General features: G+C 45.3%; 95 protein-coding genes and 3 tRNA genes (1 of these 98 running past the window's edge). 60 read left to right on the forward strand and 38 right to left on the reverse strand.

Annotation, left to right across the window (positions count from 1 at the left end; all coding sequences use genetic code 11):
- Positions 1–460: 460 nt before the first annotated feature.
- Both AC1RR2_RS00005 and AC1RR2_RS00010 read right to left on the reverse strand, forming a co-directional pair.
- Complete coding sequence (locus AC1RR2_RS00005; RefSeq protein ID WP_493220251.1) at positions 461–916, reverse strand: IS3 family transposase; 456 nt, start codon at positions 914–916, stop codon at positions 461–463.
- 66 nt (positions 917–982) lie between these two features.
- Positions 983–2038, reverse strand: a complete 1056-nt coding sequence (locus tag AC1RR2_RS00010; RefSeq protein ID WP_493220252.1) for an SEL1-like repeat protein — start codon at positions 2036–2038, stop codon at positions 983–985.
- A 205-nt stretch (positions 2039–2243) separates the two neighbouring features.
- Between AC1RR2_RS00010 and AC1RR2_RS00015 the strand changes: the two genes are divergently transcribed.
- The 11 genes from AC1RR2_RS00015 to AC1RR2_RS00065 all read left to right on the forward strand — a co-directional run bounded on the left by AC1RR2_RS00015 (position 2244) and on the right by AC1RR2_RS00065 (position 16105).
- Positions 2244–2915 (forward strand): phosphoribosylanthranilate isomerase, encoded by a 672-nt coding sequence (locus AC1RR2_RS00015; protein WP_493220253.1) that lies wholly within the window; start codon positions 2244–2246, stop codon positions 2913–2915.
- A gap of 17 nt (positions 2916–2932) precedes the next feature.
- The gene (trpB, locus tag AC1RR2_RS00020) at positions 2933–4213 is read left to right on the forward strand and encodes a tryptophan synthase subunit beta (RefSeq protein WP_493220254.1); all 1281 of its coding nucleotides are present in this window, start codon (positions 2933–2935) and stop codon (positions 4211–4213) included.
- 111 nt (positions 4214–4324) lie between these two features.
- Positions 4325–5122, forward strand: a complete 798-nt coding sequence (gene trpA, locus AC1RR2_RS00025; protein WP_493220255.1) for a tryptophan synthase subunit alpha — start codon at positions 4325–4327, stop codon at positions 5120–5122.
- 167 nt (positions 5123–5289) lie between these two features.
- Complete coding sequence (gene accD / locus AC1RR2_RS00030) at positions 5290–6162, forward strand: acetyl-CoA carboxylase, carboxyltransferase subunit beta (protein WP_493220256.1); 873 nt, start codon at positions 5290–5292, stop codon at positions 6160–6162.
- A 145-nt stretch (positions 6163–6307) separates the two neighbouring features.
- The gene (gene folC / locus AC1RR2_RS00035) at positions 6308–7624 is read left to right on the forward strand and encodes a bifunctional tetrahydrofolate synthase/dihydrofolate synthase (RefSeq protein WP_493220257.1); all 1317 of its coding nucleotides are present in this window, start codon (positions 6308–6310) and stop codon (positions 7622–7624) included.
- 87 nt (positions 7625–7711) lie between these two features.
- Positions 7712–8773 (forward strand): SPOR domain-containing protein, encoded by a 1062-nt coding sequence (locus tag AC1RR2_RS00040; RefSeq protein WP_493220258.1) that lies wholly within the window; start codon positions 7712–7714, stop codon positions 8771–8773.
- 95 nt (positions 8774–8868) lie between these two features.
- Positions 8869–9357 (forward strand): CvpA family protein, encoded by a 489-nt coding sequence (locus AC1RR2_RS00045; protein WP_493220259.1) that lies wholly within the window; start codon positions 8869–8871, stop codon positions 9355–9357.
- Between the two features lie 78 nt (positions 9358–9435).
- The gene (gene purF / locus AC1RR2_RS00050; RefSeq protein WP_493220260.1) at positions 9436–10956 is read left to right on the forward strand and encodes an amidophosphoribosyltransferase; all 1521 of its coding nucleotides are present in this window, start codon (positions 9436–9438) and stop codon (positions 10954–10956) included.
- Positions 10957–11213: 257 nt separating this feature from the next.
- Positions 11214–12161, forward strand: a complete 948-nt coding sequence (locus AC1RR2_RS00055) for an ABC transporter ATP-binding protein (protein ID WP_493220261.1) — start codon at positions 11214–11216, stop codon at positions 12159–12161.
- A 100-nt stretch (positions 12162–12261) separates the two neighbouring features.
- Positions 12262–13575 carry an ABC transporter permease gene (locus tag AC1RR2_RS00060; RefSeq protein ID WP_493220262.1) on the forward strand — a complete coding sequence of 438 codons (1314 nt, stop codon included), beginning with the start codon at positions 12262–12264 and terminating at the stop codon, positions 13573–13575.
- 184 nt (positions 13576–13759) lie between these two features.
- Positions 13760–16105, forward strand: a complete 2346-nt coding sequence (locus tag AC1RR2_RS00065; RefSeq protein ID WP_493220263.1) for a TonB-dependent receptor plug domain-containing protein — start codon at positions 13760–13762, stop codon at positions 16103–16105.
- Between the two features lie 37 nt (positions 16106–16142).
- On the opposite strand, the gene AC1RR2_RS00070 is transcribed toward AC1RR2_RS00065, so the two are convergent.
- The 3 genes from AC1RR2_RS00070 to AC1RR2_RS00080 all read right to left on the reverse strand — a co-directional run bounded on the left by AC1RR2_RS00070 (position 16143) and on the right by AC1RR2_RS00080 (position 21845).
- Positions 16143–18944, reverse strand: coding sequence for a diguanylate cyclase (locus AC1RR2_RS00070; protein ID WP_493220264.1), 2802 nt, complete (start codon positions 18942–18944; stop codon positions 16143–16145).
- Between the two features lie 225 nt (positions 18945–19169).
- A complete protein-coding gene (gene tfpB, locus AC1RR2_RS00075; protein ID WP_493220265.1) occupies positions 19170–20957 on the reverse strand; it encodes a type IV pilus assembly ATPase TfpB in 1788 nt (595 codons plus the stop codon).
- A 78-nt stretch (positions 20958–21035) separates the two neighbouring features.
- The gene (locus AC1RR2_RS00080; RefSeq protein WP_493220266.1) at positions 21036–21845 is read right to left on the reverse strand and encodes a spermine/spermidine synthase domain-containing protein; all 810 of its coding nucleotides are present in this window, start codon (positions 21843–21845) and stop codon (positions 21036–21038) included.
- A gap of 263 nt (positions 21846–22108) precedes the next feature.
- On the opposite strand from AC1RR2_RS00080, the gene AC1RR2_RS00085 reads away from it, so the two are divergent.
- Complete coding sequence (locus AC1RR2_RS00085; protein WP_493220267.1) at positions 22109–22567, forward strand: outer membrane lipoprotein; 459 nt, start codon at positions 22109–22111, stop codon at positions 22565–22567.
- Between the two features lie 76 nt (positions 22568–22643).
- Here AC1RR2_RS00085 and htpG read toward each other — a convergent pair whose 3' ends face one another.
- Positions 22644–24557: a molecular chaperone HtpG gene (htpG, locus tag AC1RR2_RS00090; protein ID WP_493220268.1), complete on the reverse strand. Its 1914-nt coding sequence runs from the start codon at positions 24555–24557 to the stop codon at positions 22644–22646.
- 324 nt (positions 24558–24881) lie between these two features.
- Here htpG and typA point away from each other — a divergent pair, with 324 nt between their 5' ends.
- The 4 genes from typA (at position 24882) to AC1RR2_RS00110 (ending at position 30340) form a co-directional block, all read left to right on the forward strand.
- Positions 24882–26717, forward strand: a complete 1836-nt coding sequence (typA, locus tag AC1RR2_RS00095; protein ID WP_493220269.1) for a translational GTPase TypA — start codon at positions 24882–24884, stop codon at positions 26715–26717.
- A 149-nt stretch (positions 26718–26866) separates the two neighbouring features.
- On the forward strand, positions 26867–27766 hold the full coding sequence (locus tag AC1RR2_RS00100; protein ID WP_493220270.1) for a DMT family transporter: 900 nt from the start codon (positions 26867–26869) through the stop codon (positions 27764–27766).
- A gap of 125 nt (positions 27767–27891) precedes the next feature.
- Complete coding sequence (gene trhP / locus AC1RR2_RS00105) at positions 27892–29289, forward strand: prephenate-dependent tRNA uridine(34) hydroxylase TrhP (RefSeq protein WP_493220271.1); 1398 nt, start codon at positions 27892–27894, stop codon at positions 29287–29289.
- A gap of 274 nt (positions 29290–29563) precedes the next feature.
- Positions 29564–30340: a hypothetical protein gene (locus AC1RR2_RS00110; RefSeq protein WP_493220272.1), complete on the forward strand. Its 777-nt coding sequence runs from the start codon at positions 29564–29566 to the stop codon at positions 30338–30340.
- A 38-nt stretch (positions 30341–30378) separates the two neighbouring features.
- Here the strand turns inward: AC1RR2_RS00110 and aptA are convergent, their stop codons facing one another.
- Positions 30379–31698, reverse strand: coding sequence for an omega-aminotransferase AptA (aptA, locus tag AC1RR2_RS00115; protein WP_493220273.1), 1320 nt, complete (start codon positions 31696–31698; stop codon positions 30379–30381).
- Between the two features lie 314 nt (positions 31699–32012).
- Between aptA and AC1RR2_RS00120 the strand changes: the two genes are divergently transcribed.
- Both AC1RR2_RS00120 and dusA read left to right on the forward strand, forming a co-directional pair.
- Positions 32013–32156, forward strand: a complete 144-nt coding sequence (locus AC1RR2_RS00120; RefSeq protein WP_493220679.1) for a DUF3079 domain-containing protein — start codon at positions 32013–32015, stop codon at positions 32154–32156.
- 195 nt (positions 32157–32351) lie between these two features.
- On the forward strand, positions 32352–33371 hold the full coding sequence (dusA, locus tag AC1RR2_RS00125) for a tRNA dihydrouridine(20/20a) synthase DusA (RefSeq protein WP_493220274.1): 1020 nt from the start codon (positions 32352–32354) through the stop codon (positions 33369–33371).
- Between the two features lie 140 nt (positions 33372–33511).
- Here the strand turns inward: dusA and AC1RR2_RS00130 are convergent.
- Positions 33512–33587 (reverse strand) — tRNA-His (locus tag AC1RR2_RS00130).
- A 364-nt stretch (positions 33588–33951) separates the two neighbouring features.
- The gene (locus tag AC1RR2_RS00135) at positions 33952–37122 is read right to left on the reverse strand and encodes an EAL domain-containing protein (protein ID WP_493220275.1); all 3171 of its coding nucleotides are present in this window, start codon (positions 37120–37122) and stop codon (positions 33952–33954) included.
- Positions 37123–37774: 652 nt separating this feature from the next.
- On the opposite strand from AC1RR2_RS00135, the gene AC1RR2_RS00140 reads away from it, so the two are divergent.
- The 3 genes from AC1RR2_RS00140 to AC1RR2_RS00150 all read left to right on the forward strand — a co-directional run bounded on the left by AC1RR2_RS00140 (position 37775) and on the right by AC1RR2_RS00150 (position 39997).
- The gene (locus tag AC1RR2_RS00140) at positions 37775–38641 is read left to right on the forward strand and encodes a ChaN family lipoprotein (protein WP_493220276.1); all 867 of its coding nucleotides are present in this window, start codon (positions 37775–37777) and stop codon (positions 38639–38641) included.
- Between the two features lie 217 nt (positions 38642–38858).
- Positions 38859–39452, forward strand: a complete 594-nt coding sequence (gene pnuC, locus AC1RR2_RS00145) for a nicotinamide riboside transporter PnuC (RefSeq protein ID WP_493220277.1) — start codon at positions 38859–38861, stop codon at positions 39450–39452.
- Positions 39440–39997 carry an AAA family ATPase gene (locus AC1RR2_RS00150; protein WP_493220278.1) on the forward strand — a complete coding sequence of 186 codons (558 nt, stop codon included), beginning with the start codon at positions 39440–39442 and terminating at the stop codon, positions 39995–39997. The genes pnuC and AC1RR2_RS00150 overlap by 13 nt, the downstream gene beginning before the upstream one ends.
- A gap of 145 nt (positions 39998–40142) precedes the next feature.
- On the opposite strand, the gene rpoD is transcribed toward AC1RR2_RS00150, so the two are convergent.
- Positions 40143–42914: an RNA polymerase sigma factor RpoD gene (rpoD, locus tag AC1RR2_RS00155; protein ID WP_493220279.1), complete on the reverse strand. Its 2772-nt coding sequence runs from the start codon at positions 42912–42914 to the stop codon at positions 40143–40145.
- A 581-nt stretch (positions 42915–43495) separates the two neighbouring features.
- On the opposite strand from rpoD, the gene serS reads away from it, so the two are divergent.
- Positions 43496–44791 carry a serine--tRNA ligase gene (gene serS / locus AC1RR2_RS00160; RefSeq protein ID WP_493220280.1) on the forward strand — a complete coding sequence of 432 codons (1296 nt, stop codon included), beginning with the start codon at positions 43496–43498 and terminating at the stop codon, positions 44789–44791.
- 74 nt (positions 44792–44865) lie between these two features.
- Here serS and AC1RR2_RS00165 read toward each other — a convergent pair whose 3' ends face one another.
- Complete coding sequence (locus AC1RR2_RS00165; protein ID WP_493220281.1) at positions 44866–46695, reverse strand: GGDEF domain-containing protein; 1830 nt, start codon at positions 46693–46695, stop codon at positions 44866–44868.
- Positions 46696–47139: 444 nt separating this feature from the next.
- Here AC1RR2_RS00165 and AC1RR2_RS00170 point away from each other — a divergent pair.
- The 3 genes from AC1RR2_RS00170 (at position 47140) to AC1RR2_RS00180 (ending at position 48676) form a co-directional block, all read left to right on the forward strand.
- A tRNA-Ser gene (locus AC1RR2_RS00170) sits at positions 47140–47230 on the forward strand.
- Positions 47231–47529: 299 nt separating this feature from the next.
- Positions 47530–47820, forward strand: a complete 291-nt coding sequence (locus AC1RR2_RS00175) for a hypothetical protein (protein ID WP_493220282.1) — start codon at positions 47530–47532, stop codon at positions 47818–47820.
- A 271-nt stretch (positions 47821–48091) separates the two neighbouring features.
- On the forward strand, positions 48092–48676 hold the full coding sequence (locus AC1RR2_RS00180) for an AAA family ATPase (RefSeq protein ID WP_493220283.1): 585 nt from the start codon (positions 48092–48094) through the stop codon (positions 48674–48676).
- 71 nt (positions 48677–48747) lie between these two features.
- Here the strand turns inward: AC1RR2_RS00180 and AC1RR2_RS00185 are convergent.
- Positions 48748–48824, reverse strand: a tRNA-Pro gene (locus AC1RR2_RS00185).
- Positions 48825–49115: 291 nt separating this feature from the next.
- On the opposite strand from AC1RR2_RS00185, the gene AC1RR2_RS00190 reads away from it, so the two are divergent.
- The gene (locus AC1RR2_RS00190; RefSeq protein WP_493220284.1) at positions 49116–50264 is read left to right on the forward strand and encodes a M14 family metallopeptidase; all 1149 of its coding nucleotides are present in this window, start codon (positions 49116–49118) and stop codon (positions 50262–50264) included.
- A 1-nt stretch (position 50265) separates the two neighbouring features.
- Positions 50266–50730: a CYTH domain-containing protein gene (locus tag AC1RR2_RS00195; RefSeq protein ID WP_493220285.1), complete on the forward strand. Its 465-nt coding sequence runs from the start codon at positions 50266–50268 to the stop codon at positions 50728–50730.
- Between the two features lie 88 nt (positions 50731–50818).
- Here the strand turns inward: AC1RR2_RS00195 and AC1RR2_RS00200 are convergent, their stop codons facing one another.
- The gene (locus AC1RR2_RS00200; RefSeq protein ID WP_493220286.1) at positions 50819–52054 is read right to left on the reverse strand and encodes a DUF2863 family protein; all 1236 of its coding nucleotides are present in this window, start codon (positions 52052–52054) and stop codon (positions 50819–50821) included.
- Between the two features lie 103 nt (positions 52055–52157).
- The gene (locus AC1RR2_RS00205) at positions 52158–52850 is read right to left on the reverse strand and encodes a glutathione binding-like protein (RefSeq protein WP_493220287.1); all 693 of its coding nucleotides are present in this window, start codon (positions 52848–52850) and stop codon (positions 52158–52160) included.
- Positions 52851–53123: 273 nt separating this feature from the next.
- Between AC1RR2_RS00205 and AC1RR2_RS00210 the strand changes: the two genes are divergently transcribed.
- The 3 genes from AC1RR2_RS00210 to AC1RR2_RS00220 all read left to right on the forward strand — a co-directional run bounded on the left by AC1RR2_RS00210 (position 53124) and on the right by AC1RR2_RS00220 (position 56066).
- Positions 53124–53528, forward strand: a complete 405-nt coding sequence (locus AC1RR2_RS00210; RefSeq protein WP_493220288.1) for a BlaI/MecI/CopY family transcriptional regulator — start codon at positions 53124–53126, stop codon at positions 53526–53528.
- The gene (locus AC1RR2_RS00215) at positions 53525–55252 is read left to right on the forward strand and encodes a TonB family protein (protein WP_493220289.1); all 1728 of its coding nucleotides are present in this window, start codon (positions 53525–53527) and stop codon (positions 55250–55252) included. Before AC1RR2_RS00210 ends, AC1RR2_RS00215 begins: the two co-directional genes overlap by 4 nt.
- 97 nt (positions 55253–55349) lie before the next feature.
- Complete coding sequence (locus AC1RR2_RS00220; RefSeq protein WP_493220290.1) at positions 55350–56066, forward strand: SIMPL domain-containing protein; 717 nt, start codon at positions 55350–55352, stop codon at positions 56064–56066.
- Positions 56067–56445: 379 nt separating this feature from the next.
- Here AC1RR2_RS00220 and serB read toward each other — a convergent pair whose 3' ends face one another.
- Both serB and mfd read right to left on the reverse strand, forming a co-directional pair.
- Positions 56446–57300, reverse strand: a complete 855-nt coding sequence (serB, locus tag AC1RR2_RS00225) for a phosphoserine phosphatase SerB (protein ID WP_493220291.1) — start codon at positions 57298–57300, stop codon at positions 56446–56448.
- A gap of 29 nt (positions 57301–57329) precedes the next feature.
- A complete protein-coding gene (gene mfd / locus AC1RR2_RS00230) occupies positions 57330–60749 on the reverse strand; it encodes a transcription-repair coupling factor (protein ID WP_493220292.1) in 3420 nt (1139 codons plus the stop codon).
- Positions 60750–60878: 129 nt separating this feature from the next.
- Here mfd and ispD point away from each other — a divergent pair, with 129 nt between their 5' ends.
- From ispD to AC1RR2_RS00245, 3 genes are all read left to right on the forward strand, one after another.
- Positions 60879–61616, forward strand: coding sequence for a 2-C-methyl-D-erythritol 4-phosphate cytidylyltransferase (ispD, locus tag AC1RR2_RS00235; RefSeq protein WP_493220293.1), 738 nt, complete (start codon positions 60879–60881; stop codon positions 61614–61616).
- A 5-nt stretch (positions 61617–61621) separates the two neighbouring features.
- Positions 61622–62146: a 2-C-methyl-D-erythritol 2,4-cyclodiphosphate synthase gene (gene ispF / locus AC1RR2_RS00240; protein ID WP_493220294.1), complete on the forward strand. Its 525-nt coding sequence runs from the start codon at positions 61622–61624 to the stop codon at positions 62144–62146.
- Positions 62147–62215: 69 nt separating this feature from the next.
- Entirely contained in the window at positions 62216–62488 is a 273-nt protein-coding gene (locus AC1RR2_RS00245; RefSeq protein ID WP_493220295.1) for a DUF4404 family protein, read from the forward strand.
- Between the two features lie 74 nt (positions 62489–62562).
- Here AC1RR2_RS00245 and AC1RR2_RS00250 read toward each other — a convergent pair whose 3' ends face one another.
- The 8 genes from AC1RR2_RS00250 to AC1RR2_RS00285 form a co-directional block, all read right to left on the reverse strand.
- On the reverse strand, positions 62563–63336 hold the full coding sequence (locus tag AC1RR2_RS00250) for a peptidylprolyl isomerase (RefSeq protein ID WP_493220296.1): 774 nt from the start codon (positions 63334–63336) through the stop codon (positions 62563–62565).
- A gap of 54 nt (positions 63337–63390) precedes the next feature.
- The gene (locus AC1RR2_RS00255; RefSeq protein ID WP_493220297.1) at positions 63391–63675 is read right to left on the reverse strand and encodes a BolA family protein; all 285 of its coding nucleotides are present in this window, start codon (positions 63673–63675) and stop codon (positions 63391–63393) included.
- Positions 63672–64292 (reverse strand): septation protein A, encoded by a 621-nt coding sequence (locus AC1RR2_RS00260; RefSeq protein WP_493220298.1) that lies wholly within the window; start codon positions 64290–64292, stop codon positions 63672–63674. The genes AC1RR2_RS00255 and AC1RR2_RS00260 overlap by 4 nt, the downstream gene beginning before the upstream one ends.
- 15 nt (positions 64293–64307) lie before the next feature.
- Positions 64308–64703, reverse strand: a complete 396-nt coding sequence (gene msrB / locus AC1RR2_RS00265) for a peptide-methionine (R)-S-oxide reductase MsrB (protein WP_493220680.1) — start codon at positions 64701–64703, stop codon at positions 64308–64310.
- 46 nt (positions 64704–64749) lie between these two features.
- Positions 64750–66237 (reverse strand): protein adenylyltransferase SelO, encoded by a 1488-nt coding sequence (locus AC1RR2_RS00270; protein WP_493220299.1) that lies wholly within the window; start codon positions 66235–66237, stop codon positions 64750–64752.
- 214 nt (positions 66238–66451) lie between these two features.
- Complete coding sequence (locus AC1RR2_RS00275; RefSeq protein ID WP_493220300.1) at positions 66452–68281, reverse strand: chemotaxis protein CheA; 1830 nt, start codon at positions 68279–68281, stop codon at positions 66452–66454.
- Positions 68282–69016, reverse strand: a complete 735-nt coding sequence (locus tag AC1RR2_RS00280) for a protein phosphatase CheZ (RefSeq protein ID WP_493220301.1) — start codon at positions 69014–69016, stop codon at positions 68282–68284.
- Positions 69017–69238: 222 nt separating this feature from the next.
- Positions 69239–69685 carry a putative toxin-antitoxin system toxin component, PIN family gene (locus AC1RR2_RS00285; protein WP_493220302.1) on the reverse strand — a complete coding sequence of 149 codons (447 nt, stop codon included), beginning with the start codon at positions 69683–69685 and terminating at the stop codon, positions 69239–69241.
- 85 nt (positions 69686–69770) lie between these two features.
- On the opposite strand from AC1RR2_RS00285, the gene yaaA reads away from it, so the two are divergent.
- Positions 69771–70541, forward strand: a complete 771-nt coding sequence (gene yaaA / locus AC1RR2_RS00290; RefSeq protein WP_493220303.1) for a peroxide stress protein YaaA — start codon at positions 69771–69773, stop codon at positions 70539–70541.
- 99 nt (positions 70542–70640) lie between these two features.
- On the opposite strand, the gene AC1RR2_RS00295 is transcribed toward yaaA, so the two are convergent.
- Positions 70641–71438 carry an outer membrane protein assembly factor BamD gene (locus AC1RR2_RS00295; RefSeq protein ID WP_493220304.1) on the reverse strand — a complete coding sequence of 266 codons (798 nt, stop codon included), beginning with the start codon at positions 71436–71438 and terminating at the stop codon, positions 70641–70643.
- A gap of 42 nt (positions 71439–71480) precedes the next feature.
- Between AC1RR2_RS00295 and AC1RR2_RS00300 the strand changes: the two genes are divergently transcribed.
- A complete protein-coding gene (locus tag AC1RR2_RS00300) occupies positions 71481–72509 on the forward strand; it encodes an RluA family pseudouridine synthase (protein WP_493220305.1) in 1029 nt (342 codons plus the stop codon).
- Positions 72506–73309, forward strand: a complete 804-nt coding sequence (pgeF, locus tag AC1RR2_RS00305; RefSeq protein WP_493220306.1) for a peptidoglycan editing factor PgeF — start codon at positions 72506–72508, stop codon at positions 73307–73309. Before AC1RR2_RS00300 ends, pgeF begins: the two co-directional genes overlap by 4 nt.
- Here the strand turns inward: pgeF and AC1RR2_RS00310 are convergent.
- Positions 73287–73496, reverse strand: coding sequence for a hypothetical protein (locus AC1RR2_RS00310; protein WP_493220681.1), 210 nt, complete (start codon positions 73494–73496; stop codon positions 73287–73289). The genes pgeF and AC1RR2_RS00310 overlap by 23 nt on opposite strands.
- 114 nt (positions 73497–73610) lie before the next feature.
- Between AC1RR2_RS00310 and phaC the strand changes: the two genes are divergently transcribed.
- From phaC to AC1RR2_RS00340, 6 genes are all read left to right on the forward strand, one after another.
- Positions 73611–75326: a class I poly(R)-hydroxyalkanoic acid synthase gene (gene phaC, locus AC1RR2_RS00315; protein WP_493220307.1), complete on the forward strand. Its 1716-nt coding sequence runs from the start codon at positions 73611–73613 to the stop codon at positions 75324–75326.
- 70 nt (positions 75327–75396) lie between these two features.
- Positions 75397–76137 (forward strand): 3-ketoacyl-ACP reductase, encoded by a 741-nt coding sequence (locus AC1RR2_RS00320; protein ID WP_186920876.1) that lies wholly within the window; start codon positions 75397–75399, stop codon positions 76135–76137.
- A 179-nt stretch (positions 76138–76316) separates the two neighbouring features.
- Positions 76317–76868 (forward strand): polyhydroxyalkanoate synthesis repressor PhaR, encoded by a 552-nt coding sequence (gene phaR / locus AC1RR2_RS00325; protein ID WP_493220308.1) that lies wholly within the window; start codon positions 76317–76319, stop codon positions 76866–76868.
- 97 nt (positions 76869–76965) lie between these two features.
- Positions 76966–78348, forward strand: coding sequence for a 30S ribosomal protein S12 methylthiotransferase RimO (gene rimO, locus AC1RR2_RS00330; RefSeq protein WP_493220309.1), 1383 nt, complete (start codon positions 76966–76968; stop codon positions 78346–78348).
- A 79-nt stretch (positions 78349–78427) separates the two neighbouring features.
- Positions 78428–79597 carry a cystathionine beta-lyase gene (locus AC1RR2_RS00335; protein ID WP_493220310.1) on the forward strand — a complete coding sequence of 390 codons (1170 nt, stop codon included), beginning with the start codon at positions 78428–78430 and terminating at the stop codon, positions 79595–79597.
- Positions 79598–79623: 26 nt separating this feature from the next.
- Positions 79624–80103: a GNAT family N-acetyltransferase gene (locus AC1RR2_RS00340; RefSeq protein WP_493220311.1), complete on the forward strand. Its 480-nt coding sequence runs from the start codon at positions 79624–79626 to the stop codon at positions 80101–80103.
- A gap of 107 nt (positions 80104–80210) precedes the next feature.
- Here the strand turns inward: AC1RR2_RS00340 and AC1RR2_RS00345 are convergent, their stop codons facing one another.
- The 6 genes from AC1RR2_RS00345 to AC1RR2_RS00370 form a co-directional block, all read right to left on the reverse strand.
- Positions 80211–80489: a hypothetical protein gene (locus tag AC1RR2_RS00345; protein ID WP_493220312.1), complete on the reverse strand. Its 279-nt coding sequence runs from the start codon at positions 80487–80489 to the stop codon at positions 80211–80213.
- An 88-nt stretch (positions 80490–80577) separates the two neighbouring features.
- On the reverse strand, positions 80578–80982 hold the full coding sequence (locus tag AC1RR2_RS00350) for a cupin domain-containing protein (RefSeq protein ID WP_493220313.1): 405 nt from the start codon (positions 80980–80982) through the stop codon (positions 80578–80580).
- Positions 80983–81250: 268 nt separating this feature from the next.
- A complete protein-coding gene (gene acnA / locus AC1RR2_RS00355; protein ID WP_493220314.1) occupies positions 81251–83986 on the reverse strand; it encodes an aconitate hydratase AcnA in 2736 nt (911 codons plus the stop codon).
- 86 nt (positions 83987–84072) lie between these two features.
- Complete coding sequence (locus AC1RR2_RS00360) at positions 84073–84576, reverse strand: hypothetical protein (RefSeq protein ID WP_493220315.1); 504 nt, start codon at positions 84574–84576, stop codon at positions 84073–84075.
- A 54-nt stretch (positions 84577–84630) separates the two neighbouring features.
- Positions 84631–85608 (reverse strand): HpcH/HpaI aldolase/citrate lyase family protein, encoded by a 978-nt coding sequence (locus AC1RR2_RS00365; protein ID WP_493220682.1) that lies wholly within the window; start codon positions 85606–85608, stop codon positions 84631–84633.
- Between the two features lie 166 nt (positions 85609–85774).
- Complete coding sequence (locus AC1RR2_RS00370) at positions 85775–86764, reverse strand: malate dehydrogenase (protein ID WP_493220316.1); 990 nt, start codon at positions 86762–86764, stop codon at positions 85775–85777.
- A gap of 409 nt (positions 86765–87173) precedes the next feature.
- Here AC1RR2_RS00370 and AC1RR2_RS00375 point away from each other — a divergent pair, with 409 nt between their 5' ends.
- The 13 genes from AC1RR2_RS00375 to AC1RR2_RS00435 all read left to right on the forward strand — a co-directional run bounded on the left by AC1RR2_RS00375 (position 87174) and on the right by AC1RR2_RS00435 (position 101216).
- Positions 87174–87950 carry a GntR family transcriptional regulator gene (locus AC1RR2_RS00375; RefSeq protein ID WP_493220683.1) on the forward strand — a complete coding sequence of 259 codons (777 nt, stop codon included), beginning with the start codon at positions 87174–87176 and terminating at the stop codon, positions 87948–87950.
- Between the two features lie 158 nt (positions 87951–88108).
- Positions 88109–88522 (forward strand): succinate dehydrogenase, cytochrome b556 subunit, encoded by a 414-nt coding sequence (gene sdhC, locus AC1RR2_RS00380; RefSeq protein ID WP_493220317.1) that lies wholly within the window; start codon positions 88109–88111, stop codon positions 88520–88522.
- 2 nt (positions 88523–88524) lie between these two features.
- Positions 88525–88893, forward strand: coding sequence for a succinate dehydrogenase, hydrophobic membrane anchor protein (sdhD, locus tag AC1RR2_RS00385; RefSeq protein WP_493220318.1), 369 nt, complete (start codon positions 88525–88527; stop codon positions 88891–88893).
- A gap of 2 nt (positions 88894–88895) precedes the next feature.
- Positions 88896–90671, forward strand: coding sequence for a succinate dehydrogenase flavoprotein subunit (gene sdhA / locus AC1RR2_RS00390; protein ID WP_493220319.1), 1776 nt, complete (start codon positions 88896–88898; stop codon positions 90669–90671).
- Between the two features lie 10 nt (positions 90672–90681).
- A complete protein-coding gene (locus tag AC1RR2_RS00395) occupies positions 90682–91392 on the forward strand; it encodes a succinate dehydrogenase iron-sulfur subunit (protein ID WP_493220320.1) in 711 nt (236 codons plus the stop codon).
- Between the two features lie 117 nt (positions 91393–91509).
- Positions 91510–91779: an FAD assembly factor SdhE gene (locus AC1RR2_RS00400; protein WP_493220684.1), complete on the forward strand. Its 270-nt coding sequence runs from the start codon at positions 91510–91512 to the stop codon at positions 91777–91779.
- 62 nt (positions 91780–91841) lie between these two features.
- Complete coding sequence (gene gltA / locus AC1RR2_RS00405; RefSeq protein WP_493220321.1) at positions 91842–93146, forward strand: citrate synthase; 1305 nt, start codon at positions 91842–91844, stop codon at positions 93144–93146.
- Positions 93147–93445: 299 nt separating this feature from the next.
- On the forward strand, positions 93446–96301 hold the full coding sequence (locus tag AC1RR2_RS00410; RefSeq protein WP_493220322.1) for a 2-oxoglutarate dehydrogenase E1 component: 2856 nt from the start codon (positions 93446–93448) through the stop codon (positions 96299–96301).
- 68 nt (positions 96302–96369) lie between these two features.
- A complete protein-coding gene (odhB, locus tag AC1RR2_RS00415; protein WP_493220323.1) occupies positions 96370–97620 on the forward strand; it encodes a 2-oxoglutarate dehydrogenase complex dihydrolipoyllysine-residue succinyltransferase in 1251 nt (416 codons plus the stop codon).
- 27 nt (positions 97621–97647) lie between these two features.
- Entirely contained in the window at positions 97648–98004 is a 357-nt protein-coding gene (locus AC1RR2_RS00420; protein ID WP_493220324.1) for a PspC domain-containing protein, read from the forward strand.
- A 101-nt stretch (positions 98005–98105) separates the two neighbouring features.
- Positions 98106–99533 (forward strand): dihydrolipoyl dehydrogenase, encoded by a 1428-nt coding sequence (lpdA, locus tag AC1RR2_RS00425; RefSeq protein ID WP_493220325.1) that lies wholly within the window; start codon positions 98106–98108, stop codon positions 99531–99533.
- Between the two features lie 131 nt (positions 99534–99664).
- Positions 99665–100780: a cell division protein ZapE gene (gene zapE, locus AC1RR2_RS00430; protein ID WP_493220326.1), complete on the forward strand. Its 1116-nt coding sequence runs from the start codon at positions 99665–99667 to the stop codon at positions 100778–100780.
- A gap of 70 nt (positions 100781–100850) precedes the next feature.
- Positions 100851–101216, forward strand: a complete 366-nt coding sequence (locus AC1RR2_RS00435; RefSeq protein ID WP_493220327.1) for a hypothetical protein — start codon at positions 100851–100853, stop codon at positions 101214–101216.
- Positions 101217–101311: 95 nt separating this feature from the next.
- On the opposite strand, the gene AC1RR2_RS00440 is transcribed toward AC1RR2_RS00435, so the two are convergent.
- Positions 101312–102478 carry a methionine aminotransferase gene (locus tag AC1RR2_RS00440; protein ID WP_493220328.1) on the reverse strand — a complete coding sequence of 389 codons (1167 nt, stop codon included), beginning with the start codon at positions 102476–102478 and terminating at the stop codon, positions 101312–101314.
- Between the two features lie 300 nt (positions 102479–102778).
- Between AC1RR2_RS00440 and AC1RR2_RS00445 the strand changes: the two genes are divergently transcribed.
- Positions 102779–108028 carry a coiled-coil domain-containing protein gene (locus tag AC1RR2_RS00445; protein WP_493220329.1) on the forward strand — a complete coding sequence of 1750 codons (5250 nt, stop codon included), beginning with the start codon at positions 102779–102781 and terminating at the stop codon, positions 108026–108028.
- A gap of 185 nt (positions 108029–108213) precedes the next feature.
- Here the strand turns inward: AC1RR2_RS00445 and AC1RR2_RS00450 are convergent, their stop codons facing one another.
- The 3 genes from AC1RR2_RS00450 to ompR all read right to left on the reverse strand — a co-directional run bounded on the left by AC1RR2_RS00450 (position 108214) and on the right by ompR (position 111475).
- Positions 108214–109254 carry an IS481 family transposase gene (locus AC1RR2_RS00450; protein WP_493220330.1) on the reverse strand — a complete coding sequence of 347 codons (1041 nt, stop codon included), beginning with the start codon at positions 109252–109254 and terminating at the stop codon, positions 108214–108216.
- Positions 109255–109359: 105 nt separating this feature from the next.
- Positions 109360–110718 (reverse strand): ATP-binding protein, encoded by a 1359-nt coding sequence (locus AC1RR2_RS00455; protein WP_493220331.1) that lies wholly within the window; start codon positions 110716–110718, stop codon positions 109360–109362.
- Between the two features lie 31 nt (positions 110719–110749).
- A complete protein-coding gene (gene ompR, locus AC1RR2_RS00460) occupies positions 110750–111475 on the reverse strand; it encodes an osmolarity response regulator transcription factor OmpR (protein WP_493220332.1) in 726 nt (241 codons plus the stop codon).
- 250 nt (positions 111476–111725) lie between these two features.
- Between ompR and AC1RR2_RS00465 the strand changes: the two genes are divergently transcribed.
- Positions 111726–112115 carry a hypothetical protein gene (locus tag AC1RR2_RS00465; protein ID WP_493220333.1) on the forward strand — a complete coding sequence of 130 codons (390 nt, stop codon included), beginning with the start codon at positions 111726–111728 and terminating at the stop codon, positions 112113–112115.
- On the opposite strand, the gene smpB is transcribed toward AC1RR2_RS00465, so the two are convergent.
- Positions 112112–112621, reverse strand: a complete 510-nt coding sequence (gene smpB, locus AC1RR2_RS00470) for an SsrA-binding protein SmpB (protein WP_493220685.1) — start codon at positions 112619–112621, stop codon at positions 112112–112114. The genes AC1RR2_RS00465 and smpB overlap by 4 nt on opposite strands.
- A 64-nt stretch (positions 112622–112685) precedes the next feature.
- Here smpB and AC1RR2_RS00475 point away from each other — a divergent pair, with 64 nt between their 5' ends.
- A complete protein-coding gene (locus AC1RR2_RS00475; protein ID WP_493220334.1) occupies positions 112686–113120 on the forward strand; it encodes a type II toxin-antitoxin system RatA family toxin in 435 nt (144 codons plus the stop codon).
- On the forward strand, positions 113110–113442 hold the full coding sequence (locus AC1RR2_RS00480; protein ID WP_493220335.1) for an RnfH family protein: 333 nt from the start codon (positions 113110–113112) through the stop codon (positions 113440–113442). The genes AC1RR2_RS00475 and AC1RR2_RS00480 overlap by 11 nt, the downstream gene beginning before the upstream one ends.
- A gap of 29 nt (positions 113443–113471) precedes the next feature.
- Here AC1RR2_RS00480 and AC1RR2_RS00485 read toward each other — a convergent pair whose 3' ends face one another.
- Entirely contained in the window at positions 113472–113984 is a 513-nt protein-coding gene (locus AC1RR2_RS00485; protein WP_493220336.1) for a DUF4124 domain-containing protein, read from the reverse strand.
- Between the two features lie 123 nt (positions 113985–114107).
- On the opposite strand from AC1RR2_RS00485, the gene guaB reads away from it, so the two are divergent.
- A protein-coding gene (gene guaB / locus AC1RR2_RS00490; RefSeq protein WP_493220337.1) for an IMP dehydrogenase crosses the window boundary here: on the forward strand, positions 114108–115343 show its 5' portion. Its footprint extends 225 nt past the window's final position; 1236 of the gene's 1461 nt are visible here — the first part of the coding sequence; the start codon lies at positions 114108–114110; its stop codon lies off the right edge, out of view.

Here is a 115343-nt window from a genome sequence, read left to right on the forward strand (position 1 = left end):
CTGGCGCGCGGCCAAAAAGCGAGACGTACAACTGAGTCACTTGCGTGCGCATTTGTGTAGTAACAGCCATGTGTGTAGCTCCTAAAAGGAATTAATATTAATTAAAAAAAATACAAGCCAACTATGTATCATTGCCTGCCAATCGCACAATAAATGCGCGAAACAATGAAACATACGACTTGCAATTAAATGCGAAATATATCACGCCTTCGAAGTTCTTTCGAAGAAATTTACTTAGATACCGTAAAGGCATCTCTTACCCCGCCACAGACAATTTAGCCTCAATGTCGAGGCACTGTGAGGACGAATGAATTTCGTGTAATTGGATTTTTCGCAGGAAACTTCTATTTTACTGGGAGGTCTAAAAGTGTTGTTTTAAGCACGAATATCTTTCCTCACAAATTGGTTCGCCATAAGTCCGTGCTTAAGCCGTCCGTTGAGGTGGACTCTATCGCTGCGGTCAACGTTGTAAGTAGGCCGTTGTTGATAAATAACTATGCGTAGGATGCAGGCGCGGGCGTTCGTCAAAGACCTCAATGTATTCAAAGCTTTCATACTTCATTTCTTCATGTGTTTGGTGCTTTATGTCGTGATAACGTTCGTTTTTAAAGTTGTGAAACCGGTTCTCTGTCCTTACAAATTGCTTGCTCGTGAGGCTGTCATCATCGCTAACGGTACTGTCATTTGATTGTCGTGTATCGAGGCGCTGGTTAATGGCAGATTGTATACCCTTACGCATTGCATTTTGTTCCGCGGTGACACTCTTTGCGGGGGCGCATTGACGATGCGCAGTTAAAGTTTGCGTCAATTGCCAGCCTATCTTGCTTACTTTTACTTCTTTTGCTGGCCTTATTTCACCTTTTTTGGACCGTCCAGGACGCTGTTTATGCGCCTTCTCTGCAGAACCAACTTTCACTTGCTTTATTGGCTTTGCGTGTGAAGAGTTTAACCCGCGTTTTATTTTTTTAGAATTGATGCGATTTTACTTTGCTGGTGACTGCTTTAAGTTGAATTTAACACCACTCCATCCATCTGCCGTGAATTGAATATTCAGTGCGATACTCTTGTCGCATCCGACGAATGTCCATATTTCGTTCCAAGTTCCAGCGATCAAATAAGTGTTATTTAAAGGTTGTTCGGTTGGAAGATATGTCGCATTTTTGATAGGTTCGGTTGATAGATTTGTGAGTTTAAATTGAGAGATGTCACAGTTCGCACGATCTGTCTGCGAAATCGAAAAAGGTACTGCAACTAAAATTTGTTTATAGATGTTATTGATTGCGGTTGGGGAAAGATGTGTATTTCCAATTGTTTTCGTGAATTCTGCTAGCTTTATCAGATTTTGTAATTTTTCAGGTAGCGTTTTTACATCGTTCTTAAGGATGTTCTTGACTGTCAGAAGACGTTCAATGTTGGATGGCGCCGAAGATTCGGAAAGAAAAGCAATTGTTGTTTTCATCGCGACACCGTGGCCTGATTTTATCGCACTACCAAGACCATTTAGCGCCTCTGTTTGTTCAACCCTTTCTGCGACTGGTGTTCGTGCTAATTTTGTGTATTTTGCTTGATCTTCCTTACCTTCTTGAGTGTAGTTAAATGTGGGGTCTTGTGAGAAAACGAGATAAAGCATAAAACCACCTGCAGGCGAACCTTCTTTCCAAGCTTGGCGTGCGTATTCACGTGCGCGGTTGTAGTCCGCTTTTGATCCATCTTTTGGAAAAACGAGGCATTCTGACATTGTTACCTTTGCTGTTATATCGCCAGCCTCAGCAGCTTCCAACGCAATCTTACAAGCTCTCTTTTCATCTCGAAATGGGCTAGGAAAACTACGTAAATAGCTTGACAGTAGGCCTTTAGCTGCATTGTCTCCAGCGTCTGCTGCATCTTGTAAAATTTTAATTGCCGAGCTCAGGTCATTTTTATTCATCGCAAGATTGGCATCTTTCACTGCGTCTGCTTGCGCAATATCACATGTCATTGAAATGATTAATCCTGTAACAATGATGAGGGCTGCTTTTGTACTTAGTGGGGAAAACATAGAAATTCTCTTTTTAGTGAAGCGAGCTTCGGTGAATAGAAACAACGATTTCTCAGGACAAAATCTTTATTGTGGTGAATATGGTAACTAATCTATTTGAATATGGCTAATTACAGTTTGGTAAACATAGGATAGTATTCGGTTCCTTTAATTGAAATTTTTAGTTTGCACATTGATGTTCGATAGAATAGTTCCCTCTAAAACGATGAAAACTAGAGTCAAAATTTGCGGTGTCACACGAGAGCAAGACTTGCAGGTGGCAATTAAGGCTGGCGCTGACGCCATTGGTTTTGTATTTTACCCACCAAGCCCGCGCTATCTGACGCCTGAAGCTGCGGCACCCTTAATTGCGGCAATGCCGCCATTTGTGACCTCGGTAGGTTTGTTTGTGAACGCGAGTCTTGAGGAGCTACAAGCCGTCATCAAGCTAGCACCTATACAATTATTGCAATTTCATGGGGACGAATCAGCACAAGAGTGCCATCGCCTAGCCAGCGCAGTGAACCGGCCTTTTATCCGGGCTTTCCGGGTAAAACCTGACACAAGCGCGGCAGATTTGTTAGAATGCGAAGCTAAATATCAAGCAGTCAGTCCTTTGTTTCAGGGCTTATTGCTTGACACTTTCGTAGATAGTTTCGGTGGTAGTGGAAAGGTTTTTGATTGGTCTCTCATTCCAAAAGAACTCGCGCCTCGGGTCGTTTTAAGTGGTGGCTTGAGCGTACAAAACGCGACTGACGCAGTCGTGCGGGTACGGTCATTTGCAGTCGACATCAGTAGCGGTGTCGAACTGTCAAAAGGCGTGAAGGATGCAGCTAAGGTACGGGCATTTGTACAAGCAGTGCGCTTGGCCGATAGCATGCCAGACAATCAAAACTAGTTTTCCAAGGAATTCTCATGAAAGAATTATCTTCCCTTGACGCACATTTCGAGCGTCAGTCAGTGGCAGCTCAAGCGCCAACTGCGATTTACCATTCAGCGACTTATAATTTCCCCGATGCCAAAGGACATTTTGGTATGTATGGCGGAACCTTCGTTTCAGAAACTTTGACCCATGCATTGAACGAGTTGAAGGACGCCTACGCTAAATACCAGCATGACCCGGAATTTTTAGAAGAATTTCGGTACGAGCTAAAACATTTCGTCGGTCGTCCGTCGCCCATCTATCATGCCAAACGCTGGTCTGAGATCATGGGCGGCGCGCAGATTTATTTTAAACGTGAAGATCTCAATCACACTGGCGCGCACAAAATCAACAACGTCATAGGCCAAGCCTTGCTGGCAAAACGCATGGGTAAGCCTCGTGTCATTGCAGAAACTGGTGCGGGTCAACATGGTGTTGCGACAGCAACGATTTGTGCCCGTTTTGGTTTGGAATGCGTGGTGTACATGGGGTCGGAAGACGTTAAGCGTCAAGCGCAAAATGTATATCGCATGAAATTGCTTGGCGCGACTGTGGTGCCAGTTGAATCAGGCTCTAAAACTTTGAAAGATGCCTTGAACGAAGCGATGCGTGACTGGGTCGCGAATGTCGATAATACTTTCTACATTATTGGTACGGTCGCGGGGCCGCATCCTTACCCTATGATGGTGCGCGATTTTCAATCGGTGATCGGGGAAGAATGCTTATGGCAGATGCCAGAGGTGGCAGGGCGTCAACCTGATGTGGTCACCGCTTGTGTCGGTGGCGGTTCAAATGCGATGGGAATTTTTTATCCTTACATTGATCTGAAAGACGTGCAGTTGATCGGCGTTGAAGCAGCGGGCGAGGGCTTAGAAACTGGCAAACATTCCGCATCATTGACGGCGGGTTCCCCGGGCGTATTGCACGGCAATCGCACTTATTTGATGCAGGATGAAAATGGCCAAGTCATCGAAACGCATTCCGTTTCGGCTGGTCTCGATTACCCAGGTGTCGGCCCTGAACACGCCTGGTTAAAAGACTCAGGTCGTGCACAATACGCGACCATTACGGATGAAGAAGCGCTCAAAGCCTTTCATGATTGCTGTCGTATCGAAGGGATAATTCCAGCACTGGAATCGAGCCATGCTTTAGCCTATGCGGCTAAATTGGCGGCGACCATGCCTAAGGATAAGATCGTGTTGGCGAATTTGTCTGGGCGTGGCGATAAGGATATGCATACCGTCGCGGAACGCGCTGGGCTTAAGTTCTATTGAACATTATTAGACCAATTGCAGAGACGCTGATAGCACGGATTTTGTCTTAAATAGGCGATCAGCGTCGCTTTCTAGTTTCGATATCCTTAGCAATAATTGAGCGCAAAAATTATGTCCCGAATTCAAACATGCATGGCTGCCTTAGCGGCAAACAACAAAAAAGGTCTGATCCCATTTATCACTGCCGGCGATCCTGACCCTGAATTAACTTTACCTTTAATGCACGCCTTGGTCGAAGGTGGTGCCGATATTATCGAACTCGGCGTACCATTTTCGGATCCTATGGCCGATGGTCCTGTGATACAACGTGCTTCTGAGCGTGCTCTGGCCAAAGGCGTCGGCCTGCGTGATGTATTAGAGATGGTCAAACAGTTCCGCAGCACGAACCAAGTTACGCCCGTCGTATTAATGGGTTATGCCAATCCTATCGAACGTATGGGACAAGAGCAATTTATACATGCAGCTTCCGAAGCCGGTGTTGATGGCGTCTTAGTCGTTGATTACCCGCCTGAAGAATGTGAATATTTCGCAGAAAACATGCACAAAAACGGCATGGATACGATTTTCTTGCTGGCACCGACGTCGACGGACGAGCGTATTGCGCAAGTCGGTAAAATCGCCACGGGCTATGTGTATTATGTTTCTCTTAAAGGTGTAACAGGCTCCGGTGCTTTGGATTTGGATGCAGTCGCTGCGATGATTCCACGCATTAAAAAGCATGTGAATGTACCGGTCGGTGTTGGCTTTGGTATTCGTGATGGTGCGACGGCGAGGGCGATTGCGTCGGTATCTGATGCGGTGGTCATAGGTTCTCGCATTATTCAAGAACTGGAAAATACCCCAAGGGAACAAGCTGTGGCTGCAGTACAAAGTTTTATCACTGAAATTCGTAGCGCTCTTGATAATTAAATCGTCCTAAAACTCACGCAAATCAGCTAGTTAATGATTATCAAATAGCTACCTGAGTCGCAATTGGCGCGGAAATAGAATAGAATACGCGCCAATTGCAGCATTCCCAGAAGAGTGCGCCCCGTTTGATGAATGTAAATTGATCAAATAGATATGAGGAGAGAGCTATGAGTTGGTTAGAAAAATTACTTCCCCCACGTATTCAACGTTCCGAAACGGCCAACCGCCGTTCCATGCCTGAAGGCTTATGGGTCAAATGCCCATCTTGCGAAGCCGTTTTATACCGTTCCGATTTAGAAGCAAATGTCCACGTGTGCTCCAAGTGTAATCATCACTTGCGTATCAGCGCGCGCGAACGTCTCGATGCCTTGCTCGATACGGGTGGTCGCTATGAGATAGGTCAGGAAGTTTTGCCGGTCGATACTTTGAAATTTAAAGATAGTAAAAAATATCCAGAGCGTTTGAAAGATGCGATGGACAGCACGAATGAAACTGATGCATTAGTGGTCATGGGCGGATCTATTATGTCGGTACCCGCCATCGTTGCTTGTTTCGAGTTCGGTTTTATGGGCGGCTCTATGGGCTCTGTAGTGGGCGAGCGTTTTGTGCGCGGCGTGCAGGCAGCTTTGGAGCAAAAAGTGCCGTTTATTTGCTTTACTGCCACTGGTGGTGCGCGTATGCAAGAAGGTTTGTTGTCTCTGATGCAGATGGCAAAAACGACAGCGATGCTAACTAAGCTGACAGAAAAGAAATTACCATTTATTTCGGTATTGACTGATCCAACCATGGGTGGTGTGTCTGCTTCTTTTGCCTTTATGGGCGATATCGTGGTCGCTGAACCTAAGGCCTTGATTGGTTTTGCAGGTCCTCGCGTGATTGAAAATACGGTGCGCGAAAAATTACCGGAAGGTTTTCAACGCGCAGAATTCCTAGTGCAAAAAGGTGCGGTCGATATGATTGTTGATCGTCGTAAAATGCGTGAAGAATTAGCGCGATTAATGGCGCTGTTACAAAATCAACCGGCGGAAGCGGTTTCTTAACTTTTGTATGCAATTGCGGAGCCTGAAGATATTTGCTGAAACGGCAAAATCTTCAGGCTCTTTTCATTTCAGCTTGATCGCTTGCAAAGTTTCGCCAGTATCTTGAACTGCAAGCAAAGTCGTAACATCCTTGAGTAAATTATTTATGTCATCCAATATCGTTAATCTTTCCTCCTTGGATAACCCCGGCAATCTGGCCGACTGGCTGAAATTACTAGAGCAGCGCCACGCCAAAGAAATCGATATGGGCCTAGATCGCGTGATGCAAGTTAAGCAGGCGTTGGGAATTCATTACGATTGCCCGGTCATTATGGTGGCGGGCACGAATGGCAAGGGTTCCACTTGCGCAATGTTGGAAGCAATCTTGCTGCAAGCCGGTTATAAAGTGGGGCTGTATAGCAAGCCGCATTTTCTCGATTTTAATGAGCGTGCTCGTATTAACGGCATACCTGTTGTGGATGAATTATTTGTCAGCACCTTTCAAGAAGTCGAATCCGCGCGCGGCGATGTTTCCCTCACGTATTTTGAATTTACTACTTTGGCGATCTGCCAATTATTAGCGCGTCAAAATCTCGATGTCGTGATTTTGGAAGTAGGATTGGGCGGTCGTCTGGATGCTGTGAATGTGATTGATGCTGATGTCGCCATAGTGACTAGCGTGGACATTGATCATGTTGATTATTTGGGCGACACGCGCGAAAAGATAGGCTTTGAAAAAGCCGGCATTTTCCGGACTGGGAAGGCCGCAATATGCAGCGATCCACAAGCACCTCAAAGTTTAATCGATCACGCGGAAGCAATTGGCGCTGATTTGCGTTTGTTTGGACGTGACTTCAACTATAACGGCGACAAACAGCAATGGAATTTCGGTGGTCGCGATCAACGCCGAAATTCTTTGGCTTACCCTAGTTTGCGTGGTGCTAATCAACTGTTAAATGCTTCCGCCGTTTTGGCCGCTTTGGAAGCCTTGCGACATCAGTTACCTGTCGGTGCACAAGAAGTCCGTACCGGATTGGTTATGGTCGATTTGCCTGGACGTTTTCAGGTGTTACCGGGACGTCCAGCAGTGGTGTTGGACGTGGCGCATAACCCGCATGCCGCGGCGACCTTAGCGCAAAATCTCGATAATATGGGCTTTCATGCCTATACCTACGCTGTGTTTGGTTCTATGCTGGATAAAGATATCGCTGGGGTGATCTCGCACATGAAAGCAAAAGTAGATCACTGGTGTGTGTGCGATCTGCCTTTGCCACGTGCTGCCAGTGCAGACCAATTGGCGCAATCGCTTGAAATGGCCGGTGTACTGGAAGATAAAGAACATAGTTTGCAAAAATTCAGCTCGCCCGAAGATGCTTATGCGTTTGCACTGAGCAAAGCGGGGGAAAATGATAGAATAGTGGTCTTCGGTTCTTTTTTAACGGTTGCAGGTGTAATGCGAGCCAGAAGAAATGCCAGTTCTTGATTGTCAACATCAGAAAGAATGTCGCAGTAAGCGTGTTTTTTTGGGTGTTTCTACTAATATCAGCTTGAGATAAAACAGAAATTTGCTATGAGCCTGGACTCGCTATTTAAGCAAAACAACAAGAAGAAAAACGATACAGAAATCGCTGACGATCAAGTTAGCGGTGAGTTTCGTTCCCGCTCCGAAGAAGACAGTCTGGCTGCGTCCGAAATCTCAGCTCGCGGCAAAGCGACGAAGGCGAATAAACGACCCACTAACAATCGAAAAAATGGTGCCGACGAAGTCGCTTTACCGGAAAAAAAACGTGCGCGTCGGCGTTTAATCGGCGCAGTGGCTTTGGTATTGGCAGCGATTATAGTTTTGCCCATGGTGTTTGATTCCGAGCCTAAGCCGAGTAGTCAAAAAATTTCCATAGAAATTCCTTCGAAAGACACCCCTTTAACGACAACAAGTCCGACTCGTGTCGCTGCGAGTTCCTCGGTATCTTCGAATGAAGCTGGCGTGGTTCAAGGCATAGATAGTTCGGAAGAGCTTATTGCAGCGCCTACCACATCCGCAGTTGCAAAAGCACCAGAGACCGCGAAATTGGAAGCGGCGCGTAATGTGGTGAAAGTCGAAAGTGCGAGCACACAAAAATCACCTGAGAAACAATCAGATAAACAAATAGATGTTGCCGCGGTTAACAAAACAGTGGTGTCCACTTTACCGCCTGTTACTAACAAAGTAACGCAGGATGTCGTGAAGAAAACAGAAGCGAAAGTTGACGCGAAAGCAGAACATAAGGCAGAACCTAAGGCCGAAGCGAAGAAAGACAATAAAGATGATGCAGCACGTGCACTCGCCATACTAGAAGGGCGCGCACTACCTGCCGACGAAGCGAAAAGCAGCGTAAAACCTGCGCCTCAAACCACATCTGCTGCAGGTAGTTTTACCGTGCAGGTAGCCGCATTGAATTCTCCCGAAAAAATTCGTGAATTGCAGGCAAAATTGAAAGCGGCCAGCATCACCTCTTATACGCAAAAAATCACCACCAAAACAGGCGAAGTCAGCCGTATTCGGGTGGGGCCTTTTGCGAATAAAGCAGAAGCCGAAAAGATGCGGGCTAAATTGGTAAAACTAGGTTTGAATGGTTCATTGCTGCCTAACTAATTACCTAATTAATTAGCCTAATTAGGTTCAACAGGTTTAACGACAAAATTGAGCAATTGTAGACTCGCCAAAGAAACCAAAGAGCGGATAGACTCGTGACTATATTTGATTACATCGTATTGTTCATCATTATTTGTTCGGTTGTCATTAGCACCATGCGTGGCTTGGTGAAAGAAATTTTGTCTTTAATCAGTTGGATTATTGCTTTAGTCGTTGCGAACGCCTTCGGTGCGACGCTGGCTGCTTGGTTACCCGATGTAATTCCGGGACAATTGACACGAATGATAGTTGCTTTCTTGGCTTTATTCATCGTTGTGCGTTTGTTGATGGCTTTATTGATGCGCGCAGTGGATGCCATGATCAAGGCTGCAGGTTTGAATTTGGCGGATCGCGGTCTTGGTGGTTTGTTTGGTTTGGCACGTGGTTGTGTGATTGTGATGACCTTAGTATTGGTCTGTGGTATGACGGCTATTCCTCAGCAGGCATTCTGGCGCGATGCTTTACTCAGCCCGCTAGCGGTGTCTGCAGTGCGTACTGTAATGCCTTTTTTGCCAGGTTCCGTTACTCAGCATGTGAAGTTGTGATCGTACTTGGCGTGTAGTAGTTGTTCGTAATTCGCTTTATTTTTCTATCGTTTTCTTTTTGTTTTTTAGGAGTCCACCATGTGTGGCATCGTCGGCGTAGTTTCAAAAAATCCCGTTAATCAATTGATCTATGATGCCTTGTTGCTGTTGCAGCATCGCGGTCAGGACGCGGCAGGTATCGCGACTAGTCATGGCAATAAATTCGCAATGCATAAAGCGAATGGTTTGGTGCGTGACGTGTTTCGTACCCGTAATATGCGTTCTTTGCCGGGCAATATCGGTATCGGTCAGGTGCGCTATCCCACCGCTGGTTCCACCAGTGAAGAAGAAGCGCAACCATTTTATGTGAATGCCCCATTTGGTATTGTGCTCGCGCATAACGGTAATTTGACCAATGCAGCGGAATTGAAAATTGAGCTATTCAAAAATGATTTTCGTCATTTGAACACAGACTCCGACTCGGAAGTATTGTTGAATATTTTGGCGCATCAGATTCAAGAAGTGGTCAGCGGTTATTCTCTTGATCCAGCGTCTATGTTCCGTGCAGTGTCGATTTTGCATCGTCGTGTGCGTGGTTCCTATGCCGTAGTCGCGCAAATTGCTGGTTATGGATTGTTGGCATTCCGTGATCCGTTTGGTATTCGTCCCTTGTGCATAGGTACAGCACAAACTGATCAGGGCGTCGAATATATGCTGGCGAGTGAATCCGTTGCGCTGGAAGGCACAGGTTTTAAGTTTGAGCGTGATGTGGCGCCAGGCGAGGCGATTTTTATTGATCTCGACGGCAATATGTATAGCGAACAATGTGCAGAAAATCCTAGCTTAAACCCGTGTGCGTTTGAATACGTCTACCTGGCACGACCTGATTCCACGATAGACGGCACCTCGGTGTATCAGACTCGTTTGAATATGGGTAAATATCTGGCAGAAAAAATTCGCAATCAATTTGGGCAAGGCGACATTGATGTTGTTATGCCTATCCCGGATTCGTCTCGTCCTTCTGCGATGGAATTGGCGGATTGTTTGAATTTGGATTATCGCGAAGGTTTTATCAAAAATCGTTACATCGGTCGTACTTTTATGATGCCGGGACAAGCGATTCGTAAAAAATCTGTGCGCCAAAAATTAAATGCCATTGCCTCCGAATTCAAAGGTAAGAATGTCTTGTTAGTGGATGACTCCATCGTTCGCGGTACGACTAGCCGTGAAATCGTGCAGATGGCACGCGAGTCTGGCGCTCGCAGAGTGATTTTTGCATCGGCTGCGCCTCCGGTGCAATTCCCGAATGTGTATGGAATTGATATGCCAACGCGTAGTGAATTGATTGCTTATGGTCGTTCGCAAGAAGAAATTTGTCGTGAAATTACGGCCGATGCCTTGGTGTATCAAGATGTCGATGATATGAAACGTGCGATATCGGATGCCAATCCGGTATTGAAGAGTATTGAAGCGTCTTGCTTTGATGGTGTGTACATCACTGGTGATGTGACGCCAGACTATCTGGATCGTTTAGAAGCAGCGCGCAATGGCTCTCGTCCAGATAAAGAAGACATGGTGCGTTCTCAACTGAACTTAAATTTGTCGCATAGCGCAGATTAAACTCAGGGTGATGCGGCAGCATCAATGCGTTCAGCAAAAAAAACCAGCAATCAATAATCTAGATTGCTGGTTTTTTTTTCGTCATGAATTTACGAATGCATGAATTCATCAATAGGGCGGGTGACATTTGTCATATGAAAGTCGTGGCAAATTGTTCTATTCAATGTGAAGTATTTGCTTGAAAATAATTGCCATATGTTGCAGATCTTTTTTAATGTGAATTGAACTAAATTCGCTACCACCATGGAGTAAATAGCATGACCGATATCCTGCTCGAGGTACAACAACTAAGCAAATCCTTTGGGGCTCGTAAAGTGGTCGATGATGTGTCATTTTCAGTTCGGCGGGGTCAAACGATAGGCTTGTTGGGACCTAATGGTGCAGGTAAATCAACTACGGTTAATATCATCTGTGGCCTATTGCAAGCCGACTGTGGACAGGTAAAGTTATCTGGCCAGGAAATGAGTGCGGGGAATAATCAGGCGAAAATGAGATTGGGATTGGTGCCGCAGGATCTTGCTCTTTTTGAAGATTTGTCGGCGCGTGAAAATTTGAAAATCTTTGGCGCTTTATACGGTTTAAGTGGAAATCATCTGCAAACACGTTGTGATGCGGTACTAGATTTAGTGAGTCTCTCAGATCGCGCTAAAGACAAACCAGCGACATTCTCCGGTGGTATGAAACGTCGATTGAATATCGCTGCAGCACTAATGCATGAGCCAGAATTGTTGATCCTCGATGAGCCCACGGTTGGAGTTGATACGCAAAGCCGAAATGCGATTTTTGATGCTTTAGAAGTTTTGAAATCGCAGGGTCGCTCTTTGATTTATACCAGCCACTATATGGAAGAGGTCGAGCGCTTAGCCGATCATATTGTGATTATCGATCATGGGAAGTTGATTGCGAACGAAAGTCCTGCCGATTTATTTAAGCGCTTGCCGGCGCATGCGGCTTTAGAACTACAGTTGTCACAAGCACTAACTGTACTGCAACTGCAAAATTTGCAGCAACAAATTGGCGTCGTCAATGTAGAAAGCAAAGACCATGGCCAGCAAACGACCATTGCCTTGAGCGATGGCGAACATGCTTTACGCCTACTCAATTATTTGCAAAGCGAAGGAATTCGGCCCCTGCATTTTGCGACCGCTAAAACGAATTTAGAAGACATCTTTTTAAGTTTAACCGGACGCAGTCTGCGTGATTAGTTAAATTGATTTGCAAGCTTAGGAAAAAGCTTGTGCCGATATAAACTCTAATCTGAACACCAACACGAATTCCAACAAAAATAGAAACGGACGACTCACTATGATTCCCCTGATAGCTTTAATTCGAAAAGACCTGATTTTATTTGTGAATGATAAGCGCGCCTTGTTGTTGACCTTGTTGATGCCTATAGTTCTTGCTGCTTTCTTTGGCTATATTTTCGGTGGTAGCGGCAAACAAGAGGCAGCAAAAATTGAGATCGGCGTGGTGCAGCAAGATGAGCATCTGATTAGTAAAAATATCGTCGCTGGTTTGCAGGCAGAAAGCGCCTTAAACGCTAAGTTATTGACTTTAGAACAGGCGCAAGAATTGGTGCGTAAAGGCAAGCTGAGTGTCGCCGTAGTATTACCTGCGGGATTTGGCGAGGCCGCTGGTGCTGCTTTGTTTAATGCTAAAGCCAAGCCGGAATTGACCTTACTGTTCGATCCTTCGCAAAATGCCATGCTGGCGATGGTGAAAGGTATGCTGACGCAACAAGTGATGCAAAGCGTGAGCGGTGAAATGTTTTCAGGCAAGGCGGGCGGTCAATTTGCCGATAAAAGTTTGGAGCAACTGGCACAAAATCAAAGCGAAGGTAAAGTAAAGCCACAGGATAGAGAACTAACTGAATTTCTAACTAGCTACAAAAAATTTCAGACCTCTCAAGCTTCCGCTAGTGAGCAATCTAGTACTGCCGCAAAACCCGGCTTAAGCATGCCATTCACGACAAGTGAACAAGCGATGGTGGCAAATGATGGACTTCATGGTCAATACAATGGCTATGCCCACTCATTTGCCGGCATGATTGTACAGTTCATCTTGTTTATGGCAATCGACGCGGGTATTTCGGTTCTGTTGGCGCGTAAGCAGGGTATTTGGAAGCGTTTGTTGGCGGCGCCGATATGGCTAAATACTTTGATCGTGGCACGAGCTTTATCCTGTGCGTTGATTGCTTTTGTTGTGACTGCCCTTATTTATGTCGTTGCCGTTACTTTGTTTAAAGTGCAGATATTGGGAAGTATGTTGGGGCTGATCGCCATTGCACTTAGTTTTGCCTTGATGACCGCCAGTTTTGGTTTGCTAATTGCAGCATTTGGCAAGACACCGGAAGCAGCCCGCGGTATTTCGATTTTCGCGACCTTACTTATGGTGATGTTAGGCGGTGCTTGGGTGCCGTCGTTTATGTTCCCAGCGTGGTTGCAAAGTATCACATTGTATATACCGACACGTTGGGCGGTGGATGGATTTGATGCGATGACTTGGCGCGGTTTGGGTTTCGATGCAGCCTTGCCCAATGTGAGCGTATTGTTAGCATTTACAGCTGTATTTTCGATACTGGCTTTGTGGCGTTTCAACGCGAACAAAGAACAGCACTGATTTTTGAATGCCCACGTATCCTTAAGTAACAGTAATCGGCTGCTTGTTTCAAATTCATACAAAATTGACCAAGCAATTGTGGCTGTGCAGGTAAGAATTGAAAATATAATGGCGACAGCAAAGTGTCGACTAGCCATTGCCTTTTTTCATACTTATCTATTTTAAATAAAGCCTAAGAAAAATAATGATTACGCCAAACTTCAAATTGAGTGCTGTCGCGCTTGCTGTTAGCAGTTTGTTTGTGTTTGAAAGTGCTTATGCGCAAAGTGAAACTGTCAACACGAATAAAGCGCAGGAAGAGCAAACCAAGAAAAGTAAAGAAGAAGCAAAAACGCCTGAAGAAAGAGCTAAAGCCATTGACGCCATGCGCAAAGCGAATGCGCAAAGAAATGCAGCCGCTTTAAAAGCAGTATCAGAACAAAATCAGCAAGCCGTTCAGAAAGTAACCGTCAACGGTAGTAAACAATCCGATGTTGATTTGCGCCGCAATTCTATCGCAGGCAAAATTATCGTAGGCCGTGAAGAATTAGATCGCGACGGTGATTCCAGTGTAGGCGAGATCTTGAAACGTCTGCCGGGCGTGACGACGGGGGGGCGTCCAGGGCGAGGTGGCGATATTCGCATGCGTGGTATGGGTGGCGGTTATACACAAATTTTATTAAATGGCGAACGGCCGCCACGTGGTTTTTCTATGGAGTCGCTGTCACCCGATCAAGTGGAAAGAATCGAAGTGATGCGAGGTCCTGTAGCTGAATTTAGTACGCAAGCGATCGCTGGTACGATTAATATTGTTTTACGTGAAGAATACCATCCTAAAGACGTTGATTTGAAATTGTCTTTAGGCATGGAACAAGGTCGTGTCGCACCGAATTTGTCCATCACTTATCCAGGACAGCTAGGTGAATTAAATTATGCTTTGAGCGGCTCTATTTTTAAAAATGGGCAGAATGATTTTGGCACCTCACAAAGAATTGAGCAGGCTGATGACGGTCATATTCAATTGGTGCAAGATCAGATTGACCAGACCAAACGTGAATCCAGCGGCATTCATTTTACGCCGCGTTTTAGCTATAAATTTGAGAATGGTGACAACCTGACTGTACAGCCATTTTTGATGAGCTCTCGCAGCCACTCCCGTACCAGTTCTGCAATCACGCAGACTCCTGAGACTTTAGACCCATTCACTCATTTGGCACCTGTCGCATCAGCAAATTCAAACGGAAATTCTGATTCGACTTTCTTTCGCTTCAATTCAAATTATCAGCATCGATTCGAAGATACAGCGAAATTGACTTTGAAAATTGGCGGCGGTGTAGGGCGTTCCAATAGCGATAGTCTGCGTACACAATTTGCAAAAAATGGCGAGCAATTGAATTTGATCACCGACGTGAACAACACGCGGGATAACTCCTTCAGCACGGGCGGTAAATACACGACACCAATCGGCGACAAGCAAAATCTGGCAGCCGGTTGGGATATCGAAAACAGTCAGCGTCAGCAAAAGCGTGTTTCTCTGGACAATGGCAGGCCGCAGTTTAGCGATTCTGGCGACAACTTAGATGCTTCGACGCGGCGCGTTGCGGCTTGGGTGCAAAATGAAATTGATATTAATGCGCAGTGGTCTGGCTATGCGGGTCTGCGCTGGGAGGGCATTAAGACGCATAGCAGCCGATCCAACTATATTGTCGATAATTCGACCAGCGTATTTAGTCCTATCGTCCATGCCGTGTATCGAATTCCTGATTTTGGTAAGGACCAAATTCGCATGGGCTTGACCAGCAGCTATCGTGCTCCTGCTTTGAATGATGTAATTGCCGTACCAGCGATTTCACCTTTAAACGGTCCAACTCGTCCTGATCGGACTGGTAATCCGAATTTAAAACCAGAACTATCACGTGGTATCGATATCGCCTATGAGCATTATCTGAAAAGCGCAGGGATTATGAGCGTCAATTTATTCATTAAGAATATCGATGACCTGATACGCCGTCGCACCGAACAGGTAAAAATAGGCAATGAGTTACGTTGGGTCAATTCGCCGATTAATATTGGTCATGCCGTGGCAAAAGGCATAGAACTTGAGGCGAAATTTCAAGCTCAGGAATTTTTTCCAGAAGGTCCAGCAATCGACATCCGTACTAATTACAGCCGATTTTGGTCGAACGTGGACGATGTTAAAGGCCCTAATAACCGTCTCGATCAGCAGCCGACCCAAACTGCCAACCTAGGCCTCGATTATCGTGTGAGTGGCTTGCCTTTAAGTATGGGGGGCAATATTAACTGGACCCCAGCCTATGTGAATCAAACCAGCGATACGCAAACCAGTAGTTATGGCATTAAGCGCCAGTTGGATGTGTACACTTTATGGAAATTGTCACCGACTGCCAAAATTCGCTTGTCTGCCAGTAACTTACAAGCCAATGATTCGCTTAACGGCAGTACGGTGTATGTCGGTGGTGTTCACTACTTACAGAGTAATCGTTCCAAAACTTATACGGTATTCAACCTGCGCTTGGAATTGAAGCTGTAAATTTTGATAGCGTCATTAACTGAAATGCGATCCCAACTTAACTGGCATTGATCGCATCATTTAAGTCCCGCACATTATGCGTAATAATTTGAATCAAGCCTGACTGCGCTGCTTGTTGCGGATGGCGCATGACACGGTTATAAAAATCATCGGTTTGCGGTAATAATTCTAGTTGTACATGAGGTGCTTGTGTAATTCCTATGCAAGCATTTCTACCGCCCTTTTTGACCATGTACAGACCCTGATCTGCAAAATTGATGACTTGAGACCAGGTGATTAAATGGGGTTGTTTGGGCAGGAAGGGGAAGCTCGCATAACCAACTGAGCAGGTGCGAGAAATTTCCACGTCGTCGAGTAATTTAAACGGGCAAGACGACACGGTCTGTCGTATTCTTTCTGCGACTATGCCTGCATCTCTGCGGTTACAGCTACGCGCAACCACTAGAAACTCTTCACCGCCCCAGCGTATTAAGTAGTCAGATTCGCGGAAGACGCTTTGCAGGCGATCTCGCATTTGAATTAATACCATGTCGCCACTAGCGTGACCGTAAGTATCATTGACCGATTTGAAATGATCCAAATCGACCATAAAAAATACCAAGTCTTCATCATTGTTAAAGCCAGTTGATACTTGCTCTGTATCGAGCTGATCTTCATAAGCACGGACGGCTCTTGCTACATCACCTTCTATGTTTTGTAGTAGGAAGCGGCGATTTCTTAATCCCGTCAATGGATCTGTGATACTGACTTCTTCTAATTGATTTTGTGTTTCACGCAAAGCATGCAAGGTCGCTTGTAATTGTTTGTAAGCGGAGGCATTGTCGAGCGCGATTGCACCATAAGCAGCTAAAGTGCGCAAGATAGAGCGCTCGCGTTCTCCATATACGTGGGGGCGGGTTGATTGGATAGACATCACACCTAGCAAGCGTTCGCCGACGATCAAAGGCGTATAGAGCAGGCTCAGAGTTTCCATTGTGCCTGGGATAATGTAACGCCCGGTCGCTCCCGGTTCTCGCTCTAGAACAATCTCCTGACGCTCGCGAGCACAACGGGCGAAGGAAGAAATTGGATGATCAATGGCGGTGACAAAATTTGAAATAGCTTGACCATTTTCTATGCCAAATACGAACTCTAATGACAGTCCGTCAGCGGCTAATAATGAAATGCCAAAGCTGGTCGCATCTAATAATTCGTCTACGTGTCTGTGCAAAGCTTTAAATACGGCGTCGACATTCAGATTGGCGGTGATTTCACGTCCAATTAAACCTAAGGTTTCTAATGTATTACTCGATTCTTGTAGGCTGCTTGCACGGGCTGCTTCAGTTTTGGCAATTTGCTTGTGATACTCGGCATCTGAGCGATGGCGCTCATTATCATGCTTGACCTGCATCGCCGTAGCGCGATTGCGGGCTTCGTGCAAGCGTCTGTTTTCTTTTGCTTTCGCAGCTAACTTTGCGTAGTGAAATGCGGATTCAAAATTCTTTATTTGTGCATAGTTATCTGCAATATCGTCGAGTAGTGTTGCGGGGATATTTCCAGCTTTCAGATGTTCACATAGGGCCAGAGCTTCTAATAGATAGGTCAAACTGAGTTGGCTAGCAGTACTGACCGCCGACATTAATTCAGGGTGTTTTTTTGCCAGCTCCGCATAGACGCATAAACACTTGATCTGCTCATCGAGATTTTTTTGTTCGCGTGCAATGCTCAAGGCCTGTTGGATTTTCTCGTGCGCCAATGTTGGCTGTCCCAGTCGACAATAAGCAATTGCCTGTCCACGCCAACAATCTGAGATGAAAACAGGTTCGTTATGCACTTGAATCCGTTCGGCAGCTAGTTCGAAGAAGCGTAATGCTTCGGCAGGCGTTTCTAAGTCGATAGACAGATCACCGAGGTAGGCCAGCGTATGGGCGAAGGTGCGTGAGCCAGATATTTTTTCCTGTATGCTGAGCGACTCCATCAGTTTTTCTTTAGCATCCGCGTAGCGTTCTAACAGGCGTAAGGCATTACCTGTTTGTAATAGTGCAATGGCCAATGAACTTGGCCATTGCTGTTGTCGGGCTAAGGCTAAAGCAGTTTCGTCCCACTCCAAAGCTGAGTCTAAGTCACCTAAAGTCGCAAAAGAATCACCCGCATTCGTGGCTGTCAAGATCGCTTGTCGAATCTGGCCGGTGTCGAGTGCGGCTCTGTGGGCTTGTATATGCAAACGACATGATTCGCCCAGCTCTCCGATTTTATTCGCGACGATAGCACGCGCACTATCTAACCATGCAACGACAGCAAGCGGATAAGTAAAAGCCTTGGAGAAGTGTTTATCAAGTAACAGTGCAGTTTGATTTGGATCGTTGATCGCACCGTTGTGTAATTTACGGGCTAAGGCGATTTGGTAGCGTATGTTATCTTTGGCGATATGATACTGCTCGATTGCGGCATTTAAGAATTGATCGCGTTGATCAATTTCGCCTAGGTCACGATGGATAGAACTTAACAGAAAGCAAGTGTCACCCATGGCAGAGAAGTCATGCATTAGGTTGAAGCTTTGCAATGCCAGCTGCGCATTTTTCTCAGCGATACCAAGCTCGCCGTTTAACCAATGAATTTCACTGCGGATTAAGTTGATTCTGGCGTCGAGAATAATACGTTCGTCTGGCGTCACCTGCTGAAGATGATCTTGCTGCAATAAGGCGCTAGCTTCCCTGCTTAGTACCAAAGCGCGGTGACAATCACGTTGACGCAAATACCATGCGAGTTGTATTAATACTTGAAGGCGCGGCAGGGCTTCAAGTGATGAAACCATCGTTTCAATCGCATTAACTTCACTGTCTAAAGCGTATAAATCCATTATCAGATCGCATCCCAAAACCAGTCTGTAAGCAATTTATATTGAGCTTATAGTGAACTTAATATGAGCCCAAAGCGAACTGGTTCGACAATCTAACACAAAGATTTATGCTTGAAACACATGGTGGAAGAAAGTTTTTAGTGGCAAGGTTTATTTTGATTTTCGTTTTGATGTTAATGATTTCTTCTTGAAAACTTGGGTGAAGCCGCTTTCGAATTTAATTTATCAAAATAAGGCTGAAGTTACTTTCAAAACTTCTTCTGCCGTTGTGACGCCGTCAATAATTTTGTGTGCACCTGCAATACGCAGAGGTTTCATATCGTCGTCGATGGCTTGTTTGCGTAAAGCATGAATGTCGGCGTCCTGTTGTATTAACTTACTAAATGTCTGCGTGACCGTTAGTAATTCATACAATCCGGTTCGTCCTTTGTAGCCCGTTTGACGGCATTCCAAGCAACCTACGGGACGGTATATTTTCGACGGTTTTTCAATTTTCCAATCCTCGACCAGTGCTGACCACACCGGATCTTGAATTTCGCCATCGTCAGATTTGCAATGCGGGCATAAAGTCCGGACCAGGCGTTGCGCCAAGATACCTACGATGGTCGCTTCCAATAAATAGTAAGGGACGCCTAATTGCAACAAGCGCATGATAGCGGAAGGGGCATCATTGGTATGTAAGGTGGATAGCACTAAATGTCCGGTCAATGCCGCCTGGATTGCCATTTCGGCTGTTGGCAAATCACGTATTTCACCCACCATGATGATGTCGGGATCCTGCCGCATCAGAGCGCGTATGCCATCGGCAAAGGATAGGTCTATGTTTGATTGGACCTGCATTTGGTTGAACGAACCTTCTACCATTTCAATCGGATCTTCCACGGTGCAGACATTGACGTCGGGTGTGGCCAAAGCTTTCAAGGTCGTATATAAAGTCGTGGTTTTCCCCGAGCCCGTCGGTCCTGTTACTAAAATAATGCCGTGCGGTTTTTTTGTCAGATTGGCCCAACGTAGAGCGTCATTTTGTGGGAAGCCCAACTCCGGCAAAGTTTTTACCACGACTTCAGGATCAAAAATACGCATCACTAATTTTTCGCCGAAAGCGGTTGGCAACGTGGATAAACGTAGCTCAACTTCTTGCCCATCGGCGGTACGAGTTTTGACGCGACCATCTTGCGGACGGCGTTTTTCGATAACATCCATTCGACCCAATAACTTAATGCGCGCTGTCATCGCGATCATCACAATGGGTGGCACTTGATACACCTGATGCAAGACACCATCAATACGAAAACGTATTACCGCCATGTCGCGTTTTGGCTCCAAATGTATGTCCGAAGCGCGCTGGTCGAAAGCGAATTGCCACAACCAATCGACAATGTTAATCACGTGTTGGTCGTTGGCGTCGACTTGTTTATTCGATTTGCCGAGCTCAACCAATTGTTCGAAGTTATTTCGTAAGGCGACGTCGTTGCCGTTGGCTTTACGTGCATCTTTAATGGATTTTGCTAAAGAAAAAAACTGTGCCGTGTATTGCGCAATATCGAGTGGATTTGCCAGAACTAACTTGATTTCTTTTTGTGTGATCTTGGTGATTTCGTCCAGCCACTCATTATCATAAGGATCGGTCGTGGCGATAGTGACACTATCGTTGTTAGCCTCGACCGGTAAAATATTAAAGCGAGTTGCATACGTCGATGACATGACGTCTGAGACTTTTGTAAAGTCAATTTTAAGAGGATCGATGCGATAGAAAGGCACACCCACTTTGCGCGCAGCCCATTCTGTAACCCAATCCAGCGTGAGCAAGTGCTGTGAGCGTGATGCTGAATACAATTTTGCCTGAGCAATTGCGGTGAACGGATGCATGTTGGCGGCTCCGTTTTTGAGTATTCCTCGCGTGTGATTAAACGCTGCTTTGGCATCTTCTTTTTTGACTATGCCGTCTTCCATCAACCACGTAAAAATTTGCTGTAAGTTTAAATTTTTGGGTGTCGGATTCATAGTGTGCATTCGTTAGAATAAAAGGGCGATGCCATGGCTAGGTTGATGTTATGCAAATCGTATCGATGTATTTGTGCAGCGCTATTTTTATTCTTGCGTTTTTTTCAGCCCATCTACCCAGCTGCTTGCAGGTAATTTGGTTCGTAATTGGATCGCTTTGGCTCGCTCGTACAGTACGCCCAGGTCGAGTTTGAGTCGCTGCTTAAATGCAATGGCCACGACGTTTCCGTCATGCACCTCAGGTAAACACAAGACCGTGCCAAATACATAGCGCAAAACCTTGATGTTTTTGGCAAAACTCGGGTGGTCACCGAATAGATTGACGGTCAATACGCCGTCTGCCGACAAACAATCAGCACAAGCTTGATAAAATTCAGTCGTATCGAGTACTGGACCACGCGCTGTGGCGTCATACAAATCAACTTGCAAGGCTTGGAATTGATCATGATGCTCGCTATCAAGCACAAAATCCATCGCGTCCATTTCAATAACTTTGAGCCTTTCATCGTTTGGCGGCAATTTAAACATGCTTTCACACACCATAATGACGGCTGGATTTAAATCAATTGCTGTGACTTTGGCATTGGGAAATTGCCGATAACAAAATTTGGTGAGGGCGCCAGTGCCCAAACCGAGTTGTGCGATTTGCTTAGGGCTATCATGAAATAGCATCCACGCCATCATTTGCTGTGCGTACTCCAATTCTAACCAGTCCGGCTTGCGCAAGCGCATTGCACCTTGCACCCATTCAGTACCAAAATGAAGATAACGTACGCCGTCATGTTCCGATAAGGTAACCGGTGCAAATTTTGGTTTGCGTGGCGTGTCTTTTTTGCCAGCACTCGGACCGGAACGATAATTGGATTCAGCTTCTATGGATTTTCGTTTGATTAACATGATAAGAAGTAGGCTGGCGAAGGCGGAAATGTCTTGAATTGAAACAAATGCTTACGATAAAAGAGCAGCAGAGATTGATTGTAAACGCTATGTTATTAGATGTGTCATTGATTTATCGTCGCATTGTCATAATATTCGAAGTGACATTGTTTCTCGATCAAATTGTCAACTGAATGTTAAATGTGACGTTGTAGCCGGACAGGTAAGCAAATTGTGCATTCTATTTATGTGATGCTGACGTCAAACCAAGTAAGGAGTTTATTTTGAAAAAATTATTAATTGTTGCTGCGGTGATCGCTTCTGCCTCAACTATGACAGCTTGTGTTTCGACACATACTTCTGGCAGTGTTTATCGGCCTTATCAGACTCAGAACGAAATGTCAGTTCGTATGGGCGTGGTTGAATCTGTACGTGAAGTGACTATAGATGGCGGTCGTAGCGGTGTCGGTACTTTAACGGGTGCTGCTTTAGGTGGCTTAGCGGGATCTAGTTTGGGCGGCGGTCGCGGCTCGACGGCAACTGGTATCGTTGGGGCTGTGGTAGGCGGGATTATTGGTAATAACGTAGAGTCCAATGCGAACACACGTCGTGGTGTAGAGATTACCGTGCGTCTCGACAATGGCGAAATGAAGGCAATTACGCAAGATGCCGACGAAACTTTCCGCCCTGGTGAGCGAGTGCGTTTATTGTCAGATCGCCGTACTACGCGGGTCACGCATTAAATTTGTTTGACCGTAAAATAAAAAAACCGGAATTTTGAGTTCCGGTTTTTTTATTCTTGGCTGAAGTTTGATCTATTTATTTGCTGACATTCAGTAGCATTTCGTTCAGGCGCTTTACAAATGCGCTTGGATCATCAAGCGTGCCGCCTTCAGCTAAAGCTGCCTGGTCAAACAAGATGTGTGACCAGTCATTGAATTTCGCTTCTTCATACTTCAAACGCTGTACCAATGGATGATCTGGATTCACTTCCAAAATCGGCTTAGATTCTGGCGCTGCCTGACCTGCGGCTTTCAACATACGTACCAAATTGCCTGAAAGTTCGTTTTCGTCAGCGACTAAGCAAGCTGGTGAATCAGTTAAGCGGAAGGTAATGCGCACATCTTTAGCTTTATCGGTCAAAGCGGTTTTCATTTTTTCAACCAGATCTTTAAATTGCGTTTCTGTTTCTTCATGTTGCTTTTTTTCGGCCTCGTCTTCCAGCTTACCCAGATCCAGATCGCCTTTTGCAACGGAAACCAAATCTTTACCTTCAAACGCTGTTAAGAACGACAACATCCATTCGTCAACGCGATCGGTGAGCAATAAAACTTCCACGCCTTTCTTGCGGAAAATTTCCAGATGCGGGCTATTTTTTGCTGCGGCAAAGCTATCGGCCGTCACATAATAAATCTTATCTTGGCCTTCCTTGGCGCGGGCAAGGTAGTCAGCCAGTGACACGGTTTGCGCTTCGTTGTCATTATGCGTAGAAGCAAAACGGAGCAAGGCGGCGATACGATCTTTGTTAGCAGCATCTTCACCGATACCTTCTTTCAAAACTTGACCAAATTCTTTCCAGAAGCTGGCAAATTTCTCTTTCTTGCTTTCTGCCTCATCGCCTTCCGCGTTGGCCAAATCTTCCAACATGCCTAGCACGCGTTTGGTGGAGCCCTCGCGGATCGCTTTGATATCGCGTGACTCTTGCAAAATTTCACGAGATACATTTAAAGGCAAATCGTTGGAATCAATAATCCCTTTCACAAAACGCAAATAAACTGGCATTAATTGTTCTGCGTCGTCCATGATGAACACACGTTTGACGTAGAGCTTGATGCCGCCACGTTTATTGCGGTCCCACATATCAAACGGTGCGCGGCTTGGAATGTACAGCAACTGCGTATATTCGCTACGACCTTCGACGCGATTGTGCGTGTGTGTCAACGGTGCGGTGTAATCGTGCGAAATATGCTTGTAGAATTCAGTGTATTGCTCAGGCGTGATGTCAGATTTACTGCGCGCCCACAATGCACTGGCTTGATTAACGGTTTCGAGTTCGTCTTTCAGAACTTGTTCTTTTTTCTCATCATCCCATTCTTCTTTTTGCATCAAAATAGGCAAAGAGATGTGGTCAGAATAAGTGCGGATAATGGATTTGAGTTTCCAAGAAGAGAGGAAATCATCTTCACCTTCGCGCAAATGCAAAGTGATAGACGTGCCGCGATCTTCTTTCGTAATTTGCTCTACACTGAAATCGCCGGCGCCAGCAGATTCCCAGCGCACGCCTTCGCTTGCTGCGGTGCCGGCACGACGTGATTCCACTGTCATTTTGTCGGCAACGATGAAGCCTGAGTAGAAACCAACACCAAACTGACCAATCATGGCCGCATCTTTTTGTTGATCACCGGATAGTTTAGAAAAGAATTCTTTAGTTCCCGATTTGGCAATCGTACCAAGATGGTTCACTGCGTCATCACGCGTCATACCAATGCCATTGTCGCTGATCGTAATCGTGCGTGCAGCTTTGTCGAAACTAACTTTGATCTTTAATTCGGAATCATTTTCGAACAAGCTGGCATCGTTAATTGCTTCAAAACGCAGTTTGTCGGAGGCATCCGAAGCGTTAGAAATGAGCTCTCTTAAGAAAATTTCTTTGTTTGAATACAAAGAATGGATCATCAATTGGAGCAATTGTGAAACTTCTGCTTGAAATCCCAGGGTTTGTTTTTCTGACATGCTTTCCTCGATATTTAAGAATTAACGGAGTCGATGAATCAACTTAAGTGAGCATCAAATGTGGTGCTAACTTGATATTTCAAGAGGGGCTATGTAATTTTTCTGCGCTCACTTTGACTGTGGGCATTGATTCTTGGTGCAAGGACTGACGTCGCGAAAGCCTCAACAGGCTTGCCAGAAAATCCTCTTTTTGTCATCAATGCGTAGTAAGTCTTTGAAATAATGACGAAAATATCTGCATTGTTTGTAATCGAGACGTAAGTTTTGCATTGCAGCATGCTATAATCGTCGGTTATTCGAATCACCTCCCATATAAATACAATCATGACCAACAATACACGCGCTATTCGCAACATCGCCATTATCGCTCACGTTGACCACGGCAAAACTACGCTAGTGGATCAATTGCTGCGCCAATCTGGTACTTTCCGTGATAATCAACAAGTTGATAATCGCGTTATGGATTCCAACGATATTGAGAAAGAGCGCGGTATCACGATTCTTTCCAAAAACTGTGCAGTTGAATACAAAGGCACACACATCAACATCGTTGACACGCCAGGCCATGCCGACTTCGGTGGCGAAGTTGAACGTGTATTGTCCATGGTTGATAGCGTGTTGTTGCTGGTTGATGCGCAAGAAGGCCCAATGCCACAAACGCGTTTCGTAACACGTAAAGCTTTGGCTTTGGGTTTGAAGCCTATCGTGGTTGTGAATAAGATTGACCGTGAAAACGCGGATCCGCAAAAAGCCGTTAACGCGACATTTGAATTGTTCGACAAACTCGGTGCGACTGATGAACAGTTAGATTTCCCTATCGTTTACGCGTCTGGTTTCAAAGGCTATGCCGGCTTAGAAGACACAGTACGTGACGGTAACATGGAGCCCTTGTTTGATGCCATCTTGAAACACGTTCCTGCGCGTGAAGATGATCCAAACGGTCCATTGCAATTGCAAATCACTTCTTTGGAATACTCTTCTTACGTTGGTAAGATCGGCGTTGGTCGTATCTTGCGTGGCCGCGTTCGTGCAGGTCAAGACGTTGTTTGGATGAATGGCCCTGAAGACAAGCCAAGCAAAGCACGTATTAACCAAGTGTTGACATTTAAAGGCTTGGACCGTGTATTGACTGATGAGGCATTGGCTGGCGACATCGTTTTGATCAACGGTATTGAAGAGATCAGTATCGGTTCCACCATTTGCGCACCGGATGCACCGGAAGGTTTGCCAATGTTGAAGATCGATGAACCAACATTGACGATGAACTTCATGGTGAATAGCTCACCATTGGCTGGTCGTGAAGGTAAGTTCGTAACAACACGTCAGATTCGTGATCGTTTGGATCGTGAATTGAAATCCAACATGGCGTTGCGTGTAGTACAAGCTGAAGGTGATGATTCTACGTACGAAGTATCTGGTCGCGGCGAATTGCATTTGACGATTTTGATCGAAAACATGCGTCGCGAAGGTTTTGAATTGGCTGTTTCTCGTCCACGCGTTGTTTTCAAAATGGTGGATGGCGTGCGCCACGAGCCGTATGAGAACTTGACGGTTGACGTAGAAGAAAACAACCAAGGCGGCGTGATGGAAGAGCTCGGTCGTCGTCGTGGTGATTTGCAAAACATGGAACCGGACGGCAAAGGCCGTGTGCGTTTGGAATACCGTATTCCAGCACGTGGCTTGATCGGCTTCCAAGGCGAATTCATGACATTGACACGCGGTACTGGTTTGATGAGTCACGTGTTTGATGAATACGCACCAGTTGATAATACAAAAGGTGAAATGGCTGGCCGTCGTAACGGCGTGTTGATTTCTCAAGATGATGGCGCTGCTGTTGCTTACGCTATTTGGAAATTGCAAGACCGCGGTCGTATGTTCGTAGTCCATAACGATCCAGTGTACGAAGGCATGATCATCGGTATTCACTCACGTGATAACGATTTGGTTGTGAATCCAATCAAAGGCAAGCAATTAACTAACGTTCGCTCTTCTGGTACGGACGAAGCGGTACGTTTGGTTCCACCAATTCAAATGAGTTTGGAATATGCCGTTGAATTTATTGAAGACGACGAATTGGTCGAAGTAACACCGAAGAGCATTCGTTTGCGTAAGCGTTTCTTGAAAGAACACGAGCGTAAAAAAGCGTCTCGCGAAGCTTAATTGAATGGACGACTAGTCGATTTATTCGTAAATAAAGATACAGGTTCAGCTAATTCTTAGCATTCATGTTGAGAATGACGCGGTATCACAAGAAGCCCGCTTGATTCTTTGTCAAGCGGGTTTCTGTTTTATATCTCTGGAGTAAACTCATGCGGCAGCCCAGCCACAAAACTGCTTTAGTGTTAATGATTATTGCGCCAACGATGTGGAGCACAGCGGGCGTCTTATCGCGCCAGCTGGAATCTGCACGTGGCTTTGAAGTGAGTTTTTGGCGGAGTTTTTTTGCCGCCATTTTTGTTGGCTTAGCTTTGGTATGGCAGCACAAAGGCAAACTTGGTCAAAAGCTGCTAAGCCTTGGTCGTTATGGCCTGGCATCCGGTTTTATGTGGGCAGCCATGTTCACTTGCTTTATGTTAGCACTGACCATGACCACAGTGGCGAATGCCTTGATCGTAGAGAGTTTCGCACCGCTATTGACTGCGATCTTCGCCTGGATCTTTCTGGCCGAAAAAATTCCAAATCGAACTTGGTTAGCGATTTTCGTCGCTTTCGCCGGTATGTTATGGATGTTTGTTGATGGTTTTTCTAAGCTTGATGCGAGTGGTTTGATCGGTGTGATGTTGGCTTTATGCGTGCCTTTCGCGGTTGCGGCAAACGTGATTATCCTGAAGAAGGGCGGGCAGCATGTGGATTTAATTCCTGCTGTTTTAATTGGCGGAATTTTGTCGGCAGCTTTGATGTTGCCATTCGCCTTACCTTTGACGGCATCCTTGCACGACCTAGTGATCTTGGCTACTTTAGGCGTGTTTCAACTCGGATTACCCTGCATGATCATGGTGCATGCGGCAAAAGGCTTGAGTGCACCGGAAATTTCATTATTGTCTCTGCTCGAAGTGGTGCTCGGACCTTTTTGGGTCTGGCTGGCGATCGGCGAAGAGCCCGCAAAAGCGACGCTGCTAGGCGGCTCGGTTGTTTTATTTGCTTTGATATTTAATGAAGTGATGGCGTTCCGTCAGGAGCGCTTGTTAAAGCCTTTAAAAAACAATTAGAAAAAGCACCAAGCTTGTCATAGCACAGAGCGCGCAAGCGAATTTGTGCAAAAATTCCCTCAAATTGATTAACTTTAAGCGTTCTCAACCCGTTTGAGATCGCGGTATTTTTAGATGGTGTCCCTATGTCAAATCCTACGTCAGCTTCAAGTTCAGCAAAGTTAAAAGCGCCGGAATTACTCTTACCCGCAGGCTCTTTAGAAAAAATGCATGCAGCATTTGATTTTGGTGCGGATGCGGTGTATGCCGGACAGCCACGCTACAGTTTGCGCGCTCGCAATAATGAATTTTCTACATTGGATATCCTGCAGCAAGGTATAGACGGCGCGCATGCCCGAGGCAAATCTTTCTTCGTAGCCAGCAATATTTTTCCGCATAACTCTAAATTAAAAACCTATCTGAATGATATGGAACCGGTCATCGCAATGAAGCCGGACGCTTTAATTATGGCTGATCCGGGCTTGATCATGATGGTGCGTGAGAAGTGGCCAGAAGTGAATGTACATTTATCCGTGCAAGCGAATGCGGTTAACTGGGCAGACGTGAAATTTTGGCAAAAGATGGGCTTAACCCGCGTGATTTTGTCGCGCGAATTATCCTTAGATGAAATTGAAGAAATCAAACAGCGTTGCCCGGAAATGGAGCTCGAAGTGTTCGTCCACGGCGCTTTGTGTATCGCTTACTCAGGACGCTGTTTATTGTCAGGTTACTTCAATCATCGTGACCCGAATCAAGGAACTTGCACCAATTCTTGTCGCTGGGATTACAAGGTTGAAAACGCGACTGAAAATGAGACGGGTGACCTGCAGCGCATTCCGGTTGAAACTATCAAGTTCGATTTCAATAAAGCTTTGGAAGATGCGAATCAGTCATTCTCTGCGATGGGGGATATGCCGCGTCATCCTTTGGCGGATCGTCCATATTTGGTGGAAGAAGCAGGGCGCCCAGGTAGTTTTATGCCGATACTGGAAGACGAGCACGGCACTTACATCATGAATTCAAAAGACTTACGTGCGATCGAGCACGTTGAACGCTTGGCAAAAATTGGTGTCGATTCGCTCAAAGTGGAAGGCCGTACCAAGTCTTTGTATTATGTCGCTCGTACCGCACAAACGTATCGTCGTGCGATTGATGATGCGGTGGCTGGCCGTCCGTTCAATGAGCAATTGCTTGGTGAATTAAATGGTCTAGCGAATCGTGGTTATACCGATGGATTTTACCAACGTCATCACACCCAAGAGCATCAAAACTATATGGAAGGTGTATCAAAGGCACATCGCAGTCAGTATGTCGGCAATGTCTTGTCCGTCGCGGATGGTTGGGCTGAAGTCGAAGTAAAAAATCGTTTCTCGGTCGGGGATAAGATAGAAATCATTCACCCAAGTGGCAATGAAATCGTCGATCTGGCGGCGATCCGAAATAAACATAATGAGGCGATTGATGTGATCGGCGGTGCCGGCCATAAAGTGCGTATTCCGCTTGACGCGAAGTATGATAAGGCTCTGTTAGCACGAATGTTGTAAGGATATTCTTTGGTTGTGAATGTTCAAAATGAGACTTATGACGCTCCCGAATTACTTATTAAGCGATCCTTGCATTTAATTGACTGGCATTAGGCCACAAGCATTTTTTGAATCGTTAATTTGTGTTTCATCCCCTGCGAAATTGCTTGCCGCTGTTTGCTTGGCGGCGAATAATATCAGTGCAGATACACTGACGGTTTCTATTTCTCATTGATGGTTTTTCAGTAAGAAATAGTAAGCTTAGATTATAGAAAAGCTGAATGAAGAGGCTGGGATGGGATTGTTTTGTTTGAAGTGGTATGCCTCGATGATGTGGTCCGGTTCACTATTTGTTTGTTTGCTTGGTGGACTTTTTTTTAGTATGCCAGCTACCAGCAGTCAGATAATTCGGCTTTACTATAACGAAAGACCGCCGTTTCTGGAGTCGCAAGAAAACGCTCAGGTCGCTGGGCTCACTGCAACACCCGCGCGCCAGGGATTTGAACGTGCTGGCATTGCCTATGAGTGGAAAAAGGCGACAGCCGAAACACAATTGGATGTAATACGTGCTAATCGCGAGCCAGCTTGTCTGGTGGGGTGGTACCGATTGCCCGAACGTGAATTGATAGGTAAATTTTCTGATCCAATTTATGTCGGACAGCAGATGATAGCTTTGCATTTGGCTAGCAATAAAAAAATCGATGGAAGAGTTAAAGTAAGTCACTTATTTCAAGATAAGAATCTAATCCTGTTGGTAAAAAATGCCTACTCTTATGGCAAACGTCTGGATCATTTGATTAACGAGTTTGCCCCACGAACTGAAGTCGCGAATGCCGAAAATTTGAATATGCTGAGCATGCTGGTATATCAGCGCGCTGATTACTTTCTGCTCGGCGAAGAAGAGGCGATGGCGCTGATAAAACGATCCGCTTACCCGAAAAGTAATTTTAAATTCACTTATTTTCAAGAGCCAATTCATGAAGATAGCCGGCACTTATGGTGTAGTAAACAAGTGCCGGATAGTGTCATTAAAAAGTTCAATGCCGCATTGGCGAAAAAATCCGTGCGCTAGAATTGAATTGCAATATTTAGGTTGACCTAGGGTTCAAATCATGACGCGTTTGCGTGCTCGTTGATCGCATCAGTCAGTCGAGAAAATAAGCTATCAATTTGCTCTCTATTGATGATAAGCGGCGGCGATAAGGCAATGATGTCGCCGGTAGTGCGAATTAAGACATCTTTTTCCCAGAAACATTTTTCAAAAATGTCATAGGCACGCGTCGTCGATTTGCCGCTTTGTGGCTCTAATTCTATGCCGCAAACCAAGCCTAAATTTCGTATGTCCTTCACATATGGTAAGCCACGCAAACTATGAGCAGCTTGTTCAAAGTAAGGCGCCATTGCCTCAGCTGCCTCAAATATTTTTTCTTCCTCGTAGACTTCGAGAGTGGCAATCGCTGCAGCACATGCCAGTGGATGAGCGCTGTAAGTATAGCCGTGGAAAAATTCGATTTGATCCTGAGGGGCGGCATTCACCAAGGTATCATGCACCATCTGCGCAGCGATGACCGCCCCCATGGGAACGGCGGCATTTGTCAGGCCTTTGGCGCAAACGATCATGTCGGGTTTAACAGCAAAATAATCAGCGGCAAAGGGCTTGCCCAAGCGTCCAAATCCGGTAATCACTTCGTCGAAAATCAATAAAATACCGTGTTTAGTACAGATGTCGCGCAGCTTTTGCAGATAGCCTTGTGGCGGCACAATCACACCGGTTGAGCCTTGCATTGGCTCCACAATTACTGCTGCAACGCTGGAAGGATCGTGTAGAGTTAATAAACGCAATTCCAACTCATCTGCTAACTCAGCACCATGCGCAGGCATGCCTTTACTAAATGCATTCTTGGCGATATTCAGAGGATGACGCAAGTGGTCAACGCCACTTAAGCCAGGGCCAAATTGCTTGCGATTGCCAGCGATACCGCCGACCGAGATGCCGCCAAACCCCACGCCATGATAACCGCGTTCTCTGCCTATCAAGCGACAGCGCGCTGCGTCGCCGCGCGCGCGATGATAGGCGAGTGCCATCTTTAAGGCGGTATCAACCCCTTCTGAACCATCGTTACAAAAGAACACCCGGTTTAAGCCTTCTGGCGCAATGGCCGCGAGTTTGCTTGCCGCTTGGAAGGCCAGTGGATGTCCCATTTGAAAGGTCGGCGCAAAATCCAAAGCTGCTGCTTGAGCTTGTATTGCCTGTACGATTTTTGGGTGATTGTGACCAGCATTCACGCACCATAACCCGGCGGTGCCATCGAGAATTTCACGTCCGTCATCTGTCGTGTAATGCATACCTTTGGCACTTTGCAATAGCCTAGGTTTGCTCTTGAATTGTCGGTTGGCGGTAAATGGCATCCAAAAATGGTCGGTTTGCATGAAGTCGCTTTCGAAAAAGTAATGTGGTGATTGATTTGTGGTGCTGCCATTATTTTGCGTCTTAGGCGGTCATCCTAGGTTCTACATTAACTCCGATTGTGTCACGTTACCGACAGGCCGTCCAATCCTGTGGACAGGATTTCTTTCTACAGAAAGACTGATGTGCTCATTTAATAAAGCTTGCTGCCGCTTCGAATTTTTCTTGCTTTCAGTCAAAGTTTTGGCCTGCGTTTGTTTGAAATTATTCAATGCCAATATCAAATTCACGTATAAATGGCGCCTACGATCAAATGACGGCAGAGACATTTAAATTAATGACCAAGAAATTTCCTCTTAGTCCAAGTAATCCAGAACGTATTTGCTGGGGGTGCGATCACTATTGTCCCAGCGATTCACTCGCATGCGGTAATGGTGCTGATAGAACTGCACATCCATCTGAGTTGTTTGGCCCTGATTAGCAAGTTTGGGAATTAGCCCAATTATCAATTGATAAACAAGCTTCGAAGACAAAATGAAAGTAGGATTTTGGGATACTTTGACTGCTAGAAAATCTTGTTTTTCTATTATTTGAGTCGCTGATTGTGAGGGCAAAATAAGCGTAGCCAGGTCACAAAGGTTACAATAGCGCCTGTTTATTTTTGCCTGTTTCTATTGTGAATTTTCCCGTACTGCCTTCGCGCCGCATCTCTGTGGCCCCCATGATGGATTGGTCCGATCGTCATTGTCGATTGTTTCACCGTCATATTTCCCGCCATACCTGGCTCTACACTGAAATGGTCACCACCGGCGCTATTCTTTACGGTGATATCGCACGTCATTTAGATTTTAATCAAGAAGAGCACCCGGTCGCCTTGCAATTGGGCGGTAGCGAGCCTGCCGATTTGGCACTGGCGGCAAAACGTGGGCAAGAGTGGGGTTATGACGAAGTTAATTTGAATTGTGGTTGTCCTTCAGAGCGCGTACAAAAAGGTGCATTTGGTGCCTGTTTAATGGCAGAGCCCAACTTAGTGGCCGATTGCGTGAAAGCGATGCGTGACGTGGTCGACATCGACGTCACCGTAAAGCACAGGATAGGCATTGACGATGTTGATTCTTATGATTTTGTCAGAGATTTTGTTGGACAAATCGCGGAGGCGGGATGTAATACTTTTGTGGTGCATGCCAGAAATGCCATCTTAAAAGGATTATCACCGAAGGAAAATCGTGAAGTGCCACCGCTGAAATATGATTACGCCTATCGTCTGAAAAAAGATTTCCCCAGTTTGGAAATTATCATTAATGGTGGCATCAAGACCGAACAGGAGATTGATGAGCATCTATTGCATGTCGATGGCGTCATGTTGGGACGTGAGGCCTACCACAACCCTTACTTCATGACGAATTTTGATGCGCGCTATTATGGCGATACCAGTACCCCTAAAACGCGGGAAGAAGTCATATTGGCAATGTTGCCTTACATTCGTGAGCAATTACAAAAATTCGGTGAGAATGGCAAGGGATTGAAACTCAATAGTATTACTCGTCACATGCTAGGTTTGACCTTCGGCCTAGTCGGCGCCCGCGCTTTCCGACAAACTTTGTCAGATACGAAAAAATTAGCTTTGAATAATCCTGAATTGTTGCTTGAAGCGATGCAAAAAGTAAAAGCAGCAAATCCGGGATTGGATGGGTAGAGACGCTTACTTTTTGTCGATGAGGATCGCAGTTTCTATAATCGAACTCTGCGATTTTCATTGTGCTCTTCAATGACAACGCCAATTAATCGTTTAGAAAACAAAAAAGCCCGCAAAAGCGGGCTTTTTTATTCATTCTGTGGGGTGGACGATGGGGCTCGAACCCACGACAACAGGAATCACAATCCTGGACTCTACCAACTGAGCTACGACCACCACTGGATCACATGTTAGGTGCACAAGTGCACTGCAAGTGAGCCTCGCATTATACGAGGATTTGTTAAATCAGGCAAATCATTTCGTTTTGTTTGAATTGGCAGGGCACAAAAAAAGCCCGCAAACATCGCGGGCCAATATTCACAATAGGGTAGGAATACAATAAAACACAAACTACAGGTATGAATATAGAGAATCGGATCGTGGTCGGCTCAATATATTACAAATTCTTACGACTTGAACGGCATTGATACAATCTAAGGCACCGACTTTAGCTGAGGAGATTTGATCTTGGCGGCGATCGATTTGAGGTACGCTTTTTTATGAATTTCATATTTCGATCGCCGTTCTCTGAATCGCGACGTCATTCATTTGCTACAAATTTGGCTTTGCAAAGAAGCTCGAATTCATTGAGCGGAAGAGGGCGGCTAAAAAAGTAGCCTTGGAAAGTATGACAATCGGCAGCGAGTAAGAAGTCCCTTTGTTCCGCCAGCTCAACACCTTCCGCAATGACGCTTAAACCCAGGCTTTGACCCAGCGCAATGATGGTTTTGATGATGACTGCATCGTTGGGATCGCTTAAAACATCACGAACGAATGATTGATCGATCTTCAATTGATCTAAAGGTAGTCGCTTCAGATATGATAAGGAGGAATAGCCGGTACCAAAATCATCAAGTGAAAATGAGATACCAATCGATTTAAGTGCAAACATTTTTTCGATAACACTTTCGACCTCAGACACTAACAAGCTTTCTGTTAGCTCAAGTTTTAGATGGTTTGGATTGGCCCCAGTTTTTGCCAGAATATTGAGGACCTGTTGTACAAAATCTTTTTGACGAAATTGATTTGCGCTGACATTGACTGCCAAAATAAGGTGCATGGTTTCAGCTTTCTTCTGCCAGGCTGCGAGCTGTTGGCAGGCAGTTTCCAACACCCATTCCCCCAAAGGAAGAATCAAGCCAGTTTCTTCTGCTAGTGGAATGAAATCAGCTGGCGATACCATGCCGTGTTTTGGGTGTTGCCAACGGACTAGAACTTCAGCACCGTTTATCTGTTCATTGTCGTCAAATTGAGCTTGAAAAACTAAGAGGAATTGTTGCTCTGCGATGGCAGTATGTAAGTCATTTTCTAATGCGGCTCTTTGTATCACCGCAATTTCCATGGCTGGATCAAAGAAACACACGCCACTCTTTTCTGCGTCCTTTGCCCGTCCCATGGCCAGGTTGACTTGCTTCAGAAGTTCTTCAACTTCGAATTGATGGCCGCGAAACAAGCTTACACCGATATTCGATGTGCTGTGATGGCTACTTGATTCGAATAGGTAAATCTCATTGAGCGTACTTAATATTCTTGCCGCCATATCTTCTGTGTGTGTCGCGGCCTCTGCTTCATGCGTGCTGAGGCCTGCCAACATGACTATAAATTCATCACCACCTATGCGTGCGACTGTATCGCCTTCTCGCACACACTGATTTAATCTGCCAGCTACTTGTTGGATTAACTGGTCGCCGATGTCGTGACCTAATAGATCATTAATGCCCTTCAAGTCTATGTCGATAGAAAGCAGGGCGCAGTAACTATGATTTCGACTGCTGCTCGCCATATGTTGCTTGAGTCTATCTATAAGCAGCTGGCGATTGGGCAGTCCGGTCAATTGATCGAAGTAGGACAGATGATTGATTCTTTCGGCTGCGTGGCGACGTTCGGTCAGATCGTAATGTGCACCTATGTAATGTGTGACTTGTTTTTCGGCATTTTTTACTGCTGAAATGATCAGCCAATACGGCAATATTTCCCCATTTTTGTGTCTATCCCAGATTTCGCCTTGCCAGCTGCCGGTGTCTTGGATCGATTGCCACATCTCCGCATAGAACTCCTTACTGTGAGTCCCGGAGCGAAAGTAGCTTGGCTTCTTGCCTATGATTTCGTCGGCACTGTAGCCTAGGTTTTTTGTGAAAGCTTTGTTGACCCGCAGTATGCTACCTTCGGCATTGGTAATTAGCATTGATTCTTGTATGTCAAATGCAGAGGCGGCCAATCTGAGTTCGGCCTCGGCTTGTTTGCGCACGCTGATATCGGTTGCGATGCCCCGATAACCTTGAAATTTACCATTGCTGTCAAAAACAGGATCGCCACTGAGTGATAGGAAAATCTGTCGGTTTGCGTTGGTGGCAGGTGCTAATTCAATTTCCCGAAATGCAGAATGTTTGCAAAGCGTATCCCGAAAGCTTTCTTGAACCTGGGCGGCTAATTGAAGTCCGGGGATTTGCCATAGTAGATAGCCTATTAAATTGGTCGTTTGATCTCCTGTATTGAGGTTTCCTTGTTTGCTGAAAGTTCGTGAGATGAAGCGATGTTCGAGATTACTTTCCCAGTAAAAATCAGATGACATTTCAGTCAGTGTCTTGAAGCGGGCTTTGCTCTCAAGTAGTGCTTCATCCCGCAACTCCATTTTTCTAATTAAGTGATTGAAGGCGAGTATTAATTGACCGATTTCGTTGTTCTTGATTATGGCCAAGGTATGCAGTGGTTGATGATTTTCAATTAGCGATGAAATTGATTTTATTGTGGTGAAAATCGGCGAGAGTTGGCGCGTCAAGGTCCACCAGGTAAATCCACCAGCGAAAAGTGACAATACGACTGCAGCAATAATGAGGCATTGATGCATCAATTGAATAGGTGCAAAGGCTTGCTTAGTCGGTAAAGTGATGCTGAGATACCAGTCCGGTATTGGGATAGCTTTGATGGAACTGAGCGCTTCATTTCCAAAGTCATCCCTTGAGATTTCATAGGTTTTCTTGTGCGCCAGCTGTTCGTCACTAAACTGCTGAAAATCACGCGCCTCGAAGCCTTGCATAACTCGTTTTTTGTCAGAGGCTGTTATTAATAATTGATGCTGTAGCGATGCGATTTTGTAGCTTCCTAGATGCTGGTTGTTTGCGATGTGCAGATTGTCCAGAAAACTAGAGTGCGATAACTCAGTAATGCCTGCCAACGCGCCTATGACCTTGTTATTCCGGTCTCGGATTGGGACTGCCATCCCGAAAATAGGTGTGCCTAGCGCTTTTCCTATGACTGGCCGGCCTATGCTGTGTTTTCCATTCTCAATGGGAATGCGAATGTAGTCTCGGTCGAGATAGTGACGATTTGTTCTCCCTGAAGAAAATGGTATTGATGCACCCGCCTTTCCTTCGATGTTGGTAATGAACGCACCGCCATTAAACAAGTTTTGTAAGCTAGTGTGTCTTTCGAGTAGTGCTTGAGATTCGGTGAGATTGTCGAGTAGTTCTGGTGTAACAGTGGCAGCTATCGTGGCTAAGATATTGAACCTATGTTCGAATTCGTGATCGATTTCAGCGGCCATATAAGTAGCGCTAGCAAACTGTTGCTCACCCAATGCTTGCTGCATGTTGTTGCGTATGCTCTGATTAACATAAAAAGTCAGCATCCAAATGCTGAGTAAAAATATGATCAAGGTGGAAAACGTAACTCGGGTTTTGATAGAGCTTGGTGGCCAACTTTTTAGCTTCATAAGGGTTTTCTTGATTAATTGCGATTTAATGCCTTATGGCAATTTTATCTAAGTTGACTGTAACGCCTTTGAGAAAAAATAAAGGCCAATACAAAAGTGGTGATAAATAATTGAGATTTTGTTTTTTTCTTAAATTATTTAGGATTGTTGATATTGTTTTTGTCTGAGCGATTTTAAAAAAATTAAGCATATCGAGTTAGATTTTGTATCGCCAGCATCATTTTCTTTGGCAGCTACGATGTCATAGTATGGTAATAAAAAATGTCTAAAATTCGTCTTATCTGCTGTACATACAACCGATATGTATGACGGCAGCCAGGTGTGCACTGCTCGGTATTTGCCGGGCAGCTCACCGACCTCGGCGGAGCACTCATCAGCAGTCTCCGCAATCAATTTCAGAATCACGACGGTAAGTAGCTTGAGTGCGAATTGCTTGCAATTTAAGATAGGCAATTTGTTGTAACTTGCTTTTCCTTAAATTGATAATTTCAATTTAATGTCGTGCGATTGGTAAAACGCCTAAGTGTGATCGCAGTTCGCTTGCACGCCCTAATCTTGCAAGTTATAGTCAGCCATCTCCATTTTTTGAAGGCTGGCTATGCGCTTTGTTCAAATTTCTCGACTGACTTTTTTTGTATTGACCTGTAGCGCAATGTTCGCTAGTACGGCTCAAGAAATCAATCCCCATCCCTTATTGAACAAAATTAGTAAGGCTGATGGGAGCCTTATTGATGAGAAGAAATTCATAGAAAAATTACAGTCGCATGCCTATGTATTTGTCGGTGAAAAACATGACAACCCCGAACATCATCGTCTTGAACGCATGTTGATACAAGCCAGGTTGCAACAAGCAAGCCCGCAAAAAAACAGTAAAGTCGTGTTTGAGATGCTCGATGACAGCCAAGATGCTGCTCTGGCCAATTTAAAAAATACGGATAGTTTGGAGCAAATGCATATGGGTTTAAACTGGCCAGCTAAGGGTTGGGATTGGCCTAGTTATGGTCCATCGTTCCAGGCGGCATTGAATAAAGATGCGCTGAAGTCAGGTAACATCAGCAAAGCATTTATTGGCAAGGTTTATAAAGAGGGCGAAAAGGCAATGGAAGGCAATGCGCGTTTTGAAACGGTGACTCAAGCGACGCCAGCGATCAAGAGCTATTTGCTAGATCAAATCTTTGCGTCGCATTGCGGTATGCAAAGTCGCGAAACTTTGACACCTATGTTGCAGATACAGTTAGCTAAGGATGCCAGTATGGCTACTGCGATGGCACAGACTCCCAGTGCTATGCTGATCGCGGGTGGTGAGCACGTACGCGCTGAAACCGCCGTGCCTTGGCATTTAAAACAAAAGAAAAAAGATGCCGATGTGATGGTGCTGCAATTGATAGAAGTGAAGAAGGGACAGCATGATGCACCGAGCTATATCAGTGCGGCTGGCAAAGCGGATTATTATTGGTTCACCAGTGCAACTGAGGCCAAAGATTATTGCGCCGGTGTGAAAGGCAAAGCAGCACAATAAATTTCTACACATGCAAATCACGCAAATAAAAATGGCGCAATCTGGCGCCATTTTTATTTGTGTTTTTAAATGATAGAGATGGAACCGTTATTTTTTTTGCCCGTGTTTTGTGTTAATTGCGGTGGTTGCCATAAGTTTGTTATGCTGCGCCCTTGTTGCGTATTTAAGTCCCTGCGTTACGTTTGATAAAAATCAAAAAAATTTTAGAAAATCTAGCATGAATCAAAATTTGCCCTTGGTGTTCGGTTTTTCCACAACGCCTTTGGAACTCGTTTCCTTTTTATTGTCTCTCATTACGGTTGCATTAAATATCCGGCAGATACATTGGGCTTGGCTGTTCTCTATCTTGTCGTCTGCTTTGTATGCCATGGTTTTTTTTGAGGTGCGTTTGTACGGTGACATGGGCTTGCAATTCGTCTTTGTCTTGGTTTCCTTCTGGGGCTGGTCTCAGTGGTTGCGTGGTGCAGCCGAGGGTGGAGCATTGGCTGTAACAAATTTAAATCTTACCGAGCGCTGGTGGGCTGCATTAATTTGCCTATTGATGTTTGCGACCCTCTATCTATTTTTGAAATTTTGTACAGACACCGATGTGCCAGCAGCGGATGGTTTATTGACTGCGGGTAGTTTGTTGGGGCAAGTCTTGTTATCCCGTAAAAAAATAGAAAACTGGACGGTGTGGATTATTGTCGATGTTTTATACGTGGCTTTGTACCTCTATAAAAATCTGATGTTGACAGCGATTTTATATGCGGTGTTTGTACTCATGGCGATACATGGCGCGCGTGTTTGGAGAGCAGCATGCAAGGTATAAAAAATGGCGATGCAAAAGGCCAAAGTGCACTCGTAAATCGCATTGCAATTTTGGGTGCAGAATCATCGGGAAAATCAATGCTAGCGCAAGCCTTGGCTGCTCATTTTAAGACTTTGTGGGTGCCCGAATATTTACGCGAATTTGTCGAAGAAAATGAACGGGTACCTCGTTCTGAGGATCAGTTGTCGATCGCGAAAACACAGATGGAACGAGAAAATGCTGCCGCCAACCAGGCCAATACTTGGCTATTTTGTGATACCACGCCTATGATGACTGCTCTATATAGCCGCATTTATTTTGGTGAGCTCGATCCGGAATTGATTGCGATGGATTTGGTTCACAATTATCAATTTACGGTCGTGACTGCGCCTGATTTTCCTTGGACAGCTGATGGCCTGCAACGCGAATCACCGCAAGTCCGTCAACAAGTACATGAAGAGTTGATTGGTATTTTGGATGAACGTGAGATCCCGTTTATGCTGGTGGAGGGCAGCCTTGATTCACGGGTACAGCAAGTACGATTTGCGCTCGATTTTTTAAGTTAGTTGCTTGGGTGAAGTTGGAAACTTGGTTTTCGTGGCTTTGAATATAAAATGCCAGTAGGAGATTAAGCAGGGGTATCACTACCTTATTTAATCTGATACTGGCATTTTTGCTTAAGTTAAGCTTAGTTGAACTTTTTGAACTTGCTTAGCTATTTTCTAGCAAGCTCTTCAGTTGCTCTAAGCGAGAAGGGTGGCGCAATTTTTTCATCGCTTTCGCTTCGATCTGACGGATACGCTCACGGGTCACGTCAAATTGATTGCCAACTTCTTCTAAAGTATGATCGCTCGCCATCTCGAGACCAAAACGCATGCGCAATACTTTTGCTTCGCGTGGACTCAAGGCATCCAGGATTTCTTTCAACTTGCCTTGCACCGACGCTTGCATCGCCGCCGCCATGGGAGACAAAGTGATATTGTCTTCGATGAAGTCACCCAATTGAGAATCGCCATCGTCACCGATAGGGACGTCCAACGACACAGGTTCTTTTGCAATCTTTAAAATTTCACGAACTTTGATCTCAGGCAAATCCATTTTTTCTGCGATCAAGGCGGGATCTGGTTCCGTCCCATTTTGTTGCAAGCATTGACGTTTGATACGATTCAATTTATTGATCGTTTCTATCATATGCACAGGCACGCGGATAGTACGAGCTTGATCTGCGATTGCGCGTGAGATTGCCTGACGTATCCACCAAGTCGCGTAGGTCGAAAATTTATAACCACGACGATATTCGAACTTATCAACCGCCTTTAGCAAGCCAATATTGCCTTCCTGGATTAAGTCCAAAAATTGCATGCCACGGTTGATGTATTTTTTTGCGATAGAAATCACCAGGCGCAAATTGGCCTCGGTCATCGCCGCTTTGGCGTCACGGGTGCGCTTCTCGGCCGAGATCATTTTCTTGTGAATAGCGCGTAACTCCGTTAATGGAATTTTCGATTCTTGCTCTAATACGATGAGACGTCCTTGCAACTCTCGTGCCGCATGGATATTACGTTTGAGCACGGCACCATAGGCTTCTCGCGCTTCCATTTCTTGCTCTAGCCAATCGCGATTCGTCGCGTTACTCATGAAGTTCGCGATGAAATAGGCGCGTGGCATCCCGCAGCGATCAACTAATAATTCCAACATACGTTTTTCAGTTTGACGTAACTCCGTCATCTGCTTACGTAAAATGTCGCACCACTTTTCTGTCGTCTTAACACTGAAACGTATGCTTTCCATTTCTTTGGTGACGTTTTCTTGTGCTGCTTCGTAACTTGGTGATTTGTAGGCGTTTTGTTCAATCTGCGCAAACATATCGTCAAAGCTGGTCTTGATTGCCGCAAATTTTTCTAATGCAGTCGCCTTCATTTGTGCCAGTTGCTCGGCACTTAAGGTATTGCTGGTTTCTGCAGCACCGCCTTCTTCATCCTCTTCCTCTTCGTCGATCTCTTCGTCGGCAGTAGCGATGATGGCAGGTGCGATATCTAAACTTTCTGGTACGTGGAAGCCGTCTATGATGTCGTCGATAATGACGTCGTCATTGCGTACTTTTTCTGCTGTGTTTAAGACTTCTTTAATCACAGAAGGGCAGGCCGAGATGGCTTGCAACATGTCTTTTAGACCGGATTCGATACGTTTAGCGATTTCAATTTCACCGCTACGCGTTAACAATTCCGCGCCGCCCATTTCGCGCATATACATACGCACAGGATCGGTGGTGCGACCAAAGTCCGAGTCGACTGTGGACAATGCTACCGCAGCGGTCGCTTCTGCATCGTCGTCACTAACGGAAGTTGCAACGTTATCGGACAACAGGAGCATGGTCGCATCTGGTGCCTGATCATAGACGGCAATACCGACGTCATTTAAAGTGCTGATGATGCCTTGTATCATTTCTGGATCATCGACATTTTCAGGTAAATGATCGTTGATCTCGGCATGCGTCAAATAGCTGCGGTCTTTGCCTAATTGAATTAGCTTGGTCAGACGTTGACGATATTCTTCTAATTGTTCTTTACTTGCAGACGCGACACTTACTTTGCCAGCTTTGACACGTGCAGCACGCTTTAGCTCAGAGGATTCCAGCGCATTGAAGGCGTGAATCTCTTCATTGTAAGCTTGTGGTGAAGAAGGCTTGCGGCCACGGCGCGCTGCTTCTTTCACCGTTGGGAACGCATAGGCTGACGTGTCAACACTGGCGGCGGCACTGCCACTGGTCGTTTCTACGGCGCTGATAGGTGTTTTTGCTACCCGTGCTTTTGGCGCGGGTTTTTCTACTGTTGGCATTGCAGACAGAGTAGTTTCTAGTGCGTTGGCTACTGTGGCTGTTTTTTCTTCGCTCGCAGTTAAGTCGACAGCTGAGTTTGCACCTGAGTCAGTCAGCGAGGGAACCTCAGTTGCAATGATTTTCTTTTTCTTGACTTTGACCACGGGCGCAGGCCCGGTAGGACGCGTTACCGTAAGAAGAGAATAATCGTCTTCCGACTCTACTGGTGCTGCAGTCGCTCCAACGTCAGCGACTATGTCATCTGTAGTGACAGGCGCAGACAGCGCTTCGACAGGCATACTTGGAGCAACAGCAGCGTCCAATTGTGTTTGCGCAGTCACTGTATTTGTATTGCCTTCTTCTGAACTGTCGATAGCAGCCGCTTCGCTCCCTTCAGCTGTTGTCTGCGCATTTACCAGCGCCAGACGCGAGCGACGTTTTGTGACAACGGTGACAGATTGAACTTGAGTCTTAATGATATCGTTAGTATCTAACTCTGCGGACTCTGTTAGCACAGGTGTCGCAAACGTGCGGGTTTCGGCCTGCGGCACATTAGCTTTGGTTTTGGCGAGTGACAGTGGTTTGCCTAATTTGAGTGTCTTGGTGCTTGCTGACACAGTTGCAGAAGTGGATTGCGTATTAGATGGTGTTAAGCTGTTTTTCATGTAACAAATCAAGTGCGACAACAAAATGCCAATCAAATTTGGATGGCAACAACAAAAGCAAAATATCGAGCAAAGCAAATACTAGCGTCAGGCAGGAATTCGAATTGAGAGCAAAACTCAACAATTCTTAAACAAGACTACCTTCACCAGCTCAATTAAATAAAAAACCCGCGAAGCGGGCACGATGTTTTAATTGAATTTTTGCGTATTTTTATGCGAGGTCGGGATTATCCACGGCTTACCTGTTCTTGACAAGCATTACCGCACTTAATCCGGTAATTTGTTTGTGAAGTTTTGTGTCTGCGTTCAACTTGTGTATCGAAAATAGTTTCTAGTCTTAAGAAAAGAATAATTTGCACAAAAAAGCATCACAAAAAATGAAAGATCGTCATGCCCTGTGCATGCTGGTTTGTTATGTTGATTTTGCTTTTTCTGTTTGCTGTGCTTTTTTAACTAAAGCATAGAGGAAATGCATGTCCCTTGTTACAATACGTTTTTTCGTTTACCTGTGAAGTTTTAGCGATGTATGCTTATAGGCATCGGAAACACAGGGCGCCATTTACCTCTTTCTCAATAAAATCATGATTGATATTCAATTGCTCCGTAAAGACATCGACGCTGTTGCCGCACGTTTGGCATCCCGCAAATTTATTCTCGATGTTGCCACGTTTAATGGCTTGGAAGCCGAACGCAAACAGATACAAATGCGTACCGAAGAATTACAAGGCAAGCGCAATTCTTTGTCCAAACAAGTCGGTATGCTCAAAGGCAAAGGCGAAGATGCATCTGCAGTGATGGCAGAGGTCGGTGCGATTGCTGATGAATTGAAAGCATCCGAAGTACGTTTGGCTGAGGTGCAAGTCGCTTTGAATAATTTTTTGTTGACGATTCCTAATTTGCCTGATGATTCCGTGCCTGTCGGCGTTGATGAAACGGAGAATGTGGTGGTACGTACATTTGGTTCGCCAGCGACTTTTACGTTTGAGGTTAAGGATCACGTCGACATTGGTGCGCGTTTAGGTTTGGAATTTGATGTTGCCGTCAAATTGACAGGCTCACGCTTTGCGGTATTAAAGGGTGGAATGGCGCGTTTGCATCGCGCCTTGGCGCAATTCATGCTCGATACCCAGACTATGGAAAATGGCTATACAGAACACTATACGCCTTATATGGTGAACGCCGATTCTATGCGTGGCACAGGTCAGTTGCCTAAATTTGAAGAAGATTTATTTGCAGTGAAAAAGGGCGGACAAGATGGCGAAGGAGAATCTCTGTATTTAATTCCGACCGCCGAAGTGACTTTAACTAATACGGTGCGCGATGAAATTTTGAACGCTGAAAGTTTGCCTATCAAAATGACAGCACACACGCCTTGCTTCCGTTCCGAAGCCGGTAGTTATGGTCGCGATACACGCGGCATGATACGTCAGCATCAATTTGATAAAGTAGAATTGGTGCAGATTTCGCATCCGGAAAAGTCGTTTGACGCCTTGGAAGACATGGTCGGTCATGCTGAAATGATTTTGCAAAAACTTGGTTTGCCTTATCGTGTGATGAGTCTGTGTACAGGCGATATGGGTTTTGGCGCAGCAAAGACCTATGATTTGGAAGTGTGGTTGCCAGCGCAAAATACCTACCGTGAAATTTCTTCTATTTCGAATATGGGTGCTTTCCAAGCGCGCCGTATGCAAGCGCGCTTCCGTAACGCGCAAGGCAAAACCGAGTTTGTGCATACATTAAATGGTTCTGCTTTGGCGGTCGGACGTACGTTAGTGGCTGTACTTGAAAATTATCAGCAGGAAGATGGCAGCGTTGTAATTCCTGAAGTCTTACGTCCTTACATGGGCGGCATAGAAAAGTTGTTGCTGCCGGCTTAAGCTTTCAACCGTGGCGACACGGTTTTCGGGTTGTGAGTTTAGGCTTACGAACTGCATCCATAGTGATGCCGTTTTTACGTCGGCGTTTGTTCTTCCTTTCGTCGGTCTATAAACAAGCTATTGCCATGTATACGTTTCGCTTGTTTTTTTGCATCTGCGGCCGCAACTGAGATTTGATGGTGCGAATAATATTGCTGAGCTTGCGAGCGGATTACGCCTAAAGATAGGCTGATCATAGGGTAGAAGACCTTCTTCCCCTGCCTGTCTTCGCTGATATAGCCACCACGATCCCGGTCTTCATTACTATAAAATTCTGTCACTGCGATGGCGAAATCATGCAGTATCTTGTTGCACCGACTTTCCCAGTCTGTGCTTTGAAAGAGAATAATGAAATCATCGCCGCCTATGTGCCCAATGAAGTCTTGTTGTGGGTCACAGTGTGCGCTCAGTATTCTGCTAGTCATTTGTATGACTTCATCGCCGCGCTGATAGCCATAGACATCGTTGAAAGGCTTGAAGTGATCGAGATCGCAGTAACAAGCCAGAAATGACTTCTGGTTTTGTATTAACTCATCGATGTGCTGGTTAATTGGGACGTTGCCGGGTAATTGAGTCAGTGGATTGGCGTAACGCGCAGCGTCAATTTGCATCTTAGTGATTTCTCGCATCAAATCAGGGCCGGTAGCCAATCCTAGATAACGGCCATTTTCAGTGACAATGATGCCGTTAATCAGATTATCCGGATCTGCCTCCACGATAAGGTGACTTACTTGCTGCAAACTGGTGTCATGCTCGACGACCAGCGGATGAACGTCCATAAATACAGCACAAGATTTTTTTCCATACAACTCTCGTTGATAGGGACGCGAGAAGCGATCTATCATATTGTGGCGATTGATGATGCCTATGGGCTTATGTTCATCCACGACAGGAATGATTTTGAGTTTAGGATCAGCTAAAAATAGATTTTCTACCTGATTATTGAGCACGGTTGAATTAATCGTGACTGGTGATTTCAATAAATGCTTAATCGTCACCAAGGATGCAGTTGAGCTTGTTTGAAGCATTGATGTGTTTGCTTGTTTAAACGATAGTATCTTAGCGACCTCGGCTGAAATGGTTTTTGCGGGATTCACATGTGGTTTTGCGATGTGATAGCCTTGCCCGCAAGCGACGCCCAAATCGCGTAGCGTGATTAATTCGGCTTGAGTTTCTATCCCTTCAGCGACGACTCGTGTTCCTGATTTTTCGGCGATATTTTGAATTGACAGCACGAACTGGCGTTTTACTTCGTCACGGTCTATGCCATGAATGAAATGCATATCGATTTTGACGAATTCCGGTTTTAGTTCTGACCAAAGTCGCAAACTGGAGAAACCTTCACCTAAGTCGTCGATCGCAATCTCAAATCCCATTTTGCGATAGTGCAAAACCGCTTCTTGAAGCAGAACGTAGTCATGGGTTGGCTGATATTCCGTCAGTTCAATAATGACACGCTCAGGATTGATTCCTAATTCAATAATATAGTCCAGTGTTTCACCGTGCTTTGCATCGCGTTGCAACAGACATTCGGGACTGACATTTAAAAATAGCTTTCCCGGTAAATTAAGTGCCTTAAACTGTTCTAACACCACGCGGCGACAGAGATGCTCGATCTTGACCGTTAGTTTATGTGCGCTGGCGGCTTGAAAGAGATTGATGGGCGAATGAAACGGACTATCTGACGGTCCGCGTATCAAGCCTTCATAGCCTAAGATGCTACCATCACACATTTGTATGATGGGTTGGAAACGTGCTGTCAACAGGCGGCCATGGATGATGCGATTGAGTTGTTCCAGGCTTTCTCGATGCGCGAGTTGCTCAGCAGTCAAATCGAGCAAAATGGTGGGGCACGTGGGTGTCATTGGTCGGGATAGACTGAGTCCATGTTCCATAGTCGTAATCGGGTACTTAATTGTCGTTAATGAAATGAGATATTGCAGTGTGGCAAGCAATTTGAATCAAGCTTAGTGAGGAAATGTGACGGTATGATGTCATTTCGACTAAAGCCCTATCATAATTTTGATAATTGATTGATAAAATTTTGTTCTTGTAACCGTACATGTACGATTTTTCACATTGTTTAACAATTGGATACAAATTTAGGCTGGATTGAAATTTTGTTCTAATTTGAGTATGGAAATTTTGTTTTCCTAGGGAAATAAACTTTGTTGCGCTATCTATTTAAGAAATAAATTCGAAACTCTAAGCAATTCATAGGCTTAGCCTTAGCTGCTTGCTAAAAAAACAGGCTACCAAACCGTTTTGAACTTTGCTACAATCCGTCGCCTGACTGCACTTGGTAGTTTGGAAAGATGGCAGAGTGGTCGAATGCACCGGACTCGAAATCCGGCATACGTTTATGACGTATCCAGGGTTCAAATCCCTGTCTTTCCGCCAACGCTTTGTGATGTGTTTATTTGACAAAGATCAAAAAACATAAAAAAAAGTCAAGTGGAGAAGTATTTTGTGTTCTATTGATCGTCGTGTTAGAAGTTAAAGATGGACAAAGGGTAGACGTCTTTAACCGAAATTGGCGAACTTGCTGTTTGACACAATTTCTGTTCTGAAGCGCCTTGGTTTGGTTCTTATTTTTCAAAGTAATAACCGGGCTGAAATTAAAAAATAGCGACCATATCGTTTTAACAATAGGTCGTACAGATGTATTTGGCTGTATTTTGTGAAGAGTGAGTAAAAGAATGGCAAATTTATTAGACCTGAAGTCAGAAGACTTTGACTACAATCCAAACAACCTGTTGGATACTTTGATTAAGCAATTGCATTTGAAAAATGATGCAGCGCTGTCTCGTGCATTGGAAGTCGCACCTCCAGTCATTAGCAAAATCCGTCACCACCATTTACCGGTTGGTGCGTCTTTGTTGATTCGTATGCATGAAATTAGCGATCTGAGCATTAAAGACCTGCGAGCACTGATGGGTGACCGCCGGGAAAAGTTCCGCATTGGCGATCAGGTAATTCGCGTCGACTAATTCGACACGAAATGATCGTCCCTAGGATTAAGTCACTTGTGATTTAATCCTATTTTTTTATCTACTACTTGTTGGCTTGAATAGCAAATTCACAGCCTTCAGGCGCTAGTTTTCAATCTACTTGTTCTCGATGGAGTAAAAGCCTGATCGGCTTTAGTTGAGACAAAAATTCCACAATACTAAAACTATTCCGTTTCAGCTCCTGTCGCATGGATGTGGCGCGTGCTAACATGAACTCATTAGTGATGTTTTACGCTCTATCGAGGTCATCATGACAGTTCAATTTACAGGTAGCTCTCATCTCAGTCACGACAATAAAATGCGTCTTTATCCAACCAAGATCATTAATATTATTGGTGGTCCCGGATGCGATAAGTCTCTATTTTCGTCGGCGATTATTCTTAACTTAAATCTGCGCCATAAATCGGTTGAGCAAATCCCTGACTATGCAAAGTCTTTGGTTTGGCAAAAGAATTTTAATGCCTTGAGAAATCAGTATCAAATCGCGCAGAGACAATTTGAAATGCTCGAATTACTCGATGGTCAGGTGCAATACCTGGTAACAGAATGCGCCTTGATGCAGATACTGTATTACAACGAAGCCTATCGAGAGAATATCTGCGATGTGGAAAAAACAAGATCCCAAATTTTAGAGTGGTATCATCGCCACGATAATATTAATTTATTGGTTGAACGCAGCGATAAAAAGTATGTGCAGACCGGGCGACTGCAAAATGAAGAAGAGGCGCGCAAGATTGATCTCGCTTTGAAAGAATTGCTGATACGTGAAAATATTCCCTTCACGTCTATGGCGGCCGACGTCGTCGCAATCAATAATTTTGCCCGGTCTTTATAGTAAGTGGGTGCCATACGACAGGGGCTGAAAACAAAAATGGCTTAGCAATGATGCTAAGCCATAATTTTTTTTGGTCGGGACGGCAAGATTCGAACTTGCGACCCCGTGCACCCCATGCACGTACGCTACCAGGCTGCGCTACGCCCCGACTCTGAGCGGGCGATTATAGGGTATTTGCTGTTTTTTATCCATCAAAAAATGTGTGCGGGAAGTATTCAAAGTGAATTTGTTAAGTGCATCAATGTAGGCGCACATAGATGTATCAATAGACTACATTCATAAATATCCTGATTCATTTTTGTTTTAGTGATTGTCAGACTCGTTTAAAAGCAGTCACAATAGCGCTTTGGCACGGCTAAACGCTATGCAAATGATGGGATACTTGCTAAGAGCAAGCTTATCTTTACTCACTTATCTACAATTACTTAAAGAGATCACTATGTCGATAAAGATCAGTCAAAATTTTGATGCTGGTGCCATTGAAGTGTTAAGCACAGCAGATGTGGAAAATATTCAGTTGAAATTGCGTTCTGACTCGCATGCCGAATTCTCACAATGGTTCTATTTTCGTTTGCAAGGCGCGCGGGATCAAGACGCGACTATTCACATTGTGAATGCGGGAGAAGCGACTTATCCAGATGGTTGGGTCAATTATCGCGCCGTAGCTAGTTATGATCGCGAAAATTGGTTTCGCGTCGAGACTGAATTCGATGGCAAGGTGATGAGTATTAAACATACTCCCGAGACGGATAGTGTGTATTACGCTTACTTTGAGCCGTATAGCTGGGAACGCCATTTGGCCTTGTTAGGTAGTGTGGAGCAATCGGATCAAGTGCGGGTTGAGGATTTAGGCAATACTGTCGATGGTCGTGACTTAAATTTGGTCGTTGTCGGAAACCCATCTGCGAAGAAAAAAGTATGGATCATCGCGCGCCAACATCCAGGTGAAACGATGGCTGAGTGGCTGGTTGAGGGAACTTTGAATGCTTTGCTTGATCCATCGAATCCTATCGCTCGCGCAATTTTAGATGAAGCTGTTTTGTACGTGGTGCCGAATATGAATCCAGATGGCTCGGTACGCGGTAATTTGCGTACCAATGCTGCAGGCGCAAATTTGAACCGTGAATGGATGACGCCTTCACTGGCAACCAGTCCTGAAGTGTATTACGTGAAGAAGAAAATCGAAGAAGTTGGTTGCGATTTGTTTCTCGATATTCATGGCGATGAAGGTTTGCCTTATGTCTTTGTGGCTGGTAGTGAAATGTTAGAGGGTTTTAGTGAAAAACAAATGCAAGAGCAAACCGCATTCGTGAATAGTTTTTGCGCCGCCAGCCCTGATTTTCAGACTCAGTTCGGTTATGAAGCCAGTAAGTACAATGAAGATTTGTTGAAGCTAGCGTCCAAGTACATTGGTCATACCTATAAGTGCGTCTCTCTGACTTTGGAGTTGCCATTCAAAGATAATGCCAACATGCCAGATCTGGAGGTGGGTTGGGATGGCTCGCGTAGTATGAAATTGGGTGAAGCGATGTTGCAGCCTATTTTGACAACATTAAAAAATGTAGCAACCACGGTCGTGAAGAACTAAAGTGGGTATAGAAATCGAACGCAAGTTTCTGGTCGTCACTGACGACTGGAAAACTTTAGCAAAGCCTGTTTTTATGCGTCAGGGCTATTTAAGCTCCCAAGCTAATCGTGTCGTACGCGTGCGCATCGAAGATCAAGTTGCCATGCTGACGATCAAAGCTAAATCAGTTGGGATCGCGAGGGGCGAGTGGGAATATCCTATTCCTTTGAGTGATGCACTAGAATTATTAGATGGTTTGTGCGAACAGCCTTTGATCGAAAAAAAACGCTATCGTATTGCGCTAGATGGATTGGTGTGGGAAGTCGATGAATTCTTGGGGGACAATGCGGGTTTAGTGGTGGCCGAAGTAGAGCTGAGTAGCATTGATCAAGTGTTCGTTAAACCAGCCTGGTGCGGTGACGAAGTCAGCCACGATCATCGCTATGCGAATGCTAATTTGTTTAAGCATCCGTTCAAACATTGGTAGCACTTTTGTTTCGAATCAGTGTTTGCAAATAGAAACAGCCAGATTTAGTCTGGCTGTTTTCTTGTAGGCGCTTTGTTTTTGTAAGCGATTAGTGGAAATGTACTGAACCCTCAGGTGGTGTATCTTCGGGCATTTCTGGATGCACCAGTTCTCCATCTGCATCGGCATATAAAGGTGCCTGGCAATCATCGCAAAATTCTAAACCAAAAATATCTTCCAGCATTTGTATATTCGTCAGACCACTTTCTTTGAGTAGGGTGGGAATATCACCTTCACGTTCGTCCATCGTGGATAGAGATGGGCCTATCAATGCATTAACTTCATCCTCTTGTTGATACAATGGCCAGATCACGCCATAGATAATTTCTGGTTCAGCTTTCAAAGTAAAGCCTATTCGCAATTCATCGACTTGACCTGGGTGAGTTTCTGGACCAAAACGGGCGATGATTGCCCCCAGATCTGAGGCTTCTACATTTAATGTTTGCGTCAGATAAAAAACGGCTGAGCGTATAGAAATCGGACGAACCAGAATGTCGGCTTCGCGGCAGGCTGAATAGTATGACTCAGGTAATAGAAACTCAAATCCACAGCCCGGCAATAAATGAGCAACATCGGCATGCGCTCTTTGTTTCCATAGTAAGACAGCCGCTTCCTTCGCTTTGGCGATATCGAAGGGCGAGGGTGTCATTTGCCACTGAAATAAAGGAGAATTTTCAGGAGCGATAATCACCCCCAATAAGTATCGGCTATCGGCCAGGAAAGGGACAGTCTTAGGTAAATCTTTTGCCGGTGCTATCGCTTTATCTCGCAAGAAATGGTCGGCGGTATGGTGCATCAAATCATTGATGGCGCAGTGATCTTGCGGTAACTGATCGATAGAAAATAAGTTAGGCAAAATGCATATCTGCACACCTTTGCAAAGTAGAGACTCGCGCCAACTCGTCGTTAAAGATTTCAAAATGTTGGCAGGGACTGAACCAGAAGCAATCTCAAAACGACTCCACGCCAAAATCGGTGCCGCCACCAAGAGCAAGTCATAATTGGTATCCCCCACCTTCATGTGGCCAGAAGTCGCAATTGATTCGATGGCTTCGATTAAAACTTCGTAAGCTTCGGGTTGATTGGTGAAGACATGCTCTGCGGCGGAGTCCAGCACAGACTGATGTTTTAGTTCCAGATTTTTAGCCACCAGTGTATCTAGCAAAGACTGCCAATCATTATCTTCCAGGCGGCTTCCTGCTTGCGAGATCGCATGGGAGAGGTTGGCGATGCGCAAGGCGTCGCCAGCTAATTTTTGAATTTTCTTTTTCGGTGCGCGTCGCATGATGTTCTCGATTCTTAATGTGGTCAGTGTGCTGGCGCTATTTTTTTCGTTCCGGCTTGTGACTAAACGGCTGCTGAGATGAAGAGCCGCTCGGCCTACAGCTTTACTTTTTTGTATATTGCGTTTTACCGAACAAAATATCTTTGCTCTTGTCGTCGGTCAATGGTTTTCTTAAATTAGCGAGCACTTTCAGGCCACGTTGTACGGCAGGGCGCTCATTAATGGCGTCAAACCAGCGTTTGGTATGTGGATATTCGATCCAGTCTATGCCTTGATTTGCCGCAGACCGAGTCCATGGAAAGCAAGCGATATCGGCAATGCTGTAATGCTCTCCTGCCAGATAGGATTGCTGGCTTAATTGTTTTTCTAAAACGTTGTATAAGCGCTTCGCCTCGTTGGTGTAACGATCATGGGCATAGTCAATTTTTTCCGGTGCATAAATGCGGAAATGGTGCGCTTGACCTAACATAGGGCCAAGTCCGCCCATTTGAAACATTAACCATTGCAAGCTTTGGTATTTCTCTCTGTCGCTAGCTCCCAAAAAGCGTCCGACCTTGCTTGCCAAGTACACCAAAATAGCGCCGGATTCAAATAGGGCAATTGGCTTACCATCGGGCCCATCGGCATCAACGATGGCAGGGATTTTGTTATTGGGTGAAATCGACAAAAAGTCTGGCTTAAATTGATCACCCGCACTAATGTCAACCGGAATTGCGCGATAACTCAAGTCACATTCCTCCAACATGATATGAATTTTGTGACCATTCGGTGTCGGCCAGGAATAAACGTCGATCATGGTTTCTCCAATAAAAAATAAGTAGGTGTCGCTGCTTCGGGAATGAGGTTTGTATTCACCGACGATAGTCGATTATATCCTGTGCTAAGCAATTGCATCTTGATTCTAGCCAACAGTAAAGGAAGACGAGAAAGCGTCAAAACTGTTGCAAATACCGCTAATGAAAAAATAATTTAAAGTTGCATAAAATTATTCTAGACAATTAGATCTAGATCATTTAATCTAGACTAATAAGTCTACATTGGTGTGACTACTTTGGACAAAGGAAAATTCATGAGCAACCCCGGTACAAATCACGGCAAAAAAAATGTGAAGCCAAAGCCGACCGCTGCAGAAATGGAAATATTCAAGCTGTTGTGGGTGCTTGGCCCAGCGACCGCCAAACAAGTGCACGAAGCTGGTGTTAAAGAGCGTCCTGAGCTGGCCTACGCCTCGGTGTTGCGTATGCTGCAGGTAATGCATAGCAAAGGTTTGCTGACCCGTGATGAAAGTCAACGTGCCCATGTTTATAGTGCCGTACAGGCACAAGACGATCTGCAAACGAATTTGGTTAAGGATTTGATACACAAGGCTTTCTCTGGTTCGGCGAAGGCCTTGGTGCTGGCTGCACTGCGCTCACATGTCAGTAAAGAAGAACGTGCTGAGATACAAAAATTCTTGCATGGAGATGAAGAATGAATTTCGATTACCAATCCATCATGAATGCCATCGGTTGGGCGCTGGTTCATTTCCTCTGGCAGGGGCTTGCGATTGCTTTAGGTACCGCTTTCTTACTACTAATCTGCCGTAACGCGAGAGCGCAAACACGCTATTTAATTGCGTGTGTCAGTCTCGCAGTATGTTTTTTTGTACCGATTTGGGAAATACTGCAAAGCTTACAAACCACAAAAGAATTTGTTAGTGCTCAGGCAGTCACCGGTAGCTTTCTTGAAGCTAGAACTGAGTTAGGTTGGACTGAACTCACTCAGATTTGGTTTCAGATGCACATTGATTTCATCGTCATTACATGGGCGATTGTGGTTGTCATACTCGGCTTGCGTCTAATGCTTGGTATTTTCTGGCTGCGTTCCTACAGCAATGGAAAACGTGGTGTTAGCAACAGTTATTGGCAGCAAAAAACCGATCAATTAAGAGAGCAGTTTCAGATCGCCAAACCAGTCTTGGTGCGTATCGTTAATGATCTAGAAAGTCCGATAACTATAGGCTGGATACGACCTATGATCTTGGTTCCTGCTTCTCTAATTACTTGCATGACGCCGAGCTATTTGGAAGCATTGATCGCTCACGAATTAGCGCACATTTCGCGCTTCGACTATGTCGTCAACTTTATTCAAAATTTGATCGAAATGATTTTATTTTTCCACCCAGCCGTATGGTGGATTTCTAAAAAGATCCGTATTGAACGCGAGAACATTGCGGATGATTTAGCGGCAAGTATGCTCGGCGAACCGCGGCGCCTGGCGCTTGCATTACAAGAATTGGAATACATCCAATTCACCACCCCTCAACTCGCCCAAGCGGCACATGGAGGAAATCTTATGTTGAGAATTAAACGTTTAGTGCGCCCAGAAGCACAAAGTATCAATTGGAAAACCGCGGTCACAGTTGTTGGCGTTACGGCGGCTTGTATAGGATTCGTGGCAAACGCTGCGGTATACGTCGAGAAGCCGATTGAGTTGATCAAGCCTATGATGGAGCCCGTCGTTTCTGAGGCCGCCAATAGGGATGTGAGTGAGACTCCGCATCCAAGCAGTGACAATAGTCGAGCACCTAAAGCACAGATAGAGGGAACACGAATCCCCGCAAAAGTGAACTTCGAAGCAGCTAGTTGTCGACCTGAATATCCTAAAGCGGAGTTGAGAAATGGAAGCACAGGAGTAACGACCTTGAATGTTACAGTGGAAAGTGATGGGAGAATTAGCAAATCCGACGTTGCCAGATCAAGCGGATTTACAGCTTTAGATAATTCAGCGAGGGACGCATTATTGGGTGGGAACTGTGTCGCAAGACCGGAAACTTTTAACGGTAAGGCACGGCGATCTAAATTCAAGATTAGCTATGTATGGAAACTGGACGCGGATGAGGTTTCAAGCCTGGTATCAAACAAAGTAGATGTTAATTCAGATCCGGTAATTAATTTTGAAACTGTAGGGTGCAAGCCTGAATATCCAAGGGCTTCTTTGCGGAATGAAGAGACTGGAGTCACGAAATTGGAAGTTTCCGTATCCGAGACTGGAAATATAGATAGCGTTAAGATTTCCAAGTCTAGTGGTTTTAGGGGATTAGACAATGCGGTACGGAATCAGTTGTTGGTTGGTTCGTGTAAAGCTACTCCTGGGAAGAAGGACGGGAATCCGATAACTGCATTGGCCAATGTCAGTTACGTGTGGAAGTTAGATTGATTTTATTGACTTGATTACTACCTGCGAGCAGAGGCAATGAAAAACTTTGAATAAGTTTCTGTTCGCTCCTTTTTAACGATATTTCTTAATTTAATATATGCAAAAAAGATACCTCCTTTTAAGCCTGTTCCTGCTGGCTAGCACCGCATTCGCCTCATCATTGCCAAGTTATCCCTTCATTCATGTCAATGGCAGGGCTGCGATTGTATTGGCGCCCAATGTCGGTGAGATTGATTTTGAATTGACTGAACTGAGCGAAAACCCTCAATTCACATTTCAAAAGATGCTTGATCATTCGAATGATGTTTTTGATTTCTTGAAATCGGAAAACATTACTGGTGAAGATGTGGAGGCAGGTGAGATTAAAAAGTATGTGAGCTCTGTCGAATACCAAGATGCTGCGGTTGGCGAAAAAAAGTATCGGCTCATAAGGGATTTTCATGTCGTCGTAAAAGATTTCTCGCAATGGAATCGCGTAGTTTCTGGCCTTCTGCAAAAATCGTACCTAGGGAATTTCAACGTCACATTCGGTCGCAATGATATGCCTCGTATTCAACAGGATTTATTTTTGATGGCCTCTGCAGATGCGGCAAACAATGCACAACTGCTTGCCAAAAGCTTTTCGGTAAAATTGGGAAACGCTGCTGCGATTTCAAACACACCGATTAAAACAATTAGTACGACGATGGGTTTAGATGGACCGATTGTGGCGGAAAATTTAGTCGCAGACTTAAAACCTGTGAGTCGCGATCTTGGCGCGCCGTCGTTTTTGAAATTTCAACAAACGATAGACGTGATTTATAAATTGAAATAGGGCTGGGCTGCGGCACGCACATTTGCTGCCATGCCTATTATTTATTTGGAAATTGATCCCTCGTTTCGTAGGGAGGGTGAAACCCCATAAGCGCTAAGCAAAATCGAAAAGAAAAAATAAGACCAAAACTAAAACCTCTCAACACAGAGACATCGAGAAAGATAAGAGATAGTTAAAATTCTCCAAATTCACTCAGAAAAATTTCTCTCTGTGTATTCTCTAAACCTCTGGTGCGCAGCATGCTGCTTACCTGTGGTTCGTAGTTTTGGGTATTTTGTTAGCGCCTATGGGGTGAATCCTGAGCTGCAAATGTGTCGGCCTAGCGCATACTATGTACTGGCGGCGCCGTTTGCGTCCGCCCTCTGTTTTCACTAGTCACCTAGGCCGTCAAAATATTCAAAACCCCATCCAAGCCTACAAAATTCAAAGCAACATTGGCTTGCGCACGCACCACTGGCTTCGCGCGGAAAGCCACCGACATTCCAGCAATACCCATCATCTTCAAATCATTCGCGCCGTCACCCATGACGATCGCTTGCTGCGGGCTGACACCGAGTTCCGCACAAATTTTTTCGACTGTGCGTTTCTTTTCATCGGCATCGACGATGGTGCCTATGACTTTGCCAGTCAATTTATCGTCGACGACTTCGAGTACGTTGGCATGTGTGTAGTCGAGATTGAGACGTGACTTCATTCTGTCGGTGAAGAAGGTAAAGCCACCTGATACCAATAAGGTTTTCAAGCCGGCTTGTTGAACATGCTTGAGCATGTTTTCTGCGCCCATGGATAATTGCAGGCGTCGATCATAGACTCTTTGGAGCGCAGATGCTTCTAATCCTTTGAGCAGGCCAACACGACGGACTAAGCTTTCTTGAAACTCGATTTCACCACGCATCGCAGCTTCAGTGATTTCCGCGACTTGCGGTTTGAGACCCTGCATGTCGGCGATTTCGTCTATGCATTCTATGGTGATTAAGGTGGAATCCATATCCATTGCGACCAACTTAAACTCGCTGAGTTGGCGCGATGCTCCGTGATACACGTCGAGCTGCGCGACTGAGCATTGTTCCTGAATCGCTTGCAGGATTTTAGCGTCACATTGCACGTTTTCCAGACGGACGGCCTTAGCATTAATCGGCACGATTTTTTCTGCACCCGACATCTGTGCGATGCTTTGGATAGTTGCTGCTTGCTGAGTTAAAACGGCATATAAGCCTTGTATGATCAGATTCATGTTTTGCATAGTAATGTAGTGACGGACGACTAGTGTAGTGCCTTCATCGTGCTCTTAATCTGGGCAACGCGTGCGGCCAGGTCGGGCATGTTGGCGCTGATACGCAATTTATCTTGTCCGTTCAGTTTGATGTGTTTGTTTTTTTGAACCAATTCGATAATACGCATGGCATCGATCGGCGGTTGTGGTTCAAATTGCAGTGTCGCAGCTTCACTGTGCGCATCAATTTTGATAATGCCTAGCGGCTTAGCGGCAACCCGCAGTCGGTGTGTTTCTAAGAGCGATTTGACCGGTTCTGGCAATTTACCAAAGCGATCTATCATTTCTTCTTGTAAGTCATCAATGGCATCAAGCTTGTTGCAATTTGCCAGGCGTTTATAGATCGATAAACGTTCGTGTACATCACCACAAAAATCGCTGGGTAAGAGAGCAGGGATGTGTAAATTAATTTCAGTGGTAGTGGAAAGTGGTGCTGCGAGATCGGGTTCTTTGCCGTTCTTCAAACTGCGCACGGCCTCGCTTAGCATATCCGAATACATCTGAAAACCAATCTCGTGCATTTCACCGGATTGATTGTCACCAAGCACTTCGCCCGCACCTCGAATTTCTAAATCATGCATAGCAAGGTAGAAGCCGCTGCCAAGTTCTTCCATTTGCTGAATTGCTTCTAGACGGCGATTCGCTTGCTTTGTAAGGCCCTGTACATCGTGTACCAATAAGTAAGCGTAAGCTTGATGATGCGAGCGACCGACGCGACCACGCAATTGATGCAGCTGCGCTAAACCGAATTTATCGGCTCGGTGCATGATGATGGTGTTCGCACTTGGGACGTCAATACCCGTTTCGATAATCGTGGTGCACAGCAAAATGTTATAGCGTTGTGCAACGAAATCGCGCATGACTTTTTCTAAGTCGCGTTCATTCATTTGACCATGACCTACGGCGATGCGCGCTTCTGGTAACAAGGCTTCCAGCATGGCTTTGCGGTTTTCTATTGTCTCTACTTCATTGTGCAAGAAGTAAACTTGACCACCGCGTTTGAGTTCACGTAAACAAGCTTCGCGAATGACCGAATCGCCTTCACTGCGCACAAAGGTTTTGATCGCCAGACGTTTTTGCGGCGCTGTAGCGATGATAGAAAAATCGCGCAAACCCTCTAACGCCATACCCAAGGTACGTGGGATCGGCGTTGCGGTTAAGGTCAGTACATCAACCTCTGCACGTAGCGCTTTCAGAGTTTCTTTTTGACGCACACCGAAGCGATGCTCTTCGTCGATAATCACCAAACCGAGGCGCGAGAACTTCACGTCATCGGATAAAAGTTTATGCGTGCCGATCACGATATCGACCGTGCCATCGCCCATGCCTTTGATGGCTTGCGCGATTTCTTTGCCGCTTCTGAAGCGCGACAATTCGGCAATTTTAACAGGCCAATTCGCGAAACGATCGGTGAAGGTCTGCGCATGTTGTTCCGCCAATAGCGTAGTCGGTGCTAGGATCGCGACTTGTTTTCCGCCCATGACAGCGACGAAAGCAGCACGCAAGGCGACTTCAGTTTTACCGAAACCGACATCACCGCAAATCAATCTGTCCATCGGTTTACCTGAGGTCATATCACCAATCACTGCCGTAATTGCAGCGGCTTGATCAGGCGTTTCATCAAAGCCAAAACTATCAGCAAAGGCAGCATAATCGTGCGCAGAATATTCAAAAGCATGACCCTGACGCAAAGCGCGGCGTGCGTATAGATTGAGTAATTCAGCGGCCGTATCGCGGATCTGTTGCGCTGCTTTACGTTTGGCTTTCTCCCATTGACCTGAGCCTAGCGCATGTAACGGTGCATCATCTGGCGAGGCGCCAGAATAGCGCGAAATCACGTGCAGCTGCGATACCGGTACGTAGAGCTTGGTGTCTTTTGCATATTCTAGATGCAGGAATTCGGTTTCGCCTTCACCCAAATCCATGCTGATGAGGCCCATGTAGCGACCGATGCCGTGATTGCTGTGCACGACGGGATCACCAATTTTTAATTCAGACAAATCGCGCACCATGTGCTCGACTTGCGTTACGGCTTCTTGTTTCTTGCGGCCTATGCGTTTGCCTGAGCCCGCATACAACTCCGTTTCAGTGATAAAGGCGATGTCATGCGCCTGAAAACCTGCGTGTAAAGGTGCGACACCTAAAACAAGTTTTGGAGAGCTGGTAATGAAATCTGTGTAATCTTCACAGATACTCATTTCCAAATTGAAATCACGGAAATACTGTTGCAGAGTTTCGCGTCGACCGGCTGTTTCGGCGCAGATGAAAACGCGCTTATCGGTTTGCAATAAATAGGAACGTAAATTCGTCAGCGGATCATCGGCTCGACGATTGACGGCAATGTCGGGTAGAAAGCTAGAGACTTCAGATGCTGCGCCACCGTTTTGTATGATCCAGCGCGATTCAGATTTCAGCGTCGCAAAAAAATCTTCATCACGTAAAAAAATGGTTTCTGGCGGCAGGACAGGGCGTTCTCTGTCAGATTTTAAAAACTGATAGCGCGAGCGAGTGTCAGTCCAAAAGCGCTGTATCGCTTCTTCAATATCGCCAATTAAAACATAATGTGTGTTTTGCGGCAGGTAATCGAAAAGTGTCGCGGTCGACTCGAAAAACAAAGGTAAATAATATTCAATACCTGCCGATGCAATCCCATTGCCAATATCTTTATAGACGGTGGAACGCGAAGGATCGCCTTCAAATTGTTCACGCCAACGATTCCGAAATGCACTGCGACCTGCTTCATCCATAGGGAATTCACGACCTGGCAGTAAGCGAACTTCTTTCACCGGATACAATGAGCGCTGAGTATCTGCATCGAAAGTGCGTATGGTTTCTATACTGTCGCCGAATAGATCGAGTCGATAGGGCAGCACTGAGCCCATAGGGAATAAATCAATCAAGCCTCCACGCACAGAATACTCACCCGGCGACATGACTTGCGAGACATGGGTGTAACCAGCGAGCGTCAATTGCGTTTTGAGTTTGGCCTCGTTGAGAGTTTCACCGACTTTGAAAAAGAAAGTGTAAGCCGCTAAAAAAGACGGCGGCGCCATGCGCACTAAGGCCGTGGTAGCAGGAACGATTAAAACATCACAATTGCCGCTATTAATTTCATACAGGGTCGCTAAACGCTCGGATACCAGATCCTGATGCGGTGAAAAAGCGTCATATGGCAGCGTTTCCCAGTCTGGTAGTAAATGGCAGCGCAGGTCAGGCGCGAACCATGGCAATTCGCTGAGCAAACGTTGCGCATCAGCCGGACTAGCAACAAAGATGGTCAAGAATCTTTGTTCAGTTTTTAAGGCTGCGGCAGCTTTTGCTATGGCATAGGCATCGGCTGAGCCGTGGGTGGACGGCAACACGAATCGGTGCCCCGCTTTGGGTAGCGCTTTGATGAAATCGAAAGACATTAGATGTAAAGCAAGGAGTTCTGCAAATTCATGCTAAACAGTCTGGAAAAAGCCCAGCGGCAAGAATTGGCGGTTAAAATGAAGCTGAATTATAAACGATGCACAAGCCTAGCTATTTATATCCTTGAAATGACCCAACAATCTTCCCACCTATCCGATTTGCCCCAGTCTATGCAAGAGGAAAGTGTAAATGCTGTAAAGCCAAGTTATATTGCATTGATTCCCGCAGCCGGGGTTGGCGCTCGTATGGCTGCCAATGTACCTAAGCAATATTTAGATTTGGCAGGGAAAAGCGTTTTGCAAAGAACGGTCGATTGTTTTCTCAATTGCCCGCAAATTGATCATATCTTTGTGGTGGTCAGCGCAGAAGATGCGTTCATTGACGAAGCATTGGCTGAACATGAAAGGTTGACAATACTTAATTGTGGTGGCTCCACTCGCCGCGATACCGTACAAAATGGTTTAGAAGTGATACGTAAGTTTAGTCATTATCAAGACAGTGACCAAATTCTGGTGCATGATGCCGCTCGCCCTGGCTTGACTCCCGACTTGGTGAGTAAGTTGATTGAGTCAGTTGGAGACGATGTGAATGGTGGCTTGTTGGCATTGCCGGTGGTCGACACAGTGAAACGCAGTGTTGCAGGTCAGGTGGAAACGATAGATAGAACAAATTTATGGCTGGCACAGACGCCGCAAATGTTTAGCCTGGGTCTGTTGTCGCGTGCGTTGGAATTGGCGATAGAGGTGACCGATGAAGCCAGTGCGATTGAAACGATAGGATATAGACCTAAACTAATCGAAGGTGCTATGCGTAATCGCAAGCTGACAGTGCCCGAGGATTTAGAATTTTTGAAATTATTTTTTTAAGAGTTATGAGTACAAGTGAAAAGAATCAGGTTGTAAGTTTGTCTTTACCTTTACCATTCCGAATCGGTCAGGGCTACGATTGCCATGCTTTGGTCGAAGGACGCAAATTGATTATTGGTGGTGTCGATATTCCCCATAAAACAGGCTTATTAGGACATTCCGACGCGGATGTTTTATTACATGCCATCACCGATGCGCTGCTGGGTGCAGCCGCGCTTGGCGATATCGGTAAATTGTTCCCTGATACTGACGCCAAATTTGCCGGTGCGGATTCTCGTGTATTGCTAAGAGAGGCGCTAGCACGTGTTCATACTAGCGGTTATGTTTTGGGAAATCTCGATGCGACTATCATTGCCCAGCAACCGAAAATGGCACCGCATATATCGAAAATGATTGAACATATCGCGGATGATCTGCAAGTCTCGAAAGCGCAAGTCAACATTAAAGCAAAAACTAATGAAAAGCTAGGCTATTTGGGACGGGAGGAGGGCATCGCAGCCGAAGCGGTAGTCTTACTTTTTAAGGCTTAGTGCTACACTAAATCCAAGGACGTAAAAAAATATTGCAGTAAACATGAAGTAGGAACCAAGGAGATAAATATGAAGCGCGATATGTTAAAAGGCTTACTTAAACAATTGCAAGATGGCTTGCATAGCACAGAGCAAGTCGATGCAGAGATGAAGGGCTTACTGCAAAATTTGCACCAAGACATAGAAACTGTCTTAGCTAAAGATGAGAATCCGGATGATCCTTTGTATGCTGCATTAAGTGACCGTTCAAGGGCGATTTATGCACAGTTTGCTGCTAAACACCCAAAACTGGAACCAGCATTGCGTGAACTTGGCAGTATGTTAGAAAAAATGGGTGTCTAAAATATTCTTCCACTTGCAAACAAAAAAGACGCTCGAAGGCGTCTTTTTTTGTATTGCAAGCAGGTGATCTTAGATTACTTAATTACAGCAGCTTTGATCAGAGATTGTTGGTAGGCCTGAACTTTTTCTTGTATCAAGCTTTCACCAATCTGTTGTTTCACTTCATCTAAAGTAGGCAGTTTCAGAGGGCGTACATCATCCAATTTGATGACATGGAAACCAACTTCTGTTTTTACCGGAGTTTCTGTGAATTGGCCTTTTTTCAAAGATGCCAAAGCAGTCGCAAATGCGGGTGGTACGTTGGCTTGAGAAACCCAATCCAAATCGCCGCCTTTACCCGCAGAACCAGTATCCTTCGATTGCTTCGCCAATTCGTCAAACTTAGCGCCAGCTTTTAATTTCGAGATTATGGCTTTGGCGTCATCTTCTTTTTCTACCAAGATGTGGAAAGGATGGTATTCATTGTCGCCATTTTGTGCTTTCCATTTGTCGTAAGCTGCTTTGATGTCAGCTTCTGAAATTGGATTTTTTTCTACGTGGGCACGCATCAATGATTGAATTAGAATTTGCTGACGAGCCATTTCAATCTGAATTTTTACATCTTCATTTTTTGAGAAGCCTGCTTTTTCTGCTGCTTGCAACATAACTTCTGTACCAACCAAACGGTCTTTAATCATTGCGCGCAGTTGTGGCGTGTCTTTTTGACCTTGTGCCAATGCTTGCTTTACAAATGGGTCTGCTTTTGAAGCAGGGATTGCTTTTCCATTGACCGTTGCCAAATTCTGCGCCATCGCAGGGAATGCGGTTACAAGAAGTACAACCAGCAAATGAGCGGGTTTAAAAGTCATTATCTATTCCTAAAATAACAAAGTAAATAAAACAAAAAACGGTTAATAAAATGTTTAATGGGATGCTTCAGAAGGACTTAAAGCGTGGATCACAAGTGCATGTATCTCCGTGTGCATTAAATCGCCAACGGCATCATACACTAGACGGTGGCGGGAAATGCGATTTAAACCTGCAAATTTTTCGCTAATAATTGTAACAGTGAAGTGTCCTGCACCACTGGCCGCACCTGCATGTCCTTTGTGCGCTGCAGAATCATCACTTAACTCGCAGGAAAGTGGCTGCAAGGCAAGTTCTAGTTTGTTTTTGATAGTTTGTATTCTGGTCGTTGATTGGCTCATTTTGGCTCCTCGACATACTTCATCAGGAAAAAGGTTTGACCGATGACAAAAACTGGTAAAGCAAAAAAGGAATAAAACTTGTAGCTCACCCAGGTACTTTGAGAAAAGCTCAATGCAACATAAAGATTTGCTGCTCCCATAAGCAGAAAGTAGCCAATCCAAACCATATTAAGTTTATTCCAAGCTATTTCGGGCATAACGATCTCGGTTCCCATCATGGACTTGAGGAAATTTTTCTTCATTACATAGTGACTAAAAGCAAAGCCAGCAGCGAACAACCAGTAAATAATGGTTAATTTTATTTTAACAAACGTATCATTTTGAAAGTAAATCGTCAGGCCGCCAAAGATACTCACGATGAAAAAAGAAACCCAAAGCATGAGGTCAATTTTTTTTCTACGTAAAAACAAGTAAAGAATTTGCAATACTGAGGCTATCACCGCAATCGCCGTCGCAATCAAAATCGGCGCCATTTGTTGCGTTACGATATTGCCAGAGGTTAATCCAGATAAAAATTGGTTTGCAAGTTGATGTGAGGTTTCAGGGTATTTTTCTGCGCGATTGTAGCTCAGGAAAAAAAGTAAAACAGGGAACAGGTCAAACAGTAGCTTCATCATAAATTCGAAATTGTTTTATGTTGGTTTAAATTTTAATGACGCGGAATTAATGCAATAACGCAGGCGAGTCGGCGGTGGACCATCTGGGAATACATGCCCTAAGTGAGCGTCGCAGATATTACACACAATTTCGATGCGCGTCATGCCATGTGAGTGATCTGGAATTTCTCTGACATGTTCAGGATTGAGTGCTTTGAAGTAACTAGGCCAACCGCAGCCAGAGTCAAACTTCGCATCGGATTCAAATAAGGGCGTGTCGCAGCATACGCAGGTATAAGTTCCAACTTCATGATGATCCCAAAATTTTCCGCTAAAAGCGCGCTCGGTGGCGGCATGTCGGGTCACTTCGTATTCCATGTCGGAAAGCTGGTTGCGCCATTCGCTGTCAGTTTTTTTTACTTTGTTCATGATGACTCCAGTTCAGTTCAAGCAGGTTTTACTTGCTTGTAATGATTTACTAAGAAGAGCAACTTACCGATATGGTGCTGGCCCAATCGGGGGGGAGTTGCGCGTAGGTTTCGTGTTCGATTTGTTCGTCGTAGGGTTTGTTCAGAATGGCGATCAATTTGTTAATTTCGCTAAAATCTTTTTGCTCTGCCCGATCTATGGCCTGCTGTGCCAAGTAGTTGCGTAGGATGTATTTAGGGTTAGCGCGGTTCATACTGGTTTGGCGTTCAGCATCCAGTGAATTTTCTAGCTGTAGTCGCTGGCGATAGGTCTGTAGCCAAACATCAAGCCGTTCCCGATTTATAAATAGGTCTCTTAGTAAATGATCGTTTTGCTTGTCTGCCATTTGTAGGCGGCCGAGTTGGCGAAAAGCTAAAGTAAAGTCTGTACCTGTTTCGGCCATAATATCCAGATAGTCAGTAAAAATAGTCTGATCTTCTGGCAGCGAGGTCGCTAAGCCGAACTTGCTATGCATGAGACGGTTATAGCTGTTTTCGTACTGTTCAACATAGCAAGATAGTGCTTCTTGCGTAGATTCTACGTCACCGATTAATGGTAGCAAGGCCTGCGCCAAAGCATGGCAATTCCATTGGCCTATGCGAGGCTGCATTTGGTAGGAATAACGTCCCTGATTGTCGCTGTGATTGCAAATGTGAGCAGGATCATAGCCGTCCATAAAGCCGAACGGCCCATAGTCTAAAGTCAGGCCTAATATCGACATATTGTCGGTATTTAATACGCCATGCATAAAACCAAGCGATTGCCATTGAGCTACCAGATCTGCCGTCTTAATGACAATGGCGCGCAATAATGCCTGATATGGATTGTCCGACTGTGCCAAATCTGGGTAGTAATGCTGAATGACGAAGTCAGCTAGCGATTTTAGCTGTTCAGGTTTGTCATTGTAATACCAGTGTTCAAATGAACCGAATCGAATAAAACTTGGGGCAGTTCGTGTGACGACGGCAGTCTTTTCTGCCATTTCGCGCATCGTATACTGGTCTGATCCCGTGATGCATAGTGCTCGTGAAGTGGGTACACCTAATCCCGCCATTGCTTCTGAACACAAAAATTCTCGGATCGACGAACGAAGCACGGCTCGTCCATCCCCCATGCGGGAGTAGGGCGTCATACCTGCGCCCTTTAATTGTATTTCGTGTAATTCACCACTTTGTTTCGATATCAGCTCACCGAGCAAAATCGCACGACCATCGCCCAATTGTCCTGCCCAGACGCCAAATTGGTGACCCGAATACACCGCTGCCAGTGGCGTGCTTCCAGCTTGAGTACGATTGCCGCTAAAGATTTCCACCATGTCTTGTGACTGCATTTGCTCTGCTGATAGATTGAATTCAGCTAACATGGGCGGGCTCGTTGCAATCAGATAGGGCGATTTTAAGGGTGTCGGTTGCAATTCAGTATAGAAAGCGTGACCTAGACTGGTGAAGCGCTTGTGAAACGCAAGGGGCGAAATCGGTGGGGTATCTGAATAGCTCATTATTGAAGGATAGTCGCCGCGATAGCGCGTGATAAGATCAAAACGCTATTTTGACAGAGAACCACTATTCATGTTGAGCCAGTATCTGACATAACTTAGGGGATATGCCAGATACTAGGGGCTGTTGACCTATATTTTTTTGTTTGAAACGCTTGAAAAAATATAGGTCAACAGTCCCTAGGCTTACTCTTTTTTTACTGGGATTTGCGAAAAATCAGGCGCTATGACGTTCGACCACTTTGCAACCATCCAATAAGAATGACAAACTGATTACCAAGACTAATTCACCTTCAGCGGAACGGGCCGTCCCTGTGATGCCTGGTGTTGAGATACAGGTCAAAGGTTTGATAACCAAGTCAGAGGTGCCATCCACGGAGTCAACTGAAATGATATAGGGATTGGGTGCAGCAATGACGATACCAACTCGCTCAGTACTCTTCTCATAGCCAAGAATCTGACCTAAAGATCGGATAGGAAGGGGTCTGCCTAAGTCTCGTAATACGGGCTGTCCACCAACGCTTTCAAAAGTCTCAGGTAATTCAACCACACGTTGAACCGTAGACATAGGTAATGCCAGAGAGGCACCCGCTGTTCTTACTAACATTGTCGGTACGATAGATAATTCGATAGGCAGGCGAATGATAAAGGTAGTGCCTTTTCCCAAGTGCGAATTAATGCGAATTGCTCCACGATGACGCTCCACCGCAGTCTTTACCACGTCCATGCCAACGCCACGACCTGAAACGCTAGATGCCACTTCTTTGGTTGAGAAACCAGGCAAGAAAACTAATTGGAAAGCTTCGTCATCTGTCCGCGCTTCGTGCGTACTAATCAAGCCTTTTGATATCGCCTTTTCGCGCAAGCGTGAAGCATCCATACCTTTGCCGTCATCGGTCACTTCTATCATGACGCTACTAGCTTCTTGCCACGCTTTGAGTAAAATCTTTGCTCGAGCTGGCTTTGTGGTTTGAGCACGTTCCTCAGCGGATTCGATGCCGTGATCTAAGGAGTTGCGCAACATATGCACGAGTGGATCATACAAGCTATCCACGACCACGCGATCGACTTCGGTTTCAGCACCGGAAATTTCCAGATCAACGTCTTTACCCAAATCTTTAGCAAGCTCACGAATCAAACGCGGAAATTTTTGGAACAAGCGACCAACCGGTTGCATGCGAGTTGCCAACGTCGCTCTTTGTAATTCTGTTGAATAGCGTGAGGCGCGATTCAGTGTTTCGGTGAGTGCTGACATCAACGGTGCCGCATCGCCATCAAACGAAAATTGACCTAATTTTTCTAATAATACGGCAGCTTGATTCGCCGCCTGAACGGATTCACCAGCAACTTCTAGCAGGACGTCGAGCTTAACAGCATCGATACGAATACTTTCTTCTTTGGCGGGCGCTGATTGCTTGATTTCATTACTGGCCAAGGAAGTTTTAACTGCTTCTTGTTCTTGTTTGACGACTGGATTAATTGCGGCTACTTCGGGCAAGGTGCCTGGAGGTGTCACTGCGCGATAGTAGGCTTCCCATGGCACTTCGCCATCGGGGGTGAAGGTGGCGGTATCAGCGCTAGTACTGGCAGTGGGGACGGTAGTTGCTGTGGTCGTTGCAACTGCAGCCGTTTTGTTATCTTTCTTTACTGGCGCAGAGCTGGCTTTGCCTTCGATCGCATCGTTCAAGAGCTGCTCTAAAGCAGCAGGCATGGTCGACAATTGTTCAGGACTGGTGCCATTTGATAAGGCACTGAGTTGGTCTGAAACAAAGCCACTAGCTTCTAACGCCGCCTCGATTGCGATCGGCGTCACGGGTGATTTGCCAGTGCGCAAAGCGTCAAATAAGTTTTCAGTCAGATGGCACGCCGATACCATAGCCGACAGGTTCATGAAACCTGCGCCACCCTTAATCGTATGAAAGGAACGGAATACGGCATTCAGCGTATTCATGTCCTCAGGATTACGTTGCAAGGAGAGCAGGTGTTCTTCGACGTTGATCGCCAGATCCAAGGCTTCAACGACAAACTCTTTGAGCATATCATCCATTTAGAAACCCAAGCTATCAAGTAGGTTGTCTACGTCGTCCTGCTCAAGCGCAGCATTAGGGACGGACGGCCCTTCCATTAATTCAATGGCTTTTTCTTTTAATTCTGTAGGCGCATTATCTAGCAAAATCTGGGCAAGCTCGTTTTCTACGGCCTGGGTGATAATCAGTACTTTTTTGATTAATTGGCCGGTCAAGTCTTGAAAATCCTGCGCCATCATAATATCTAACAAGCGCGCTTTTTCAGCGTCAGTTGAGGCGATCACTTTGTTCGCAAAAGTTTTGGAATCTGATGCTAAAACTTTAAAATCATCGACGCTTAGTTTCCCATCAAAAAGTGCAGTCCAGCGTTCTTCTATGCCTTTTGCATTTTTCGCCAGCGCATCTTGCTCAGGAATCCCTGCATCGGTGGCATTGAGCACTTTGTTGGCCGCTTGCTCGGTTAAGCTGGCTACATACTCAAGCCTTCCTTGCGCGTCAGCTATCTGCGAGGCTACATCGGAAAGTGAGCGATCATAGCCAAGCTCGCGCATGGAATCGTGCATCATGCGAACCAAGTTACCTAAGCGATCAAACATAGGTTTAGCTGGGTCAGTTCCGACTTGTAAATTCAATTTTGGTGGCGGAGCTTCAATGACTGGTGCCGCTGCAGGCGACGGAGCCGCTGATGCATTGGTGTCGCGTTGTGTCGCCATCTCCTCAAACAGTGCGTCTAGATCATCAGCTGAGTCTGTCATAATTCTTTATTCTCCATAGTCGCCAATATTGATTGCCAGATCAAAATTGAAATTTACTCCTTGTGAGCATAATTTCAAGATAAATCCGAGCATAAAGCCATGCTGTCGTAAGGGAATTGATTTTTGAGGAAGTTTACCGACAGCAACCAGACTTGCATGTTGTAAGGATAACCCCGAGCAACAAAATTTGTCATCACTTAATTACCGAATTAGTGAATTTATTTACAAAGCTTGCGGATTTGCAACTAAGCGAGCGCAAAATTTTTCTGGAGTTTCAATAATAAATAGATTTAATTGTTGAGTTTTTCGAGCTAGTTTCAACAGTGCTTTGTCTTTGGTTATCAAGATTTGAGCTTCCGCATCACGTGCGAACTCTAGAAATTTCTGATCATCTTTATCGGTGCAAACGGGCAGCTTAATATTTTTTGCCGGAAAGTCCTTAACATGAATGAATTCATCGAATGTTGTTACAATCGCGGCTCGCGTTTCGTCAGTGATCGGTAAATGCGGGTAGTGCAGTACCGCTAGCCATTCATCTCGGCAGTCTGCGCGCGTGATTGCCTGCAAAGTTCGCTCTTTGAGTCCTACGCTAATTTGAGACCAACGTGGATCGCAAAAAACAAACAAATCCAAGCAAACATTGGTATCTAAAATAATTTTAAACGTCATACGTGTTTTTATATTCTGTCTTTGCTAATTAACTTGGCAAGGCAGGAATCCTTTATTGAATAATTTAATTCCGAACTGAACTTTTATGTTGATTTTGTTATCTCCCGCGAAAAGTCTCGATTTTGAGACGCCTGCGCTTGTGAAGACATCAAGTGAACCCATCTTTGTTGACGAAACAGCGTATTTATCACAATTAGCCGCTGACTTAAGCGTCGCAGATCTGCAGCGCCTGATGAGTATATCGGCTAATTTGGCGCAGCTCAATTTTGAACGTTTCGCCAATATGCGTGAGAGCAAGGATACTATGCCGGCAAGACAAGCAGTCTTTTTATTTGATGGTGATGTTTACGATGGACTACGGGCGCGGGATTTGCAGAAAAAAGAAGTCAATTATCTGCAGGCGCGCTTACGAATCTTATCTGGTTTGTACGGCATCTTGCGTCCGCTCGATAAGATTCAGGCCTATCGCTTAGAGATGGGAACTGGCCTAAAAAATAGTGCGGGGAATAGTTTGTATGCGTATTGGCGCGAAAAATTGACGGTTCACTTGAAACAAGAATTACATGCTACGAAAACTAAGTTCTTAGTTAATCTGGCTTCGGAAGAATACGCGAAAGCAGTCAATTTAAAAGAGTTAGGTATTCCCGTAATTAATCCGGTTTTTCAAGATTTTTCAGCGGGAAAGTTCAAAGTGATTTCATTTTTTGCAAAGCGAGCCCGTGGTTCTATGGTGCGTTACTGCGCGATGCATCAAGTAAAGAAACCAGAAAAATTAAAGGAGTTTGATTGCGATGGATATCAATTTATCGAGGAAGAGTCCAATCAGACGCACTGGGTTTTTCGTCGAGGATCTTAGCGTTTGATTTCTAGTTGCAAAAAAGGCCTCAAAAATTTGAGGCCTTGATTTTTAGAGCATTAAAATAGGTCAATTTTATTGCTCAAATTCTAGAGTGCTTTAACCCCAGAATTTCCACCAGGATTTCTTAACGCCGCCAGTTTCAAGCAAATTGCTATTTGGGAAGCTTTTAAGATAAACCCGCTTTGCATCATCTCTCAACTCAGTCATCCCCATCGCATCGTAGGATTTGATGAGCACTACTAAAGCCTCTTCACTCGCAGGTGCATCTGGATATTCTTTAATTGCAGATTGGGCGCGGTTGGCTGCGGCAAGATAAGCGTTGCGACGCAAGTAATATTTGGCTACGTGCAAATCGTATTGCGCCAAGGCGTTGACTAAATACTTCATACGAGCGATCGCATCGGGCGTATACTTACTCGCTGGAAAGCGGGTGACTAATTCCTTGAAGGCATCAAATGAATCTCTGGTCGCTTTTGGATCACGTTCGGTAATGTCTTGATTGGCGATAAAACTTAAGAAGCCCATATCGTCATTGAAGTTAACCAAGCCACGCAAATAGTACATGTAATCGACATTAGCATGATTTGGATGCAATTTAATGAAACGATCCACGGCGGCTAATGCCTGCGCCTGATCACCTTGTTTGTAATAGGCGTAGGCAATTTCCAACTGCGCCTGTTGTGCATATGCGCCGAAAGGGAAGCGAGATTCGAGTTTTTCAAATAACTGAACTGAGCGTTCATACGAACCCGATGCTAATTCATCCTTCGCTTCAGCGTATAATTTCTCTGCTGACCAATTTTTACTTTCTTCAACTTTATCGCCAAAAATACCGCAGCCGCCTAAAGATAAAGTGAGGATAAGACCGAACAATTTTATATATTTGATTTGCATAAACTTTGCATGTGCATGAGAATAATTTACGGATTATAGCCGATGGCAATTAATGTTATACCAAAAGAACTGGGGATTTTACCTGATACTGAGCTGGATCTTGAAGAAATCGATCAAGACGAGAGTGAACAGCCAATTCAGCAAGCAGAAATTATCTCAATCAAGCTGCCGGATAGTGTGTGTGGTGATCGTTTAGATAAGGTGCTGTCTAAGCTTGTGCCTCAATATTCCCGTAGCCGCATTCAGCAGTGGATAGAAGATGGACACGTCCAAGTCGATGGAAAACCTTCAAAAATTAAAACCACGATGCTGGGAGGTGAGCTGATACAAATTGCTCCGCAGTCCTCTCCCGATGAAAGCTCGTTTACGCCAGAGGATATTCCTCTGAATATCATTTTTGAAGATGATGCGATTTTAGTATTGAATAAGCCTGCAGGATTAGTTGTACATCCTGGTGCAGGCAATTGGTCTGGCACATTATTAAATGCTTTGTTATTTCATAGACCTGCATTAGCGCAAGTGCCGCGCGCTGGCATTGTTCATCGTTTAGATAAAGATACTTCGGGCTTGATGGTGGTGGCTAAGACTTTGACGGCTCAGACAGAGCTGGTGCGTCAATTGCAAGCACGTACAGTAAAGCGCGAATACGCTGCGATGGTTTGGGGGACGCCAATTTCGACTGGGACTGTGGATGCTGCGATGGCGCGTCATAGTCGCGACCGACTCAAAATGGCAGTTTCATTTAGTGTTTTGGCTAAACCAGCCATCACACATTATCAGCGACTGGCAACCGGTATGTTGGAACGTTTTCCGGTTAGTTTGGTGGCTTGTCGCCTCGAAACAGGTCGCACCCATCAAATTCGCGTGCATATGTTGTCCTTAGGTTTTCCTTTGGTTGGCGATACGTTGTACGGTAAGCAGCATCTGGCGCGTTTTTTTCCTCGTCAGGCTTTACAGGCACGACGTTTGGGCTTGATTCATCCGGAAAGCGGTGAGGCTATGGAATGGAGTATTCCACTGGAAGCCGACTTTGCCTCTCTTTTGGAGCAAGCAGGTATGCCAGCGCAATGAGTTTTATCGTCGTTCGTGAAAATGGATTGACGCTGATTCAGCCAGATTGGCCGGATCTGCCCACTAATGTTCACGCTTTTTCAAGCACTCGACTGGGTGGTCGTAGTCAAATTCCTTACGACGATGGACTCGGAGGCGGTGGATTGAATCTCGGTGATCACGTCGGTGATGATATGTCGCACGTGTTGCAAAACAGGGCATTGCTAAATGCCTTGTTACCCTCAGATGTCACATTCTTATCACAAATGCATGGCAATATTGTGCTTGATGCTTCTGTACTCGAGTCGTCATCTAATTCGCCAATGACAGCCGATGCTTGCTATACACAAGATCAGCGTGTTGTGTGTGCGATATTAACTGCGGATTGTTTGCCCATTTTGCTCTCATCATTAGACGGTAGGTATGTGGCGGCAATACATGCAGGTTGGCGAGGACTGGCTAATAATGTGATTGAAAATACGATACGGATTTTAGGTCAACAAGGTGCCGGTGAGCTGACTGCTTGGATGGGACCTGCGATAGGTTCAACTGCATTTGAAGTTGGGCACGATGTATATTTGGAATTTTTTAAAAAAATTCCAAAGTTAGACCGATTTATGAAAGTACGTTTAGCGACACAAGGCGGCGCTCAAAAATACGATATGGATATTTATGGCGTCGCCCGGGAAGTGTTGCACCAGCTTGGTGTTCAGCGTGTTCATGGTGGTCAGTATTGTACGGTGACACAGAGTGAACTTTTTTATTCTTATCGTCGTGACCGCTGCACTGGGCGTATGGCTAATCTGATTTGGATGGATTGATTTTGCGTCGCGCATCTTCCTCAAGTTTGCGTTGACGTTTTCGTGCCGGTGAACTCAAAATGTACAGGACTAAACCGAGCGGAATGATGCAATAAAAAATGAAAGTCAGGATGCCGGCAATCAAGGAAATTTCTGCCAGTGACATCATCAACACGACATAAATCCATGCGATTGCGATAAGATACAAAAAAGCCATAAAGAAATAGACGTCGTTGGAATTAGGTGGTTTAATTTTTGGCAGTAGTGCTGCGCTAGCGGTCAGCACATTGCGACAATACTCTAAATCTAGGAATTATGCATAATGAGTGACAATCTTCAATCGATGTACGCCAATTGGATGCAACAGGTAATGAAGCAAAATCCCCTGCAGGATTGGATGAAACAAAGTCCCTTTGGCAGTGATTCGTCAATTCCTCAAATGTTGAAAGAATTTGGCGCAGAGCTTGATCCTAAGGTTTTAAGTCGACTACAAGCAGAGTATTTTGAAGAGTTAGGTAATTTGTGGAAAGATTTTTTGTCTGCAAAACAACCTGAATTCAATGATCGTCGATTTTCTGCGCCAGATTGGCAGAAACAAACGACCCATGCTTACAATGCTGCTCTGTATTTACTGAATGCGCGCTTCTTGAGTTTATTGGCAGACTCTGTTCAGGCACCAGAGAAAAAGCGACAAAAAATTCGATTTGCCGTCCAACAAATGATAGACGCGATGTCACCCGCGAACTTTCTGGCGACCAATCCCGAAGCTCAGGCAAAATTAATTGAGACTGGTGGTGAAAGCCTCATGCAGGGTATCACGCAGATGTTTGATGATATGCAGAAAGGTCGAATTTCATTGACGGATGAATCTGCGTTTGAAGTCGGTAAAAATGTGGCGACTTCTGAGGGCGTGGTGGTCTTCGAAAATCGCTTGTTCCAATTGATTCAGTTCACACCTTTAACAAAGACCGTGCATCAGCGTCCTTTGTTGATGGTGCCACCTTGTATTAATAAATACTATATTTTAGATTTGCAACCTGAAAATTCACTAGTGCGTTATGCCGTCGAGCAAGGGCATACTGTGTTTCTTGTGTCGTGGGCAAATCCAGATGACTCAATGGGAGATGTCACTTGGGATGATTACATCGAGCAAGGTGCAATCAAAGCGATTGATGTTGTCCAGCAAATCACTAAGCAAGACAAAATTAATGTGTTTGGATTCTGTGTTGGGGGCACCATACTCTCTACAGCATTGGCCGTGTTAGCGGATAGGGATAGTCATCCCGCAAGTAGTCTGACTTTGTTAACTACTTTATTGGATTTTAGCGATACAGGTGTACTTGATGTGTTTGTAGATGAGTTGCAAGTGAGTATGCGCGAGCAAACTTTAGGTCATGGTGGCTTAATGCCTGGACGTGATTTGGCCAGTACTTTTTCCAGTTTAAGACCGAATGATTTGGTGTGGAATTATGTGCAATCAAATTATCTGAAAGGTCAAAAACCACCCGCGTTCGACCTTCTATATTGGAATTCTGATAGCACCAATTTGCCAGGGCCCATGTTCTGCTGGTATTTGCGCAACACCTATTTGGAAAATAGTCTGAAGGTGCCCAACAAATTGAAAGTGGCCGGAAATTTGGTTGATCTGGCAAAGATTGATGCACCAGTGTTCATTTATGGATCCCGCGAAGATCATATCGTGCCGTGGCAAGCGGCCTACGCGTCCACTGCGATATTGAATCCCAAGAAAAAAAACAAGAATCGTTTCGTATTGGGTGCTTCCGGTCATATCGCTGGCGTCATCAATCCAGCCTCAAAAAACAAACGCAATTATTGGCTCAATGAAAAAATCGCAGCAGATCCGCAGCAATGGTTTGAGGGGGCGAAAGAAGTGCCTGGTAGTTGGTGGCCAGAATGGGCACAATTTTTGTCGGAACATGGTGGAAAGATGATAAAAGCACCCCTGAAATCAGGCAATGTGGTTTATAGTGAGATAGAGCCAGCTCCGGGACGCTACGTCAAAGTACGTGCTGATTAGTTGGACAAGGTTCAAATTTTTTGTAGAAACAAGCTTAGCCGTAAATTTACTAAAACTCTGGAGATTAAGTATGTCAAAGCGAATTGCTTATGTAACTGGTGGTATGGGTGGTATTGGAACTCCAATTTGTAAGCGTCTGTGCAAAGACGGTTATATCGTTGTTGCTGGTTGTGGTCCAAATTCTCCACGTAAAGATAAATGGCTAGCGGATATGCGCGCCGAGGGATATGAAGTGCACGCTTCCGAAGGCAATGTCTCTGATTGGGAGTCGACCCGTGCCGCGTTTGAGAAAGTTCGCACTGAAATCGGTGAAGTCGACGTTCTGGTTAACAATGCCGGTATTACCCGTGATGGTCAATTCCGTAAGATGAGTAAAGCGGATTGGGATGCGGTTATTGATACTAATTTGAATTCCTTGTTCAATGTCACGAAACAAGTGATCGAGAGTATGGTTGATCGTGGATGGGGACGTATTATTAATATCTCTTCCGTCAATGGCCAAAAAGGTCAGTTCGGTCAAACTAATTACTCTACTGCGAAAGCAGGTATTCATGGATTTAGTATGGCATTGGCACAAGAAGTCGCGACTAAAGGTGTGACGGTGAATACGGTTTCACCTGGCTATGTCGGTACTGACATGGTACGCGCGATTCGTCCTGATGTATTGGAAAAGATCGTTGCGGGTATACCGGTTAAACGTTTGGCGGAGCCAGAAGAAATAGCCTCTATCGTGGCGTGGATCGCTTCTGATGAAGGTGGCTATGCGACAGGTTCTGACTTCTCAATTAACGGTGGTTTGCATATGGGCTAATCATTCGTTGTTGTCTGTTGTTATGCGAATGAACTATTCCCAAGAATTTAGTACTAAGTATAATGCTGTGTCGCAGCATTGAATTTAATACAAAAATTCGTCTAAGGTGCTTACTTGTTTGCAGGATATTGTAAGCACCTTAGCTTTATTCTTTAATGCAGTTTATCCACGAGAATGCAATGAATAGCACAAAAAAAATAAGCAAGCATTTGATTAAGAAATACCCAAATCGTCGCTTATACGACACGCAAACCAGTAGCTATATTACCTTGGTCGATGTGAAGCAATTTGTCATGGAGAATGATGATTTTGCGGTGATTGACGCCAAAACAGGCGAAGATTTGACACGTAGTATTTTGTTGCAGATCATTTTGGAAGCTGAAGCCGGTGGTGCACCGATGTTTTCCAGTGTCGCCTTGGCGCAAATTATTCGTTATTACGGACATGCCATGCAAGGGATGATGGGTTCGTATCTAGAGAAAAATATTCAAGCGTTTATTGATATACAAAATAAACTCACTGAAGGTGCCAGTGGCGGTGTAGAAGGCAAGCCATTTAGCCCTGAAATGTGGACACAGTTTATGAACGTGCAGGGCCCTATGATGCAAGGCATGATGGGTAACTATATCGATCAGAGCAAAAATCTATTTGTACAAATGCAAGAGCAAATGCAGAGCCAATCAAAGAACATATTTGGTTTTCCATTTGTACCAGATGATAAGAAAAAGTAATAAATTCAATTGCTTGCAGCACATTTAAACTGGCTGAAGCTGTAGTTAGACGCGTAGAAAGGGTACAATAGCGAATTGCTTTGTATCCTTTTTTATTATGTCTAACGAAACTCTCATCCCCGCATCCACTTCAGTCGCACCCAAAGTCGGTTTTGTCTCTCTCGGGTGCCCGAAGGCTTTGGTCGATTCAGAACAAATCCTGACACAGCTTCGTGCAGAAGGTTACGAAACAGCCAAATCCTACGATGGCGCGGATTTGGTGGTGGTAAATACCTGTGGATTCATCGATGCTGCCGTGCAGGAATCATTAGATGCTATTGCAGAAGCGCTCAATGAAAATGGCAAAGTGATTGTGACCGGTTGCCTGGGTGCGAAAAAAGATGCCGATGGCAATGATCTGATCAAAAGCATACATCCGAAAGTCTTGGCCGTCACGGGGCCACACGCCCTGACGGAAGTGATGAGCGCGGTGCATCTACATTTGCCAAAACCGCATGAGCCTTTCATTGACTTGGTGCCAGCGCAAGGTGTCAAACTCACACCAAAGCACTTTGCTTACTTAAAGATTTCTGAAGGTTGCAACCATCGTTGCAGCTTCTGCATTATTCCTTCGATGCGTGGCGATCTGGTTTCACGCCCAATTGGTGAAGTCATGCTTGAAGCCGAGAATTTATTCAAAGCTGGCGTCAAGGAGTTGTTGGTCATTTCTCAAGATACCAGCGCTTATGGTGTCGATGTGAAATTCCGTACCGGTTTTTGGGATGGTAAACCAGTCAAGACGCACATGACGCAATTGGTCGAAGCGCTTGGTGAACTTGCGAAACGGTATGATGCTTGGGTACGCCTGCATTACGTTTATCCTTATCCACATGTCGATCAAATCATTCCCTTCATGAATAATGGACACGTTCTGCCTTACCTCGATGTGCCTTTGCAGCATGCTCATCCTGATGTGTTGAAGCGCATGAAGCGTCCAGCGAGTGGTGAGAAAAATATAGAACGCATCAAAGCTTGGCGCGAAATGTGTCCCGAAATTACCATTCGTTCTACCTTCATCGCGGGTTTCCCGGGGGAGACAGAAGAGGAATTTGAGTATCTTTTGGATTTCTTGAAAGAAGCCGAAATTGATCGCTTGGGCTGCTTTGCTTATTCTCCGGTGGATGGTGCAACTGCCAACGAACTCGCTAATCAGTTGCCAGATGATGTGCGTGAAGATCGTCGTCGTCGTGTGATGGAATTGCAAGAGACTATTTCAAAGAAACGTCTACAAGCGAAAATTGGTAAGACGATGCGTGTTTTGATTGATAGTCTCGATCGAAGTGGCGGTGTTGGCCGTAGTTCAGCAGATGCACCTGAGATTGACGGCGTGGTGTATGTTAAGCCGCCATTTGAACCACATCGCAAGTTGAAAGTCGGTGAATTTGTTGAAGTCAAAATCACTGCGGCAGATGCCCATGATTTGTGGGGCGAGGCAATCTAAGCTTCGTATTGTGAATTGGAGAGGGGCGATTTTTCGCCCCTATTTTTTATCTATTTGAACTTTTATCGACGCCATTATTATGACTGACAAACAACAAGGATCAAGTACCGCAATTGTTCATCCTGCTTTTGAGGCACCCGATGGATTTTCAGCATTTCCGACTGCAATTCATCATGCTTCTACGGTGTTATTTAAAGATGTTGAAGCAATGCGTGCACGCAGTTGGCTCAATAAGTCGACTTACACATATGGTTTGCATGGCACGCCAACCAGCTTTCAATTGGAAGGTGAGATTGCCCAAATTGAAGGTGGTAAGCATTGTGTTTTAGCGCCAAGTGGATTGGCCGCGATCACTTTGGTGAATATGACGTTTCTCGAGACTGGTGATGATGTCTTGGTACCTGACAATGCTTATGGGCCAAACAAGGAGCAAGGCGCTTGGCTTAAACGAAGCTTCGGTATCAGTGTACGTTTTTATGATCCAATGATTGGCGCAGGCATCAGTGATTTAATCTTACCCAAAACGAAATTGATTTGGACGGAGGCACCAGGTTCCGTCTCGATGGAAGTTGCCGATGTGCCTGCGATATGTACGGCAGCGCATAGCAAAGGCGTGTTGGTTGCGTTAGACAATACATGGTCTGCTGGTCTCGCCTTTAAACCTTTCGAGTACTGCGTCGATATCTCTATGCAAGCGCTGACAAAGTACCAAAGTGGTGGTTCTGATGTGTTGATGGGTGCAGTGATTACTAAAGATGCCGAGCTAAATAATCGCTTGCTGATGGCACACATGCGCTTAGGTTTTGGCGTGGGTATGGATGATGTGTACTTGGTATTGCGCGGCTTACAAAGCATGAAGCTGCGTTTTGAAGCGCATGACGTGGCGGCACGCAAAGTTGCAGCTTGGTTAAAAAGCCGTCCGGAGATTGCTAAGGTATTACACCCCGCCTGGGAAGATTGTCCGGGGCACGATGTTTGGAAACGCGATTTTACCGGCGCGGGTGGTTTGTTTTCCGTGCTCTTCGATGAAAGATATACAGAAGCGCAAACGGATCAGTTCGTGAACCAACTTAAACTTTTTAAGATAGGATTTAGCTGGGGTGGTTCGCATAGTTTGTGCGTTCCGTATCGCATAGAAAGCATGCGTCAAAGCTGGAGCTGCAAGGGTATTCTGTTGCGTTTTAATATAGGTTTGGAAGACGTGGAAGATTTGATTGCTGATATTGAGCAATCATTGAATGCAATGTAATTATTTGAAAATAGCAGAGGTTTAAATTGTCACTTATTATTCGTAAAGCAGTCCCAACAGATGCTGCAACCATTCATGGCTTTATTGTCGAACTTGCCGTCTATGAAAAGGCCGAGCATGAGGTTAAAGCGAGTATCGCTGAAATTGAAAGCAGTATTTTCTCCACTGACTCACCCGCCAAAGCGCTAATCTGTGAATTGAATGGTGAAGCCATAGGATTCGCTGTGTACTTCTACAATTACTCAACCTGGCAAGGTAAGAAAGGTTTATATCTGGAAGACCTTTACGTATCACTAAAGCATCGTGGCTTGGGCGCGGGTAAATTCTTGTTGCGTCATTTGGCACAACTCGCGGTGGAAGAGGACTGTGGTCGTTTCGAATGGAGCGTCTTAGATTGGAATCAACCTGCAATTGATTTTTATGATGCCGTCGGTGCGAAGGCGCAGGCGGAATGGGTTAAATATCGTTTAGCTGGGGATGATTTGTTGAATTTTGCGAATACGTAATTTCAAAAACGACATTGAGTTTCTATTTTTGACATCTAGCAACACCGAATAAACAAAAGCCAGACTTCATGATCGAAGCCTGGCTTTTGTTATATTGAACCGACTACTTATTTGCTTGCAGATGCAGACGCCGCCGCTGTGCTTGCTTCGACTACTGGCGTGGTAGGCACGGATGCTGTCGATGCTGCCGACGCCGCAGAGGCGGCGTCAACGACAGGTGCTGGCGTACTTGCAACAGCAGATGCCGGTGGTGCAGAGACCTGCTCAGAAGCCGCACCTGTATGTGCGCCAGCTTCACCTTGCATATCCATCTTGTCACCCGCTTTAAAAATAAAGAATAAAGCGATTGCCGCAAAAACCAAAAAACCTACTAGTGCTTTCCACATACGAACTCCTTTTTGCTAAGTTGAAAAAACGAAAAATAAATTAGAGACCAAAACTGTAATGTAGTCGTAGCTATAAGAAATCAACTGCTTAATTTTTGGAAGGGCGCGGATCTGCACCGTTGATCGTGTCCTCACCAGGCGTAATAAATAAGATAGTACAATTGGTTTTAACCAGGGCCGTGTGCCAAGCGCCTTTTGGAATAATAACAAAGCTCCCAGGTACGTTAAATTCAATCTGACTTTCTACACCGTCGGAGTACAGCAACAGGGTAGTTTCGCCAGAAAGGAGATAAAGGGTTTCATCTCCTTTAGGATGCATTTCCCATGATGGCCAATCGGATGAAAATGTGTATTCCGAGACCAGCAAGCATTCTTTGAACTGCTCAAATTTTGCATCGAGTTCTTCGTAGATGCCAGGCGTAACCGGGATTTCAGTTGCCATCTGTTTGGAGTCTAAAACGATGAAGTTTGTGGCTAGCTTTGGCTGTGGCATGTTCGGGCACCGTAACTTAATCTGATCAAACGAGAAGGGAAGTCATAAGACTAGAGCGAAAATGACACCACAATGAAATTCCACGATATATTCGCTTAAATACTATCATCGAATTTGAGCTAGCTTTTGTGGTTTATCAAACACCGTCGGCGCGGGTTTCACTCGCCCTACCAATTTTACTCTCGACACATATCCTCGATTCTACATAAGAAAAAAGGGACGAAACCCAAAAGCGTCGTCCCTTTTTCAACTCGCTAGCAATCCTGGATTACGCAGCTAACAACTGACGCAACACGAATGGCAAGATGCCGCCGTGTTTGTAGTAGTCAACTTCGATCGGTGTATCAATACGCAACAGGACCTTAACGTCTTGTGAGCTACCATCTGCACGATTGATGACCAAAGTCACTTCTTGCTGTGGTTTGATATCGTTCTCGATACCTTTCAAGTCGAAGGATTCATTGCCTGTGATGCCCAAAGAATCGACGCTGTCTGTACCGATGAATTGCAAAGGCAATACGCCCATACCTACCAAATTAGAACGGTGGATACGTTCGAAAGACTTAGCGATAACTGCTTTTACGCCCAATAATTGAGTGCCTTTTGCAGCCCAGTCACGTGATGAACCTGTACCGTATTCTTCACCGCCGAAAATCATGGTTGGCGTGCCTTCTGCAACGTATTTCATCGCTGCATCGTAGATCGCCATAGGCTCGCCCGTTGGCTGGAACAATGTTTCGCCACCTTCTACGCGAGAACCATCTTCTTTCGCAGGGATCATCAAGTTTTTGATACGCACATTAGCAAACGTACCACGCATCATGATTTCATGGTTACCACGACGTGAACCGTAGGAGTTGAAATCGGCTTTCAATACACCGTTTTCTTTCAACCATTTACCAGCAGGGCTAGATTCTTTGATCGAGCCAGCAGGGGAGATGTGATCGGTTGTGATCGAGTCGCCGAATACGCCCAATGCACGCGCGCCCGTGATACCTGTCGCTGCTGCTTTTGGTTCCATCGTGAAGTCAGCGAAGAACGGTGGTTCAGCGATGTAAGTCGAACTTGGCCAGTCGTAGACTTGGCCTTCTGCCACGCCTTTGATATCTTCCCACAATTTACCTGGAGCGCCTTTAACGTCAGCATAGTTCTCTTTGAATGTTTTAGAATTCATCGCGAACTTCATTAACTTGTTGATTTCTGCGCTAGTTGGCCAGATGTCGCCCAAGAAGATATCTTTGCCTTTAACGCGGCCAACTGGTTCAGTCATCAAATCTTTGTTCATGTTGCCAGCAATCGCGTAAGCGACTACCAACGGAGGTGATGCCAAGAAGTTAGAGCGAATGTTTGGATGAATACGTGCTTCAAAGTTGCGGTTACCGGACAATACTGCCGCTGCAACGATGTCGTTCGCAACAATCGCCTCGTTCATTGCTGGCGTCAAATCACCTGCATTACCGATACAAGTTGTACAGCCGTAAGCAGTTACGCCAAAACCGAGTTTTTCCAAGTATGGCAACAAGCCCGCAGCTTCCAGATACTTAGTCACAACACGGGAGCCAGGCGCTAAGGAAGTTTTGATGTGCGGAGAGACTTTCAAACCAGCTTCAACCGCTTTTTTCGCCAATAAACCGGCCGCCAGCAATACGCTAGGATTGGATGTGTTGGTGCAAGAAGTAATTGCAGCGATCAAGATGTCGCCATTTTTTACTTTAACGCCATCGGTATTGGTGTACACCGCAGTCAAATCTTCTGCTTTCTTGTTGAAGCCGCTTTCGGAAGTTGGCTTGCTGAACAAATCAGCGAAAGTGGATTTAACGTTGCCGATTTCAATACGATCTTGTGGGCGTTTAGGACCAGCTAAAGACGGCGCAACCGTGGACAAGTCTAATGACAATTCTGTCGTGTAATCGATGTCGCCTTTTTTCGGAATACCGAACATTTTTTGTGCTTTGAAATAGCCTTCGAATGCGTCGATTTCTGCCTTAGTACGGCCTGTGCCTTTGAAGTAATCGATCGTTGCTTCATCCACTGGGAAGAAGCCCATAGTCGCGCCGTATTCTGGTGCCATGTTGGCGATGGTTGCGCGGTCTGTCAGGGACAAAGTGCGTGTACCTTCGCCGAAGAATTCGACAAACTTGCCGACAACTTTGGCTTTACGCAACATTTCTGTGATCGTCAATACCAAATCCGTCGCGGTACAACCTTCACGCAATGCGCCAGTTAAGTTCACGCCGACCACGTCAGGTGTCAAGAAGTAGACTGGTTGGCCGAGCATACCTGCTTCGGCTTCGATACCACCGACACCCCAACCAACTACGCCGATACCATTGATCATGGTGGTGTGAGAATCTGTGCCTACCAAGGTGTCTGGGTAGTAAACATCATTCTTCTTTTTGTCAGTTGCTTTATGGACGCCACGCGCCAAGTACTCAAGATTGACTTGATGCACGATACCAAAACCTGGAGGAACCACGCCAAAAGTGTCAAACGCCTGCATGCCCCATTTCATAAACTGGTAACGCTCGTTATTGCGCTGGAATTCCAGTTTCATATTCAGATCGAGAGCTTTCTTTTCACGGAAATGATCGATTTGCACAGAGTGATCGACGACCAAATCGACTGGAACCAAGGGTTCGATGTTCTTTGGATTTTTACCTTGTTTTGCCGCGACATTGCGCATTGCTGCCAAGTCGGCCAACAATGGAACACCTGTAAAATCCTGCAATACGACACGAGAGACGACGAAAGGAATTTCATCCGTACGCGCTGCAGTTGCACCCCAGTTTGCCAATTGTTTGACGTGTTCTTCAGTCACTTTTTTGCCGTCGCAGTTGCGCAAAACGGATTCCAGCACGATACGGATAGAAATTGGTAAGCGTGATACTTTCACGCCCAGATTTTTTTCCAGTGCTGGCAAAGAAAAGAATTTTCCTTTCTTAGTGTCAGTGATTTTAAAATCTTTCAGCGTTTTAAACGCGTCTTGATAGTTGGCTTGGCTCATGGCTGTTCCTTATATTCGATGATGAACAATGAAGTGAGGTGATACGGATTTAAAGATTAAAACGATTAGATCAATTTGTTTGAGACTTACTTAACTTGTGTGTCGCTTGTGCCTAAACTTGCGACTTTGGTACTTTTGCATTCGTTCGCTAATTGGTGGCCACGGCGTGAGTCGAGCAACATGCCTTTTGATGGAATGTTAATCCACACTAATCCAATTTTCTGATTTTCAAAGCGATGTGCGCCTGTTGAAGTTTCCACGCGAGTTAATTTGTAAAGACGATTTCTCCAGCGCATGGCTAAACTTTGGTTATCTTCTGGATGTGTGTACATCACTAATGAGTTTCCAAGTTCGCATTTGTATTCAGTGTCTGCACTTTGTTCGATATTTGGCTCTGGTTCAGTTGTATCGATCTCTGCATTCTTGCTATTCGCCTTGGCAATTTTTGTTGGCTTTGCTTTTACTTGTTTCTTTGCGGGACTTGGACTTGTTGTTGTATCGGCGGCGAACCCAGATACCGATAAGCCAGAGGCACACAAAGTGATCAGTAATTTGGCGAATGTCTGCTGCAATAATGGTGATGTTTTCATGATGCCCCTTCAGTATTTCAAAAAATGCGATTTATGTTCCGACTAACAGATTACTTAGACCAAGTATTGTGCACCTTCAGGCAGATTGACGCCACTCATACTTGCTTTCTTTAATACCGTCCAGTAATAGCGATAACTTGCTCTGTCATGCAGGCGGCCATGTAATTCTATCGGCCCCCATTGGTTTTCTTGCGCAGAGGTCAAAATCGCAACTGCCTCATTAATTTCTGCACTGCGCGGCGCCATGGCTTTAATAATTGGCTTGATCTGACTTGGGTGGATACTCCACATTCTGGTGTAGCCAAATTCTAGTCCCGCTCTGGTTGCATCGCTGAGTGTGATCGACGGATCTTTAAAATCGGTGGTGACACTGTGGGATGGGACTTTCCCGTATAAATGACAAGCCGCTGCGATTTCCAGTTTGGCGCGCATCACGAGTGGATGGGTGAATTGAGCTGGAGAACGCATGGCACTTGCGGGAATGGCGCCCCAGTGGGAGGACACAAAATCCATAATCCCGAAGGACAAACATTCTACCTGATGAATCGCCGCCAAGTCTTGCACGTTTGCTAGTGCGGTCTGCGTTTCAATCAGCAGATGGAGTGGGATCGCTTGGCGATCATGGATTTGCGATAGCTGGTTTATAGCATCAATGGCTGTGTTGACTTCAGTTACCGTATTCACTTTAGGAAGTACTATGTAAGCGAGTTTTTCACAGGCTACACGGGAACTCAAAAGTTGTTCTATATCTTGCTGAAATGCTGGGTGATCGAGGTGGTGAACGCGCACTCCGATACGATTAAATTGATTGCTATCGGACGCGATAATCTGCGTCAACATGTGTATGTGCGCTAATTCATTGCCAACTGCTGCACCGTCTTCACAATCAAATGTAATATCAAATACTGGCCCGAGCTCGATTTGCAGGCTTAAAGACTTGAGCATCAATTTTTCTGAACCAGCATAGTGATCACATACTGGTAAGAATATTGGCGCGGCCTGATCTTGAAATAATGCCTGAGATGGGTGCATCGGCGCTGATGTCATTAATAGATTTTGTAGTAAATCGTCGTACAGTAAATCGGCTGGCAAAATTTGCGACTGTTATTTCAACTTAGTTGAAACAAAGTTGAAATTAAAAAAGCTCATCCACAAACTAAAGGGCTTGTCTTCGTCGACAAGCCCAATTTTAGGTCAATTAGCCGACCAAGTGTTTTACACCGTCGCGCTCTTCTTGCAATTCTTTGAGAGTGACGTTGATGCGTTCACGTGAGAATTCATCGATTTCCAAACCTTGTACAATTGTGTATTCGCCGTTTTCTGTAGTAACAGGGAAGCCAAACATCGTGCCTTCTGGAATACCATAAGAACCATCGGATGGAATGCCCATCGTTGTCCATTTGCCATTTGTGCCCAGTACCCAGTCACGTACGTGATCGATTGCCGCATTCGCTGCAGAAGCTGCTGATGACAAACCACGTGCTTCGATGATCGCTGCACCACGCTTGCCTACTGTCGGCAAGAACACATCTTTGTTCCATTCTTGATCATTGATCATGTCTTTAACTGATGCGCCTGCAACCGTTGCGAAACGGTAGTCAGCGTACATAGTCGGAGAGTGGTTACCCCAAACGCAGAGTTTTTCAATATCAGCAACTGCTTTGCCAGTTTTCGCAGCAACCTGTGACAAAGCACGGTTGTGATCCAAGCGCAACATCGCTGTGAAGTTTTTAGATGGCAGGCTTGGCGCCGATTTCATGGCGATGTAAGCATTGGTATTGGCTGGATTACCAACCACCAATACTTTAACATTGCGTGATGCAACCGCATCTAATGCCTTACCTTGCACTGTGAAAATCTGTGCATTTGCTTCGAGTAAATCCTTGCGTTCCATACCTGGGCCACGTGGACGTGCGCCCACTAACAATGCCACATCGATGTCCTTAAAGGCGGTCATCGGATCACTATGCGCTGTCATACCAGCTAATAATGGGAATGCGCAATCGTCGATTTCCATCATCACGCCTTTCAGCGCTTTTTGTGCTTTTTCATCAGGGATTTCCAATAATTGCAAAATCACTGGTTGATCTTTGCCCAGCATGTCGCCATTAGCGATTCTAAACAAGAGGGAGTAGCCGATTTGGCCAGCTGCGCCAGTAACAGCTACGTGCATAGGGGATTTAGACATGGTATTTCTCCGCAGTGGTGTAAAAATAATATTGTAATGCTTTAGTCCAGCAATTAGATTGAAACGTCTGTTTAGGTGTCAATTTCAAGGTCTGTTATATCTTTTGTTTCATCAGTCTTGTCAAAATCATGCTAAATGAAATGAGCGGCTGGAATGATAACGCTGAATGATACTTGTAAGCGATGGAATTTCTTATTGTGCAGTTTGTTTCGCCAAAAAAATGTCAAATATTGTCATCAAAATTGCGCTAGATCAGCATAATGCGTGGAAGTTTATTGCGCCCCTTAGTTTGTGTCAATGGATATCTTATGTCTTATATAAGACATGATAAGTTTTTTACTTTTCTCTAGACTTATCGACCGCTTTTGTGGTGAAATTGCGGACTATGAATCCAACGGTATCATCAACTATGCAGCCTAATGAGTCGAAAAGTTTGCCAGCTTCCGATGCGGATTCGTATTCCTCCGCAGCGCCGACCTTTAGCCCGCTGTATCAACAGATTAAGGGTTTGATTACGCAAAGCCTGCAATCGGGCGAGTGGAAACCCGGTGAGTTAATTCCGAGTGAAATCGAATTGGCTGCGCGTTTTAAGGTTAGCCAAGGTACGGTACGCAAAGCGATTGATGAGTTATCGGCTGAAAATTTAGTGGTGCGCAGACAAGGGAAGGGCACATTTGTTGCTACTCACCATGAAGCGCGCTCTCAGTTTCGTTTCTTGCGCCTTGTGCCCGATAGTGGCGAGCGCGCTTATCCAGAGAATAAAATCATTGAAGTTAAACGTCTGCGTGCGCCAGCGGAGGTTGCTCGTTTGCTGGAAATGAAGGCGGGTGAATCAGTCGTTTTTTTAAAGCGTGTACAATCTTTCGCGGGCGTGCCAACGATTTTGGAAGAATTGTGGTTGCCGGGGTCTATATTTAAAGGCTTAACAATTGAGCGTTTGAATGAATATAAAGGACCTATGTATGCCTTATTCGAATCTGAATTCGGTACCCACATGATACGTGCTCAAGAAGAGATTCGCGCAGTCTGCGCAAATGAAGAGGTGGCAGATTTGTTGCAAGTCTCAGGTGGGACACCTTTGCTGAGTGTAGAGCGAATTTCCTTCACTTATGGCGATAGGGCCGTTGAATTGCGACGTGGTTTGTACTTAACGAATGCGCATCATTATCGGAACGAATTGAGTTGAACCGCATGCTCGATCCGGATTGAACCAGATTATTTGCCTAATTCTTGATCAATTCGAAGAATAAATTTCAGAAAACCGTCAAATCAGTTGGTGCAATGCATCAAAATAGGCGAAAATTATAAAGTTGTAGTGCTGAGTCATTTTGGGGGAGTTTATTTATGTCTGAAGTAATTAAAAACAAGAAGCGTTTTGGTGTGATGCGCCTTTCTGATGCGGTCTTTGGTGGTTATCGATTACCGCTAGCAGGATTTGTATCGATTTTGCATCGTATTAGTGGCATGTTGATGTGTTTGCTGTTGCCATTCGCGTTGTATTTGCTTGATCAAAGCCTACGCTCAGAAGTGTCATTCGCCATGTTGCATGTTTTCTTCGCTTCGATACCAGTCAAGCTCGTGGTGTTGGCTTTGGTATGGGCGTATTTGCACCATTTTTCTGCGGGTGTGCGTCACTTGTTGATGGATTTTCATCTTGGTTTAGATAAAGATAGCGGTCGTCAATCAGCGGTCGCGGTGTTGTTCGTGAGCTTGGGCTTGACGGCTCTCGTTGCATTGAAATTGTTTGGAGTATTCTAAAAATGGCGAATAATAATATTGGATCAAAACGCCTGGTTGTTGGCGCAGGCTATGGCATGCGCGATTGGTTGGCGCAACGCGTAACGGCCATTTTAATGGCGATTTATACTGTCGTATTACTGGTTTTGTTTTTAACTTCGAGTGAGTCCAGTTACCTTGCGTGGAGTGGTATTTTCGCAATGCAATGGTTCAAGCTGCTGACGTTCGCTGTTGTTGTCGCTTTGCTTTATCACGTATGGGTAGGCATGCGTGACGTTTGGATGGATTATGTGACGCATTCAGTGATATTGCGTTTGGTATTTCAGGTCGCCACTATCGTGTGGCTGATCGCTTGTGCTGGCTACGCCGCACAGATTTTGTGGAGAATGTAACCGTGGCTGCAATTAAATCTGCAATCCCTTCCCGTCGCTTTGATGCGGTCATCGTTGGTGCCGGTGGATCCGGTATGCGCGCATCTTTACAGTTGGCAGAAGCTGGCCTTAACGTGGCTGTTCTGTCTAAGGTTTTTCCAACCCGCTCACACACCGTTGCTGCTCAAGGTGGTATCGGTGCATCTCTCGGCAATATGTCCGAAGATAACTGGTTCTGGCACATGTTCGACACCGTCAAGGGTGGCGATTATCTCGGTGATCAAGACGCGATCGAATTCATGTGTCGCGAAGCACCGAAAGTTGTGTACGAATTAGAGCATTTTGGTATGCCATTCGACCGTAATGCTGACGGCACTATTTATCAGCGTCCATTTGGTGGTCACACTGCAAATTTTGGTGAAAAGCCTGTGCAGCGCGCTTGTGCGGCGGCTGATCGTACTGGTCATGCATTGTTGCATACACTATATCAACGCAATGTCCGTGCACGCACCCATTTCTTCGTTGAATGGATGGCGATCGATTTGATTCGTGATGCTTCAGGTGACGTTTTGGGTGTGGTTGCACTTGAAATGGAAACTGGCGAAGTGATGATGCTGGAAGCGAAAACAACGATGTTCGCCACTGGTGGTGCTGGTCGTATTTTTGCTGCTTCAACGAATGCATTTATCAATACTGGTGACGGTATGGGTATGGCGGCGCGTGCTGGCTTACCTTTGCAAGATATGGAATTCTGGCAGTTCCACCCAACAGGTGTAGCCGGTGCCGGTGTATTGATTACCGAAGGTGTGCGTGGCGAAGGCGGTATCTTGGTGAATAGCCAGGGCGAGCGTTTCATGGAACGTTATGCGCCTACATTGAAAGACTTGGCGCCACGTGACTTCGTTTCCCGCTCTATGGATCAGGAAATCAAAGAAGGTCGAGGTTGCGGTCCAAATAAAGACCACGTGATGCTCGATTTGCGTCACATCGGTGCGGATACGATTCAAAAGCGTTTGCCATCAATTCTTGAAATCGGTCACAAGTTTGCCAACGTTGATGCAACTAAAGAACCTATTCCAGTCGTTCCAACTATTCACTACCAAATGGGTGGTATTCCGACCAATATTCATGGCCAAGTTGTTACGACTAAGAACGGTGTGAATGAAGTCGTCAACGGTTTGTATGCAATCGGTGAATGCGCTTGCGTTTCCGTACATGGTGCGAATCGTTTGGGTACGAACTCTTTGTTAGATTTGATCGTATTCGGTCGTGCTGCTGGCAATCACGTTGTGGCAAGTAATTTGAAATCACGTAGTAATAAAGATTTGCCGAAAGACGCAGCAGATTTGGCGATGTCTCGCTTGTCAAAACTGGAAAACAGCACAGGCACAGAGCGCGTACAAGACGTGGCAAATGCCATTCGTAGCACGATGCAACAATACTGCGGCGTTTTCCGTACCGACGAATTGTTGCAAACCGGCTTGGGCAAAATTATGGAATTGGATGAGCGTCGCAAGCACGTTTCTTTCAAAGATAAATCTAAAGTATTCAACACGGCACGTGTAGAAGCTCTGGAATTAGATAACTTGATCGAAACCGCAAAAGCGACAATTACTTCCGCCAATGCACGTAAAGAATCGCGTGGCGCACATGCACACCGTGATTACGAAAAACGTGATGATGAAAACTGGATGAAGCACACATTGTGGTATTCAGAGGGTAATCGCTTAGATTACAAACCAGTTGTGACTAAGCCGCTCACGGTGGAAACTTTCCAACCTAAAGCACGTACATTCTAAAGAGATCACTATGGCACGTACATTAAAATTTCAAATCTATCGCTACGATCCGGACAAGGATGCGAAGCCTTACATGCAAGACCTGACGGTGGAATTGCAAGACACAGACAAGATGTTGCTTGATGCTTTGCAACGTATTAAAGCCGACGTCGATGATTCTTTGGCGCTGCGTCGCTCATGCCGTGAAGGTGTGTGCGGCTCTGATGCAATGAATATCAATGGCAAGAATGGTTTGGCTTGTACCACCAACTTGAATGAATTGTCTGAACCTATCGTATTGCGTCCATTGCCAGGTTTGCCTGTGATTCGCGATTTGATCGTGGATATGACGCAATTCTTCAAGCAATACAATTCGATCAAACCTTACCTGATCAATGACAGCATTCCTCCGGAAAAAGAGCGTCTGCAATCACCAACGGAGCGTGAAGAGCTAGACGGCCTGTACGAATGTATTTTGTGCGCGTGCTGCTCAACCTCATGCCCATCATTCTGGTGGAATCCGGATAAATTCGTTGGCCCGGCTGGCTTATTACAGGCTTATCGTTTTATCGCCGACTCACGTGATGAAGCGACGGGTGCGCGTTTGGATAATTTGGAAGATCCATATCGCTTGTTCCGCTGTCATACGATTATGAACTGCGTTGACGTTTGCCCTAAAGGTCTCAATCCTACCCGCGCAATCGGTAAGATTAAAGAATTAATGGTTCGACGTGCGGTGTAATTAGAATCACGACTTTGCGTTCTCTATGAACGTAAGTAAGTATTCTGCGCCAGATTTTCTGATTTATTCATGAAAATCTGGCCAGTGAAAGAGATAGGAACAATCATGTCAGGTGTTATGTCTGGCTTGCATCAAAGTGACCCAGTAAATCGGGCACGATTACGCTGGCGTGCGCGCCGCGGCTTATTAGAGAATGATTTGATACTCACGCGCTTTTTAGATGCGCATGAAGTAACTATGTCGGATGAAGAGGTCGATGCTTTTAGTCGCCTGATGGACATTTCTGACAATGCATTAATGGATTTGTTGATGGGGAAAACCGAGCCTGAAGATCAGCTTGATTTGCCCCATGTCATAGCACTGCTGGCACGTCTGCGTGCAGCTTAGGATTTTTAATTTTTTTAAACGCATTTTTTCACTAACGACTCACCTGCAACGAAGGAAGAGCCATGACTAACTCTGAAACAAAAGCAACGCTATCATTTTCTGATGGCTCCCCATCGATCGAGATGCCTATCTACCAAGGTTCGATTGGACCTGACGTAATTGATATCCGCAAGTTGTATGGTGCCACGGGTAAATTTACCTATGATCCAGGATTCATGTCAACTGCGGCATGTAATTCTTCTATTACCTATATTGATGGTGATAAAGGTGAGTTGTTGTATCGCGGTTACCCGATTGAGCAACTGGCGCAAAACGGTGGCGATTTCTTGGAATCTTGCTACTTGCTGTTGAACGGTGAATTGCCAAACGCAGAGCAGAAGCAAAAGTTTGTGGATACCGTGACTAAGCACACCATGGTGCACGAGCAGATGCAATTCTTCTTCCGCGGCTTCCGTCGTGATGCACATCCTATGTCTGTGTTAGTCGGAACTGTTGGTGCTTTGGCTTCCTTCTATCACGACTCCTTAGATATTAACGATGCACATCATCGTGAAGTCTCTGCGATTCGCCTGATCGCAAAAATGCCTACCTTGGTAGCAATGGCGTACAAATACTCTATCGGCCAGCCATTCGTGTATCCACGCAATGACTTATCGTATAGCGCGAACTTCATGTACATGATGTTCTCTAACCCATGTGAGCCATACAAAGTCAACGAGGTATTGGTTCGTGCTTTGGATCGCATCTTGATTTTGCATGCAGATCATGAGCAAAATGCGTCCACTTCTACAGTGCGTTTGGCTGGTTCATCTGGTGCTAATCCATTTGCTTGTATTGCTGCCGGTATTGCTTGCTTGTGGGGTCCTGCGCATGGTGGTGCAAATGAAGCGGCATTGAGTATGTTGGAAGAAATCGGCTCAGTCGATAACATTCCTCATTTCATCGAACAAGTCAAAGATAAGAACTCTGGCGTGAAATTGATGGGTTTTGGTCATCGTGTTTATAAAAACTACGATCCACGTGCCAAGTTGATGCGCGAAACTTGCTATGAAGTTTTAAATGAACTCGGTTTGCAAGATGATCCATTGTTCAAGTTGGCAATGGCTTTGGAAAAAATTGCATTGGAAGACGAATACTTCGTATCTCGTAAATTGTATCCAAACGTTGATTTCTATTCTGGTATCGTACAACGTGCATTGGGTATTCCAACTGCATTGTTCACAGGTATCTTCGCTTTGGCGCGCACAGTAGGTTGGGTCGCGCAATGGAAAGAAATGATTTCTGATCCAGAGCAAAAAATTGGTCGTCCACGTCAATTGTTTGTTGGTTCACCAAAACGTGATGTACCAGCGATTGATAAGCGCTGAGATAAAAACCGTATAAATTATTTAAGAAATTAAATATATCTTATAAAAGCGAGTAAAAATTACTCGCTTTTTTTATGGCGAAATATGTTATTCTCGCGTTTGATGTTGAAAGTCAATATTCCTCCTGTTTATTTGAAGTGGTATTTGTTTTCCTACCGTGTCAAAGTCTGGGTTGAAAATAGAATTTCGAATGAGTCCTTCCCCACAACTTGATGTGCAATCCGCTAACCGGTCAGGCCGTGTCGCGGAAGGTTAGATTAACCCGCTAATCTCGCGAAGCGCGAAGAAAGGTGAGCAATATGATGCAACAATATAACGCTAACTCGTATCTGTTCGGCGGCAATGCGCCGTATGTTGAAGAACTGTATGAAGCGTATCTAAATAATCCTGGCTCCGTGCCAGATAATTGGCGTGCGTATTTCGACGCCATGCAACACGTTCCTGCTGTTGATGGCTCTGCCAAACCTGACGTCGCTCATGCGCCTGTCATCGCTTCGTTTGCCGAACGTGCAAAACAAGGTCCAATTCGTACCGTCAGTGCAGCTGGTGATGCTGAAATGGGACGCAAACGCGTCGCCGCTCAGCAATTAATTGCCGCTTATCGATTCTTAGGTAGTCGCTGGGCTAATCTAGATCCGCTTCAGCGTCAAGAGCGTCCACCATTGCCAGAGTTGGAGCCAAGTTTCTATGGTTTTACTGATGCTGACATGGACACGCAGTTTAATATCAGTAACACTTATTTCGGAGCAGAGACCGCGTCTTTACGCGACTTGCTCAATTCATTGCGCGATACTTACTGCCGTTCTATCGGTGCTGAGTTCATGTATATCGGCGATCCAGCCGAAAAGCGCTGGATGCAAGAAAAACTCGAATCTATTCGTTCTACACCCAACTTCACAGCTGAGAAGAAAAAACACATTCTCGATCGCCTGACAGCAGCGGAAGGCTTGGAACGCTACTTACACACACGTTACGTTGGCCAGAAGCGTTTCTCATTAGAAGGCGGCGAAAGTTTTATTGCCTCTATCGATGAAACTATTCAACGCGCGGGTGAACGCGGCGTGGAAGAAATCGTTATCGGTATGGCACATCGTGGTCGTTTGAATGTGTTGGTGAACACCTTGGGTAAAATGCCGCAAGATTTGTTTGCTGAATTTGAAGGTAAGCATGGCGATGATTTGCCAGCAGGTGACGTTAAGTATCACCAAGGTTTCTCCTCAGATGTTTCAACACCTGGCGGCCCAGTTCATCTCTCTTTAGCGTTTAATCCATCCCACTTGGAAATCGTGAATCCAGTGGTAGAAGGTTCGGTTAAAGCGCGTATGGAACGTCGTGGCGACAAAGATGGTGCGCAAGTTTTACCTATCTTGGTTCACGGTGATGCTGCATTCGCAGGCCAAGGTGTCGTGATGGAAACCTTGAATCTGGCGCAAACACGTGGCTATGGCACAGGCGGCACAGTCCATATCGTCATCAATAATCAAATCGGTTTCACGACATCTGATCCACGCGATGCACGTTCGACTTTGTATTGCTCAGACGTCGTTAAGATGATTGAAGCGCCCGTTTTGCACGTCAATGCAGATGATCCAGAAGCGGTGGTTTTGGCAACGCAAATTGCGCTCGATTATCGTATGATTTTCAAGAAAGACGTAGTCGTCGATATTATTTGCTACCGTAAATTAGGTCATAACGAACAAGATACGCCAGCATTGACACAACCACTGATGTACAAAAAAATCGCACAACATCCAGGTACTCGTAAGATGTACGCTGATAAATTGGCGGCACAAGGTACGATTGCTGCTGACGGCGGTGATGCGATGGTGAAAGCTTTCCGCGATGCGATGGATGCAGGCAAACATACGGTTGATCCAGTCATTTCCAATTTCAAGAATAAGTTTGCGGTTGACTGGATTCCATTCTTGAACAAGAAATGGACTGATGCAGCCGATACGGCAGTGCCAACCACTGAATTAAAACGCTTAGCTGAACGTATTACGAGCATTCCTGCAGATTTCAAACCACATAGCTTAGTAGAAAAAGTATTAAGTGACCGCGCTGCGATGGGCCGTGGTGAAATGAATCTGGACTGGGGCATGGGCGAGCATTTAGCCTTCGCTTCTTTAGTGTCTTCGGGCTACGCGATTCGTTTGACAGGTCAAGACGCTGGTCGTGGTACTTTCGTTCATCGTCACGCAGTATTGCATGACCAAAAACGTGAACGTTGGGACGCAGGTACGTATATTCCTTTGCAAAATATCTCAGACAAACAAGCACCGTTTACAGTGATTGATTCTGTCTTGTCAGAAGAAGCGGTTTTGGCGTTTGAATATGGTTACTCCAGTGCCGAACCAAATACTTTGACGATCTGGGAAGCGCAATTCGGCGATTTCGCGAATGGTGCACAGGTTGTGATTGATCAGTTCATTAGCTCAGGCGAAGTGAAATGGGGTCGCGCTTGTGGTCTGGTGATGATGCTGCCACATGGTTACGAAGGTCAGGGCCCAGAGCATTCTTCTGCTCGTCCAGAACGCTTCTTGCAATTGTGTGCAGATAACAATATGCAAGTAGTTCAACCAACGACTGCGTCACAGATTTTCCATTTGTTGCGCCGTCAAATGATCCGTCAGTTCCGTAAGCCTTTGGTCATCATGACGCCGAAATCTTTGTTGCGTAATAAAGATGCGGGTTCACCTTTGTCTGAATTGGCAAAAGGTAGTTTCCACACGGTGATCGGTGAAGTTGATGAAGCTATCGATGCGAAGAAAGTGAAACGTGTAGTCGCCTGTTCCGGCAAGGTTTATTACGACTTAGTGAATGCCCGCAAAGAACGCGGTCAATCTGATACAGCGATCATTCGTATTGAGCAACTCTACCCATTCCCACATAAGAGTTTCGTCGCGGAATTGAAAAAATTCCCGAATATGGTGGAATTGGTTTGGGCACAAGATGAACCACAAAATCAAGGTCCATGGTTCCAGATTCAACACAATATCTTTGAAAGTTTGGATGAAGGTCAGAAGCTCGCTTATGCAGGACGTCCTGCAAGTGCATCGCCTGCTGTCGGTTACTATGACAAGCACTATGCACAACAAAAAGCATTGCTTGATGCAGCCTTTTCGAAACTTAAAGGTTATATCCTGACCAAATAATCTTAGGTGGTGCCAGCAATAATAAATAAAGCGCGGCACCAAATAGACATCCTACACGGAGAAAAAACATGGCAATTATCGAAGTAAAAGTTCCTCAGTTATCTGAATCCGTCGCTGAAGCGACTTTGCTGACCTGGCATAAAAAAGTGGGTGAAGCAGTCACGCGCGATGAAAATCTGGTGGACGTAGAAACAGACAAAGTGGTGTTGGAATTACCAGCACCAGCAGCGGGCGTTATCACGCAAATTATTAGTGGTGATGGCAGCACAGTGGTTGCAGGTCAAGTTATCGCGATGTTGGATACTGAAGCGTCTGCTGGTGCAGTTGCAAGCGCTCCGGCAGCCGCTGCAGCGGTAGCTGCTCCAGTTGCTGCAGCTGCTGCAACAAGCAGCTCAGCAGCCGGTATCGCGATGCCAGCCGCAGCGAAGATTCTGGCAGAAAATAATTTATCCGCTGGCGCAATTGATGGCTCAGGCAAAGATGGTCGTGTGACTAAAGGTGATGCCTTAGCAGCAGTTGCTAATAAAGCGGCACCAGCTGTGGCACCGCTGGCAGCACCAGTTGCAGCGAAACCAGCATTACAGCAAGTGTCAGCACCTGCAGTAGCGAACCTCGGTGACCGTCCAGAAGAACGCGTTCCTATGAGCCGTTTGCGTGCACGTATCGCTGAACGTCTGGTGCAATCACAATCGACTAACGCGATTTTGACGACTTTCAATGAAGTCAACATGGCACCTGTGATGGAATTGCGCAACAAGTACAAAGACAAGTTCGAAAAAGAACATGGTGTGAAATTAGGTTTCATGTCTTTCTTCGTTAAAGCTGCGGTCGCTGCATTGAAGAAGTATCCAATTATCAATGCATCCGTCGATGGTAATGACATCGTGTATCACGGTTACTTTGACATCGGTATCGCAGTCGGTTCACCACGTGGTTTGGTCGTGCCTATCTTGCGTAATGCAGATCAAATGTCTATCGCTGATATCGAAAAGAAAATCGGCGAATTCGGTGCAAAAGCTAAAGACGGCAAGTTGACTTTGGATGATTTGACTGGTGGTACTTTCTCTATTTCCAATGGCGGCACGTTCGGATCTATGTTGTCGACACCGATCATCAACCCACCACAATCTGCAATCTTGGGCGTACATGCGACGAAAGACCGTGCAGTGGTTGAAAATGGTCAAATCGTGATTCGTCCTATGAACTATCTGGCGATGTCTTACGATCACCGTATTATTGACGGTCGTGAAGCGGTATTAGGCTTGGTCGCAATGAAAGAAGCACTGGAAGATCCAGCTCGTTTGTTGTTGGATCTGTAATTTCAACAATGTCCAACACTCCATAACATGAATATCGCTGACGAAATTAAACGTCTGCACGAATTGCATCAGTCAGGCGCATTGACTGATGCAGAATTCGCCCAGGCAAAAGAGAAGTTACTTGCATCTCTTAATGCAAATGCTACAAATGCCTCAAATGCCACACATGGCGGCACAAATGGAGAAAATCCTTTTGCGCATATCAATCAATTGCGTCGGTCAAAAAACGATCAATGGATAGGTGGTGTTTGCGGTGGTTTGGGTAAATTCACCGGCATGGAATCCTGGATTTGGCGCCTGATGTTCTTTTTGTTTGTGGCGTGTTTTGGTTTTGGTGTGATCGCGTATTTGCTGGCCTGGATTTTTATTCCAGAGGAAGCGTAGATCAGCAATATTTTTGAGCGCAGGCAATGGTCACTACGATTAATTGCTGCGCTCATTTTTCATTTATTTTTTAATTTCAGTGAACCTGGCAAGGTAAGACTATGAGCAAACAATTTGATGTCGTCGTGATCGGCGGCGGTCCTGGCGGTTATATCGCTGCAATTCGTGCGGCACAATTGGGTTTTTCTACTGCGTGTATTGACGCGTGGACGAATGAAAAAGGTGGCCCGGCACCTGGTGGCACTTGCACCAATGTGGGTTGTATTCCATCTAAAGCCTTATTGCAATCTTCTGAACACTATGAACACGCTGGTCATGCATTTGCTGATCACGGTATCAATGTCAGTGGCTTGGAGTTAGATGTTGCCAAGATGTTGAAGCGCAAGGATACGATAGTTAAACAAAACAATGATGGCATCATCTACCTGTTCAAGAAGAATAAAGTGACTTTCTTCCACGGCCATGGCTCTTTCGTCAAAGCTGCTGATGGTAGCTATGAAATCAAAGTTGCAGGTAAAGCAGAAGAAACTATCAAGGGTAAGCACATCGTTGTAGCAACTGGCTCGAATGCACGCGCATTACCAGGTGCAGCTTTTGATGAAGAATTGATACTGTCGAACGATGGCGCTTTGAAAATTGGCGCAGTACCTAAGAAATTGGGCGTGATCGGCGCAGGTGTTATTGGCTTGGAAATGGGCAGTGTATGGCGCCGCTGCGGTGCTGAAGTGACCGTATTGGAAGCATTACCTACTTTCCTCGGTGCGGTTGATGAACAAATCGCTAAAGAAGCGCACAAACTGTTTGTGAAGCAAGGTTTGTCTATCAACCTTGGCGTGAAGATCGGTGAGATCATTAAAGGTGCAAGTGATGTCACAGTCAATTACACGGACGACAAAGGCGCAGAACACAAAGCGGTTTTCGACAAACTGATTATCTCTATCGGTCGTACCCCAAATACGAATGGCTTGAATGCTGAAGCAGTCGGCTTGGCTTTAGATGAACGTGGTTTCATTGCAGTCGATGGTGATTGCAAAACGAACTTGCCTAACGTATGGGCGGTCGGTGACGTAGTACGCGGTCCTATGCTGGCACACAAAGCAGAAGAAGAGGGCGTTGCTGTTGCTGAGCGTATCGCTGGTCAACATGGTCATGTGAACTTCAATACGATTCCTTGGGTGATCTACACCTCACCAGAAATCGCTTGGGTTGGTCGTACAGAGCAACAATTGAAGGCCGATGGCGTTGCATACAAAGCGGGTACTTTTCCATTCATGGCAAATGGCCGCGCACGCGCTTTAGGTGATACATCAGGTATGGTGAAATTCTTGGCCGATGCGACGACGGATGAAATTTTGGGTGTCCATATCGTTGGCCCTATGGCATCTGAGTTGATTTCTGAAGCTGTCGTCGCGATGGAATTCCGTGCATCATCTGAAGATATCGCTCGTATTTGTCACGCGCACCCCTCTTTGTCGGAAGCGACAAAAGAAGCAGCACTTGCTGTAGATAAGCGTTCTTTGAATTTTTAAGTTTTGTCTTAAGTCGGTTCTTATCGTAGTTGAATTTGAAATATGGAATAGCTCGAGTAAGGGCTTATTCCATATTTTCAAATTTCCAGCAGGTCATCCCAGAGCAATTTGCTCATTTTCACTCCTAGCGCATGAACGTCCTCGAGTTCTATCAAGAAGCTATTAATCAGCGTGGCTTTCAAGCCGATGCAGCGCAAAAACTTGCGGTGGATCGTTTGCAATTGGCATATGATGATTGGGTTGAATACAAATCCAAACGATCAAATCGTCTTGTGCGTTTGATTAGCCGACCAGAAGTACCTCGTGGCGTTTATATGTGGGGTGGTGTTGGACGCGGTAAGTCCTTTTTGATGGATAGTTTTTATTCTGTAGTGCCAGTGGTACGTAAGACGCGCCTGCATTTTCATGAGTTTATGCGCGCCGTTCATAGAGAACTAGATGAGTTGAAAGGTGTGGCAGATCCCTTAAATGAAGTCGCAGCGCGCATCGCTAAGAAATATCGTTTGATTTGTTTTGACGAATTTCATGTATCTGATGTAGCTGACGCCATGCTGTTGTACAACTTGATGAAAGCCTTATTTGATAATGGTGTTTCGTTTGTCATGACTTCCAACTATCAACCAGATACTTTGTATCCCGATGGCTTGCATAGAGACAGAATGTTGCCGACTATCGCTTTACTCAAAGAGCGTTTGGATGTTTTAAATGTTGATTCTGGCAATGACTACCGCAAGCGCGCATTAGAACAGGTTGAGGTTTATTTGACTCCCTTGAACGCGCAGACTGATCAAGGATTGCGTGCTGCATTTGCAAAAGTTGCCGAGACCAAGGACGAAGATCCTTACGTTGATATTGAAGGCCGACGCCTGAAGTCCTTGCGCCGCGCTGGCACCACGATTTGGTTTGATTTTGCGACTTTGTGTGGTGGTCCGCGTTCACAAAACGATTACTTAGAAATTGCCAGTCGCTTTCATACCGTTATTTTGTCGTCGATTCCGCAAATGTCTGCGGGTATGTCATCTGAGGCACGTCGCTTCACTTGGCTCATTGATGTGTTTTACGACAATAAAGTTAAATTAATCATGTCGGCAGAAGTAGCGCCGGAACTATTGTACACACAAGGTACATTGTCGAATGAGTTTCATAGAACCGTGTCGCGCATTATAGAAATGCAATCTCAAGAGTATATGAATGCCGACCAACGAGAAATTCATGCGATGTTAGATACGCCAGCTTATGTGTCATAAGAAAATAATTAATGCGGTCTCTTCGCTATGTTGTCTATTGATAATGCTAGGCGCCTTTTCGACATCTGCTTTGGCACAAAATGCTCTTACTCAAGTTGAACATAATTTATTGGAGAAAATGACGGCAGAGTTGAATCGCGAGTTTATTGCTGGATCTATCGGTGCGAAAGAAGCTGCAGAGGCGGCTTTGAGTAAAGTTGATCAAGTACAAACCGTTTTGCGAAACTTCGTGCATGACAAGGAATTACAGTGTCAGGATAATTTTTTTGTTACTGCTTGTTTTGACGATCTGCGTCTGACACGTCGTCAGGTTCAAGAAGTATTACGACGAATTAGTTCAGAGGCCAAATCCTTTTTACGCAAGGCGCGAGCAGCCAGATTTGAGTCTAAATCTGAAAGCAATAATATGAAAGCAGAGAATTCTAAAGAAAATTAAACTTCAAAATTCTCATTTTCACAAAAGTTCAAACCAAGTTCCAATCCTAAGTTCATACTAGGTTTGTAACGAGCTCATATAAATTTTCAAGTAATCTACAGCTTGATCAGGCGCTCTAAAGCCGCATCCAAAGTTTCCTTTTTCTTTGCAAAACAAAATCGTATTAATGTATTTTGAGTTTGTTGTTGGTAAAAAGCAGAAACAGGGATCGCAGCAACCCCAATTTTTTCTGTCAGCCAACTGGCAAATTCGAATTCAGGCTTATCCGAAATTGCCGAATAATCGACACATTGAAAATAAGTGCCGCTCACCGGTAACAATTGGAAATTCGAGTCTTTCAAAGCACGCCGGAAATAATCACGCTTTTCCTGATAAAAAGATGCCAGTTGCAGGTGTGCGTCAGAGTTTTGCATATAGCTGGCAAGTCCAAATTGCATCGCGGAATTGACGGTAAATACATTGAATTGGTGTACTTTACGAAATTCCGCGGTAAGTGCCTGGGGTGCTAGTACGTAGGCGATTTTCCAACCTGTCACGTGATACGTTTTACCAAAGCTAGAAATAATAAAACTTCTGGCGGCCAATTCTGGGTGACTAGCTAATGACAAATGAGCTTGCCCATCAAACACCATGTGCTCATAGACTTCGTCTGACAAAACTAAAATTTTACTATTACGTGTGATGTGCGCGAGTGCATCCAAATCACTAGCTTGTAAAGTTGCCCCTGTAGGGTTATGGGGAGAATTAATAATGATCAGGCGAGTTTTGTCGTTAACTTTACTTCTTATTTCATCCCAATCAATTCTGAATTCATCATGCTCTAGGCGCATGCCAACCAAAACAGGAATGCCACCCGCTAATTGTATGGTTGCTACATAACTATCGTAGGCTGGCTCGATCACGATCACTTCATCACCAACATGTACGCAAGCCAAAATGCTGGTCATGATCGCTTGGGTTGCGCCCGCTGTCACCGTGATCTCGCTATCTACGCTGTATTCGGCCTTGTACAAAGACTTCACTTTCTGGGCAATCGCGAGTCGTAAGGGAAGCGCACCGGGCATTAAAGGATATTGATTATGACCAGCCAGCATGGCCTCATGTACATGTGCGATTAAGCTTGGATCACAAGAGAAATCAGGAAAGCCCTGACCTAAATTAATGGCTTGATGTTGTTGGGCTAGTGCTGACATCGTGGCGAAAATTGTGGTTTTTACCTCAGGCAGCTTGGAGCTTATCAGTGACGGCAGGTGGGTATGCATTGCGATAAAAAATTAAATGTAGAAAATTGGTAATAAAAATATAAGTGCTTGTGCTGATTGTACTGATAATTGTTCATTCTGCCTTATTTCGCTTTAGACATTCTCAACATAAGCTCATATTCGGTACCAGAATAAAGTAGGCAAACACCGGAAGTGGGGAAATACGGTGTTTTTCCCGTTCTTCTCTAGGCTTCGTTTATTTTCCACTAGTCGATAATTCAAGCTATACAAATCCCTTGACTGGTTTGCGCTAAGACATTTTGGGCGAACCGCAGGGCAGACCAAATGACGAGGTGTGCGATGAATGACAATCAAATGATACTCAATCGATTATCCATGGGCGCAATGGCATTGGATGATCAAACGAATCCGCAAGTTGATTTGACATCAGAAGATCATCAGACACCGCACGCTCGTATCGATATTAAAGGCATACGAGCAGCGATTGCGAGAGTCGAAGCAGAAGCAAAAGCGACTGTCGCCTCGCAGAATCGCCTGCAAGCTGATTTGAAGGCAAAAGCATTGGCAGAGCAATCTCGGCAAACTGAGACGGCAGTTTCAGAAGCCGTACCAGAAAATGTTCATTTACTGCAAGTAGAAGCCGATGGCAGTCGCGCCCGTTTGGCTGCAGAGTTAGATTTGAAATTCTCAAGTGAAGAACGACTTGCTAGTGATGCGGAAGAGACACGTGTCATGCAAGAACGCACAATTTTAGAGCAACAAGCGAAATATCAAGCTGATCTACGGACAAAAAATGAACAAGATGCAAAAAAGACAGCGTTAGAGCAAATTAAGATTGATACCCAACTCAATTTCAAAGCCAAGATTGACGCCGAAAACTTAGCAACTGAATCAGAAAATGCCAAGCAATGGGCTGCAGAACGAGCTGCTGCGTCCTATGCAGCTAAACAGGAAGCGATCGAGCGTGCTCGTGTCGATGCCCGCCTGGCTGAGCAAGCACGTGACCGTGAACGTCAAGACCGTGAAGCCCGTTTGAATGCGGAACGCTTAGCAAAAATTCGTAACGAATCCCAGCAAATTAATCGTGAGCGTGATCAAGCAGAAGCAATCGCTTTAGAAGTGTCTTTGAACCGCACCCCTTTAGAAATCCGTGCCCGCGAAGAAGCCCGTGGTCGAGCCATGTTAGAGCGTGAGTACGAAGCCATTGCCCAAGCTCGTGTTGAATCAGAAAAGCGCGCAGCGGATGCGATTCAACTACGTTTGCAGGCCGAACAAGAGTTATTGGCGGCGGCAAATCGTCGTGAACAAGCAGAAAAGATTGCGGCAGAAGCGGCTTTAGCACGCAGTGAAGCAGAAGAAAAAATTCGTACGGCAACTGAATCTCGTATTCAGGCAGAAAAAGAATTGCAAACCAAGGCACTCGTTCGCGTAGAGAGCGAACAATACGCTGATGCCAATGCGCGTGCACGACTAGACGCTGAAGAGAAGGCTAACGAAGAAGCAAAACGTCGCCGTCAGGCCGAGTTAGAAGCGACTGAAATGGCGAGACAGCGCCGTGAGGAAGAACAACGCGCAGAAAAATATGCGAGTGAGAAAGCCAATTTGGAGCGCGAAGCGGTGCAATTGGCCAAAGAAAAGGCCGATGCCGAGCAAAAAGCATTGGCTGCAATCTCTGCCCAAACTGAGTATTTGAAGCGTGCCAATATGGCAGCGAATTCGAAAGCACAGAGCATTATCGAGTTAGCCAAGGCAGAAAAAATGCGTGCAGAGGCGGAACAAAGAGCGGCCAAAGCGATACAGGCAAAAGTCGAGGCAGAGAGAAAAGTGATTGCGGAAGCCGAGACTATCGCCAAAACCGAAGAAACCCAGGCCGAAGTCTTGAGCATGCAACATCAGGCGCAGCAAGCGATCCGGATTGCTCAAGAAACCAAAGTAGTAGCAGAAAAAATTGCATTGGAAAATACGGTAGAAAACGTGAAATTGGGTCAACAATTGGCCATGCTTGCGATTCAAAAAAATCAGGACACACAGGCCTTGTTAGAAACCCAGCAAAGTCGGGTAGAGGCGGAAAGCAAGGCCTTGGAACTGATACAAGAAAAATTAGTGTCCGAAAAACGTAGAGCAGAGTCTGCAGAAAAATTATTACAAGCCGCTGAAGCAAAATTAGCAAGTGAAAAAGATGCTGAGCTTGCAGCTGCAGCTCGATTGCAAGCGGAAGAAGAAGCGATTGCCTTAGCCGAAAAAAAAGAGATCGTTGAACGCCAACAACAACAAGCCTTAGCCGCATTATCTGAAGCGGAAAAACAAGCGCTGGAACAGGCGCAAGTGCAATCTGAGTTGCAATGCAAAGCAGCTGCTTTGGCTCTGTTAAAAGCGCGCCAGGTAGTGGAAATGACCAAGGCCGAACAATTGCGTTTGGAAGCAGAACGTAATGCGGCGATTGCTAACCAAGAAAAATTGGAAGCTGAACGTGAAGCTGCCGAACAAGCGTTAGCGCGTGCTAAAGCGGATCGTGAACATGCACAGATGTTATTTGCACGTCAGGAAAAAGAAAAAGAAGCGAAATTGGTTCGGCAAGAATTAATGGCCGCAGAACAAGTGCGTTTACAAAAAATGACTGAGCATGCTGAGTCACAAAGACAAACTGCCAACATCGCAAAGTCGAAGGCAACGGAAGCGATAGAGTTGACTAAATTAATGCGTGAACGCGAGCAGGAAGAGCGTCGCAAGCTGGCATTGATAGAAGAAAAGAAAACGCTGGAGAAACAACTGCTGGCAGAAATTTCGGCAAAAACTGAAGAAGAACAAAATCATATACGTTTACACCAAGAACGTTTGAACTCGGAACAAAAAATCCGCCTAGCACTAGAAGAAAAGAGTAAGGCGGAAGCAAGCCTCATTGCACAAAATCAGGAAAAGATCGCGTTAGAACAACAAATAAAAGAAGCCACTGAGTTGCGCGCTAAGCGTGCCTGTGAATTAGCGAATATTGAAAAAACCAGGCTGCAGGCTCAACAAACTGCCTTGCAGACTCTAGAAGAAATCACGGCATTAGAGATTCAGAAAAAAGATGCAGCCTTACAAGAAGAAACATTACAAAAACAAAGAGTTGAATTAGAGCGTATCGCTTCCGCAGAAGCTCAATCGCGTTTAGCTGTGGAAAAACAAAACAGTATCTTGGCAGAAGAACGAGCCAAAGCGGAAACTCTGGCAAAACAGCTGGAGCAAGATAAGCTAGAGCAAGAGCAAGAATTGCATGCCAAAGTAAGTGCATATTCTGCGCTACAGGATCAAGCGCGTCAGGTATTAATTCAAAAGAAAAAACGTATCACAGAACTGGAGCAAACGGCGCAACAACGTTGCGCCGCAGATCAAGCTTTGTTGACCGTGACCAATGAAAAATTGGCGCTAGAAAAGTCTACACTGCTCAGCTTGCAAGCGCAGACGCTTAGTGAGCAAGCTGCTTTAAAAAACGCAACACTCAATAGTGAGCTTGCCTCAATTGCACAACAACAAGCGCAATCCGCTCTAGCCAAAGAAGAGGTATTGCATGAGGCCTTGGCCGCCAATGCCGATGCGCAACAAGTATTTGCCGGTTTGATGCAACAGCGTGTTGATGAAGAATTGAAACTGCATCATTTGCATCAAGAACGTATCGCCCAAGAGCAAGCAAGTCTGGCCGCTTTGGAATTTTCGCAAATTGCAGAAAAGAATGCCTTGGACGAAGCCAGGCGCTTACAAGCCAGTGAAGAAGAAAAAATGCGTCTGGCCGTACAACGTCAACAACAAGATGAACAAGCTCGCCTAGAATTAGAAAAATTGAATGCTGAGGAGGTGCATTATCTTGTCTTGGCAGAGAAAGAAGCGGCAGCGCGCTTGCAGGCGAGTAATGCACTAGAAGCCAAGAATCAATCCTTGCAACTGTCGATCGCTTTGGCCGAGCAACACTGCGAAGTAGAATCGCAGCTGAATGCAGAGATACAAGAAAAAATTGAAGATGAACAACGTGCTATCGCGGCCTTAAATGAGCGTCTTCGCTTCGAAAGTATGCTGGCAGAAGCGGAAAGTCAACGTGCTGAACAGGAAGCATTAGCATCACAACTTATACAAGAAAAGTTTGCTCAAGAAAACACCTTGTTGATGATTTCCCGTGATCATGCGGAAGCACAAAAAACGGCTTTGAATTTGATTGAAGCACGTGTGGCTCAAGCGGAAGAATTGAGACAGTTCGAAACACAGCGCGTTGCCTTGGAAAGTCAGGAATTGCAAGTGCTTGCACAAAAAAGCATTGCAGAGCAGTGCCTGGCCGAGGAAGCCGCGAAGCGTATTGAGGCCGAGCAAGCCTATTTGCAGGAATGCGAACGTCGTGTTTTGGCCGAACAAGAAGCCAGAATCGCATTACAAAATCGTTTTGCAGCCGAAAACGAGGCGCGTGTTCTAGCGGCGCAACAAGCACAAGTAGAAATGGAGTTGACCGCAACGGCAGAGGCTAAAAGCAATGATTTGCTGCGTCTGCAGCAAGCACAAACAACGCTCCTTGAATTAGAAACGGCGGTTGCAGCGAAAGCGCAGGAACAACTGGCTTTGGAAGAAGAGATGATCAACTTGCATAACGCGACTCTGCGCGATATTGAATTGAAGTTAGAGGCAGAAACTTTGGTTATCGAGGAAGCGAGAAATCGTGCCGATTTTGAGCATCAAGCATTGGTGCAGGCTCAGGCACGTCTGGAAGCAGAGCGTATCGCTTCAAACGATGAGAAGGCAAGATTCGAAACAGAATTGACTTTGACATTGGCGGCCAATGCGAAGTCTGAACAAGAACAATTGCATGTGAGCGAAATTGAAAAAAATCGTGAGCAACAAAGCATTTTGATGCAACTCGAAGTTGAGAATGCTGAAGCGGAAAAACAAATTGCACGCTTATTAGCCGATCAGATCATAGAAGCACAATCATTGCGTCACAAGCATGTGGAACGTTTGCAACGTGAACATGAAGCGCAACAATTGATGTTGGAGCGAGTGCAGCAAGAAGAAGCAGCATTAACATTGGCCAAAGCAAAGCAGGCGGAAGAACAGGCCTTATTGGCGCAAACTTTGGCTTTGCAAACAGAATTGAAAAATGAAGTCAATTTGCAAAAAGAAAATACCATTGCTTTGCAAAACAAAATTGATGCTGAAAAACGCGCAGCAGAAGCCTTAACGAAACAATTATTGGATCGTTTCACTTTGGAACAAGGTCAGCATCAACAATGGTGTGATCGTGCAAAAGAAGTATTGCAAGCATCGCCAATTCCAGTCGAACTGACTGACTTTGTCGCAAAATCTGAAACTGTTCAACACAGTCGTTTGCGTTCCCCGGTGTTATTTAGCGTATTGATGAGCATAGGCATGGTGGGCGCGGTGAGTTGGGGTATGTTGCAGGCGCAGGCAAGTAATGCTGCACTCGGTAGCGCATTGCCAGTGAAAAGTCCTCAGCCTGTGGCACTCGCGCAAACACAGTCGAATGCGGATGCTGCCAATAAAAATCTGCGCATGAGCTATCAACTTAATATAGTAGAGAAGACGGCAGAAAATGGCGCAGAAAAATAGACATAAAGTGAACTTTTTGAGCGAGCGTATTGGAGCTTAAATCAAGCTCGAACGAGGGAAACAAAAAATGCCGTTACAGAAAAATCTGTGACGGCATTTTTTTCCTGGTTTTTGTAGACCCCAATTAAGTGTATTAGCTCATACCCGATCTGACAGTTACCAGTTTTTCTAGGGTGTCTGTCAGATTAGATTTGAGTCAAATTCTTTTCAACCCAAATCAATTTCCCTTCAAGCAAAGTATCCATTGGCGTTCTGCCGCAGCACATTTTGCCTTGATGAGTTCGTTCATTGTTATAGTAAATGAGCCAAGCGTCCAGATCTTTTTGTAATTCATCGAGCGTTGTATAGATCTTTTTACGGAACGTCACTTGATAGAATTCCTGCAAAATAGTTCTATGGAATCGTTCGCAAATACCATTGGTTTGTGGCGACATCGCTTTCGTTTTGGTGTGATCAATATCGTTGATAGCCAAATAAAGTTGGTAGTCATGTTGTTCAACTTTACCGCAGAATTCCGTACCTCGATCCGTCAAGATACGCAGTACAGAAAGCTCATTGGCTTCATAAAACGGTAACACTTTATCGTTGAGTAAATCAGCCGCCGTGATCGGGGTTTTGGTGGTGTAGAGCTTGCAATGAGCGACTTTACTATAGGTATCAACATAGGTCTGTTGGTAGATACGACCCACACCTTTAAGGTTGCCCACATAGAAAGTATCTTGCGAGCCAAGATAGCCAGGATGCGCCGTTTCGATTTCACCACAAGCTTCATCGTCATCCTTCTTCTTTTCCAATGCGGCAACCTGTGCATCGTTTAAGAGAATGCCTTCACTTGCCACTTTCGCTTCCAGCGCCTTGAGTCGCTTCTTGAAGTTTTCCAGATCGTGACGCAGCCATATGGACCGTACACCACTACCAGAAACGAAGATGCCAAGCTTTCTTAACTCGTTGCTCGTCCTGTGCTGCCCGTGCGCCGGGTAGTCAATCGCATAGGTTTTAACGGCGTCTTCAATGGTGGGATCAACACGATTCTTGAGGTTCGGAGAACGCCGACTTTTATCAATCAGCGCTTCAACACCGCCTTCGTTCGCCAGCTCTTGATAGCGATAAAAAGTGTCGCGTGAAACACCCATGACTTTGCACGCTCGGGACACATTGCTCAGTTCCTCAGCTAAATTGAGCAAACCGGCTTTATGTTTGATGATAGGGTTGTTAGTATGTAGCATGAGAGTTACCTTTCTTTGGTTTAGTAGGATTCGACACCCATATCTAAACCGGTAACTCTCATCTTTTCAAGTCGATGTGTCAGATCAAGTCTGAACTAATACAAATTAAGTGCGGTGAGCTGGCAGTCGAATTTGTATCTCTAAGCCGCCCGCGCGATGATTCTTGAGATGTATTTTGCCACCATGGCGTTTTACTATGCGATCAACGATGGCGAGGCCCAAGCCCGATCCATTTGCCTGGCTTCTGGCAATATCGCCTCGGGTGAATGGACGCAATAGCCGCTCGATTTCATCTGCTGGGACGCCAGGACCATGATCACGAAGTCGCAGATCCACGATAAGTCTTGTCGGAAGCTCGGTAACGCGACATTCTAATTCCAGGCTCAGCTGATTAGTCCTTGGATCACGCGCATAGCGCAGGGCATTTTGTATCAGGTTATTGAGCAAACGTTGAATCTCAATTTCAATCCCAGTGATAAAAATTCCAGCATCGATTTGTGCATCTATTTTGACGCTGGCATCGCGTTGTAAATCTTGAACGACTTTCTCGACTAATTCGCTCAGATTGACACTATAAAATGTGGATTCGTGTAATGGTTTGGCGTAATCAAGAAATTGCTGGATGATGCCATCCATTTGATTTAAATCGGACTGCATAGCGTCGCGCGTCATGCTATCTAGCGGTGCCATTTCCAATTCCAATTGCAGACGCGTGAGTGGTGTCCTCAAGTCATGTGAAATGCCCGCGAGAATAACCGCCCGATCGGATTCGCTGCGCGCCAAATCATCCACCATTTGATTGAAACTGACATTGGTTTCTCTGATTTCTCTTGGACCATTTTCGGGAAGCGGTGGCGGGCGCCGACCATGCGCTAGTTGGCGTGCTGCATGACTTAGATTTGACAAAGGTGCGTTAATTCGTCGTGAAATAAAGACGGCACCCACCAAAGTTAAAATGAGTGTGATGCTGGCCCAGCCTAATATTTGCATGCCAGTCTCATTTTGTAAGCGGTCTTGTTCCAGGCGCAGCCAATATTGGTCTTCGTCGATAATAAAACTTAGCCAAAATCCTTCTTCGCCATTGACTTCCCTGGCAAATTGAGTTTTCGCACTCAATTTTTCCTGTATCAATTTTCGCAGCTCGGCAAAGAAGACGGTATCTTCCTGCGCTACGATTTTGTCGTTTGCTTCTAGAAGATAAATGCGTATACCTTCATTGCGTGCCAAATCTAGCAACAACTCACGGCGCTTGTCTTCGGCAGAATGGGTGAGAGCGGCGCGGGTAATCGTCACCATCGACACGATTTGCCCCGATATTTGCTGGGCGCGCGGTTTGCGTTCGACGAATTTAAAACTGATGAACCAAGCCGCCATACTAGCGGTGACTAATATTGTCAGCAAAAAGAAGGTACGCCAGAATAGGGCGCTGCGCATCCCATTTAAGGCCTGAAGATAATGGCGCATGATTTGACCTGGTTGGCTAAAAAACGAAGGCCTATTTCGATTGTCCATCAGGGATGAAAACATAACCCAAACCCCAGACCGTTTGTATGTATTGCGGGCTGCTCGGGTCTTTTTCTATTAATTTACGCAAACGTGAAATCTGGACGTCAAGGCTACGGTCAAACACTTCGTATTCTCTGCCACGTGCCAACTCCATGAGCTTTTCCCGGGATAAGGGTTGTCGTGCATGGCGGGCAAATACTTTTAAAACTGAAAACTCACCGGTCGTTAAATTGATTTGTTCATCTTTGCGCTTGAGACTACGGTTAGATAAATCTAAGCAGAACTCGCCGAATTGAAAAACCTGTCCCTGTTCTAATGGAGCGCCGGGCACTTCGTCTGGTCCACGACGTCGCAATACGGCGTTGATACGGGCGACTAATTCACGCGGATTGAATGGTTTGGGCAAATAATCATCAGCCCCCATTTCTAAACCAATAATGCGATCCACGTCTTCGCCTTTTGCCGTCAGCATAATAATCGGTGTTTTGTCGCCACCACCGCGCAGGCGGCGACAAATCGATAAGCCATCTTCACCCGGTAACATCAAATCTAAAACTAATAAATCATAACGCTCGCGCAACCAGAGCTTGTTCATTGCCGTCGCATTTTCCGCGATCACGACTTGAAAACCTTGTTCAGTTAAATAACGACGCAACAAGTCACGCAAACGGATATCGTCGTCAACCACTAAAATTTTTGCTTTGGAGTCGCTCATTTTGATCAATTTTCTAAGAGGAATAGGCTTATCTTACTGCTAAAATAGACTTTTTTTCATAGATTTTTGTGTGCATTACAAAGTGTTACAGACATTACAGAAATCATCTGTTCATCATGCCGCATTCTCTTTACACTCTCCTTAGTCAGAGTTGATGTGAAGTCTGCATTAAGAATAAAATATTCTCCTCGGGAGATTGGTTTGAAAAAATTTAATGATGTTTTTGTTGAAGGTATTTTGAAAGTTTTCTGTGAAGAAAAGTAATTTGAAATTAAGTTTGTTGAGTGCGCTGTTGGTCATCGGTCTTGTTGATGTCGGAACAGTGTATGCGCAACAAACTAATTTTGAGATGAATAGAAAGCTTGAAATGCGTCAGCGCCGCATTGAAGAATTTCGTGCGATAAGGCAACTTGAACGTCAGGAACGCCTCGAGCGTGAAATGCGTCAAAATGAAAGAATGCAACGACCGCCGCCACTGCAGGACAAAGTGAATCTACCTCCGCCACGTCCAGCACCAGAATTGGGGCAGCGCCCATTACCTAGATTTAATCGACTGACGCCAGAAGAACGTATGGCATTGCGAAGACAAATCCGCGAAGCAAGGGAAGATATTTATCAAAAGCGCCAAGAAAAGAATTAGCGGCGGTGTTGCTTCATAATTTTTTGCTGTTCACGATGCCAATCACGTTCTTTTTCTGAGTCGCGTTTGTCGTGTTGCTTTTTGCCTTTGGCTAAACCAATTTGGCATTTCACCCGACCATTTAGATAATGCATATTGAGCGGCACCATGGTGTAGCCGGAACGTTCAACTTTACCGATTAGCTTTTTTATCTCTTCTGCGTGCAATAATAATTTGCGAGTTCTTACCGAGTCGGGATGGATATGGGTCGATGCGGTGGGTAAGGCGCCAATGTGCGCGCCAAATAAGAAAATCTCGCCATTCTTGATGATGACGTAGGCCTCTTTCAATTGCACACGTCCAGCACGAATCGCTTTGACTTCCCAGCCTTGCAGCACGATGCCCGCTTCAAACTGTTCTTCAACGAAATAATCGTGAAATGCTTTTTTATTATCTGCAATACTCATACTAATTTTTTTTGTATTTTTATAGCTTGCAAGGTGAGGCGGGCGCTGATTTACGCTTATTCACCGAGAAGTGGGGTGTTTCGGTTAAAATTCGGTTTGTGATCATACCAAATGACTAGAGATAATGGCAGTCGTCCAAAAAAACGTTTTAGTTTCCTATAGTGCCGAACAAATGTTCGCGCTGGTTGAAAAAGTTGAAGATTATCCATTGTTTTTGCCTTGGTGTGGCGGCGTCGATGTTCAAGAGCGATCAGGCCAGCAACTCAAGGCCACATTATCCATCAATTATCACGGCATCAAGCAAAGTTTTACTACGCAAAATGTGAATTCCCCGCCGCATACCATGGAAATGCATCTGATCGATGGCCCATTCAAACACTTGCATGGACATTGGACTTTTACCGCCTTACGTAGTGATGCCTGTAAGATTGAATTTAATTTGCGTTATGAATTTTCCAGTAAGTTGCTGGAGCATCTGATTGGCCCTGTGTTCGGCAAAATCTCTAATAGTTTCGTCGATGCGTTTTGTGCGCGGGCAGATGTAATCTATGCCAAATAAACCGATCACCTCAGAGCATCTTTTGATTCCTATTCAATTATGCTACTCGATTCCAGGGCAGGCACCGGTTTTGCTCGATCTGCAAACAAAACCGGGAACTACCCTAAGTCAGTTTCTTTTAAGCCTGCAAGCTAGCTTGCCCGGCGACTTAGAAACCATGCTGGACCCGTGTTCAGCAATTGCCATTTACGGAAAAAAGAGAAAAGGGGACTTTGTATTGTCCCCCGGTGATCGTGTTGAGATTTGCCGTCCGCTCATTGCCGCGCCTATGGACGCACGTAGAAAACGTGCCAAACGTGAACATAAATCCGGCAAAATGTAGGTCTTGTTCGAGTGGGAATTACACAGGGCTTAGCATTCATTTAAGATTTTTTTCGCTTCCGCCGCTTCTTTTGCTCTTTGTGTTTCGTCTAATGGAATTCTTTCCCCATTCTTGTTGCGCGTCATGATCAAGACGCCTTCGTCTAACGATTGCTTATAAGACTTGGCACGCTCACAGTTTCTGGCCTTCACTTCGGTGTTTTGCTGCTCGGTTTCTGCTTTCTTCTCTGCTTCTTCTTTGGCTATCCTGCGCTTATTGAACTCTTCGTTCTTTTTCGCAAGCGTAACTGGTTTTTCAATTTTTTCAATTTCGCTCTTCGTGGCGTCATTGTTTTTGATCTCGGAAGCGGTATTTTCACTAGGGCGGGAAACTCCGAACGGTGATTTTACTATTTTATCTTTGGGCACTGATTTTGGCGGTGGATGATCGGAATACTGTTTGACACCTTTATCATTGAGCCAAATGTATTGAGCAAATGCGGTGCTGGCGCAAGTCAAGGTCAAACTGATACTGATTATTGAGAAAAAAGCTTTTTTTTGCATGATCTACTCGATTTTTTATGCGGTAATGGCAAGATTTTGAAGAATTTACAGTGAGTTTTACACGGAACGAGACGGATCGGCAAGTTTTCTGTATAATTTGCTTTTGCGCCTATAGGAAACACTATGCGTCTTCTTCAAAAAGCACTCACTTTCGATGATGTGTTGCTCGTCCCAGCTTACTCAAATATTCTTCCGAAAGATACCTCTCTTTCGACTAATTTGACACGTAAGATCAAACTTAATATACCTCTGGTATCCGCTGCGATGGATACGGTGACTGAAGGTCGCTTGGCGATCGCGATGGCTCAAGAGGGCGGTATTGGTATTATTCATAAAAACTTAACGCCAAAAGAACAAGCACGCGAAGTCGCGAAGGTGAAGCGTTTTGAATCTGGTGTCTTGCGCGATCCAATTACGATCGCTCCTTCTACCACGATTCGCGACGTTATTGCGTTGAGCTTGCAGCACGGTATTAGCGGCTTTCCAGTTGTTGAAGGTAAAACGGTGGTTGGTATTATTACTAACCGTGATTTGCGTTTTGAACAAGAGCTGGACGCTGAAGTTCGAGCCAAAATGACTCCGCGCGATAAATTGGTTTTTGTTAAAGAAGGCGCAGATCTGAGCGAAGCAAAACGCTTAATGAACAAGTATCGCCTCGAACGTGTATTGGTTGTTGATGATGCGTTTGAATTGCGCGGTTTAATCACCGTAAAAGATATTCAAAAGTCGACCGAACATCCGCTGGCATCGAAAGATGAACAAGGGAAATTGCGCGTTGGTGCTGCTGTTGGTGTTGGTGCTGATAATGACGAGCGTATAGATTTGTTAGCAAAGGCTGGGGTTGACGTCATCGTGGTCGATACAGCGCATGGTCATTCCAAGGGGGTACTTGATCGTGTGCGTTGGGTAAAAACAAATTATCCACATATCGAAGTCATAGGCGGCAATATCGCAACCGCTGCGGCGGCTTTAGCTTTGGTTGAGCATGGAGCTGATGCAGTCAAGGTAGGCATTGGTCCTGGCTCTATTTGTACGACCCGTATTGTTGCTGGTGTTGGTGTGCCGCAGATTACTGCCATCGCGAATGTTGCCGCTGCTTTGCGCGGAACTGGTGTACCTTGTATTGCTGATGGAGGTATTCGTTTCTCTGGTGATGTTTCCAAGGCCTTAGCTGCCGGTGCATCGACGGTGATGATGGGCAGTATGTTTGCTGGTACCGAAGAAGCACCAGGTGAGGTTATCTTGTTTCAAGGCCGTAGCTATAAATCTTATCGCGGCATGGGAAGCTTGGGGGCGATGGCAGATGGTTCTGCTGATCGTTACTTCCAGGATGCGGCGAATAATGCGGATAAATTGGTA

This window comes from Undibacterium sp. GW821-FHT11H02 (assembly GCF_058808015.1).

Bases quoted from the DNA above. Each gene is read 5' to 3' on its own strand.
- AC1RR2_RS00010 (WP_493220252.1), bottom strand. From the start codon at position 2,038: ATGTTTTCCCCACTAAGTACAAAAGCAGCCCTCATCATTGTTACAGGA.
- AC1RR2_RS00015 (WP_493220253.1), top strand. From the start codon at position 2,244: ATGAAAACTAGAGTCAAAATTTGCGGTGTCACACGAGAGCAAGACTTG.
- trpB (WP_493220254.1), top strand. From the start codon at position 2,933: ATGAAAGAATTATCTTCCCTTGACGCACATTTCGAGCGTCAGTCAGTG.
- trpA (WP_493220255.1), top strand. From the start codon at position 4,325: ATGTCCCGAATTCAAACATGCATGGCTGCCTTAGCGGCAAACAACAAA.
- accD (WP_493220256.1), top strand. From the start codon at position 5,290: ATGAGTTGGTTAGAAAAATTACTTCCCCCACGTATTCAACGTTCCGAA.
- folC (WP_493220257.1), top strand. From the start codon at position 6,308: ATGTCATCCAATATCGTTAATCTTTCCTCCTTGGATAACCCCGGCAAT.
- AC1RR2_RS00040 (WP_493220258.1), top strand. From the start codon at position 7,712: ATGAGCCTGGACTCGCTATTTAAGCAAAACAACAAGAAGAAAAACGAT.
- purF (WP_493220260.1), top strand. From the start codon at position 9,436: ATGTGTGGCATCGTCGGCGTAGTTTCAAAAAATCCCGTTAATCAATTG.
- AC1RR2_RS00055 (WP_493220261.1), top strand. From the start codon at position 11,214: ATGACCGATATCCTGCTCGAGGTACAACAACTAAGCAAATCCTTTGGG.
- AC1RR2_RS00060 (WP_493220262.1), top strand. From the start codon at position 12,262: ATGATTCCCCTGATAGCTTTAATTCGAAAAGACCTGATTTTATTTGTG.
- AC1RR2_RS00065 (WP_493220263.1), top strand. From the start codon at position 13,760: ATGATTACGCCAAACTTCAAATTGAGTGCTGTCGCGCTTGCTGTTAGC.
- AC1RR2_RS00070 (WP_493220264.1), bottom strand. From the start codon at position 18,944: ATGGATTTATACGCTTTAGACAGTGAAGTTAATGCGATTGAAACGATG.
- tfpB (WP_493220265.1), bottom strand. From the start codon at position 20,957: ATGCACACTATGAATCCGACACCCAAAAATTTAAACTTACAGCAAATT.
- AC1RR2_RS00080 (WP_493220266.1), bottom strand. From the start codon at position 21,845: ATGTTAATCAAACGAAAATCCATAGAAGCTGAATCCAATTATCGTTCC.
- htpG (WP_493220268.1), bottom strand. From the start codon at position 24,557: ATGTCAGAAAAACAAACCCTGGGATTTCAAGCAGAAGTTTCACAATTG.
- typA (WP_493220269.1), top strand. From the start codon at position 24,882: ATGACCAACAATACACGCGCTATTCGCAACATCGCCATTATCGCTCAC.
- AC1RR2_RS00100 (WP_493220270.1), top strand. From the start codon at position 26,867: ATGCGGCAGCCCAGCCACAAAACTGCTTTAGTGTTAATGATTATTGCG.
- trhP (WP_493220271.1), top strand. From the start codon at position 27,892: ATGTCAAATCCTACGTCAGCTTCAAGTTCAGCAAAGTTAAAAGCGCCG.
- AC1RR2_RS00110 (WP_493220272.1), top strand. From the start codon at position 29,564: ATGGGATTGTTTTGTTTGAAGTGGTATGCCTCGATGATGTGGTCCGGT.
- aptA (WP_493220273.1), bottom strand. From the start codon at position 31,698: ATGCAAACCGACCATTTTTGGATGCCATTTACCGCCAACCGACAATTC.
- AC1RR2_RS00120 (WP_493220679.1), top strand. From the start codon at position 32,013: ATGACCAAGAAATTTCCTCTTAGTCCAAGTAATCCAGAACGTATTTGC.
- AC1RR2_RS00135 (WP_493220275.1), bottom strand. From the start codon at position 37,122: ATGAAGCTAAAAAGTTGGCCACCAAGCTCTATCAAAACCCGAGTTACG.
- AC1RR2_RS00140 (WP_493220276.1), top strand. From the start codon at position 37,775: ATGTTCGCTAGTACGGCTCAAGAAATCAATCCCCATCCCTTATTGAAC.
- pnuC (WP_493220277.1), top strand. From the start codon at position 38,859: ATGAATCAAAATTTGCCCTTGGTGTTCGGTTTTTCCACAACGCCTTTG.
- AC1RR2_RS00150 (WP_493220278.1), top strand. From the start codon at position 39,440: ATGCAAGGTATAAAAAATGGCGATGCAAAAGGCCAAAGTGCACTCGTA.
- rpoD (WP_493220279.1), bottom strand. From the start codon at position 42,914: ATGAAAAACAGCTTAACACCATCTAATACGCAATCCACTTCTGCAACT.
- serS (WP_493220280.1), top strand. From the start codon at position 43,496: ATGATTGATATTCAATTGCTCCGTAAAGACATCGACGCTGTTGCCGCA.
- AC1RR2_RS00165 (WP_493220281.1), bottom strand. From the start codon at position 46,695: ATGACACCCACGTGCCCCACCATTTTGCTCGATTTGACTGCTGAGCAA.
- AC1RR2_RS00175 (WP_493220282.1), top strand. From the start codon at position 47,530: ATGGCAAATTTATTAGACCTGAAGTCAGAAGACTTTGACTACAATCCA.
- AC1RR2_RS00180 (WP_493220283.1), top strand. From the start codon at position 48,092: ATGACAGTTCAATTTACAGGTAGCTCTCATCTCAGTCACGACAATAAA.
- AC1RR2_RS00190 (WP_493220284.1), top strand. From the start codon at position 49,116: ATGTCGATAAAGATCAGTCAAAATTTTGATGCTGGTGCCATTGAAGTG.
- AC1RR2_RS00200 (WP_493220286.1), bottom strand. From the start codon at position 52,054: ATGCGACGCGCACCGAAAAAGAAAATTCAAAAATTAGCTGGCGACGCC.
- AC1RR2_RS00205 (WP_493220287.1), bottom strand. From the start codon at position 52,850: ATGATCGACGTTTATTCCTGGCCGACACCGAATGGTCACAAAATTCAT.
- AC1RR2_RS00210 (WP_493220288.1), top strand. From the start codon at position 53,124: ATGAGCAACCCCGGTACAAATCACGGCAAAAAAAATGTGAAGCCAAAG.
- AC1RR2_RS00215 (WP_493220289.1), top strand. From the start codon at position 53,525: ATGAATTTCGATTACCAATCCATCATGAATGCCATCGGTTGGGCGCTG.
- AC1RR2_RS00220 (WP_493220290.1), top strand. From the start codon at position 55,350: ATGCAAAAAAGATACCTCCTTTTAAGCCTGTTCCTGCTGGCTAGCACC.
- serB (WP_493220291.1), bottom strand. From the start codon at position 57,300: ATGAATCTGATCATACAAGGCTTATATGCCGTTTTAACTCAGCAAGCA.
- mfd (WP_493220292.1), bottom strand. From the start codon at position 60,749: ATGTCTTTCGATTTCATCAAAGCGCTACCCAAAGCGGGGCACCGATTC.
- ispD (WP_493220293.1), top strand. From the start codon at position 60,879: ATGACCCAACAATCTTCCCACCTATCCGATTTGCCCCAGTCTATGCAA.
- ispF (WP_493220294.1), top strand. From the start codon at position 61,622: ATGAGTACAAGTGAAAAGAATCAGGTTGTAAGTTTGTCTTTACCTTTA.
- AC1RR2_RS00245 (WP_493220295.1), top strand. From the start codon at position 62,216: ATGAAGCGCGATATGTTAAAAGGCTTACTTAAACAATTGCAAGATGGC.
- AC1RR2_RS00250 (WP_493220296.1), bottom strand. From the start codon at position 63,336: ATGACTTTTAAACCCGCTCATTTGCTGGTTGTACTTCTTGTAACCGCA.
- AC1RR2_RS00255 (WP_493220297.1), bottom strand. From the start codon at position 63,675: ATGAGCCAATCAACGACCAGAATACAAACTATCAAAAACAAACTAGAA.
- AC1RR2_RS00260 (WP_493220298.1), bottom strand. From the start codon at position 64,292: ATGATGAAGCTACTGTTTGACCTGTTCCCTGTTTTACTTTTTTTCCTG.
- AC1RR2_RS00270 (WP_493220299.1), bottom strand. From the start codon at position 66,237: ATGAGCTATTCAGATACCCCACCGATTTCGCCCCTTGCGTTTCACAAG.
- AC1RR2_RS00275 (WP_493220300.1), bottom strand. From the start codon at position 68,281: ATGGATGATATGCTCAAAGAGTTTGTCGTTGAAGCCTTGGATCTGGCG.
- AC1RR2_RS00280 (WP_493220301.1), bottom strand. From the start codon at position 69,016: ATGACAGACTCAGCTGATGATCTAGACGCACTGTTTGAGGAGATGGCG.
- AC1RR2_RS00285 (WP_493220302.1), bottom strand. From the start codon at position 69,685: ATGACGTTTAAAATTATTTTAGATACCAATGTTTGCTTGGATTTGTTT.
- yaaA (WP_493220303.1), top strand. From the start codon at position 69,771: ATGTTGATTTTGTTATCTCCCGCGAAAAGTCTCGATTTTGAGACGCCT.
- AC1RR2_RS00295 (WP_493220304.1), bottom strand. From the start codon at position 71,438: ATGCAAATCAAATATATAAAATTGTTCGGTCTTATCCTCACTTTATCT.
- AC1RR2_RS00300 (WP_493220305.1), top strand. From the start codon at position 71,481: ATGGCAATTAATGTTATACCAAAAGAACTGGGGATTTTACCTGATACT.
- pgeF (WP_493220306.1), top strand. From the start codon at position 72,506: ATGAGTTTTATCGTCGTTCGTGAAAATGGATTGACGCTGATTCAGCCA.
- phaC (WP_493220307.1), top strand. From the start codon at position 73,611: ATGAGTGACAATCTTCAATCGATGTACGCCAATTGGATGCAACAGGTA.
- AC1RR2_RS00320 (WP_186920876.1), top strand. From the start codon at position 75,397: ATGTCAAAGCGAATTGCTTATGTAACTGGTGGTATGGGTGGTATTGGA.
- phaR (WP_493220308.1), top strand. From the start codon at position 76,317: ATGAATAGCACAAAAAAAATAAGCAAGCATTTGATTAAGAAATACCCA.
- rimO (WP_493220309.1), top strand. From the start codon at position 76,966: ATGTCTAACGAAACTCTCATCCCCGCATCCACTTCAGTCGCACCCAAA.
- AC1RR2_RS00335 (WP_493220310.1), top strand. From the start codon at position 78,428: ATGACTGACAAACAACAAGGATCAAGTACCGCAATTGTTCATCCTGCT.
- AC1RR2_RS00345 (WP_493220312.1), bottom strand. From the start codon at position 80,489: ATGTGGAAAGCACTAGTAGGTTTTTTGGTTTTTGCGGCAATCGCTTTA.
- AC1RR2_RS00350 (WP_493220313.1), bottom strand. From the start codon at position 80,982: ATGCCACAGCCAAAGCTAGCCACAAACTTCATCGTTTTAGACTCCAAA.
- acnA (WP_493220314.1), bottom strand. From the start codon at position 83,986: ATGAGCCAAGCCAACTATCAAGACGCGTTTAAAACGCTGAAAGATTTT.
- AC1RR2_RS00360 (WP_493220315.1), bottom strand. From the start codon at position 84,576: ATGAAAACATCACCATTATTGCAGCAGACATTCGCCAAATTACTGATC.
- AC1RR2_RS00365 (WP_493220682.1), bottom strand. From the start codon at position 85,608: ATGCACCCATCTCAGGCATTATTTCAAGATCAGGCCGCGCCAATATTC.
- AC1RR2_RS00370 (WP_493220316.1), bottom strand. From the start codon at position 86,764: ATGTCTAAATCCCCTATGCACGTAGCTGTTACTGGCGCAGCTGGCCAA.
- AC1RR2_RS00375 (WP_493220683.1), top strand. From the start codon at position 87,174: ATGCAGCCTAATGAGTCGAAAAGTTTGCCAGCTTCCGATGCGGATTCG.
- sdhC (WP_493220317.1), top strand. From the start codon at position 88,109: ATGTCTGAAGTAATTAAAAACAAGAAGCGTTTTGGTGTGATGCGCCTT.
- sdhD (WP_493220318.1), top strand. From the start codon at position 88,525: ATGGCGAATAATAATATTGGATCAAAACGCCTGGTTGTTGGCGCAGGC.
- AC1RR2_RS00395 (WP_493220320.1), top strand. From the start codon at position 90,682: ATGGCACGTACATTAAAATTTCAAATCTATCGCTACGATCCGGACAAG.
- AC1RR2_RS00400 (WP_493220684.1), top strand. From the start codon at position 91,510: ATGTCTGGCTTGCATCAAAGTGACCCAGTAAATCGGGCACGATTACGC.
- gltA (WP_493220321.1), top strand. From the start codon at position 91,842: ATGACTAACTCTGAAACAAAAGCAACGCTATCATTTTCTGATGGCTCC.
- AC1RR2_RS00410 (WP_493220322.1), top strand. From the start codon at position 93,446: ATGATGCAACAATATAACGCTAACTCGTATCTGTTCGGCGGCAATGCG.
- odhB (WP_493220323.1), top strand. From the start codon at position 96,370: ATGGCAATTATCGAAGTAAAAGTTCCTCAGTTATCTGAATCCGTCGCT.
- AC1RR2_RS00420 (WP_493220324.1), top strand. From the start codon at position 97,648: ATGAATATCGCTGACGAAATTAAACGTCTGCACGAATTGCATCAGTCA.
- lpdA (WP_493220325.1), top strand. From the start codon at position 98,106: ATGAGCAAACAATTTGATGTCGTCGTGATCGGCGGCGGTCCTGGCGGT.
- zapE (WP_493220326.1), top strand. From the start codon at position 99,665: ATGAACGTCCTCGAGTTCTATCAAGAAGCTATTAATCAGCGTGGCTTT.
- AC1RR2_RS00440 (WP_493220328.1), bottom strand. From the start codon at position 102,478: ATGCATACCCACCTGCCGTCACTGATAAGCTCCAAGCTGCCTGAGGTA.
- AC1RR2_RS00445 (WP_493220329.1), top strand. From the start codon at position 102,779: ATGAATGACAATCAAATGATACTCAATCGATTATCCATGGGCGCAATG.
- AC1RR2_RS00450 (WP_493220330.1), bottom strand. From the start codon at position 109,254: ATGCTACATACTAACAACCCTATCATCAAACATAAAGCCGGTTTGCTC.
- AC1RR2_RS00455 (WP_493220331.1), bottom strand. From the start codon at position 110,718: ATGCGCCATTATCTTCAGGCCTTAAATGGGATGCGCAGCGCCCTATTC.
- ompR (WP_493220332.1), bottom strand. From the start codon at position 111,475: ATGAGCGACTCCAAAGCAAAAATTTTAGTGGTTGACGACGATATCCGT.
- AC1RR2_RS00475 (WP_493220334.1), top strand. From the start codon at position 112,686: ATGGCAGTCGTCCAAAAAAACGTTTTAGTTTCCTATAGTGCCGAACAA.
- AC1RR2_RS00480 (WP_493220335.1), top strand. From the start codon at position 113,110: ATGCCAAATAAACCGATCACCTCAGAGCATCTTTTGATTCCTATTCAA.
- AC1RR2_RS00485 (WP_493220336.1), bottom strand. From the start codon at position 113,984: ATGCAAAAAAAAGCTTTTTTCTCAATAATCAGTATCAGTTTGACCTTG.